The organism is Amycolatopsis nivea (assembly GCF_004522235.1).
Classification (GTDB): domain Bacteria; phylum Actinomycetota; class Actinomycetes; order Mycobacteriales; family Pseudonocardiaceae; genus Amycolatopsis; species Amycolatopsis nivea.
Genome location: NZ_SDLT01000025.1, coordinates 1 through 115,343, shown reverse-complemented (window position 1 = coordinate 115,343; position 115,343 = coordinate 1). Strand labels below are relative to the sequence as shown.

At 69.9% G+C, this 115,343-nt stretch carries 91 protein-coding genes and 1 pseudogene (1 of these 92 running past the window's edge); 53 read left to right on the top strand and 39 right to left on the bottom strand.

The genetic code is table 11. From position 1 onward, the window contains the following. The 7 genes in view from mftD to mftA are tightly spaced (at most 1 nt apart) and all read right to left on the bottom strand, a layout consistent with a single transcriptional unit that may run on beyond the window. Positions 1–48: the beginning of a pre-mycofactocin synthase MftD gene (mftD, locus tag EIZ44_RS26960; RefSeq protein ID WP_037819533.1), read on the bottom strand. Its footprint begins 1,125 nt before the window's first position; only the first 48 of its 1,173 coding nucleotides appear in the window; the start codon lies at positions 46–48; the stop codon falls past the left edge of the window. After that, entirely contained in the window at positions 45–1,472 is a 1,428-nt protein-coding gene (gene mftF / locus EIZ44_RS26955; protein WP_134731949.1) for a mycofactocin biosynthesis glycosyltransferase MftF, read from the bottom strand. Before mftF ends, mftD begins: the two co-directional genes overlap by 4 nt. After that, positions 1,469–2,257: a mycofactocin-coupled SDR family oxidoreductase gene (locus EIZ44_RS26950; protein ID WP_134731947.1), complete on the bottom strand. Its 789-nt coding sequence runs from the start codon at positions 2,255–2,257 to the stop codon at positions 1,469–1,471. Before EIZ44_RS26950 ends, mftF begins: the two co-directional genes overlap by 4 nt. Then, positions 2,254–2,943, bottom strand: a complete 690-nt coding sequence (mftE, locus tag EIZ44_RS26945; RefSeq protein WP_134731945.1) for a mycofactocin biosynthesis peptidyl-dipeptidase MftE — start codon at positions 2,941–2,943, stop codon at positions 2,254–2,256. Before mftE ends, EIZ44_RS26950 begins: the two co-directional genes overlap by 4 nt. Before the next feature lies 1 nt (position 2,944). Beyond that, positions 2,945–4,138, bottom strand: coding sequence for a mycofactocin radical SAM maturase (mftC, locus tag EIZ44_RS26940; protein WP_043833372.1), 1,194 nt, complete (start codon positions 4,136–4,138; stop codon positions 2,945–2,947). Beyond that, the gene (gene mftB, locus EIZ44_RS26935) at positions 4,138–4,431 is read right to left on the bottom strand and encodes a mycofactocin biosynthesis chaperone MftB (protein WP_043833371.1); all 294 of its coding nucleotides are present in this window, start codon (positions 4,429–4,431) and stop codon (positions 4,138–4,140) included. Before mftB ends, mftC begins: the two co-directional genes overlap by 1 nt. Then, positions 4,421–4,525, bottom strand: coding sequence for a mycofactocin precursor MftA (gene mftA / locus EIZ44_RS26930; RefSeq protein ID WP_037819541.1), 105 nt, complete (start codon positions 4,523–4,525; stop codon positions 4,421–4,423). The genes mftB and mftA overlap by 11 nt, the downstream gene beginning before the upstream one ends. A 191-nt stretch (positions 4,526–4,716) precedes the next feature. On the opposite strand from mftA, the gene EIZ44_RS45680 reads away from it, so the two are divergent. After that, positions 4,717–6,546 carry a PepSY-associated TM helix domain-containing protein gene (locus EIZ44_RS45680; RefSeq protein ID WP_134731943.1) on the top strand — a complete coding sequence of 610 codons (1,830 nt, stop codon included), beginning with the start codon at positions 4,717–4,719 and terminating at the stop codon, positions 6,544–6,546. Next, a complete protein-coding gene (locus EIZ44_RS26920; RefSeq protein WP_134731941.1) occupies positions 6,543–7,151 on the top strand; it encodes a DUF5134 domain-containing protein in 609 nt (202 codons plus the stop codon). The genes EIZ44_RS45680 and EIZ44_RS26920 overlap by 4 nt, the downstream gene beginning before the upstream one ends. 507 nt (positions 7,152–7,658) lie before the next feature. Here the strand turns inward: EIZ44_RS26920 and EIZ44_RS26915 are convergent. Continuing rightward, entirely contained in the window at positions 7,659–8,399 is a 741-nt protein-coding gene (locus tag EIZ44_RS26915; protein WP_134731939.1) for a zf-HC2 domain-containing protein, read from the bottom strand. 100 nt (positions 8,400–8,499) lie between these two features. On the opposite strand from EIZ44_RS26915, the gene EIZ44_RS26910 reads away from it, so the two are divergent. Then, a complete protein-coding gene (locus EIZ44_RS26910) occupies positions 8,500–9,069 on the top strand; it encodes a sigma-70 family RNA polymerase sigma factor (protein ID WP_106961353.1) in 570 nt (189 codons plus the stop codon). Positions 9,070–9,533: 464 nt separating this feature from the next. Further along, positions 9,534–11,411: a bifunctional copper resistance protein CopD/cytochrome c oxidase assembly protein gene (locus tag EIZ44_RS26900; RefSeq protein ID WP_238607126.1), complete on the top strand. Its 1,878-nt coding sequence runs from the start codon at positions 9,534–9,536 to the stop codon at positions 11,409–11,411. Between the two features lie 159 nt (positions 11,412–11,570). Here the strand turns inward: EIZ44_RS26900 and EIZ44_RS26895 are convergent, their stop codons facing one another. Then, positions 11,571–11,804, bottom strand: a complete 234-nt coding sequence (locus EIZ44_RS26895; protein WP_134731933.1) for a hypothetical protein — start codon at positions 11,802–11,804, stop codon at positions 11,571–11,573. A 188-nt stretch (positions 11,805–11,992) separates the two neighbouring features. On the opposite strand from EIZ44_RS26895, the gene EIZ44_RS26890 reads away from it, so the two are divergent. The 15 genes and pseudogenes from EIZ44_RS26890 to EIZ44_RS26825 all read left to right on the top strand — a co-directional run bounded on the left by EIZ44_RS26890 (position 11,993) and on the right by EIZ44_RS26825 (position 36,561). Then, the gene (locus EIZ44_RS26890) at positions 11,993–14,227 is read left to right on the top strand and encodes a heavy metal translocating P-type ATPase (RefSeq protein ID WP_134731931.1); all 2,235 of its coding nucleotides are present in this window, start codon (positions 11,993–11,995) and stop codon (positions 14,225–14,227) included. Positions 14,228–14,304: 77 nt separating this feature from the next. Further along, positions 14,305–14,463: pseudogene (locus tag EIZ44_RS46100) on the top strand (SDR family NAD(P)-dependent oxidoreductase); the annotation flags it as partial. Positions 14,464–14,709: 246 nt separating this feature from the next. Next, on the top strand, positions 14,710–15,471 hold the full coding sequence (locus EIZ44_RS45200) for a 2,3-dihydro-2,3-dihydroxybenzoate dehydrogenase (protein WP_238608372.1): 762 nt from the start codon (positions 14,710–14,712) through the stop codon (positions 15,469–15,471). 152 nt (positions 15,472–15,623) lie between these two features. Next, positions 15,624–16,997 (top strand): isochorismate synthase, encoded by a 1,374-nt coding sequence (locus EIZ44_RS26880; RefSeq protein ID WP_240691429.1) that lies wholly within the window; start codon positions 15,624–15,626, stop codon positions 16,995–16,997. 201 nt (positions 16,998–17,198) lie between these two features. Further along, the gene (locus tag EIZ44_RS26875; protein WP_134666571.1) at positions 17,199–18,800 is read left to right on the top strand and encodes a (2,3-dihydroxybenzoyl)adenylate synthase; all 1,602 of its coding nucleotides are present in this window, start codon (positions 17,199–17,201) and stop codon (positions 18,798–18,800) included. 3 nt (positions 18,801–18,803) lie between these two features. Continuing rightward, on the top strand, positions 18,804–19,466 hold the full coding sequence (locus tag EIZ44_RS26870; RefSeq protein WP_134666572.1) for an isochorismatase family protein: 663 nt from the start codon (positions 18,804–18,806) through the stop codon (positions 19,464–19,466). Further along, positions 19,463–19,705, top strand: coding sequence for a phosphopantetheine-binding protein (locus EIZ44_RS26865; RefSeq protein WP_134666574.1), 243 nt, complete (start codon positions 19,463–19,465; stop codon positions 19,703–19,705). Before EIZ44_RS26870 ends, EIZ44_RS26865 begins: the two co-directional genes overlap by 4 nt. After that, on the top strand, positions 19,702–20,556 hold the full coding sequence (locus EIZ44_RS26860) for a siderophore-interacting protein (protein WP_134731927.1): 855 nt from the start codon (positions 19,702–19,704) through the stop codon (positions 20,554–20,556). The genes EIZ44_RS26865 and EIZ44_RS26860 overlap by 4 nt, the downstream gene beginning before the upstream one ends. A gap of 27 nt (positions 20,557–20,583) precedes the next feature. Beyond that, complete coding sequence (locus tag EIZ44_RS26855) at positions 20,584–21,585, top strand: ABC transporter substrate-binding protein (RefSeq protein ID WP_037819826.1); 1,002 nt, start codon at positions 20,584–20,586, stop codon at positions 21,583–21,585. Continuing rightward, positions 21,582–22,565 (top strand): FecCD family ABC transporter permease, encoded by a 984-nt coding sequence (locus tag EIZ44_RS26850; RefSeq protein WP_037819824.1) that lies wholly within the window; start codon positions 21,582–21,584, stop codon positions 22,563–22,565. Before EIZ44_RS26855 ends, EIZ44_RS26850 begins: the two co-directional genes overlap by 4 nt. Then, positions 22,562–23,584 carry a FecCD family ABC transporter permease gene (locus EIZ44_RS26845; protein WP_134731925.1) on the top strand — a complete coding sequence of 341 codons (1,023 nt, stop codon included), beginning with the start codon at positions 22,562–22,564 and terminating at the stop codon, positions 23,582–23,584. The genes EIZ44_RS26850 and EIZ44_RS26845 overlap by 4 nt, the downstream gene beginning before the upstream one ends. Next, a complete protein-coding gene (locus EIZ44_RS26840) occupies positions 23,581–24,357 on the top strand; it encodes an ABC transporter ATP-binding protein (RefSeq protein WP_134731923.1) in 777 nt (258 codons plus the stop codon). The genes EIZ44_RS26845 and EIZ44_RS26840 overlap by 4 nt, the downstream gene beginning before the upstream one ends. 16 nt (positions 24,358–24,373) lie before the next feature. Further along, a complete protein-coding gene (locus EIZ44_RS26835; protein ID WP_134731921.1) occupies positions 24,374–34,207 on the top strand; it encodes a non-ribosomal peptide synthetase in 9,834 nt (3,277 codons plus the stop codon). A gap of 41 nt (positions 34,208–34,248) precedes the next feature. Further along, on the top strand, positions 34,249–35,559 hold the full coding sequence (locus tag EIZ44_RS26830; protein WP_134731971.1) for a DHA2 family efflux MFS transporter permease subunit: 1,311 nt from the start codon (positions 34,249–34,251) through the stop codon (positions 35,557–35,559). Continuing rightward, positions 35,560–36,561, top strand: a complete 1,002-nt coding sequence (locus EIZ44_RS26825; protein ID WP_134731919.1) for a 3-deoxy-7-phosphoheptulonate synthase — start codon at positions 35,560–35,562, stop codon at positions 36,559–36,561. A gap of 78 nt (positions 36,562–36,639) precedes the next feature. On the opposite strand, the gene EIZ44_RS26820 is transcribed toward EIZ44_RS26825, so the two are convergent. Further along, positions 36,640–37,470, bottom strand: a complete 831-nt coding sequence (locus tag EIZ44_RS26820; RefSeq protein WP_037819805.1) for a helix-turn-helix transcriptional regulator — start codon at positions 37,468–37,470, stop codon at positions 36,640–36,642. A gap of 214 nt (positions 37,471–37,684) precedes the next feature. Here EIZ44_RS26820 and EIZ44_RS26815 point away from each other — a divergent pair, with 214 nt between their 5' ends. Together EIZ44_RS26815 and EIZ44_RS26810 are read left to right on the top strand one after the other, a co-directional pair. Continuing rightward, positions 37,685–39,313 (top strand): AMP-binding protein, encoded by a 1,629-nt coding sequence (locus EIZ44_RS26815; RefSeq protein WP_078870789.1) that lies wholly within the window; start codon positions 37,685–37,687, stop codon positions 39,311–39,313. Between the two features lie 31 nt (positions 39,314–39,344). Continuing rightward, positions 39,345–40,226, top strand: coding sequence for an SDR family oxidoreductase (locus tag EIZ44_RS26810; protein WP_134731917.1), 882 nt, complete (start codon positions 39,345–39,347; stop codon positions 40,224–40,226). A 29-nt stretch (positions 40,227–40,255) separates the two neighbouring features. Here the strand turns inward: EIZ44_RS26810 and EIZ44_RS26805 are convergent, their stop codons facing one another. From EIZ44_RS26805 to EIZ44_RS26775, 7 genes are all read right to left on the bottom strand, one after another. Further along, on the bottom strand, positions 40,256–41,221 hold the full coding sequence (locus tag EIZ44_RS26805) for an NAD(P)H-dependent flavin oxidoreductase (protein WP_037819798.1): 966 nt from the start codon (positions 41,219–41,221) through the stop codon (positions 40,256–40,258). Further along, a complete protein-coding gene (locus EIZ44_RS26800; RefSeq protein ID WP_134731915.1) occupies positions 41,218–42,789 on the bottom strand; it encodes an AMP-binding protein in 1,572 nt (523 codons plus the stop codon). Before EIZ44_RS26800 ends, EIZ44_RS26805 begins: the two co-directional genes overlap by 4 nt. Next, complete coding sequence (locus tag EIZ44_RS26795) at positions 42,786–43,526, bottom strand: enoyl-CoA hydratase/isomerase family protein (RefSeq protein ID WP_134731913.1); 741 nt, start codon at positions 43,524–43,526, stop codon at positions 42,786–42,788. The genes EIZ44_RS26800 and EIZ44_RS26795 overlap by 4 nt, the downstream gene beginning before the upstream one ends. Beyond that, complete coding sequence (locus tag EIZ44_RS26790) at positions 43,526–44,716, bottom strand: CaiB/BaiF CoA transferase family protein (RefSeq protein ID WP_134731911.1); 1,191 nt, start codon at positions 44,714–44,716, stop codon at positions 43,526–43,528. Before EIZ44_RS26790 ends, EIZ44_RS26795 begins: the two co-directional genes overlap by 1 nt. Continuing rightward, a complete protein-coding gene (locus EIZ44_RS26785; protein WP_134731909.1) occupies positions 44,713–45,429 on the bottom strand; it encodes an enoyl-CoA hydratase/isomerase family protein in 717 nt (238 codons plus the stop codon). Before EIZ44_RS26785 ends, EIZ44_RS26790 begins: the two co-directional genes overlap by 4 nt. 21 nt (positions 45,430–45,450) lie before the next feature. Next, complete coding sequence (locus EIZ44_RS26780) at positions 45,451–46,371, bottom strand: hydroxymethylglutaryl-CoA lyase (protein WP_134731907.1); 921 nt, start codon at positions 46,369–46,371, stop codon at positions 45,451–45,453. A gap of 61 nt (positions 46,372–46,432) precedes the next feature. Next, positions 46,433–46,918, bottom strand: a complete 486-nt coding sequence (locus EIZ44_RS26775) for a MarR family winged helix-turn-helix transcriptional regulator (RefSeq protein ID WP_134731905.1) — start codon at positions 46,916–46,918, stop codon at positions 46,433–46,435. 97 nt (positions 46,919–47,015) lie between these two features. On the opposite strand from EIZ44_RS26775, the gene EIZ44_RS26770 reads away from it, so the two are divergent. The 3 genes from EIZ44_RS26770 (at position 47,016) to EIZ44_RS26760 (ending at position 54,176) form a co-directional block, all read left to right on the top strand. Beyond that, positions 47,016–48,353, top strand: coding sequence for an MFS transporter (locus tag EIZ44_RS26770; protein WP_043833334.1), 1,338 nt, complete (start codon positions 47,016–47,018; stop codon positions 48,351–48,353). Between the two features lie 233 nt (positions 48,354–48,586). Continuing rightward, positions 48,587–50,020, top strand: coding sequence for an LCP family protein (locus EIZ44_RS26765; protein ID WP_134731903.1), 1,434 nt, complete (start codon positions 48,587–48,589; stop codon positions 50,018–50,020). Positions 50,021–50,291: 271 nt separating this feature from the next. Then, a complete protein-coding gene (locus EIZ44_RS26760) occupies positions 50,292–54,176 on the top strand; it encodes a Pls/PosA family non-ribosomal peptide synthetase (RefSeq protein WP_205673315.1) in 3,885 nt (1,294 codons plus the stop codon). A 53-nt stretch (positions 54,177–54,229) separates the two neighbouring features. Here EIZ44_RS26760 and EIZ44_RS26755 read toward each other — a convergent pair whose 3' ends face one another. Together EIZ44_RS26755 and EIZ44_RS26750 are read right to left on the bottom strand one after the other, a co-directional pair. Further along, positions 54,230–55,468, bottom strand: coding sequence for a CaiB/BaiF CoA transferase family protein (locus EIZ44_RS26755; protein ID WP_134731899.1), 1,239 nt, complete (start codon positions 55,466–55,468; stop codon positions 54,230–54,232). Continuing rightward, positions 55,468–56,649, bottom strand: a complete 1,182-nt coding sequence (locus tag EIZ44_RS26750) for an acyl-CoA dehydrogenase family protein (protein WP_238607106.1) — start codon at positions 56,647–56,649, stop codon at positions 55,468–55,470. The genes EIZ44_RS26755 and EIZ44_RS26750 overlap by 1 nt, the downstream gene beginning before the upstream one ends. A gap of 127 nt (positions 56,650–56,776) precedes the next feature. Between EIZ44_RS26750 and EIZ44_RS26745 the strand changes: the two genes are divergently transcribed. Both EIZ44_RS26745 and EIZ44_RS26740 read left to right on the top strand, forming a co-directional pair. Beyond that, entirely contained in the window at positions 56,777–57,517 is a 741-nt protein-coding gene (locus EIZ44_RS26745; protein ID WP_037819757.1) for an IclR family transcriptional regulator, read from the top strand. A 191-nt stretch (positions 57,518–57,708) separates the two neighbouring features. Beyond that, entirely contained in the window at positions 57,709–59,025 is a 1,317-nt protein-coding gene (locus EIZ44_RS26740; protein ID WP_051729770.1) for an MFS transporter, read from the top strand. Here EIZ44_RS26740 and EIZ44_RS26735 read toward each other — a convergent pair. Continuing rightward, positions 59,018–60,190 carry a polysaccharide pyruvyl transferase family protein gene (locus EIZ44_RS26735; RefSeq protein WP_134731897.1) on the bottom strand — a complete coding sequence of 391 codons (1,173 nt, stop codon included), beginning with the start codon at positions 60,188–60,190 and terminating at the stop codon, positions 59,018–59,020. The two genes, EIZ44_RS26740 and EIZ44_RS26735, sit on opposite strands and share 8 nt — an antisense overlap. After that, positions 60,187–60,756, bottom strand: a complete 570-nt coding sequence (locus EIZ44_RS26730) for an OmpA family protein (protein WP_134666614.1) — start codon at positions 60,754–60,756, stop codon at positions 60,187–60,189. The genes EIZ44_RS26735 and EIZ44_RS26730 overlap by 4 nt, the downstream gene beginning before the upstream one ends. A 408-nt stretch (positions 60,757–61,164) precedes the next feature. Here EIZ44_RS26730 and EIZ44_RS26725 point away from each other — a divergent pair, with 408 nt between their 5' ends. Genes EIZ44_RS26725 through EIZ44_RS26710 form a run of 4 tightly spaced genes read left to right on the top strand, consistent with a single transcriptional unit; the run spans position 61,165 to position 64,269 of the window. After that, on the top strand, positions 61,165–61,785 hold the full coding sequence (locus EIZ44_RS26725; RefSeq protein ID WP_240691428.1) for a DUF998 domain-containing protein: 621 nt from the start codon (positions 61,165–61,167) through the stop codon (positions 61,783–61,785). Beyond that, positions 61,782–62,021, top strand: a complete 240-nt coding sequence (locus tag EIZ44_RS26720) for a hypothetical protein (protein ID WP_240691427.1) — start codon at positions 61,782–61,784, stop codon at positions 62,019–62,021. The genes EIZ44_RS26725 and EIZ44_RS26720 overlap by 4 nt, the downstream gene beginning before the upstream one ends. After that, positions 62,018–62,257 (top strand): hypothetical protein, encoded by a 240-nt coding sequence (locus EIZ44_RS26715; protein ID WP_240691427.1) that lies wholly within the window; start codon positions 62,018–62,020, stop codon positions 62,255–62,257. The genes EIZ44_RS26720 and EIZ44_RS26715 overlap by 4 nt, the downstream gene beginning before the upstream one ends. Next, the gene (locus tag EIZ44_RS26710) at positions 62,254–64,269 is read left to right on the top strand and encodes a glycosyltransferase (protein WP_134731893.1); all 2,016 of its coding nucleotides are present in this window, start codon (positions 62,254–62,256) and stop codon (positions 64,267–64,269) included. Before EIZ44_RS26715 ends, EIZ44_RS26710 begins: the two co-directional genes overlap by 4 nt. A gap of 73 nt (positions 64,270–64,342) precedes the next feature. Here the strand turns inward: EIZ44_RS26710 and EIZ44_RS26705 are convergent, their stop codons facing one another. The 4 genes from EIZ44_RS26705 to EIZ44_RS26690 form a co-directional block, all read right to left on the bottom strand. Further along, positions 64,343–67,588, bottom strand: coding sequence for a GH92 family glycosyl hydrolase (locus tag EIZ44_RS26705; protein WP_240691426.1), 3,246 nt, complete (start codon positions 67,586–67,588; stop codon positions 64,343–64,345). Between the two features lie 624 nt (positions 67,589–68,212). Continuing rightward, positions 68,213–69,403, bottom strand: coding sequence for a sensor histidine kinase (locus EIZ44_RS26700; protein WP_134731889.1), 1,191 nt, complete (start codon positions 69,401–69,403; stop codon positions 68,213–68,215). Beyond that, positions 69,400–70,071: a two-component system response regulator CseB gene (gene cseB, locus EIZ44_RS26695; protein WP_134731883.1), complete on the bottom strand. Its 672-nt coding sequence runs from the start codon at positions 70,069–70,071 to the stop codon at positions 69,400–69,402. The genes EIZ44_RS26700 and cseB overlap by 4 nt, the downstream gene beginning before the upstream one ends. 8 nt (positions 70,072–70,079) lie before the next feature. Further along, positions 70,080–70,613: a hypothetical protein gene (locus EIZ44_RS26690; protein ID WP_134731881.1), complete on the bottom strand. Its 534-nt coding sequence runs from the start codon at positions 70,611–70,613 to the stop codon at positions 70,080–70,082. Positions 70,614–70,768: 155 nt separating this feature from the next. Here EIZ44_RS26690 and EIZ44_RS26685 point away from each other — a divergent pair, with 155 nt between their 5' ends. Further along, a complete protein-coding gene (locus EIZ44_RS26685; protein WP_167754288.1) occupies positions 70,769–71,926 on the top strand; it encodes a DUF418 domain-containing protein in 1,158 nt (385 codons plus the stop codon). A gap of 3 nt (positions 71,927–71,929) precedes the next feature. Here the strand turns inward: EIZ44_RS26685 and EIZ44_RS26680 are convergent, their stop codons facing one another. From EIZ44_RS26680 to EIZ44_RS26665, 4 genes are all read right to left on the bottom strand, one after another. Next, positions 71,930–72,271 (bottom strand): MFS transporter, encoded by a 342-nt coding sequence (locus EIZ44_RS26680; RefSeq protein WP_205673314.1) that lies wholly within the window; start codon positions 72,269–72,271, stop codon positions 71,930–71,932. Between the two features lie 14 nt (positions 72,272–72,285). After that, positions 72,286–73,632: an MFS transporter gene (locus EIZ44_RS26675; protein ID WP_134666629.1), complete on the bottom strand. Its 1,347-nt coding sequence runs from the start codon at positions 73,630–73,632 to the stop codon at positions 72,286–72,288. 62 nt (positions 73,633–73,694) lie between these two features. Continuing rightward, positions 73,695–74,507, bottom strand: a complete 813-nt coding sequence (locus EIZ44_RS26670) for an enoyl-CoA hydratase/isomerase family protein (protein ID WP_134666631.1) — start codon at positions 74,505–74,507, stop codon at positions 73,695–73,697. Between the two features lie 66 nt (positions 74,508–74,573). Beyond that, positions 74,574–75,449 (bottom strand): HTD2 family dehydratase, encoded by an 876-nt coding sequence (locus EIZ44_RS26665; protein WP_134731877.1) that lies wholly within the window; start codon positions 75,447–75,449, stop codon positions 74,574–74,576. 161 nt (positions 75,450–75,610) lie between these two features. On the opposite strand from EIZ44_RS26665, the gene EIZ44_RS26660 reads away from it, so the two are divergent. After that, positions 75,611–76,288, top strand: coding sequence for a GntR family transcriptional regulator (locus EIZ44_RS26660; RefSeq protein ID WP_037819734.1), 678 nt, complete (start codon positions 75,611–75,613; stop codon positions 76,286–76,288). Positions 76,289–76,297: 9 nt separating this feature from the next. Here the strand turns inward: EIZ44_RS26660 and EIZ44_RS26655 are convergent, their stop codons facing one another. Then, positions 76,298–79,081 carry an FAD-binding and (Fe-S)-binding domain-containing protein gene (locus EIZ44_RS26655; RefSeq protein WP_134666635.1) on the bottom strand — a complete coding sequence of 928 codons (2,784 nt, stop codon included), beginning with the start codon at positions 79,079–79,081 and terminating at the stop codon, positions 76,298–76,300. Between the two features lie 55 nt (positions 79,082–79,136). Between EIZ44_RS26655 and EIZ44_RS26650 the strand changes: the two genes are divergently transcribed. Beyond that, positions 79,137–79,913: a FadR/GntR family transcriptional regulator gene (locus EIZ44_RS26650; RefSeq protein WP_134666637.1), complete on the top strand. Its 777-nt coding sequence runs from the start codon at positions 79,137–79,139 to the stop codon at positions 79,911–79,913. A 5-nt stretch (positions 79,914–79,918) separates the two neighbouring features. Continuing rightward, entirely contained in the window at positions 79,919–80,257 is a 339-nt protein-coding gene (locus EIZ44_RS26645; protein ID WP_037819851.1) for a DUF3140 domain-containing protein, read from the top strand. A 366-nt stretch (positions 80,258–80,623) separates the two neighbouring features. Here the strand turns inward: EIZ44_RS26645 and EIZ44_RS26640 are convergent, their stop codons facing one another. From EIZ44_RS26640 to EIZ44_RS26625, 4 genes are all read right to left on the bottom strand, one after another. Next, the gene (locus tag EIZ44_RS26640; protein ID WP_037819729.1) at positions 80,624–80,929 is read right to left on the bottom strand and encodes a MoaD/ThiS family protein; all 306 of its coding nucleotides are present in this window, start codon (positions 80,927–80,929) and stop codon (positions 80,624–80,626) included. Beyond that, the gene (locus tag EIZ44_RS26635) at positions 80,926–82,041 is read right to left on the bottom strand and encodes a WD40/YVTN/BNR-like repeat-containing protein (protein WP_037819727.1); all 1,116 of its coding nucleotides are present in this window, start codon (positions 82,039–82,041) and stop codon (positions 80,926–80,928) included. Before EIZ44_RS26635 ends, EIZ44_RS26640 begins: the two co-directional genes overlap by 4 nt. Before the next feature lie 33 nt (positions 82,042–82,074). Beyond that, positions 82,075–82,872, bottom strand: coding sequence for a helix-turn-helix transcriptional regulator (locus EIZ44_RS26630; protein ID WP_037819720.1), 798 nt, complete (start codon positions 82,870–82,872; stop codon positions 82,075–82,077). A gap of 260 nt (positions 82,873–83,132) precedes the next feature. After that, a complete protein-coding gene (locus EIZ44_RS26625; RefSeq protein WP_037819717.1) occupies positions 83,133–83,696 on the bottom strand; it encodes a CGNR zinc finger domain-containing protein in 564 nt (187 codons plus the stop codon). An 82-nt stretch (positions 83,697–83,778) separates the two neighbouring features. On the opposite strand from EIZ44_RS26625, the gene EIZ44_RS26620 reads away from it, so the two are divergent. Then, positions 83,779–84,933 carry an epoxide hydrolase family protein gene (locus tag EIZ44_RS26620; protein WP_134731875.1) on the top strand — a complete coding sequence of 385 codons (1,155 nt, stop codon included), beginning with the start codon at positions 83,779–83,781 and terminating at the stop codon, positions 84,931–84,933. 72 nt (positions 84,934–85,005) lie between these two features. Continuing rightward, on the top strand, positions 85,006–86,445 hold the full coding sequence (locus EIZ44_RS26615) for an alpha/beta hydrolase (RefSeq protein ID WP_134666641.1): 1,440 nt from the start codon (positions 85,006–85,008) through the stop codon (positions 86,443–86,445). On the opposite strand, the gene EIZ44_RS26610 is transcribed toward EIZ44_RS26615, so the two are convergent. Beyond that, complete coding sequence (locus EIZ44_RS26610; protein WP_134731873.1) at positions 86,432–88,288, bottom strand: FAD-binding monooxygenase; 1,857 nt, start codon at positions 88,286–88,288, stop codon at positions 86,432–86,434. The genes EIZ44_RS26615 and EIZ44_RS26610 overlap by 14 nt on opposite strands. Before the next feature lie 133 nt (positions 88,289–88,421). Here EIZ44_RS26610 and EIZ44_RS26605 point away from each other — a divergent pair, with 133 nt between their 5' ends. The 4 genes from EIZ44_RS26605 to EIZ44_RS26590 are packed head-to-tail and all read left to right on the top strand — an operon-like array spanning position 88,422 to position 91,745. Next, complete coding sequence (locus tag EIZ44_RS26605) at positions 88,422–89,078, top strand: IclR family transcriptional regulator (protein ID WP_134666645.1); 657 nt, start codon at positions 88,422–88,424, stop codon at positions 89,076–89,078. Positions 89,079–89,115: 37 nt separating this feature from the next. Next, a complete protein-coding gene (cuyA, locus tag EIZ44_RS26600; protein WP_134666647.1) occupies positions 89,116–90,120 on the top strand; it encodes a D-cysteate sulfo-lyase in 1,005 nt (334 codons plus the stop codon). Then, positions 90,117–90,794 carry a cysteate racemase gene (gene cuyB / locus EIZ44_RS26595; RefSeq protein ID WP_134666649.1) on the top strand — a complete coding sequence of 226 codons (678 nt, stop codon included), beginning with the start codon at positions 90,117–90,119 and terminating at the stop codon, positions 90,792–90,794. Before cuyA ends, cuyB begins: the two co-directional genes overlap by 4 nt. Positions 90,795–90,806: 12 nt before the next feature. Then, positions 90,807–91,745 carry a GNAT family N-acetyltransferase gene (locus EIZ44_RS26590; protein WP_134731871.1) on the top strand — a complete coding sequence of 313 codons (939 nt, stop codon included), beginning with the start codon at positions 90,807–90,809 and terminating at the stop codon, positions 91,743–91,745. Here EIZ44_RS26590 and EIZ44_RS26585 read toward each other — a convergent pair. Next, the gene (locus tag EIZ44_RS26585; RefSeq protein ID WP_134731869.1) at positions 91,732–92,862 is read right to left on the bottom strand and encodes an FAD-dependent oxidoreductase; all 1,131 of its coding nucleotides are present in this window, start codon (positions 92,860–92,862) and stop codon (positions 91,732–91,734) included. The two genes, EIZ44_RS26590 and EIZ44_RS26585, sit on opposite strands and share 14 nt — an antisense overlap. A 180-nt stretch (positions 92,863–93,042) precedes the next feature. Here EIZ44_RS26585 and EIZ44_RS26580 point away from each other — a divergent pair, with 180 nt between their 5' ends. Continuing rightward, the gene (locus EIZ44_RS26580) at positions 93,043–93,327 is read left to right on the top strand and encodes an alkylmercury lyase (protein WP_134666653.1); all 285 of its coding nucleotides are present in this window, start codon (positions 93,043–93,045) and stop codon (positions 93,325–93,327) included. Between the two features lie 1,076 nt (positions 93,328–94,403). Here the strand turns inward: EIZ44_RS26580 and EIZ44_RS46185 are convergent. Continuing rightward, a complete protein-coding gene (locus EIZ44_RS46185; RefSeq protein WP_369127028.1) occupies positions 94,404–94,940 on the bottom strand; it encodes an RICIN domain-containing protein in 537 nt (178 codons plus the stop codon). A gap of 1,597 nt (positions 94,941–96,537) precedes the next feature. Here EIZ44_RS46185 and EIZ44_RS26570 point away from each other — a divergent pair. The 9 genes from EIZ44_RS26570 to EIZ44_RS26530 all read left to right on the top strand — a co-directional run bounded on the left by EIZ44_RS26570 (position 96,538) and on the right by EIZ44_RS26530 (position 106,029). Then, positions 96,538–97,080, top strand: coding sequence for a TetR/AcrR family transcriptional regulator (locus tag EIZ44_RS26570; protein WP_051729766.1), 543 nt, complete (start codon positions 96,538–96,540; stop codon positions 97,078–97,080). A 189-nt stretch (positions 97,081–97,269) separates the two neighbouring features. Next, complete coding sequence (locus EIZ44_RS26565) at positions 97,270–98,709, top strand: aldehyde dehydrogenase family protein (RefSeq protein ID WP_134731865.1); 1,440 nt, start codon at positions 97,270–97,272, stop codon at positions 98,707–98,709. Between the two features lie 24 nt (positions 98,710–98,733). Continuing rightward, entirely contained in the window at positions 98,734–100,011 is a 1,278-nt protein-coding gene (locus EIZ44_RS26560; RefSeq protein WP_134731863.1) for an aminotransferase family protein, read from the top strand. An 11-nt stretch (positions 100,012–100,022) separates the two neighbouring features. Next, positions 100,023–101,063, top strand: a complete 1,041-nt coding sequence (locus EIZ44_RS26555) for an extracellular solute-binding protein (protein ID WP_134666660.1) — start codon at positions 100,023–100,025, stop codon at positions 101,061–101,063. Next, entirely contained in the window at positions 101,060–101,941 is an 882-nt protein-coding gene (locus EIZ44_RS26550; RefSeq protein ID WP_037819849.1) for an ABC transporter permease, read from the top strand. The genes EIZ44_RS26555 and EIZ44_RS26550 overlap by 4 nt, the downstream gene beginning before the upstream one ends. Next, on the top strand, positions 101,934–102,752 hold the full coding sequence (locus tag EIZ44_RS26545) for an ABC transporter permease (RefSeq protein WP_078870794.1): 819 nt from the start codon (positions 101,934–101,936) through the stop codon (positions 102,750–102,752). The genes EIZ44_RS26550 and EIZ44_RS26545 overlap by 8 nt, the downstream gene beginning before the upstream one ends. Then, a complete protein-coding gene (locus tag EIZ44_RS26540) occupies positions 102,749–103,774 on the top strand; it encodes an ABC transporter ATP-binding protein (RefSeq protein WP_037819680.1) in 1,026 nt (341 codons plus the stop codon). The genes EIZ44_RS26545 and EIZ44_RS26540 overlap by 4 nt, the downstream gene beginning before the upstream one ends. Then, a complete protein-coding gene (locus tag EIZ44_RS26535) occupies positions 103,771–105,393 on the top strand; it encodes an amidohydrolase (protein ID WP_134731861.1) in 1,623 nt (540 codons plus the stop codon). The genes EIZ44_RS26540 and EIZ44_RS26535 overlap by 4 nt, the downstream gene beginning before the upstream one ends. 6 nt (positions 105,394–105,399) lie before the next feature. Further along, positions 105,400–106,029 (top strand): flavin reductase family protein, encoded by a 630-nt coding sequence (locus tag EIZ44_RS26530; protein WP_051729765.1) that lies wholly within the window; start codon positions 105,400–105,402, stop codon positions 106,027–106,029. Here the strand turns inward: EIZ44_RS26530 and EIZ44_RS26525 are convergent. Beyond that, positions 106,005–106,418, bottom strand: coding sequence for a hypothetical protein (locus EIZ44_RS26525; protein ID WP_037819675.1), 414 nt, complete (start codon positions 106,416–106,418; stop codon positions 106,005–106,007). The genes EIZ44_RS26530 and EIZ44_RS26525 overlap by 25 nt on opposite strands. A gap of 88 nt (positions 106,419–106,506) precedes the next feature. Between EIZ44_RS26525 and EIZ44_RS26520 the strand changes: the two genes are divergently transcribed. After that, positions 106,507–107,172 carry a DNA alkylation repair protein gene (locus tag EIZ44_RS26520; RefSeq protein WP_134731859.1) on the top strand — a complete coding sequence of 222 codons (666 nt, stop codon included), beginning with the start codon at positions 106,507–106,509 and terminating at the stop codon, positions 107,170–107,172. 27 nt (positions 107,173–107,199) lie between these two features. Here the strand turns inward: EIZ44_RS26520 and EIZ44_RS26515 are convergent, their stop codons facing one another. Further along, complete coding sequence (locus EIZ44_RS26515) at positions 107,200–107,889, bottom strand: hypothetical protein (protein WP_134731857.1); 690 nt, start codon at positions 107,887–107,889, stop codon at positions 107,200–107,202. A gap of 761 nt (positions 107,890–108,650) precedes the next feature. Here EIZ44_RS26515 and EIZ44_RS26510 point away from each other — a divergent pair. Both EIZ44_RS26510 and EIZ44_RS26505 read left to right on the top strand, forming a co-directional pair. Then, a complete protein-coding gene (locus tag EIZ44_RS26510; protein WP_134731855.1) occupies positions 108,651–109,682 on the top strand; it encodes a fatty acid desaturase family protein in 1,032 nt (343 codons plus the stop codon). A 358-nt stretch (positions 109,683–110,040) separates the two neighbouring features. Next, on the top strand, positions 110,041–115,343 hold a 5,303-nt coding region (locus EIZ44_RS26505), incomplete at its 3' end, for a DUF7927 domain-containing protein (protein WP_240691424.1).

Below are 115,343 nucleotides of genomic sequence, written 5' to 3'. Positions count from 1 at the left end.
CGCCCGCCGCTGTGCTTCGGCGACGGATTCGAACCAGGTGGTGCTCATCGTTTTCCCTTCGGGTCGACGCGCAGAGGGCGCCAGGTGACGCGCGGCCGCAGCGGGACCGCGGTGCGGTGGTTGAGGCAGCCCGCCCACACCCCGGCGCCGTACGCGAGGTCGTCGGCGATCGCGCCGGTGGTGTAGCGGAGAGGGTCGAGACTGGGGCGGTGCCGGAGCCAGGAGGTCAGCGGCGGTCCGGCGAGCAGGGACGCGACCGCGGCCCGGCGTCCCCAGCGTTTCCGCCCGCCGGGCAGCAGGAGCGCGGCGAGCAGGGGAGCGGCGAATTGCGTGCTGTAGCGGCCGAATCCGAGCCAGGTTTGGCCGACGGCGGTGGCCATCGTCTGGGCGACGCCGTGGGTGGGCACGTCGGTTTTGCGCAGTACGCGGGTCATGGTCAGTACCGCGCCCGCGAACGCGGCGGCGGCCGGAAGCGGACGGCGGGCGAGGAGAGCGGCGACGGTCAGCGTCGGCCAGGGATGCAGGACGAGCGGAGCCATCGCGGCCGGGCGGCGGAGGGCCAGGGGTGCAGCGGAAGTCCCGTAGCTGGCGCGGCGGCTGAGCAACGTGCGCCAAGTTGTCGGTTCGTGGTGGTCGATGTGCGCGGACGGGTCGTAGCGGATCCGGAAACCGGCGTCGTGGAGTCGCCAGCCGAGGTCGACGTCCTCGCCGACGCGCATTGCCGGGTCGAAGACCGCGCCGTCGCGGGCGACGGATTCCAGTGCTGTTCGGCGGACTAGGAGTGCCGCAGTGGGCACATAGGACAGTCGGGTGCCGGGTGCGACGCGGGCGGCGGCGGTGCCGAGGTCGAGGCTGCTGGCGGCGCGGGTGTAGCGGCCCGCCCAGGTATCGGGGGCCAGGGGACGGACGCGGGGTGCGACGGCGGCGACGAGCGGGTCGGCGAAATGCCCGGCCAGCCGGTCGATCCAGTCCGGCGACGGGACGCAATCGCTGTCCAGGAAAGCGATCAGGTCGGTGGAAACGTGCTCCAGCGCGGTGTTTCGGGCCGCGCCCGGGCCGCCGTTGACGTCTCGGCGGACGAGTTTCGCGCCGTGTGCGGAGGCTGCGGCGGCGATGGCTGCGGGGTCGGCGGATCCGTCGTCGACGACCAGCGCGGGGTATCGGCCGTCGAGTGCGGCGAGGCAGCGGCCGAGCAGTTCGGCGCGGTCGCGGACTGGGATGACGACGGTTGTGTCGGCGGTTTTGGCTGGTGGCAACGGGTGTGCGAAACCGGCGTCGGTGAGCAGCCGGGCGAGGACGCCTTCTGCCGAGGTTTCGACCGGGTTGTCCGCCAGGCGTTCCCACGCCGTCCGCCCGGCTTTCGTGAGGCGCAGTACGCGGGCGGGGGAGCCGCCGAAGAGGAGGCCATCGGAGAGTTGTTTGACGCTCGGGTCCACGGCGAGGCGGAATCCGGCGGGCAGTGGGGTGGTCACAGCGCCAGCCCTCCGTCCACCGGGATGACCGCGCCGGTCGTCGCGCTGCTTTCCGGGCTGGCGAGGAACGCCAGGACGGCGGCGACCTCGGCGGGATCGAGCAATCGCTGCACAGGTTGTTGCGCGGCAAAGCTTTGTGCCGACGGAAGGTCGTACAGGCGGGCGCTCTCGGCGAGGATCGGCGTGTCGGTCGAGCCGGGGCTGACCGCGTTCGCGGTGACGCCGGAGTCGCCCAATTCCGTGCCCAGCGCGCGAATCAACCCGGCGACTCCGGCTTTCGCGGCGCAGTACGCGGCGAGCATCGGCAACCCGCGTGTGGCGGCGGCGGACGCGACAGCCAGGAACCGTCCGGAGCGGGGTTTCGGACGGCGCAGCAACGCGGGAATCGCGACGTGCGCGAGGTTGAGGACACCGCGGAGGTTGACGTCGAGGACCGCTTCTTCCTGCTCCGGCGGCATTTCCCACAGCGGTACTCCGCCCGCGATCACCCCGGCGGCCGCGATGACCGCGTCGAGGCCGCCCCAGCGTTGTTCCGCTTCTGCGACCGCTGCGGCCAGTTGGGCGCGGTCGCGGACGTCTGCGCGGAATTCCTCGGCGATGCCGCCGGCTTCGCGGATTGTCTCGACCACTGTGGACAGTTCTTCACCGGTTCCCATGGGATAGGGGAGAGCTGGGTCGTTTTCGGCGATGTCGACCGCGAGCACGGCCCAGCCTTGCGCAGCCAGCTTTATCGCAGTGGCTTCGCCGATCCCGCGCGCGGCACCGGTTACGAGGGCGGCTTTCATGGCGTGCCTACCGAAGTCCAGTCGCGCACGTGCGCTCGCAACTGCGCCGTCAGGTCGTCGAGGATATCCCGTCCTTCGTCTGCCGTCGCGCCGGTGGGATCGCCGAGGATTCCGGTGTCAGTCACCGCTTTGACACCGCCTTTGCGTAGTGCGGGGAGCAACTGGCTCAGTGGACGGTCGTCTCCCGGCACGGCTTTGTCCATCTGCACCTTGTCCGGCCGAAGGTTCAGCTGCAGAGCGGTTTCCGGCCGTCCGGCGTGCGGATCTCCTTGCCAGCGCGGCTCGAACACCGAGACGTCCCGCGATTCGGCCCGCAAAGTCGCGACCGCGCGGGTCACCGAAGCGGCGTTTCCGCCGTGCGCGGACACGAAAAGCAGCCGCCGGAAGGTTTCGGAGGCCGACCGGCCCAGTTCCACGAGCAGGAGTTCCGTGGCCGCCTGGCCGATCGACAGCGTCCCGGCGAAGCCCGCGTGTTCTCCGCTCGACCCGTACGGCACGGCCGGTGCGACCAGCACGTCCGGTCGCTCCGCGGCGAGCCGGTCGCACAACGCCGTCGCGATGTCGGTGTCCGTGCTCAACGGCAGGTGCGGGCCGTGCTGCTCGGTGGCCCCGAGCGGCACGGCGAGGATCGCGCCGGACGCCGCGTGTTCCGCGACGTCCGGCGACGACAGATCGGCCAGGCGCATTTCAGCGGCCCGGTGCCGGGGCGAAGCCGGCGAGCGGGTTTTCGTCGCAGGCCCGGTCCGGCGGACGGCGCATGCCGATGGTCACCGGCACCGGTTCGCGCTTGCGGGTGCGGTGCGAGTGGTCCAGCGACGGTTTCGGCACGCTGCCCGCGGCGACCCCGGCCAGCGCGCGTTCGCCGTGGCCGCGCACGCATTCCGGGTCCGGGCCGTCGAGCGGCAGCCCGGTGAAGAACTTCGCCGCCATGCACCCGCCGCGGCAGGCGTCGAAGGCCGAACACGACGTGCAGGCCCCGCCGCTCTGCGGGCTGCGCAGTTCGGCGAACAGCTCGGATTCTCGCCACACGCTGGTGAATCCGCCTTCGCCGCGGGTGTTTCCGGCGAGGAAGGTGTCGTGGATGGCGAACGGGCACGCGTAGACGTCGCCGACCGGGTCGATCAGGCACACCACCCGGCCCGCGCCGCACAGGTTCAGCCCGGGCAGGCCGCCGTCGCCGTAGCCCGCGAGGTGGAAGAACGAGTCGCCGGTGAGCACGTTTTCGCCGTGTTTCACCAGCCACTCGTACAGCTCCCGCTGCTGGGCGGCGGTGGGGTGCAGTTCGTCCCAGACGTCCGCGCCGCGGCCGGACGGGCGGAGCCGGGTGAGCCGCAGCTGGGCGCCGTAGCGGTCGGCAATGGCTTTGAAGTCGTCGAGCTGCCCCGCATTCTGCCGGGTGACCACGACAGAAATCTTGAAGTTCCCGAATCCGGCCGCGGCGAGGTTCTCCATCGCCCGGATCGCGGTGCGGTAGGAGCCGGGGCCGCGGACGTGGTCGTTGACCTCCTCGGTGGCGCCGTCGAGGGAGATCTGGACGTCGACGTAGTCGCTGCCGGCGAGCCGTTTCGCGACGTCCTCGGTGATCTTGATGCCGTTGGTGGAGAACTTGACCCCGACGTGGTGCTCGGTCGCGTAGTCGACCAGCTCCCAGAAATCGGGCCGGACGGTCGGTTCGCCGCCGCCGATGTTCACGTAGAACACCTGCATGCGCTCGAACTCGTCGATCAGCGCCTTGCATTCCTCGGTGCTGAGCTCGCGCGGATCGCGGCGGCCGGACGAGGAGAGGCAGTGCACGCAGGACAGGTTGCAGGCGTAGGTGAGTTCCCAGGTGAGGCAGATCGGCGCGTCGAGCCCGAACTGGAATTCGTCGACAAGCGGCATCACACGCTCCTCGGATGGATCATGTCCGACGCCGCGAGTGCGGCGAGGGCGGCGCGGTAGCGGGGCAGTTCCGCCTGCGCGACCCCGGCCTGCGCGCACGCGGCGCGGGCGGAGGGGTGGTCGGTCAGCGCCTGCACCGCGGCGAGCATGGTGCGGCTCTTGAGAAAGGACAGCCGGCGGGTGCCGAAGTGGTACAGCAGCGCGCCGAACCGCTCCGGCCGGATGGAGACCCGGCTGTCCAGTTCCCAAGCACCGTCCAGATCGAACGCCGCGGCGCTGCGATCAGTAGACACCGCACATTCCGTCGATGGAGACCTCCTCGACGAGCAATTCGTCGGCTACGACCTCTTCGGCCTTCGTCTCGGCGGCGGTTGTCGTCTCGCTCATCGTGACTCCCTTGTCTCGTGGCGGCGATATTTGACACTTCGTGTCGAATGTGAGGGCGACAATACTGTCACCGAGTGCCAGAAGCAATGCCTCGCCGGTCCGCGGCACCCGAATGGGCGTTCGCCGCGGCCGGGAACCGACTGCCCCGCCGGTCCGACTCCTCAGGAGGCGGACCACGCGAAGGGAGCAGGATGGCCATCGGCATCGACGAGGAACCGGCACGGGTTGCGGGGTGGGCGGCGATCCGGCCGTTAGTGCTGCGGCTGCATTTCTACGCCGGAGTGTTCGTCGGCCCGTTCCTCCTGGTCGCTGCGTTGACCGGGATCGCGTACGTGTGGACGCCGCAGCTGGAGCAAGCCGTCTACGCGCACGAATTGCACGTCCCGGCCGCCGCCGGGGTCGTCCCGCTGGACCAGCAGGTTCTTGTCGCGCGCGGTCAGGTCCCGGACGGGAAAGTCATCGGCGTCCGCCCGGCACCGTCCGCGACCGACACCACCCAGGTGATCTTCGACCGTCCGGGTCTGGAGCCGAGCTATCGGTACACAGTGTTCGTCAACCCGCACGACGGCGAGGTCCGCGGCGCACTGGAAACCTACGGTTCCGGACAGGCGCTGCCAGTCCGCGGCTGGATCGACACCCTCCACCGCAACCTCCATCTCGGCGACTTCGGCCGCCTGTACAGCGAACTCGCGGCCAGCTGGCTGTGGGTGATCACCCTCCTCGGAGCGGCCTTGTGGCTCGGCCGCCGCCGGCGCTTGCGCGCGGTGCTGCTCCCGTCCGCAGGCAAACCCGGCCGGGGACGGCTGCGTTCCTGGCACGGCTCGACCGGCCTGTGGATCGCGGCCGGTTTGCTGTTCCTTTCCGCGACCGGCCTGACGTGGTCGCTGCACGCCGGTGCGAACATCACCGACCTCCGGTCCACTTTGGACTGGACGACGCCGTCGGTCTCGTCGGCCGCCCCGTCGCCCGGCGACGTCGGCTGGCAGGCGGTCCGGGACGCGACCGCACGCGCCGGATTGTCCGACCCAGTGGAAATCCGGCCCCCTTCGGACGGCGGTTACGTGGTGCAGCAGGTCGGCCGGAGCTGGCCGTCCAAACAGGACTCGATGTCGGTTGATCCCGGAACGGGGAAGATCACCGGGACTCTGAGGTTCGCCGACTACCCGCTCGCCGCGAAGCTGAGCCGGTGGGGGATCGACGCGCATATGGGGCTGTTGTTCGGGGTGGCGAACCAGGTGGTGCTGACGCTGCTCGGGGCGGCGTTGGTGTGCGTTGTCTTGTGGGGGTACCGGATGTGGTGGCTGCGGGGCCGTTCCGGGCGGTCCCGGCCTGGTGAGCGGCTGCGCGGCAGCGGAGGCTCTGAGCGACTGGCGGCGGCTGGCGGTCAGTCGCCGGAGGTGCTTGCCGGTCGGGGCGCAGGGCTGCGCGACGTTGCTCCGGGTGGGTCGTTGGTGGGTGTCGAGCCGGTGGGTGGCGAGGTGTCGGCGGCGAGTGCGGCTGGTTCTGGTCGGTCGACGGATGGTGCGCGGTTGCGTGACGTCGCTCCGGGTGGGTCGTTGGTGGGCGTTGAGCCGGTGGGTGGCGAGGTGTCGGTGGGCAGTGAGGCTGATCCAGGTCGACCGACGGATCGTGCGCGGTTGCGTGACGTTGCTCCGAGTGAGTCCTTGGTGAGCATCGAATCGGTATGCGGCGATGCGCCGATGGAGGGTGCGGCTGGCTCCGGTCGGCTGTCCTCGGATGGCACAGGGTTGCGCGTCGACGCTTCCCCGGCACAGCCCTTAGCGGAGTCGGCGTGTCAGGCGCCGACGCGCGGGCTTCGATCCGCTCGGTCGCGAGGCAGGAGCCGTTTTGGCCGACTGCCAGCGCGTGGCGCATGGCGGCGGATCCCCGGTCGAGTGCTGGCCCCGGTCCTGGTCGGATTGGCGGTGGTGGGCTGGTTCCTGCCGGTGTTCGGGGTGTCGTTGCTGGGCTTCCTGGCGGTGGACTGCCTGCTGGGCCTGCGCCGGGAGGCCGTCCGATGATCGCCGAACCGGGTCTGCGGTGGATCCTGACGCTGCTGTTCGCGGCGGGCGGGGCGTTCTGCCTGTACCGATGCGCGCGGCGCCCCGGCTTCAGCGGACGAGTGGCCGACGCACTCCGCGCGGCGATGTGCGCCGGGATGGTCACGATGGCCTGGCCCGCGACCATGACGTTCGCCCGGATGCCGCAGGTCGTGCTGTTCGCGGCGGCAGCCATTTGGTTCGCGGTGAGCACGGCACTGGGATTCGGACACGGACGCCTGCCCGGAGCACACCACGCGCTGATGATGGCCGGGATGGCGTGGATGGCGTTCGTGATGCCGTCGGCGATGGCGGGAATGACGATGTCCGCGACCGCGATGGGCGGCGAGCACGCCGGAATGGACATGGGCGTCGCTGGCATGACCATGACCGGGCACGCGCCTGCGCATGTCGTGGTGGTCGCGGTTGTGCTCGCGGTGGTCTTCCTGGCGGCGGGGATCGCGTGGCTGGCCCGGGCGATCGATCACGCCCGGACGGTCGCCCGCCCCGGACGGCGGGAGGTCGGGCTCGCGATGGAAGGCGTGATGAGCTTGGGGATGGCGGTGATGGCGGTTGCGATGATCTGAGCCTGGCGGGGTGGTTCGGGTGCGCCGCCTTCTGAGATTGAGGTGGGTTTCGGGCCGCGTCTCGCGGCCGGGCCTTTGTTATGGCTGCACAGCCAGAACTCGCTGAGCCTGTCGTCGGGCGAGCTGTGTCTCGCGAGGCGGGCTTCACGGATTTGACTTGAGTGGCTGGTTCTGGGCGGGTGGGACAGATTCCGCGGTGTCCGTTATCGGGCTGGGCAGATGAGTCCTCGCGGGACTGGTGTTAGCCACGAGGGCGGTTGCCCCGCGGTCAGGTCCGCGAGCGGAGAACTTCGCGGGTTCGAGTTGGGCTTCGTGAAGGGTCTCGTCAAAGACGGCTTCGGCAGTTCAAGGTTGAGCCTCGCGCTGCGTCAGCGGCTCCAGGCTGCGCCTGCCTCTCCGGGTTGCGCTTCGCTTCGATTGTTGCCCCAGCGATTGGGCGGCGGATTCCGTGCTCGCACCGCGGGGTTCCGGCTGAGTGAGCTGTCCAGCCGGAACCCCGGGCGGGCGTCAGGCGGCGCGGTGCCGTCCGGTCGGGCGTTGGGAGTCGCGGCCTCGCTTCGGATGCGGGCGGACCAGGGCGAGCGCACCGTGGGTCGGCACGGTGGTGTGGTCCGGGTCGTCGGCGGTGTCGGCGAGGTCGGGGCCGGGCTGGTGCCGGAGGCGGTGCTGCCGGTGGACGGCGTAGAGCAAGGCCAGCCCGACAACGAGGAAGACGTGCGACAGCACCCGCGCGACGGTCACCCGGTCGCCGATCAGGTCGCTGGTCGTGAGCACTGCGAGGACGATCACGAACCCGGTGATCATCGGCAGCTGCCCGGCCGCCGCGCGGGTGCGCAGGGCGGCCCACAGCAGCCCGACGCCGACCGCGAGGTTCCAGGCGGCGCTTTCGTTGATGAGGTGGCCTTCCATGAAACCACCGCCGCTGTGGGCGTTGTCCATGCCGAGCAGTTGCGCGAACGCCAGCCCGCACTGGACCAGGCCGACCAGTCCCAGCGCAACCCGCAGCCCCCATTTTTCCCGCGGCGGGGCCGGGGTTTCAGCGAGGATCCGGCCGGTGAGGTCAGGCACCTCGGGCGCGCTGCGGACCAGCAGGGCACGGCGCAGCGTCGCACTCCGCTCGTACCAGCTCCGGCACGCCGCGCAGGTCTCGAGATGCTGGTCGACCTGCGGTTCGGACAGCGGGCCCGCTTCGCCGTCGAGTCGCGCGGACAGCGCTTCGCAGAAGATTTCACAGCTCACGTCTGTCATAGTCGCTCGGATCCGCGTCCCGGTTCCCGGCGGGTCCGGCGATTTTTCTCCGGCCTGGTCAGGCGACTGTCCCGGACGGGCATGGACTACGGTGATGTCCGTGTCCACCGGCCGCGACAACGACGACGAGCGGATCACCGCGCTGGCCCTCGCCGCCGGCCGCGGCGACCGGGCCGCATTGGAAGCCTGGGTCCGCGCGACGCAAGCCGACGCGTGGCGGTTCCTGGCCCACCGCGCCAGCCCGGCCGAAGCGGACGACCTCACCCAGGAAACGTACCTGCGCGCGTTCGGCTCGCTGCCGAGGTTCGCGGGCCGGTCGTCCTCGAGGACGTGGCTGCTGTCCATCGCCCGCCGCGTCGTCGTGGACCGCATCCGCGCGCGCTCGGTCCGCCCCCGCGAATCCACGACCGCCGACTGGCAGCGCGCGGCCGAGGAACAGTCCGCCCGGACGCGCACCGCGGGCTTCGAAGACCTGATCGAACTGGGCCTGCTCCTGGACACTCTCGACGAGGACCGCCGAGAAGCCCTGGTGCTGACCCAATTCCTGGGCCTGTCGTACGCGGAGGCGGCCGAGGTGTGCGGTTGCCCGGTCGGCACGGTGCGTTCCCGGGTGTCCCGCGCCCGCGACGATCTGCTGCGCGCCCAGGAGGAGAACGACACCGCGATGTGACGCGGGGTCCGTTTCTTCGTCAGGTTGCGCGGTTGTCGGTTGGGGCGGGGTCGTTCGGCGGCGAGGCGGTCCGCTTGGTGGGCAGGGTGCTGTTCGCGTCAGGTAACCGGCGGGTTGGTTGGACGGTTAGCTTCGTCGGGTGGTGGCTGCTCGCTCGACAGTGATCGTCCGGGGCGGGCGGTGATAGGTCGCGGGGGCTGGTGATTTGCTCCCTTCCAGAGCAGAGCAGAGCAGAGCAGAGCAGAGCAGAGCAGAGCAGAGCAGAGCAGAGCAGAGCAGAGCAGAGCAGAGCAGAGCAGAGCAGAGCCATCGTCGGTCCGGCGGGCCGTCGTTCCGCGCGAACTGGATCATGACGTGATCCACGTCGCGGGAACTCGCCCCCACCTCCTTCCGACCACTCTGGTGTGCGCACTATTCCGACCCCGCACCGGCGGGGTTTGCTTGCCGCGGCAGGGGTTGCCGCGGTGGCCGTCGTGGTGGTGGTCGCCGCGGCGGGCGATGTCTATGCCGCTCTCGGCAACCCGGCTCCTGGTCCGGTCACGTCCTTGGGTACCTCCTTGCTTCGGTTGGTTGCCGACGCGGCCGGGGTGGTCTGCGTCGGCGGGTTGGTGTTCGCGGCGTTTCTGAGCCGGCCGGGCGAAGCGGGCCGGCTCTCCCCGGACGGTTACGCGGCGACCCGCACCGCGGCGGCTGCTGCGGGCGTTTGGGCGCTAGCAGCCGCGATGCTGGTGCCGTTCGACGCCGCTGACGCATCAGGGCGGCCGATTTCCGAGGCGTTGCATCTGGCGAAGCTGGCCGTCCTCGTTGACGCCATGGAGGAACCCAAGGCGTGGCTTTGCGTCCTCGCGGTAGCCGCCGTGGTGGCGATCGGCGTTTGGCGCACGTTGACCTGGCGCACCACGGTGCTGTGGCTCGGCCTTGCCCTCGTCGGGTTGCTGCCGAGGGCGATCGCCGGGCACGTCTCCATCGGCGCGTGGCACGACCTGGCCACGAATGCCTTGGTGTGGCACGTGATCGCGGCGGCGTTGTGGACCGGTGCGCTGGTTGCGCTGCTGGTCCACCGCGGCTCAGGCGCGGCACGAGAAATCGCGCTCCGCCGGTATCGACGGCTGGCGACGTGTTGTCTCGTCGTGCTCGCCGCATCCGGAATCGTCGACGGTCTGGCGCTTGCCCGTCCGGCTGGATTATTTACTGGGTATGGCTTTCTCCTCGGGGTGAAGGTCGTGGTCACGGTGGTGTTGGCGGTGCTGATCGCCGTCACGCGCGGCCATTGGCGTGGCGGCACAGCGGCTCTCGTGGCGGAGGTCGTGGTGCTGGCCGGGGCGATGGGCGTCTCGGCCGGGTTGGCGCATCTGGTGCCGCCGGCGTTCGTGGACGATCCGGCAACAGTCGGCGAGACCGTGCTCGGGTACGACCTGCCTGATCCTCCTTCGTTCGCTCGGCTCTTTCTCGATTGGCGTCCGGACTTGCTCCTCGGTGTCGTCGCGGTGCTTGCGGTCGCGGGCTACGCAGTCGGGGCACGGCGTCTCCGCAATCGCGGCGACGACTGGCCTCGCGGCCGGTTCTGGGCGTGGACGTGCGGCTGGGCGACGGTGCTGATCGCGACGTCGTCCGGTCTGGGCACGTACTCGTCCGGAACCTTCAGCCTGCACATGGTCATCCACATGACACTGGCCATGCTCGCCCCGGTGCTGCTCGTGCTCGGCGGACCGGTGACCCTCGCGCTGCGTGCCTTGCCGGTGGCGGGCAAAGGACCGGACGGTCCGCGCGAGTGGCTCGTGGTGCTGCTGCACTCGCGGTTCACGCGCCTGGTCGCGCACCCGCTGGTGGCGTCTGTGGTGTTCGTCGGCTCGTATTACGCGCTGTACTTCTCGGGTCTGTTCGGCGAGGCGATGCGCTACCACTGGGCGCACCAGCTGATGAACCTCCATTTCCTTGTGTCCGGCTACGTTTTCTTCTGGCTGGTGATCGGCGTCGACCGCCCGCCGCGTTCGATGCCGCATCTCGCGCGGCTCGGCATGATGTTCGCGGTGATGCCGTTCCACGCGTTCTTCGGCGTGATCCTGATGAACAAGCAGACCGTGATCGCCGAGACGTTCTACCGCTACCTCTCCCTGCCGTGGATGCCTGACCTCCTTTCGGATCAACGTCTCGGCGGCGGAATCGCCTGGGCCACCGGGGAAATCCCGATGATCGTGGTCGTCGTGGCGCTGCTGGTGCAGTGGGGCCGCCACGACGACCGCGAAGCCGCCCGGCTGGACCGCCGCTTCGACCAAGGCGACGACGACGATTTCGCCGCCTACAACGCGATGCTCGCCAACCTGGCGGCCAGAAGGCAGTAACCGAGGCCCGATGCCCGCCGGTGCGGATCAGGGTCGGCCGCCCCTGAGTTCCACACGACCGGCATCGGTCCGTCGGCCGCTGAATCCGGCCGCCCGCAGATCTCGTGCCCGCGTTGCCGCTCGCGGCGAAGATCTCGTTGCACCGAGCCGATTCCGCCGCTAGACCACCGCAGTCACCACCTTGTCCAAGGCTCCGCCTTTGACGTCGTCGACGAGAACTTTCAGCTGTGCCAAGCTCATCTGCACTCGCTGCCCGAAGTCGTCGGTCAGCACGACGCGACGCTCTGGCGGGGCGGCGTCGTCGAGGAACAGCTCCGGGCAGCCGCAGTCGCAGTTGCCGCAGAACGTGGTCACGTGCTGAAGGTTTCCTGCTGAGCCAAGGGTTTCGGACATTTTCGCTCCTGTCTGATCGGGTTGGGTCGGGCACTGCCACCATCCGGATAGTCGTCGGGGAGAGCCGAAAGGTTCCCAAGTCACCCGAAGGAGTGGCGGCGGAAAACAGGCGTACGATGGAAATCGGTCCGCCTTCCCCGGCCCGGCACTGCCACCGACTTCGTGCCCGTCCTGGAATCCGGAGAACCATGTCTACGCAGACCGCCGCCCCCGCGGCGACCCCGACCCGTCAACTCGATCTCGCCGTCGGCGGGATGACCTGTGCCGCCTGTGCGGCGCGCGTCGAGCGATCCCTTGGCAAACTCGACGGCGTCCGCGCCACGGTGAACTACGCGACCGAACGCGCGACTGTCCACTATCCGCCTGACCTCGACCCCGCTTCGCTGGTCGCGACGATCGAACGCGCGGGCTACACCGCGGCTGTCCGCGGCGAAGCGACCCCGGAAAACCGCGACGCGCGGGTCCGCGACCTGCGCCGCCGGCTGATCGTGGCGGCGGTGCTGGCCGTCCCGCTCGGCAACCTTTCGATCACGCTCGCGCTCGTGCCGTCGCTGCGATTCCCGTTGTGGGAGCTGGTGTGCCTGCTGCTCGCGACCCCGGTCGTGTTCTGGTCGGCGGCACCGTTCCACCGGGCCGCGCTGCGCAATCTGCGGCACCGGTCGTCCAGTATGGACACGCTCGTTTCCTTGGGCATGCTGGCGTCCTACCTGTGGTCGGCGGTTTCGGTGCTGATCGGATCGGGCAGTGAGGCGGGCTACTGGATCGGGTTCGGCGCGACCGCGCCGGGCGCGGATTCGGTGTACCTCGACGTCGCGGCCGGAGTGACCACGTTCTTGCTCGCCGGCCGGTACTTCGAGGCGCGGTCCCGGCGTGGTGCGGCGGACCTGCTCGGCGCGCTGGACGCGCTGGCGGCGAAGGACGTGCGGATTCTGCGCGCGGACGGTGAAGAGCTGGTCGGAATCGGCGAACTGGCGGTAGGTGACCGGTTCGTGGTGCGACCGGGGGAGAAGATCGCCGCGGACGGAACCGTCGACAGCGGTCTGTCCACAGTGGATGTCAGCGCTATCACGGGCGAACCCGTTCCTGCGGAGGTCGGGCCGGGAAACCGGGTGATCGGCGGGAGCATCAACCTGAACGGCCGGCTGGTGGTGCGTGCGGAGGCCGTGGGAGCGCGATCGCAGCTGGCGCAGATGAGTGCGCTCGCCGAGCGCGCGCAGGAGCGGAAGGCGGCGGTGCAACGGCTGGCCGACCGGGTGTGCGCGGTCTTCGTCCCGGTGGTGTCGGCGTTGGCGGTGCTCACCCTCGCGGGGTGGTTGCTCACCGGGAATCCGGTGAGGGACGCGTTCGGCGCGGCGGTGTCCGTGCTGATCATCGCGTGCCCGTGCGCGTTGGGGCTCGCGACGCCGACCGCGCTGATGGTCGGCGTCGGGCGGGGTGCCCAGCTCGGGATCCTCGTAAAGGGGCCGGATGCTCTCGAGGCGAGCCGGACGGTCGACACCGTCGTGCTGGACAAGACCGGCACCGTAACGGAGGGGCGGATGACTCTCTCCGAGACCCGGGCGTTCGGATCGTTCTCGCCGACGGAGGTGCTTCATCTCGCGGCCGCGGTCGAAGCGTCGTCAGAACACCCGATTGCCGCGGCGATTGTCGCTGCTGGCCCGGCGGTGCTTCCGGCTGCTGAATTCGAGGCACTGCCCGGGCTGGGTGCCCGCGGTGTGGTTGAGGGAACGGCGGTGGTCGTCGGGCGGCCGAGGTTGCTGGCGGACGAAGGGATTTCGGTTGGCCCTGAGGTCGAAGCCGCGGTGGCGTCGGCGGAGGCCGGCGGGGCGACGGTGGTGCTCGTGTCGGCGGCCGGTCAGGTCGCGGGCATGCTCGCCGTGCGGGACGAGGTGAAGCCTTCGGCGCGGGCGGCGGTCGCGCAATTGCATCGGCTGGGGTTGAAAACAGTGCTGCTGACCGGCGACAACGAGGTGACGGCCCAGGCGGTCGCCGCGGAGGTCGGGATTCCCGACGTGCTCGCCGGAGTCTTGCCGAGCGAGAAGGCGGCGGCGGTGTCTGCGTTGCAGGACAAGGGGCATCGGGTGGCGATGGTCGGCGACGGGGTGAACGACGCTCCGGCGCTGGCGACCGCTGATCTCGGGCTGGCAGTCGCCGAGGGGACCGATCTCGCCTTGCGGTCAGCCGACATCATCCTCGTCCGCGACGACCTCTCGGTGCTTCCGGACGCGATCCGTCTCGCGCAACGCACGTTGCGCACCATTCGGGGGAATCTCGTCTGGGCGTTCGGGTACAACGTGGCCGCGCTGCCGCTCGCCGCGTGCGGACTGCTGAACCCGCTGATCGCGGGGGCGGCGATGTCGCTGTCGTCGGTGCTGGTGGTGGCCAACAGCCTGCGATTGCGGAACTTCGCGCCGGGTCGCTGAGCCCGGGGTGGGCGGGATCACCCTGGCCGACGCTCACTCGATTAGGTTAGGTTTGCCTAATCAGTCGGCGACGGAGGGTGAGGTGCGCGGTGACGCGGGACGCGGGAGCCGGGATCGAAGGGCGGATCGCGCTGGTGACCGGCGGTGCGCGCGGGATCGGGGCGGCCGTCGTGGGGGCGCTCGCCCGAGCCGGTGCCGTGGTGGCTGCGGTGGACATCGACGAGGAGGGGTTGCGGGAGGTCGCGGCGCGGGACTACGGCGCGGGGCTGGGCCGGGCGGATGTCCGAGGTGATTCGGACGCCGGCGCCGGTGAAGATACTGTGCGGGCTTCTGTTGCGGTGGAAGCGTCCGCGGCGCGTGCTGGCGAGCGAGTTTCTGGGGGTGTCCCGGCGGGGACACTCGCGGGTGGCGACGTCGCCGGGAGTTCTGCGGCGGCGGGTGGCGATGGCGCACGGCCTTCCGGGGTTGCGGCTGAAGGGGATTTGTCGAGCGGTGCAGTGCCGACTTCTGCTGATGGGGCAGCGGAGGTGGTCGCTGCGCTGGTAGCCGACGGCGGCGTTGATACGGCGCGGGCTCACGCGGCTGGCGACGCCGGGCGGCCGGTTGACGTCCAGCCGTCGGCCGGTGGGCACGTGGTGCCGTTCGTGGCGGATGTCGGGGATCCGGCGGCGGTCGCGCGGGTCGTGGCGGACGTCGAGCGGGAGTTGGGGCCGATCGGGATCGGGGTCTCGGTCGCGGGGGTGCTGCGGCCCGGGTCGGTGGGGGAGACCAGCGACGAGGACTGGGCGGCGACCTTCGCGGTCAACTCGACCGGGGTTTTCACTGTGCTGCGCGAGATCTCCCGGAGGATGCAGCCGAGGGGGAGCGGGGCGCTGGTCACCGTCGGGTCGAACGCGGCCGGTGTCCCGCGGACCGGGATGGCGGCTTACGCGGCTTCGAAGGCCGCGGCGACCATGCTCACCCGCTGTCTCGGGCTGGAGCTCGCCGGGTCGGGGATCCGGTGCAACATCGTCTCGCCGGGGTCGACGGACACCGACATGCAACGTCTACTGTGGACGGACGACTCCGGCGAACACCGGGTTATCGCAGGGAATCCGGAGCAGTTCCGCGTCGGGATTCCGCTCGGGCGGATCGCCGATCCCGCCGACATCGCGGACGCGGTGCTGTTCCTCGCGTCCGACCGGGCCCGGCACATCACCATGCAGAACCTCTACGTCGACGGCGGGGCCACGCTTCGCGCGTGACCCGGGTCGATCCGCCGGGCGGCTTTTCCTTTTCGTCCGGATACGTTACTGTCCATTAGGTTAGGCTAACCGAACAGTCAAGGTCCGGACCTTGTGCAGGAACGGACGGGGCGGCTCGGCCGCCTGCGCGTGTGCGAAAGGGAATTCACCTCGTGTCCTCACCTGCTCCGGCCCGTCCGCGGCCGGTCCACCGGGCGGCGGATCTCCTGGCCGCGTACCTGCCGGGGTCGTTCTACTACTCGTCGGCCCGCGGGGTGCTGCTCGCCGACGGGGTGCACTCGCACGTCCGCGGCACGACGGGCAACCGGGCCGCGGCGGCTGCCGAGGCGTTGGAAGCCGCGGTGCTGGCGGGGGTCGCGAATCCGGTCGTGGTGGGGGCGATCGGGTTCCGGCCGGATTCCGGGAGCAGCTTGATCGTGCCCGCGGTGGTGCGGCGGGCCGAGATGCCGGGCGACGGCGGCCTGCGAATGGGGGAAAGTTCGCGGGTCGTGGGCGATGCGGCGGAGTCCGGCGGGGACGCGGGTGAGTGTTCGCAGGCGGCCGAGTTCGGCGGGAACGCAGGCGGGCGTTCGCAGGTGGCGAGCAGTGCGGTGGAGCCTGATGGGAACCAGAGTGCGGCCGTCGCCGGATCGCGTAGCGGTTCAGGCGTCGACGGCATCGATGCCGCCACCTCCTGGACCGTAATCCCGCAGCCAGCGCCCGAGGTTTATGCCGAAAGCGTCCGTCGGGCGGTCAATCTCATCGGTGACGGGGAACTTCGCAAGGTCGTCCTCGCCCGGGCGCTGGATCTCGTGGGCGGGCAAGGGGTATCCGTGCGAAAACTCCTCCGTAACCTCGTCGTGGCGGATCCTGCGGCGCATGCCTTTGCTGTCGACGTCAGTGCGCCTGGGGATCCGGCGCCGCGGACGCTCGTCGGGGCCAGTCCGGAGTTGCTGGTGTCTCGCAAGGGGAACGTCGTGACCGCGAATCCGCTTGCCGGGTCGCGGCGGAGGACGGGGGATCCGGCGCAGGACGCGCAGGCGATTGCGGAGCTGCGAGTGTCCGAAAAGGACCTCAACGAGCATGCCCTCGTCGCCGCGCAGGTGGCGGAGGTGTTGGGACGCTACTGCACTGAGCTGGACGTTCCGGAAGAGCCGGAAGTGATTGGCACGCCTACGATGTGGCACCTTTCTACCCGGATCACCGGGCGCGTGGGGGCGGGTGGGCCGTCGTCGTTGGAGTTGGCTGAGGCGTTGCATCCGACGCCTGCGGTGTGCGGTGTGCCGGTCGATCTGGCGCGCGACACGATTGCGCGGCTCGAGGCCGAGGATCGCGGGTATTACGCGGGGCTCGTCGGGTGGACCGATCTCGCGGGGGACGGTGAATGGGTCGTCACGATCCGGTGTGCCGAGGTGTCCGACAAGACCGCGCGGTTGTTCGCGGGGGCGGGAGTCGTCGCCGGGTCTGATCCGGCGGCGGAATTGGCGGAGACCAGTGCGAAGTTCGGGACGCTGCTGCGTGCGCTCGGTGCGGAGGGGGTCGCGTGAGTTTGTGGCTGGAAGCGGCGGCGAGCGGATGTCGGCGAGGCAGGACGTTGCTGGGTGCGGAGGAGACCGCGGCGCGGTATCGGGCGAGTAGGTGTCAGCGAGGACTGACTGTGTGCGGGGAAGTCGCGTGAGTTTGTGGCTGGAAGCCGCGGCAAGCGGGTGTCGACGAGACCGGACGTTGCTGAGCGCGGAGGGCGACGCATGAGCTTGTGGCCAGAGGAAACCGCAGCGCAGTACCGGGCCAGTGGGTACTGGCGGGGACAAACATTCGGAGCCTTGCTCACCTCGCTCAAGGAGGCGTACGCGGACCGCACGGCGGTGGTCGGCGAAGGGCAGCGCTGGACGTTCGCCGAGGTGGACGAGCGGGCGCATCGGCTGGCCGCCGGGTTTGTCGCGAGCGGGATCGGGCAGGGCGATCGGGTCGTCGTGCAGTTGCCGAATATTCCGGAGTTCGTGTCGGTCGTCTTCGGGTTGTGGCGGGCCGGGGCGGTGCCGGTGTTCGCGTTGCCTGCGCATCGGGACAGCGAGTTGCGGCACTTCGCCGAGCAGAGCGACGCGAAAGCGATCCTTACCGTCGGCGAGCATGCTGGGCATGATCACGCGAAGATGGCACGGGAAGTCGCGCAGCAGCAGCGGAAAGTCTTCGTCGTCGGAGAACCGGAATTCGCGGCGTTGGCGGCGACCGCGCCGCGGGAGTTGCCGGAGCCGGATTCGGAGGGGATGGCGTTTCTGCAGCTGTCCGGTGGAAGCACTGGGTTGCCCAAGCTGATTCCGCGGACGCACGACGATTATCTGTACAGCGTGCGGGAGAGTGCGCGGATTTGCGGGCTCAAGAAGGAGAGCGTGTATCTCGCGGCGTTGCCTGTCGCGCATAATTTTCCGCTCAGTTCTCCTGGGTTGCTCGGTGCGTTGCATGCGGGGGCGGCCACGGTGATGGCGCCGCGGCCGGACGCTGATACCGCGTTTCGGTTGATCGAGGCTGAGGGCGTCACGATCAGCGGGGTCGTTCCGCCGTTGGCGGCGGCTTGGGTGCAGGCGGCGGCGCGGACCGAGCGGGATCTGTCCTCTTTGGACGTTCTGCTGGTCGGCGGGGCGAAGTGCGGCCGGGAACTCGCGGAACGTATCGGTCCGGCGCTGGGGTGCCGGCTGCAGCAGGTGTTCGGCATGGCGGAGGGGCTCGTTTGCTACACCCGGCTGGACGATCCGGCGGACCTCGTGCTCAGCACCCAGGGGCGGCCGATTTCGCCGGACGACGAGGTGCGGGTCGTGAATCCGGACGATCCGCTGGCGAAGTCGGACGATCTTGTCGAGCCGGGTGAAATCGGTGCGTTGCTTACGCGCGGGCCGTACACGATTCGCGGGTACTACAACGCCGCTGAGCACAACAAGACCGCGTTTACCGAGGACGGGTTTTACCGCACCGGCGATTTGGTGCGGCAAAAGGAATCCGGGCACCTCGAGGTCGTGGGGCGGGCGAAGGAACAGATCAACCGCGGCGGCGAAAAAGTCGCGGCGGAAGAGGTCGAGAACCATCTGATGGCGCATCCGGGCGTGCTCGACGCCGCCGTCGTCGCGGTGCCGGACGAGTATCTCGGCGAGCGGACCTGTGCGTACGTCGTTCCGGCGGACGGGGAGCAGCCCAGCGCGGCGGAACTGCGCCGGTTCGTGCGCGGGCGCGGGGTGGCCGCGTTCAAGGTGCCGGATCTGGTGGAGGTGGTCGGGGAGTTCCCGGTCACCGGCGTGGGCAAGACCAGCAAACGCGAACTGCGGGCGGCGCTGGCCGCCCTGGCGAAGGAGAGGTGAAGCGTGTCCCTGCCGAGAATCCGGGCGTACCCGCTGCCGGCGGCGGCGGACCTGCCCGCGGGCCGGGTCGGGTGGCGGCCCGACCCGGCGCGGGCGGCTTTGCTCGTGCACGACGTCCAGCGGTATTTCCTTGCCCCGTACGAGGGTTCGCCGATTCCGGAGATGGTGGCGAACATCGCGGAGCTCGCCGAGAAGGCGCGGAGCTACGGCATGCCGGTGTTCTACACCGCGCAGCCGGGCAAGCAGCCCGCCGCCGATCGCGGGCTGCTCACCGAATTCTGGGGCGACGGCATCGGCGCGGTGATCGACGACGACCCGCGCGCGGCGGACATCGTCGACGAGCTGGCTCCGCGGCCGGGCGACACCGTGCTGGACAAATGGCGCTACAGCGCGTTCCAGCGCAGCTCTTTCCGCGAGCAGCTCGGCGACCGCGACCAGTTGCTGATCACCGGCGTGTACGCGCACATCGGCTGCCAGACGACGGCGGTCGAGGCGTTCATGCGCGACGTCCGGCCGTTCCTGATCAGCGACGCGGTCGCGGACTTCGACCGCTCCCGGCACGACCAGGCGTGCGAGTACGTCGCGCAACGCTGCGGCGTCGTCACCACCACCGCCGACGCGCTCGCCGCGCTGTCGGCGCCGATTCCCGCAGGAGCACCTCGATGAGCACCCCCGGACTGACTGCCGAGCAGGTCAACGCCGACGTCGCCGACCTGCTCGGCTGCGGCCTCGACGAGCTGACCCCGGACACCGATCTCGCCGACCTCGGCCTCGATTCGATGCGGATCATGAGCCTGGTCGAGAAGTGGCGCGGCGCGGGCGCGCCCCAGCTGGAGTTCGCCGACCTCGCCGAGGACCCGCGGCTCGGGCACTGGACGAAGCTGCTCACCGGCGGCTCGCAGTGAGCCGGGATACCCACCGGCACCGCCACACCGCCCGGATCGCGGAGGTCCGCGCGGGGCGGCAGGCCGAGAAAGTGCCGTACCCCATCCGGATCCGGCGCGCCGAGGTCGTGCGGACCAGCGCGGTCGGCGCGGGACTGCTGCGCGTCACCCTCGGCGGACCGGGCACGGCCGGGTTCGAGGCGCATTCGCCGGATGAGCACGTGAAGATCCTTTTCCCGGACGCGGACGGCGAGCTTCGGCTGCCCGAGGCGAACGGTGACATGCTCCGCTGGCCGAAGCCGTCGCCGGTTTCGCGCGAGTACACCGTCCGCCGCTACGACCCGGCGTCCGGCGAGCTGGACCTCGACGTCGCGCTGCACGACGGCGGTCTCGGCTCGGACTGGGCGCGCGCGGTGCGGCCGGGCGAGACCGTGCACGTCGCCGGTCCGCCGGGCGGGCTGATCGTGCCGCACAACTACGACCGCTACCTGCTCGCCGGCGACATCACGGCGCTGCCCGCCCTCGCGCGCTGGCTGGAGGAACTGCCGCGGACCGCTGCGGGCTGGGCGTTCGCCGAGGTCGCCGACGCGAGCGAGGAGATCGACCTCGACGCGCCGGACGGCGTCGAAGTCCATTGGCTGCACCGCGGAACCGCCGCACCGGGCAGCGTCGAGATGCTCGCCGACGCCGTGCGCGAAGTCAAGGTGCCGGAAGGCGAACGGCTTTACGCGTGGATCGCCGGGGAAGCGGGCGCGATCAAGCCGCTGCGCCGCTGGCTGCGCGACGACCTCGGGCTCGCCCGCGAGGACTACGACGTGACCGGCTACTGGAAACGCGGCGTCGCGGACTTCGACGACGAGCACGACCACTGATTCATCAGCAACAGCAAGGACCCTCGCATGACCGTCACCAGAAAGACCCGTCTCGCCGCCGCTGCCCTCGCGGTCGCCCTCACCGTCGTCGCCGGCTGTGGTTCCGGCGACGCGCAGAGCAGCAGCGGGAGCGACGCCCCGACCCGCGTGTTCGCCGCTGACAACGGCGAGATCAAGATCCCGGTCAAGCCCAAGCGGGTGATCGCGACCGGTTACGCGGTTCCGGCGCTGCTCGAGGCGAAGGCGCCGCTCGTCGGGATTTCGACGTGGAAGCGCGGCCTGCCGATGATGACGACCGAGGACCGCAAGAAGTACGACGAGCTGCCGAAGGTCGCGGGCGAGCAGGCGGCCGAGACGAATTACGAGGCGATCGCGCAGGCCGATCCGGACCTGATCGTGATCGGCGTGCCGAAGCCGGTGCTCGCCGACATCGACGTCAAGCGGCTGCAGGAGATCGCGCCGGTCGTGGCGATCGGCCCGTCGGTGCCGTCGGCGTGGCGGGAGCTTTCGCGCAAGCAGTCCGACGCGGCCGGCGCGCTGGCCGGGTTCGACGCCGCGCGCCAGGAGTACGAGGCGAAGGCGAAGCAGCTCGCGGACAAGTACAAAGCCGTGCTGCCGCAGCTGAAACTGGGGCACGTCGGCGCGTACGGCGAGGTCGCGAAGGGCAACTTCCAGCGCGAGTTCAAGGATTCCTGGGGCACCAACGTCGCGCAGGACATCGGCGCGAACTACTTCGGCCAGGTGAAGGTCAAGGGCGGCGGTTCGAAGGACGTCAGCGAGTACCCGTCGATCGAGGAGCTGCCGACCGCGTTCGCGCAGGCGGACGCGATCACCTACTCGGTGAAGCCGGACGGCTCGGTGCCGCCCGCGGTGAAGTACGTGCTCGATTCGCCGCTGTGGAAGGAACTTCCCGCGGTGAAGGCGGGCAAGACGTTCGCCTTCCGCTACACCGAAGCGGCCACCTACCGGGCGGCGATGAAGACGCTGGACGCGGTGGACCAGGCGTTCGCGCCGCTGCTGAAGAAGTGACCGCGCGCAGCCGGACCGCGCTGCTGGCCGCCGCCGTCGTCCTGCTGGCGGCGGTGGCCGTGGTCAGCGTGGGCGTCGGCGCGCACGGCATCGCGCCGGCGGAGGTGCTCCAGGCCATCTTCGGGCACGGCGATCCGGCCGATCAGGCGGTGGTGCGCGACGTCCGCGCGCCGCGTGCGCTGCTGGCGGTCGGCGTCGGCGCTGCGCTGGCGGTGGCCGGGGTGCTCGTCCAGGTGCTGTCGCGCAATCCGCTCGCCGAACCTGGCGTGCTCGGCGTGACGGCCGGGGCCGGGTTCGCCATCACGATCGGTTCCGCGCTCGGCATCGCCGTTTCCGCGTCGGGGGAGTTGCTGTTCGCGGTGCTCGGCGCGGTGCTGGCGACCCTGCTGGTCTACGCGGTCGGCCGGCGGTCGCCGTTGCGGATGGTGCTGACCGGCACCGCGCTGACGTTCGTGCTCAGCGGCGTTTCGCTCGGGCTGCGGTTGCTGCTGCCGGACACCTTCGACCGGTACCGGTTCTGGGCGGTCGGTTCGCTGGCCGGACGGGAACAGGCTCCGCTGACGGTACCGTTGATCGTCATCGCGGTGAGCGTGGTCGCCGCGTTTCTGCTGAGCCGCCAGCTGAATGCGCTTGCGCTGGGCGACACCGTCGCGCACACGCTCGGCGCGCGCGTGGCCCGGATACGTGCGGTGACGCTGTTGTTGATCACCCTGCTGGCGGGGGCGGCGACAGCGGTGGCCGGGCCGATTCTGTTCGTCGGCCTGATCGTGCCGCATCTCGCGCGCCGAGCAGCGGGTGCGTCGGTGCCGTGGCTGACCGCGTTCGCGGTGGTGCTGGGCCCGATTCTGCTGCTGGTCTCGGACATCGGCTCGCGCGTGCTGCTGCCGACCGGCGAGGTGCCGGTCGCGATCGTGACGGCGTTCGTCGGCGGTCCGGTGCTGATCTGGGCGGTCCGCAAGTACGGGACGGCCGCGTTATGACCGCGTTCGTGTTCCGCCGAGGGCGGATTTCGTTGCGGGTCGAGCGTCGCACGGTCGTTCTCGTCGCCGTGCTCGGCGTCGTTCTCGCCGGGCTCGCATTGCTGGGGCTTTGCTACGGCGCGGCCTGGGCGAGTCCGGCGCGGGTGTTCGCCGCGCTCGGCGGGTCCGGCGGCGGACCGGGCGTGGTGATCCGCGAATGGCGGTTGCCGCGCGTGGCGGCCGGGCTGGTGTTCGGGGCCGCGCTCGGGCTGGCCGGGGCGATTTTCCAGAACGTCACGCGGAATCCGCTCGGCAGCCCGGACGTGATCGGTCTCGACTCCGGTGCTTACACCGGCGCGTTGATCGCGATGACGGTGCTGTCCGGGTCGTCGGCGCAGCTGACGTTCGCGTCGGTGGTCGGCGGGCTGATCACCGCGGCCGCGGTCTATCTGCTGTCGATGGGCGGCAGCCGGTCCGGGTTGCGGCTGATCGTCATCGGGATCGCGATCAACGCGATGCTGACCGCGTTGAACTCGTGGATCGTGCTGCGCGCCGACCTCGAGGTGGCGATTGCCGCGGTCGGCTGGAGCGCCGGTTCGCTCAACGGCATCGGATGGAGCGACGTCGCGGTGCCGTTCGGGGTGCTGGCTGTGCTGTTCGCGGTGCTGCTGACCCGCGCGCCCGCGCTGCACCAGGCGGCGCTCGGCACGGAACTCGCGGTGACGACGGGCGTCCGGCACGAATCCCTGCGGCTGCAGCTGGTCGTGATCGGTGTCGCCTGCACGGCGACGGTCACCGCGGTAGCCGGGCCGATCGCGTTCGTCGCGCTCGCCGCGCCGCAGATCGGCCGCCGTCTCGCCCGCGCGCCCGGCATTCCGCTGCTGCCCGCGGCACTGACCGGTGCGCTGCTGCTTGCCGGTGCCGACCTCGTCGCGCAGATGCTGCTCGCCCCGGTCTCGCTGCCGGTCGGCGTGGTCAGCACGGCGATCGGCGGCTGCTACCTGATCTGGCTGCTCACCAAGGAGGTGCGGCGGAAGTGACCGCCCGCTTGACCGCGCGGGACCTCACCCTGCGCTACGGCGACCGCGTCGTGTCGACGCGGTTGCGGCTCGACGTGCCCGACCGCGCGTTCACCGCGGTGGTCGGCCCGAACGCGTGCGGCAAATCGACATTGCTGCGCGCGTTCGTCCGGCTGCTCCGCCCGTCCGACGGCGGCGTCACCTTCGACGGCCGCGAGGTCGGGGCGTATCCGGCCAAGGCCTTGGCGCAGGAACTCGGCTTCCTGCCGCAGGATCCGTCCGCGCCGGAGGACGTCCGCGTCCGGCAGCTGGTCGCGCGCGGGCGGTTCCCGCACCAGTCGCTGCTGTCGTCGTGGTCCGAGGAGGACGAGACCGCGGTGGTCGGCGCGATGACCGCGGCCGGCGTCGCCGGGCTGGCCGACCGTCCGGTGCAGGAGCTGTCCGGCGGGCAGCGGCAGCGCGTGTGGATCGCGGTCGTGCTCGCGCAGCGCACGCCGTACCTGCTGCTCGACGAACCGACGTCGTTCCTCGACATCGCGCACCAGTATCAAGTGCTGGAGCTGCTGAAGCGGCTGCGCGACGAGGGCCGCACGGTGATCGCGGTGCTGCACGACATCAACCAGGCCTGCCGGTACGCCGACCACGTCGTCGCCATGCGCGACGGCCGGGTCGTGGCCGAGGGCGAGCCCGGCGAGGTCGTGGACGCCGCGCTGATCAAGGAAGTCTTCGACCTGCCGAGCGTCGTGGTGCCCGATCCGGTCACCGGCACGCCGATGGTCGTGCCGTCGCTCTGACCCCGGGAGTCACCAGTTGAGCACCGCACTCGCCGCTCTCGAGCTGACCAGCGCCCAGCTGGGCATCTGGAACGCGCAGCGGCTGGAACCGGATTCGCCGTACTACGTCGTGGGCGACGTCGTGGAAATCTCCGGCGCGCCGGTCGACCTCGCGGCGCTGGCCGAGGCGATCCGGGCGACCGCCGAGGAGGCCGAAAGCCTGCGGCTGCGGGTGCACGACACCCCGGACGGGCCGCGGCAAACCGTGTCCGCCGAGCCGGTGCCGTTGCCGGAAGTCGTTGACCTGCGAGGGGAACCGGACCCGCTCGCCGCGGCGCACGCGCGGGTCGCGGCGGAGCGGCAGCGGGTGGCCGAGGCGTGCCGCGGGATGCTGGACCGGGCGTTGTTCTCGCACGTGATCCTCCGGCTTTCCGACACCGAAGTGTGGTTCACCCAGCTCGGCCACCACCTGGTGTTCGACGGCTACACCGCCGCGATGCTCGCTCGCCGCACCGCTGCCCGGTACACCGCGGCGGTGCGGGGCGAAGAGGCGCCGCCGTCCACGTTCGGCCGGTTCGCCGATCTCGTCGAAGCCGACCGCGAGTACCGGATGAGCGAACGGTTCGCGAAGGACCGCGCGTACTGGTGCGATCGGTTCACGCCGATGCCGGAGCTGGCCGACGACGCGAGCGCGGCCGGGCTGCCGGAGGCCACGTTCACCGCGCGTGCCGAACTCACCGCGGACGAGGTCGCCGGGCTGGGCGAACTGGGGAAGCGCGCGGGGACGACCTGGGGCGACGCGCTGATCGCGTGTTACGCGGCGTTCCTGCACCGGGTGCTCGGAACGGCGGACGTCGTGTTCGCGGTGCCGTTGATGTGCCGGGTCGGGGCGGCGTTGCGGACCCCGGCGATGGCGGTCAACGTGCTGCCGTTGCGGGTGCAGGTGCAGCCGGGCGACCGTCCGGAGGAGCTGACCGCGCGGGTCGCGCAGGCGTTGCGGGAAATGCGCGCGCATCAGCGGTACCGGGGCGAGAACCTGCCGCAGGATCTGGCGGTGCCCGGCGCGGGTGCGCTGCTGCACGGCCGCGGGATCAACCTCAAGGCGTTCGATCTGGAGCTGGCGTTCGGCGAGGCGCGCGGGACGATGCGGAACGTCGCGGGCGGGCCGCCGGAGGACATGGGGCTCAGCGTGCTCCCGACCGCTGGCGGCGGGCTGCTGCTGGGCTTCGAGGTCGACGCGCGTTCGCAGGACCAGGCTGGTGTCGACGCGCAGCTCACCGCGTTGAAGGCGCTGATCTCCGCGTTCACCAGTGCGGACGCGCCGGTGGTCGGCGGGGTGGACCTGGTGCCGGACGTCGACGCCTTGCTTGCCGAATGGTCGACTCCCGCGGTTTCCCCGACCGGAGAAGGGTTCCTGGACGGGCTCGACGGGCCGACCGCGCTGGTCTGCGGGGACGAGCGGCTCACCGGCGACGAGGTGCGGGACCGGGTGCACCGGCTGGCGCGGGCGTTGCGGGCGCGGGGCGTCGGAGCGGACGACGTGGTGGCGCTGGCGTTGCCGCGGTCGGTCGATCTGGTGGTGGCGCTGCTGGCGGTGCTCGACGCGGGGGCGGCGTTCCTGCCGCTGGACCTCGCGCATCCGGCGGAACGGCTGCGCTCGCTGGTCGCCGAGGTGACCCCGAAGCTCGCCGTGACGGATTCGGACCTGCTGCCGGGCGTGCCGCAGTTGCGGCTGGACGATGCGGCGGTACGGGAGGAAATCGCCGGGTACTCGGCGGTGGGGGAGCAGGTAGACCGGCATCCGGAAAGCCTCGCGTACGTCATCTTCACCTCGGGTTCCACGGGGCAGCCGAAGGGCGTGCTGGTCCGGTCCGGCGGGCTGGAGACGTTGCTTCGGAACCATCGCGCGACCACGGTGGCCGAGACCGCGCAGGGGCGTCGGCTCCGCGTCGCGCACACGTACTCCTTCGCCTTCGACTCGGCGATCGAGCAGCTGCTGTGGATGCTGTGCGGGCACGAATTGCACGTCTACGACACGGAAACCGCGCGCGACGTCGATGCGCTGCACGCCGCTTTCGTGCGCGACCAGATCGACGTCATCGACACGACGCCGTCGATGGCGGCTCCGTTGCTCGACGCGGGGTCGCTCGACCCGGCGTTGCTGGTGCTCGGCGGCGAGGCGACGTCACCGGCGTTGTGGCAGCGGGTCGCTTCGTCCGGAATCCGCGCGCGCAACATCTACGGCCCGACTGAGACCACTGTGGACGGTGCCAGCGCGCCGATCACCGGGGACGAGCCGGTGATCGGGTTCGCGGTGCCCGGGACGCGGGCGTACGTGCTCGACGCCGCGCTGCGGCCGGTGCCGCCGGGCAGCCGCGGGGAGTTGTACCTCGCCGGACCGCATCTGGCGCGTGGTTATCTCGGTCGTCCGGGCGGGACGGCGGAGCGGTTCGTCGCCGATCCGTTCGGGCCGCCGGGGGAACGGATGTACCGCACCGGCGACGTCGTGCGCTGGGTGCCGGGCCGGGGGCTGGAGTATTTGGGGCGGCGCGACGGTCAGGTCAAGATTCGCGGCCACCGCGTGGAATTGGGCGAGGTCGAGAGCGCGCTCGGTGCGGTTCCCGGCGTGCGGGCGGCCGCGGCTGCGGTGCGCGGACCCCGGCTGGTCGGGTATGTCGTCGGCTCAGGGCTGGTTGCGGAGGACGTTCGGGCGACGCTCGCGGAGCGGTTGCCGGAGGCGATGGTTCCGGCCGCGGTCGTGGTGCTGGACGAACTTCCGGTGACCAGCAACGGAAAACTCGACCGGGCCGCGCTGCCCGCGCCTGCGGCGGCCGAGGGCGGACGGGAACCGCGGACCGAACGGGAACGGTTGCTGTGCGCGGCGATCGCCGAGGTGATCGGCGTGGAGCGGGTCGCGGTCGACGACGATTTCTTCGCCCTCGGCGGCGACAGCATCACCGCGATCAGCGTGAGCAGCCGGTTGCGGGCGCACGGACTGGACCTCCGGCCGCGGGATTTGCTGGCGCGGCGCAGTTTCGCGGCGTTGGCGGCGGCGAGCCGGGATCTGTCCGAACCGGACAGTGAACCGGACGAGCCGATCGGCGAGGTTCCGGCGCCGCCGATCGTGCGGACGTTGTTCGACCTGAATCCGGACCTGGACGCGATTGTCGGCTATGCACAGTGGACAGTGCTCCGGGTGGACGGTCCGGTGCCGGGGCTGCGCGAAGGCGTTCAGGCGATTCTTGACCACCACGACGTGTTGCGGCTTCGTGTCGAACCCGATGGCTCGTTGGTGATCCGGCCGCGGGGCGCAGTCTCGGCGTCGGTCAGCGAGGCGACAGGGAGTCCGGCTGAAGTAGCCGAACGGCTGGCGTCCGAATTGGACCCGCGCGCCGGGGAGATGCTGCGCGTCGCGCTGGTGGGGGACCAGCTGGTGATCGTCGTGCACCACCTGGCGATCGACGGGGTTTCGTGGCGAATCTTGCTGCCTGATCTGCAGACGGCGTGCGAGGGCGGAGTGCTCGAACCCGTGCGCAATTCCTGGCGACGACACGCATTGGCGCTCGCCGAACAAGGGACGAGTGGTGCGCGGCGCGGTGAACTCGACTACTGGCGGTCGACGCGGAAGAGCAAGCTCGACCCGACGCGCGACACTGTTGCTACCGCGCATCGTTCGGTCACCGTCGCCACCGAAGAGGAAAGCGCGGCGATCCTCACGACACTGCCCGCCGCCTACCGTGCGGGTGTCGACGAGGTGCTGCTCGCCGCGCTCGTGCTGACCCTGCGCGGCGACGAAGACGCGCTCACCGTCACGATGGAGGGCCACGGCCGCGAAGGGCTGGACCTCGCCCGGACCGTCGGCTGGTTCACCGCCGAATACCCGGTCCACATTGAACTGTCGGGTGTGGACACGCTTGATCGGTTGCTGCGCGCGGTCAAGGAAGCGCGGCGCACGGTGCCGGACGGTGGGATCGGATTCGGCATCCTGCGGTACCTGGACCCGGGGGCCGGGTTCGCGCCGGAGATGCCGGACGTTCTGCTCAACTACCTCGGTCGGTTCACTCCGCTGTCCGGCGGCTGGCAGCTGCCGGACGAGGATCCGTTCGCCGTGATCGAGCCGCCCGCCAAGGCGTTGGAGCAGGTCCTGGCGCTGAACTGCTTCGTCCGCGAGGAAGGCGTGCCGCGGATCGCCGTCGAATGGACCGCCGCGAGCCGGGTTCTGCCGCCGGACGAGGTCGAACGCCTCCAGGAAAAGTGGTCGACCGCGCTGGCCGCGTTGGCGGCGCACGCGCGGGAGCACACCGGCGGGCTCACTCCGTCGGACCTTCCGCTCGTCACGCTCACCCAGCATGACATCGACGCGCTCGAACTGCAGGGCCCGGTCGCCGACGTCCTGCCCGCGACGCCCCTGCAGGCCGGGCTGTCGTTCCACACGCTGACCCGGGGCGGACCCGACGTCTACACCGTGCAAGCGGTGACCCACCTCGAAGGGCGGCTTGCTCCGGAACGGATGCGAGCCGCCGCCGAGGAACTGCTGCGACGGCAGCCGGCGCTGCGCGTCCACCTGCACACGACGGCGGCGGGCGAGGTCGTGCAGGTCGTGCCTGCTGACGTGCACCTGGACTGGCGGCACGTCGAGCACCCGGAGAGCGCCGGGGACGAATGCGCGGCGGAACTGGCCCGGCCGTTCGACCCGGCGGTGCCGCCGCTGATCCGGTTCCTGCTCATCACCCTCGGCCCGGCCGAACACCGGCTCGTGCTGACGATCCATCACGCGCTGCTCGACGGCTGGTCGATGCCGCTCGTCGGCCGCGCCCTCCTGGCCACCTACGCCGAACTCGACGGCGGGCCGGCCGCTCCGGTCGCGCCGCCGCTCGCCGAGTACCACCGGGTGCTGGCCGCCCGCGATCACAACGCGGCAGTCGAGGCATGGCAGACGGCGTTGGCTGGTTTGGAAGAAGGAACGCGGCTCGCCCCGGCGACCGCGGAGTCCGCTTCGGACCGTCCACAACGGATCTGGGTCGGGCTCGGCACCGAGTTCAGCGAACGGCTGCGCGGCTTCGCGCGGGAACGCGGCGTGACGCCGACGGCAGTGTTCCAGACGGCTTGGGGCGTGCTGCTGGCGCGGCTCACCGGACGCCAGGACGTGGTGTTCGGCTGCCCGGTGTCCGGCCGTCCGTCCGACGTTCCGGGCGTGGAAGCGATGATCGGCCAGCTCGGCACGACCATCCCGGTGCGCGTGGCGTTCGCCCCGTCCGATCCGGCGTCGGCGGTGCTGACGCGGGTGCAGGACGAGAACGCGCGGCTCACCGACCACCATCACCTCGGGCTGCCGGACATCCAGCGCGCGGCGGGCGTCGGCGATCTGTTCGACACGATGCTGGTCATGGAGAACTTCCCGCTCTCCAGCCGGGAACGCGAACCGCTCGCGCCCGGGCTCGACCTCGTCGGCGTCGACATCACCGACGCGACGCACTATCCGCTGACCGTGATCGTGCTGCCGGGCGACGAGATCTCGATCGGCCTCGGCTACCAGCCGCAGGCCTTCGACGAGTCGACTGTGCAGGCCTACGGCCGCTGGCTGACGACTCTGCTGCACGAGCTCGTGGCCGACCCGCAGCAACCGGTCGCGCGGCTGCGTTCCCTTGACACGGAAGAGGAATCGGCTCTCCTCCGGCAAGGAACCGGACCTGAGCCGCGGCGGGAAGCCGGTACCTGTCTGGAGGAATTCGCCCGCTGGGTGCGGGAAACTCCGGATGCCGAAGCCGTCGTGTGCCGGAATCGCCGCCTGACTTACGCGGAACTGGACCGGAAGGCGAACCAGCTCGCGCACGCCTTGCGCGCTGCCGGGGTGCGGGAACAGGACCCGGTCGCGGTGCTGCTGGAACGCGACATAGACCTGGTGGTTGCGCTGTTCGGCGTGCTCAAGGCCGGTGCGGTGCACGTGCCGATGGACCCGACGTACCCTGCGGAACGCCTGGCGCATCTGGTGAAAGACAGTGCACCCGCAGCGGTGGTATCCACTTCGGACCCCGGTTTCGGCCTCCCGGTGATCGACCCGATGATCCTCAATGGACCGTCTACTTGGGACGATGTCGTTCCGGTGCCGGACTCGCTGGCGTACGTGATCTACACGTCCGGCACCACCGGAAAGCCCAAGGGCGTCGCGGTCACCCATCGCGGCATTCCGAGCCTCGTCGCGCTGCAGGAGGACATCGTCGGCATCCGGCACGGCGAGCGGTACCTGCACTTCGCGTCCACGAGTTTCGACGTCTCCTACTGGCAGTTCTTCCTGCCGTTGCTGTCCGGCGGCACCTCGGTGATCGCGCCGGAGGAGGTCCGCGGGTCCGGCGACGACCTGCTCGCCTACGCCGCCAAACACCGCGTGACCGGGCTGAACCTGCTGCCGTCGTTCCTGTCCGCGATGCCGGACGACGCGACGGTGGACCCGGAAGTGTTCTTCGTGGTCGGTGCCGAACGGCTCGACCCGGAGCTGGCGCACCGCTGGGGCGACCGGCGCGCGCTGTTCAACGCCTACGGTCCGACCGAGGTCACCATCAACTCCGTGACCTGGGTGTACTCGGCCGACGATCCGGGTCCGCTGCCGATCGGACGGCCGGACCCGCAGGTGCGGGCGTACGTGCTGGACGCGGGGCTGCGGCCGGTCGGGACCGGCGTCACCGGCGAGCTGTACCTCGCCGGGCCGAAGCTCGCCCGCGGCTACGTGAACCGGCCGGGACAGACCGCCGAACGGTTCGTCGCCGACCCGTTCGGCGCGCCCGGCGACCGGATGTACCGCACCGGCGACCTCGTGCGCTGGCGGCCGGACGGGCAGCTGGTGTTCCTCGGCCGCGCCGACCACCAGGTCAAACTGCGCGGGTTCCGGATCGAGCCGGGCGAGATCGAATCGGCGCTGGCACGGCATCCGGACGTGCGGGCCGCGGTCGTGCTCGTCCGGGAGGACCGGCCCGGGGACCGGCGGCTGGTCGGCTACGTCGTGCCGGTCGACGGCGCGGATCCGGATCCCGCTGCGCTGCGCGAGTACCTGGCCGCCGAACTGCCCGCGCACATGGTGCCGTCGGCGGTGCTCTCGCTGGAGCGGCTGCCGCTCGGGCCGAGCGGCAAGCTCGACCGGGCCGCGCTGCCCGCACCCGGTCCGCGGAATGTCGCCGCGGCGCGGCAACCGGCGACGGAAGCGGAAACCGTGTTGCTGCAGGTGGTTCAGGAGCTGCTCGGCCCGGACGTGACGATCGACGACGGGTTCCTCGACGCCGGCGGCGACAGCATCGCGTCGCTCCGGCTGGTCGCGCGTGCTCGCCGCGAGGGCCTGCACCTGACCGCGCGGGACGTCTTCGAGGGCGGCACGATCGCCGGGATCGCGGCTCGGTGCAGCGAGAAAACCGTGGTGGTCTCACCGGATCTCACGCCCGCGGTCGGGGACGCGCCGCTGACGCCCATCATGCGTCAGCTGCTGGAACGCGCTGACTCGGACGCCGACAGCTTCTGCCAGTGGGTCGAAGTGTGCGTGCCGTCCGGCGGCGACGTGCCGAAGTGGCGGGCGGCGCTCGACGCGGTCCTCGAACGACACGACGTGCTGCGGTCGCACTTGGCCGACGACGTATTGCGCGTTCCGGAACCAGGCACAGTGACTGGGGCGGACGTGCTGATGGTCGTCCCGGCGGGCGAGGACGCGGATCTGCGGGCGCTGCTGGACGACGAGATCGCGGCTGTCCGGTCCGCGATGGATCCGCGAACCGGGCCGATGCTGCGGGCGGTCTGGGTGGACGCCGGTCCGTCACGGCCGGGGCGGCTCGCGCTGGTCGCGCACCATCTCGTGGTGGACGCGGTGTCGTGGCGGGTCCTCCTCGACGACCTCGAACAGGCGTATCTCGGCCGCGAGCTCCCGGATCGCGGACCGTCGTTCCTCGGCTGGGCACGCGCGCTGGTCGCGGCCAAACCGGCGCGGCAGGTGGAAAGCCCGCACTGGCAACGGATCGCGGCGACGGCCCGCCCGGTCAGCGGGACTGCGCGGCACCACGAGATCGAGGTGCCGGAAGAGATCACGCAGGCAGTGCTGACGACGTTGCCGGGCGCGTACCGGACCGGTCCGGACGCCGTGCTGCTCACCGCGTTCGCGCGGGCTTACCGTGCCTGGTGCGGTTCGGAGCTGCTGGTCGCGCTGGAGAGCCACGGCCGTCCGGACCACACGCCGGACTTCGCCGGGGCCGTCGATCTGTCCCGGACGGTCGGCTGGTTCACCGCGATGTACCCCGCCCGGATCGCGCCGCCTGCCGGCGAGACGGCGATCGCCGCGGTCCGCGACCAGCTCCGGGCCGCGGGCGACGGGCTCGGGTTCGGCATCCTCGGCGGAACCTCGACCGGAGCGGACGTCAGCTGGAACTACCTCGGCCGCTTCGAGGCAGCGCCACAGGCGGAGACGCCGTGGCAGCGGCCGCCGGACGCCGATCCGCTCGGCTCCGCGGGAGGACCGCTCGGGCACGCGCTGATGGTGAACGCGATGGTGCGCGACGACCGGCTGGCGGCGCGGTTCACCTGGCCGTCCTCGGAGTTCAGCGCGGACGAGATTGCCGCGCTGGGAGCGGCGTTCCAGGCGGAACTCGCTGCGCTGGCCGCCGAGGTACCGGCTGGCGAGCTGCTGCCGTTGACGCCGCTGCAGGAGCTGATCCTGCGCGAATCGCGGGCAGCCGACGAGGATCCGTACCCGGTGCAGGCGGCGTTTTCGCTGGCCGGAGCGCTGGATCTGGCTGCGTTGGCGGCCGCGGCGAACGCGCTGGTGCGGCGGCATCCGAACCTGGGCGCGGTCTTCCCGGGCGGGCACGAGGTGCAGGTGCTGCCGGCGGAACCGCAGGTCGGCTTCCGGGTGCGTGAGGTGTCCGGGAACGTCGAGCAGCTGCTCGCGGACGACCTCGCCGAGCGGTTCGACCTCGCTGCGGGGCCGCTGCTGCGGGTCACCGTGCTCCGGCACGGTCCGGACCGGCACGAGCTCGTGCTCACCAGCCATCACCTGCTGTCGGACGGCTGGTCGGCGCCGCGGATCCTGGCCGAGTTGTTCGCCGGGTACTCCGGCGAGCCGCTGCCGGAGGCGGTGCCGGTGTCGCGGTACACGCGGTGGCTCGCGGCGCGCGACCACGCGGTCAGCGGGCATGCGTGGCGGACGGAACTGGCTGATCTGCCTTCGCGGAAGCTCTTGACCGGCCAGCCCGCGGCGGTCGAGCCGGAACTGTTCACTGTGGACGCTGAGCTCGTCGCTTCGTTGACGCAAGCCGGTGCCCGGCACGGGGTTACGGCGGGAACGTTGCTGCAGGGCGCGTGGGCTGCGGTGCTCGCGGCTCGGGCCGGGGTCACCGATGTTGCTTTCGGCGCGATGGTTTCCGGTCGGACGTCCGAAGTGGACGGTGTCGAGGAGATCCTCGGGCTGCTTGCCAACACGGTTCCGGTGCGGGCGCGGTTCGCCGGAACTGTGGGGGAGACCTTGGTGGAAACCCAGGCCCGGCACCAGGAACTGCTCGCGCACCAGCACGTCGGACTGGCCGAGCTCGCTGCCTTGACCGGTCAGGACCGGTTGTTCGACAGCCTCGTCGTGTTCGAGAACTACCCGGTGGACCCGGCGAAACTGCGTGAACCGGCTCCCGGGCTGGCGATCACCGGGACCCGGTTCCGCGAGCGCACGCACTACCCGATGACAGTCACCGTGGTGCCCGAACTCGCGGGCGGCTGGTCCGGCATTTTCGGTTACCAGGCAGGGATTCTCTCGGCCGCGGAAGCCAAGTCGCTGGTCGCGGACCTGCTGCGGTTCCTCGGCGAGCTTCCGGCGCGGCTGGACGAGGACGCGGCCGAGTGGCTGCGCTGAACCTGTGGCGGACCGCGTTCGTGCTCGTGCTGGGCACGTTCATGGCGACGCTCGACAGCACGATCGTCTCGGTCGGAGTGGAGACGCTGGCGGAGCGGTTCGACGCGTCCGTCACGGAGGTCCAGTGGGTCACCACGGCGTATCTGCTCGCGGTGGTGACCGCCGTGCCCGCGTCCGGCTGGCTGGCCGCGCGGTTCGGCGGGCGGCGGACCTGGCTGACCGCGGTGGTCGTGTTCGTGGCGGCGTCGCTGTTGTGCGGGCTGGCGGGTTCGCTGCCGATGCTGGTCGCGTTCCGGGTGCTGCAAGGGCTGGCGGGCGGGTTGCTGCCGCCGACCGGACAGGCGCTGCTGGCGCGGGCGGCCGGGCCGGAGCGGATCGGGCGGCTGATCAGCGTCGTCGGCGTGGTGCCGTTGCTGTCGCCGGTGCTGGGCCCGCTGGCGAGCGGGGCGATTCTCGACGTCGCGGACTGGCCGTGGTTGTTCTACGTCAACCTGCCGGTCGGCGTCGTCGCTGTTCTGCTGGGGCTGCGGTATGTCGCGGCGGACCAGCCGACTGATCCGCGAGAGCCGTTCGATTTCCGTGGCGCGGCTTTGCTTTCCCCGGGGTTGGCCGCGGTGGTGTTCGGGCTGACCGGATTCTCCGACGGACATCCGCAATGGCTTTCCGCCACGGCGGTCGTGGTGGGTTTGCTGATGCTGGCCGCGTTCGTCCGGCACGGATTGCGAGTGCGGGCGCCATTGCTGGATCCGCGGCTGTTTGCGCGGCCGCCATTCGGAGCCGCGGCGTTGGCACTGGTCGTGCTGGGCGCTTCGGTGTTCGGGACGATGTTTCTGCTGCCGTTGTATCTGCGCCGCGGTGCGGGACTGGGCGCGTGGGACACCGGATTGCTGCTGGTACCACAGGGAATCGGTGCTGCCGCGGGGTCGGTGCTGGTGCATCGGCTGGTGGATCGGCTGGCGCCGCGGACGCTCGTGGTGTCCGGAACCGGATTGGTGGCGCTCGGAACCGCAGCATTCACGCAGCTGGGTCCCGAACTTCCCGATGTCGTGTTGGTCATTTCCTTGGTGCTGCGGGGATTCGGAGCGGCGATGATCAGTGCGCCGGTGCTGGCGCTGGTGTATCGCAGCCTGGAGAAAACCCAGCTGCCGAAAGCGGCTGGTGCGTTGAATTTGCTGAACACTCTTGGCGGTTCGGTCGGGACCGCCGTGCTCGCGCTGGTGTTGCAGAACCGGCTGGCCGCACGGGGCGCGGATGTCGCGGCGGCCTTCGCGGACACGTTCTGGTGGGTGCTCGGGCTGGTCGTGGTGGCGGTTGCCGGGGCGGCGAGGCTGCCCAAGGAAAGGAGCCGGTAGATGCAGGACACGTTGCCCAGCCCGGTGGAGGTGACGGCAGGGGTCGCGCCGGACATCGCCCGGCACCGCGAAACGGTCTCGGCGGTGCTGGACCGGCGCGATCCGCGGTTGCTGGTGATCGTGGGTCCGTGCTCGGTGCACGATACCTCGGCGGCGCTGGAATACGCGGAGCTGCTCGCTGGGATGTCAGCTCGGTACGCCGACGATCTCGTGGTGGTTTTGCGGGCATACCTGGAGAAACCGCGGTCGGTGACCGGGTGGACCGGCTTCCTGCCGGACCCGACGCTGGACGGCAAAGGCGATCTCGCCACCGGGGTCCGATCAGGACGGCAGTTCTTGCTCGACGCGGCCTCGACCGGGCTGCCGCTGGCGTACGAGTTCGTGGATCCGGTGCTGGCGCCGTATGTCGCGGACACGGTGAGCTGGGGCGCGATCGGGGCGCGGACGGTCGCCAGCCAGCCGCACCGGCAGCTGGCGTCGTGGTTGCCGATGCCGATCGGGATGAAGAACTGCGTGTCCGGACGGCTGGGACCCGCGGTGGACGCGATCCGCGCGGCCGGGGCGGCGCACGCGTTCCCGGGACTCGGCGTCGACGGGCGGATGAAAACCTTGCGCAGCACCGGAAATCCGGACGCGCATTTGGTCCTGCGCGGCGGTCCGGCACCGAATTACGACGCGGCGTCGGTGGCCGAGGCGATGAAGGTGCTCGGGGAGGCGGGCCTGCCGCGAAGAGCGGTGGTCGACGCCTCGCACGGGAACAGCGGGAAGGACCACAACCGGCAGCCCGGCGTGGTGGCCGACGTGGCGGAACAGGTGCGCGACGGCGCGGCGGTGGCCGGGGTGATGATCGAGTCGTATCTGCGGGACGGGGCACAGGATCCGGAACGGGTGCCTGCCGACCGCGCGGTGAGCCGGACGGACGCTTGCCTCGGGTGGGAGCGGACGGTGCCGTTGCTGGAGACGCTGGCTCTGGCCGCCCGCGATCGGGCAGTGCGGGTCTGATCGCCGCGGAGGGCGGTCCGTGAAGGAATCAGATTCCCCCAAGGAGTCCTTCACGGACCTTTCGCGCGGCCGGGCAGGTCAGGGCAGCAGATTGGCTCGGCGGGCGGCGTTGACGGCCTGGAGGCGGGTCTTCGCGTCCAGCTTCCGCATCGCGTTGCGCAGGTAGCTCTTCACCGTCTCCGGGCCCAAGCCGAGTGCCGCCGCGATGTCCGCGTTCGTCTGCCCCGCCGCGGCCCCTTCGAGGACATCCAATTCGCGCGCCGACAAGGACGGCCCGCGGACCGGGTCGCCGGTCAGGGACTGGCACACCGCGTCGATGCGGGCGCGCAGTTCCGGGTCGGCGACCGCGGCGGCGATCCGGCGAAGCTCCGCGTGGCTTTCCCGGAGCGCTTCCAGCTCGGCCGGTTTCCCGGACGGCGCGGCTTCCGGTTCCGGGGCGAGCAGCTCCAGCCGCCGGCGTACTTCGGCGCGCACCGCCAGCTCCTGCTCCAGGTCACGGGCCACTTCGACCATCGCGGTGACCGACCGGTCGCCGAAGCGGACGTGCTCGCGGACCGCGCCGTAGAGCACCGCCCGGACGGTCCGGTGCACGATCACCGGCACCGCCATCACCGAGCGCACGCCCTCGGCCTTCACCGCCCGGTCGAAGTGGTGGCTGATCGCGTCGCTGGTGTAGTAGTCCGGCAGCACCACCGGTTTCCGCACGCCGATCGCGCGCCCGCCGAGGCCCTTGCCCTCCGCGACGACGAGGCCGAGCAGCGACGTGGTGGTGTTGCCGAGCAGTTCGGTCATCCGCAGCCGTTTGCCGTCCACGACCTCGCCGCCGAACGACAGCGGCACCCCCGCCGCGCTGCGCAGCCGGGCCAGGGCGCGGCGCACTTCGGCGGTGGTCTCGGCGGCACTCGTCACGGCAGGCACCCCACTTCGGCGGCACGGGAGGCTCCGGCAGGAGGTGCGATTCTACCCAGCGGCGCCGCCGTTGTCGCCGTCCACCGGTCGAAACGCCTGGTCAGAGCACCGGCCGCGCCGACTGGCGCGACCACCCCTGTTCGGGGGTGGTCGGCTGGCTGACCTGCGGTGACGATGTGCCGACACCGGCCGACGATGACCGTGGAGCAGCCCCGTGAGCCCTGAACGCACCATGTTCGACCTGTTGCAGACCTATGCCGCGCCGGACGCGGACGCGACCCGCCTGCTGTGCGGGCGGCATCCGGCCGACGCCGTCGCGTTCACCCTGGTCGAGGCCGACCTGAGCAGCCGCGACCTCACGTACGGCCAGCTCGAGGCCGCTTCCGCGCGGTTCGCCGCCGCGCTGGCAGCGCACGGCGTGCGGCCCGGCGACCGGGTCGCGACGCTCATGGGCAAGTCCGCCGAACTGGTCACCGCCCTGCTCGCGATCTGGCGGCTCGGCGCGGTCCACGTGCCGCTGTTCACCGCGTTCGCGCCGCCCGCGATCGCGCAGCGGATCGTCGGCAACGGGACCCGCGTCGTCGTGGTCGACGCAGGTCAGCGCGCCAAACTCGACCCCAGCGACGACCTGCCCGCCGACCCGTCGCGGATCATCGTGACGACCGGCGAAGCGTCCGGCGGCGATCTGTCGTTCGAGGCGCTGCTGGACGAACCGCACCCGCTGCCCGACCCGGTCGCGGTCGGCGGCGACGGCACGCTGGTGGAGATCTTCACCTCCGGCACGACCGGCACCCCGAAGGCGGTGCCGGTGCCGCTGCGCGGGCTCGCCGGAATCCACTCCTACCAGGAGTTCGGCCTCGACCAGACCGACGAGGACGTCTTCTGGAACGCCGCCGACCCGGGCTGGGCGTACGGGCTGTACTTCGCGTTGCTCGGCCCGCTCGCGACCGGACGGCGCAGCATCCTGCTGCACGCCGGGTTCAGCCCCGAACTGACCTGGCAGGTGCTCGAGCGCTTCGGCGTCACCAACTTCACCGCCGGCCCGACGGTGTACCGCGCGCTGCGCAGCTCGGGCCTGCCGGTGCCGGCCGGCCTGCGGCTGCGGCACTGCTCGTCGGCCGGGGAGCCGCTGACGCCGGACGTCGTGACCTGGGCCGAGGAGGTCCTCGGCTGCCCGGTGCGCGACCACTACGGCCAGACCGAAACCGGCATGGTCGTCGGCAACGCCTGGCATCCGCACCTGATCGCGCCGGTCAAGACCGGCTCGATGGGACGGCCGCTGCCCGGGTTCGCCGTCGAGGTCCTGAAGGCGGGCAGCGACGAGATCGCGGAGGTCGGCGAGACCGGCCGCGTCGCGATCGACGTGTCCGCCAGCCCGCTGATGCCGTTCTCCGGCTACCACGACGCCCCCGAGCGGACCGCGGAACGCTTCAGCGCCGACGGCCGCTGGTACTACACCGGCGACATCGCTGCCCGCGACCGCGACGGCTACCTCACCTTCGGCTCCCGCGACGACGACGTGATTCTCATGGCGGGCTACCGGATCGGCCCGTTCGAGGTGGAAAGCGCGCTGACACAACACGAGGCCGTCGCGGAGGCCGCGGTGATCGGCGCGCCGGACGAGCTGCGCGGGGAACTGGTGGTGGCTTACGTCGTGCTGAACCCCGGTGCCGAGGCGTCGGACGAGCTGGTCGACGAGCTGAAGCAGACGGTCAAAACCCGCCTGGCCGCGCATGTTTATCCGCGGCGCATCCACTTCGTGGCGGAACTGCCGAAGACGCCGAGCGGCAAGATCCAGCGCTTCGCCTTGCGAGGCCGGGAGCTGAGCACCGCTTCGAGCTGAGTTTTCCGGCGGCCGGTGCCACACTGGCCCGATGCCGCCTGATCTGCACGGCCGGGTCGCCCTCGTCGCGGGGGCGACCCGCGGTGCCGGGCGGGGCATCGCCGCCGAGCTCGGCGAGGCCGGAGCGACCGTGATCTGCACCGGACGCAGCAGCCGTCTCGAACTGAGGCGCTCGGATTACGCCCGGCCGGAGACGGTCGAGGAAACCGCTTCACTGGTATCCCAGCTCGGCGGGGTCGGCGTTCCGTTCGTCGCCGATCACCTGGACCACGACGACGTCCGCCGGCTGGCCGCTTTCGTCCGTGCTGAATACGGACGGCTTCACGTGCTGGTCAACGACATCTGGGGCGCGGAGCGGCTCAAAGGCGGCCCGGCGGACTGGAACACGCCGGTGTGGGAACACGATCTCGACGCGGGGTTGCGGATTCTGCGGCTGGGCGTCGAGACGCATCTCGTGACGTCGCATTTCCTGCTGCCGCTGGTGATCCGCGAGCCGGGCGGCTTGGTGGTTGAGGTGACTGACGGGACTTCGGCGCACAATGCTTCGCGCTATCGGATTTCGGTTTTTTACGACCTGGCCAAGGCTTCGGTGAACCGGCTGGCGTTCTCGCAGGGCCATGAACTCGCCGCTTACGGCGGGACGGCTGTCGCGGTGACGCCGGGGTGGCTGCGGTCGGAGATGATGCTCGACGCTTACGGGGTCACTGAGGAAAACTGGCGCTCGGCTTTGGCGACGGGGGCTCCTCCCGGGTTCGCGGAGTCGGAATCGCCGCGGTATGTGGGGCGTGGGGTGGCGGCGATGGCGGCGGATCCGGCGCGGGAACGGTGGAATCAGCGGTCGGTGAGTTCGGCGGAGCTGGCGCGGGAGTACGGGGTGACGGATGTGGACGGGCGGCAGCCGGACAGCTGGTGACATCCTCACGACACCAGATCCGGTGGCGGTCAGGCACCAGCGAGTCTCGGCAGGCCGCGCACTACGGCCGCATACTCCTCCGCGATCCGCGAGACAATCTCGGCCGCCGGAAGGATTTCCGTGATCAGCCCGGCCGACTGTCCGGCCTCCACCTTCCCCGTGGCGACATCACCGTGCAGGGCAGCATCCTTCAACGACGAAGCCTGAAAAACCTTGCGCCGCAATGACTCCTCAGCACCGGAAGCTTCCAGCTCAGCCATCCGTGCGGTGAAATCGTTCGACAGTGCGCGAATCACCCCGAGCCCATGACCCACCGTGCGCGTGTCATCGACACCGGCGGCCACCACGGCCTCCTGATAAGCAGGGTGCACAGTAGCCTCGGAGCTCGCCAGGAACCGGGTCCCGAACTGGGCCGCACCGGCGCCCAAAGCCAGCATCGCGGCCAGACCGGCGCCATCGGCGACCCCGCCGGAGGCGATCACGGGGAGCGAAGGTACGGCCGAGACCACAGCGCGCACCAAAACCTGCGTCGTGACCATCCCCGGCGGCGGATGTCCGCCCGCCTCGGCACCGACTACCACCAAGCCGTCGGCACCGGTGGCAGCGGCCTTCAAAGCATGCGAGACACCGGCGACGACGTGCAGGCACCGGGTGCCGACAGCGTGGAACCGGTCCAAATACCGTCGTGGGCCGCCCTGGGAGGCGATCAGCACGGGAGGGCGGCGGGCGAGCAGGAGGTCGATCACCTCGTCGGCACCGGCCCGGTAGAGCGGCAGGTTCACTGCCCACGGACGGTCGGTTCCGGCGGCCATTTCGTCCAGTACCCGCGCCAGATCGGGCAAGCGCATCGGACCGGCGGCGACGACGCCCAGGCCTCCGGCGTTCGACACCGCCAAGGGGAGTGCGGAGGACGACGAGGCCCACGACATCCCGGCCTGGATGATGGGCAGGTCCAGGCCCAGCAAATCGGTGACTGAAGTACGCAGCCGCGTCATGAGTTCTCCAGCAGGGCTCGGGCATACCGAGCCAGTTGGTTCTTCTGCACCTTGGCGCTGGCGGTCATGCCGATCGCCTCGAAACCGTCCACAATGCGCAGATGCCGTGGGACTTTGAAGCCTGCTAAACGTTCTTTCGCCCATAAGAGCAGGTCGTCCTCCGAAACGCCCGGCGCAGTCAGGACAACGAAAGCGAAGGGCACTTCGATCAATCGCTCGTCGGGGACGCCGACAACGGCGGCTTGCCGCACGGCGGGGTGGCGGTGCAGCACGTCCTCGACATCGGCGGGCGCGACATTCTCCCCGCCGACTCGGATGATTTCCTTGGTGCGGCCGGTGAAATGGAACCGGCCCGAGTCGTCGAGCAGACCGACGTCTCCGGTGGACAGCCAACCCTCGGCGTCGATGGTTTCGGCGGTCCGCACGGGGTCGTCCAGGTAGCCTTGCATGACGTTCCAGCCCCGCACCAGCACCGAGCCGGGTTCGCCGGGGGCGCAGTCGCGGGTGTCGTCCAAGGCCCGGATGCGGATTTCCACTCCTGGTTCGGGGGCCATGGCTCCGGAGGCGCGGACGTCTTCCGGTTCCCACCAGGCGGATTGGGCGACATTCGGAGATGCCTCGGAAAGTCCGTACCCGGCAACGCATTCGCGCGCGCCGAGTTCGTCGATGACGCGACGGACGACGGTGGGGGAGGCGGCGACCCAGGCACCGCGCAGGGAGAGGCGGCGGTGCGGGCGGTCGGGGTGGTTGAGCAGGAGCAGGGCGATGGTGTCGTTGCCGGAGAAGTGCGTGCAGCGCTCGGCTTCCAGCAAGCGCAACGCTTCCGCTGGCTCGAACTTCGGCATCGTCACCAAAGTGGTGGCGTGTTGCAGGGAAGCCAGCACCGACAGGGTGCTTCCGGCGACGTGGAAGAACGGGCGCGCGGAATGGAACCGGTCGCCGGGGCGCAAACCCATGCGGGCGCCGGAAAAGAAAGCGTCGGCGCACATGCTGCGGTGGGTCAGGAGAACGCCTTTGGGACGCGACGTCGTGCCGGAGGTGTATTGCACGAGAAGGAGATCGTCCGGCGTGGCAACGGGTTCAGCGGGAGAACCGGCGGCCAGGAAATCGGTCCAGCTGTCTTGGCCCAGGATGATGATCCGCTGCAAAGACGGCAGAGTGGCGCAGCCGGGTTCAATACCGGCGTCGGAGAACAGCGCGGGGAAGTCGACGTTCAAGACGCGCTCGGCGGCGAACAGCGTGCTGACGCCGGAGTGCGCAAGCGTGTAATGCACTTCGTCGGCGGTGAAGCGCGTGTTCACCGGGACGACTAGCGCGCCAAGAGAACCCAACGCTAGGAACAGCGTGACCCACTCGGGAGTATTGCCCAGGCAGAGCCCGACCCGGGAGCCTCGGCCAATTCCCGAGGCGGCCAAGGCACCGCGCACCCGGGCGACCTCGGTGGCCAGTTCCCGGTAGGTGATCCGGGCCTCGGCAGTGACGACGGCCTCGACGTCGGGGGCCAGGAGCGCGGCCCGGGCGAGGGCGTCCTGGACGGTGAGGGGGCAGGCGGTGCGCAGGTCGGTCATCGGGTCTCTCCAGTGAACCGGGCGACGCCGTCGCGCCAGCTGCCGTCGGCGAGGTTCTGTTCGATGGCGGACATTTCGATCCGGATGCCGCGGTCCAGGTCGGTTTCCGAACCCAGGTCCACCGCCCGTTTGGTCAGGGCGATCGCGCCGGGCGGAGCGGCGGCGATGGCGGCGGCGACCTCGGTTCCGGCGGCAGCGAGGTCGGGGACGACACGGTTGACCAGGCCGAGCGCAGCGGCTTCTGTGGCGGGCAAAGGCGTGTTGGTGAACAACAGTTCCTTGGCCCGCCGTTTGCCGATGGCGCGTTGAAGCCGTTGGGTCGCGCCGACGGTGCCCCAATGCGGTTCAGGGAACCGGAAAACGGTGCCCGTGGCGGCGAGAGCGAAGTCGGCGGCGAGGGTGATTTCCCCGCCGGAACCGACGACGGTTCCGTGCACCAACGCGACAACGGGACAGCGGCAGGCCTCGATCGCCGCGTAAGCCGCGAAGGACGCGACTCGGCGGCGGCGGACCCAGGCGGCGTCCTTGCCGGTCCGTTCCTTCAAGTCCGCCCCGGCGCAGAAGACCGGACCGGCACCGCTGAGCAGAACAACCCGGGCGTCTGAGATGTCAACGGCGTCGAAGGCTTCCTTCAGCGCGTGGCACATCGCGAGGTCCACGGCATTGCGCGCCGACGGGCGGGCCAGTTCGACGCGGGCGATTCCGTCGGTGACATCCAGCGTCACGCGTTCGTTCATCAGATCACTCCCGCGGCCCGCAGGCCCTCGATCTCGTCGTCCGACAGTCCCGCCAGGTCGCGCAGCACGACGTCAGTGTCCGCGCCGAGCACCGGAGGCGTTCCCGGCGCCGGGGCGTCTCCGGAAGTCTCGCGCAACGGCGTCCGCAGCGCTGGGAACGAGCCTTCGACGGGATGCGTGAACTCCCCGACGACGCCCCGCGCGACGGCGTGCGGATCGGCCAGCGCCTCGCGGACCGAACGCACCGCGCCAGCGGGGACCTCGACCGCCTGCAGTTCTTTGACCAGCTGGTCTCGATCGTGCTGGGCGATCGCGCCGCGCAGCGCCTTCATGACGCGCGCGCGGTGTTCGACGCGACCCGCGTTGTGCGCCAGCGAAGGGTCAGCGGCCAAAGTGGACAATCCGAGCACGGTGCACAGCGGCTGCCAATGCTGGTCGCTGCCGCTGATGTGCAGCCATTCTCCGTCCCCGGCCTGGAACGCCGCCGACGGCACCCGTCCAGGATGCTCGGTCCCGGTGCGGACCGGGTCCTCGCCGAGCGCGAACAGCCGCGCCGCGTTCAGGGCGTGCAGGCTGAGCTGGACGTCCATCATCGCGACGTCGAGGTGCCGGCCGCGACCGTCGGACGAACGCCCGGCGAGCCCGGTCAGCACGGCGATCACCACCCACAGCCCGGACGTCAGGTCCGCCACCGGCACCCCGGTTTTCGCGGGCGGACCAGCGGGATCGCCGGTCATCGCCATCACGCCGGACAGTGCCTGGAACACCGTGTCGTAGCCCTTGCGGTGCGCGTCCGGCCCGGTCTGGCCGAAGCCGGTCGCGGACACCAGCACGAGGCCCGGGTTCGCCGCGGACAGTTCGGCGTAGCCGAGGCCGAGCCGGTCGAGCGTGCCGGGCAGGAAGTTCTCCACGACGACGTCGGCACGCGCGGCCAGCTTCCGGACGACGTCGCGGCCGCGCGGGTCCTTCAAGTCCACAGTGACCGATTGCTTGCCGCGGTTGAAGGCGAAGAAGTACGCGCTCTCGCCGTGCGGCAGCCGGGGTTCGAAGCCGCGGGTTTCGTCGCCGGTGCCAGGGCGTTCGACCTTGATCACGGCCGCGCCGAGCTCGGCGAGGATCTGGGTGGCCAGCGGCGCGGCGAGGACCCGCGAGAGGTCCAGGACCGTGACTCCGGCGAGCGGGCCGGTCATGAGCGGAACCCGCGCATCAAGGCGTTGACGTCCTGGCCGGCGCGCATCGCGGCGTCCGTCGGCAGGTCCGCGACGCGGTAGAAGAGGTCCTTCGCGGCAGCGAGCGCCCGAGGTTCGACCGAGGCCCAGCGCTGCGCGACGGCGAGCGCGGCGGGCACGATCTCGGCAGGTTCGACCACCTGGTTCACCAGCCCGTGCGACAGGGCTTCCGCGGCGGTGAGCAGCCGGCCGGTGCTGACCAGCTCGAACGCCAGCTTCCGGCCGAGATGCCGGACCAGCCCGGTCATCACCAGCGCGGGCACGATCGAATGCTTCAGCTCGGGGTAGCCGAACTTCAGGTCCGACCCGGCGACCACCAGGTCCGCTCCGATCGCGAGACCGGCACCGCCGCCGACCGCCGCCCCGCGCACCGCGCTGACGACCGGAACCGGCAGCTGCTGCATGCGCGTCTGGAGCCGGGCGGTGAGCGCGGCACGCTCGAGAACGGCCTCCGGCTGGTCCGGCGTGAGCGACGAGAACTCGTTCAGATCGGCCCCGGCGCAGAACCCGCGCCCGGCCCCGGTCAAAACGACAGCGCGGACGCTCGGGTCTCGGCCGGCTTCGTCGAGCGCGGTGTCGAGCGCCCGGGTGAGCGCGGTGTCGAGCGCGTTGAGTTTGTCCGGCCGGTTCAACGTGAGGACGCGGACGGCGTCGTGATTTTCAGTCAGCAGCACAGGTTTCTCCCCAAAGAAAAGTCAGGCGGACGCGAAGCCGGCGCGGGCGACCATGCTGTGCAGCGGCCGGCCGAGCGCTTCTTCGCAGGCCGCGGACGCCGCGGCGAGCTGGTCGAGATCGAGGCCGGTTTCGACGCCCATCGCGGCGAACAGGCTGGCGAGGTCCTCGGTGCACACGTTGCCGGTGAGCCCGGCCCCGTAGCCGATTTTCGCCGGATGCCCGCCGACGCCGCCCATCGCGGAATCGAAATGCCGACACCCGGCTTCCAACGCGGCGACGGCGTTCGCGATCCCGGTCCCGCGCGTGTTGTGCAGGTGCGCGACCAGCGGCAGGTCCGGGTGCTCGCGGGACAGCCGGGTGTACAGCGCGCGCACCGAACCCGGGGTCGCGACGCCGGTGGTGTCGCCCAGGGTCACCAGGCTCGCGCCGAGGTCGGCGAACCGCGCGACGTCCTCGGCCACCCGGCCGGGGTCGACCTTGCCCTCGAACGGGCAGCCGAACGCCACCGAAACCACTCCGACCAGGCGAAACCGGCCGTCGGCGAGCTTGACCATCTCGGTCACGCGCTCCCATTGACCGGCGCGCGTGGTGCGCAGATTCCGCTCGGTGTGCGCTTCGGTGGCGGACACCAGCAGGCTCAGCTCTTCGGCGCCGTGCCCGGCATCGAGGTCCGCGAGCGCGCGTTCGACGGCGCGCGGGTTCGGGCAGGTCGCCTTGAACGCGACGTCCGGGTGCCGGTCGATCCCGGCGAGCACCTCGGACGCGTCCGAGAACCCGGGCACCCGCGCCGGATGGCTGTAGCTGGTCGCCTCGATCCGGCGGAAACCGGTGCGCGCGAACGCGTTCAGCAGCGCGATCTTCGTCGCGGTCGGCACGGGCTCCGGCTCGTGCTGCAGCCCGTCGCGGGCGAAGCACTCGCAGATCGTGACGGCGTCGGACATCCTGGGCCCACCTCCTCGTCGGTGGATCCAGAAGTACGCGAGGGTGTTGATAAAGTCAACACTACTTGGCGGCTGGGTGAGCCCGCTCACTCTCCTCGACGGCCAGCGCGTGCTCGGCCAGCTTGTCCAGCGCGCGGTCCAGCACGCGCGCCTCCTCGCCGGTCAGGGTGGCGAGGAAGTCCGCGTCGCGCTCGTTGGCGGCGGTGATCAGGCCGCGGTACACCCGGGTGCCCTCGGCGGTCAGCGCCAGCTGCGACGTGCGCCCGGACCCGGCGGTGCGGTTCACCAGCCCGCGGTCGGTCAGCCGGCTGACCACGCGGCTCATCTGCGCTTTGTCGAGTCCGGCGCGGCGGGCGAGCCGATTGAGCGTGAGCGTCGGGTCGGCCGCGATGAGCGCGATCGCGCGCCATTCGCCGAGGCTCACGTCGAAGTCCCGCCGGTAGCGCACCGCGGCGCTGCGCGACATCGCCGACGACGTGCGCGAGAGCCGGTAGGACAGCAGTCCGGAGATGGGGACCAGGTCGTGTCCGTCTGCGCGTTCGGCCATGGCCGTGCATCGTAGCCGTTACCCGCTGAGTGTTGACAAACTCAACACTCGATGCGGAGACTGCCACTCGCCCGATCCGGACGAAGGAGTCTCAGCCGTGGCCGAACCATCCGCTGTCACCGGCGCTCCGGCAACCGCCGCCGTCGACCGCAAAGCGACCTATCGCACGATCGCCCGGCGCGTCATGCCGCTGCTGGTGCTGTGTTACGTCGTGAGCTACATCGACCGCACCAACATCGGGATCGCCCAGCAGGGCCTGAAACGGGACCTCGGCTTCGGCCCGGCGGTGTACGGGCTCGGCGTCACGCTCTTCTTCGTCGGCTTCATCCTCTTCGAAGTCCCGAGCAACGCGCTGCTCGCCCGCATCGGCGCGCGCAAGACGCTCGCCCGCATCATGGCCACCTGGGGCGTGATGACCGTGGTGACCCTGTTCGTGCAGAACGAGATCATGTTCTACGCCGCGCGCTTCCTGCTCGGCGTCGCGGAAGCCGGGTTCTTCCCCGGCGCGCTGTACCTGCTGTCGCTGTGGTTCCCGTCGTCGCGGCGGACGCGGATGACGGCCGTGTTCTTCATCGGCATCCCGGTGTCCGGCGCGCTCGGGTCGGTGATGTCGGGCTGGATCATGCACTCGCTCGGCGGCGTCGGCGGGCTCGCGGACTGGCAGTGGCTGTTCCTGATCGAAGGGATCCCGCCGATCCTGCTCGCCGGGCTCGTGCTGCTCTTCGTCACCGACGGCCCGGAGCAGGCGAAGTGGCTCACCGCGGACCAGAAGGCCGCCGTGCGCGCCGACCTCGACGCGGACCTGCGCGACAAAGGAGAGACGAAGCAGAAGCACAGTGGACTGCTGCTCGCCCTGCGCGACCCGAAGGTCTGGATCCTCGGGCTCTGCGCGTGCGGCGCGTACACGCTGGCGAACGCCGTCTCGTACTGGACGCCGCGGATCATCGCCAACGCCGGCGTCGGCAACGTGCTGAACCTCGGCTTCTTCTCGGCGATCCCGCCGCTGCTCGGCATCGTGGTGATGCTGCTGGTCGGCAGGCATTCCGACCGCACCCTGGAACGGCGCTGGCACGCGGCGACGAGCTGGATCGTGGCGGTGTTCGCGATGCTGGCGATCTCGGTGTCCGGCGGCAACGTCGTGGTGGTCGTCCTGCTGCTCGCGGTGATGGCGGCCGCGCACTACTCGGGGCTGACGGTGTTCTACTCGATCCCGTCGATCTATCTGACCGACCGGGCCGCGGCGACCGGGATCGCGGTCGTGACGTCGATGGGCTCGTTCGCCGCCGCCGCTTCGCCGTCGCTGCTCGGGTTCATCGAGTCCTCGACCGGGAGCTTGTCGCTGGGGCTGCAGATCAGCGCGGGCATCATCCTGCTCGCCGTCGTGGTGCTGCTGGTCGGCGTCCGCCCCGGCGATCTTCGCGAACGGCAGCGCTGACCCGCTCCCGCAGAAGTACGTGAGGGTTCCCCTCAGGGAATCAGATTCCGTGCGGGTTCCCCTCACGTACTTCCGGCGTCCTGTGCCGGAGCGGCGCTGACCCTCCAAAGTGTGACGCTCGCCGGCGGGCGCCCGTCCGACCTCGGCGGGCTGCCCGGCCGGTCCTCTCTCTCATCGCTCTCACAGGAACCCCGGAGTAGACCGGGTGCCGCCGGAGGGAGGAGCGGTGAGCGATGGAGCGCGCGAACGGGCACTGGGCCGAGCGGATCGGCGTGGTCGCGCTGGTCGCGGTCCTGCTGGGCGGGGCCGCCTACGGGTGGGCCGAGCTGCGCGCGCTGCTGTCCGGGGTCACCGCGTCGACCGCGCTCGACGGACAGGCCCGGCCGGGCGGGGACACGAACATCCTCGTCATGGGACTCGATTCGCGGCTCGACGAACGGGGCGAACCGCTTCCCGCCGAGCTGTACGAACAGCTGCACGCGGGAGACCAGCACGTCGGCGGATACAACACCGATGTGCTGATGCTCCTGCACGTTCCGGCGGACGGCGGGCATCCCACGGTCATCTCCATTCCGCGCGACGATTACACCGATCTCGCCGGCTGTCCGGACGGAGTGTGCCAGGGCCGGATCAAGGAGGCATACGGGTACGCGTTCGCCGCGGAAGCCAAACGTCTTGCCGCGCAAGGTGTCACCGAGAAGGCGGCTCGCGAACAGAGGTCTCGGGACGCCGGTCGCGCGGCAGAAGTCGCTACGGTGCGCCAGTTCCTCGGCGGAGTCGCGGTGGACCATTTCGTCGAAGTCACCCTGGTCGCGTTCTATCAGCTGGCGCAGGTCGTGCAGCCGATCACGGTGTGTTTGACCGAGGCCGCCCACGACAGTTACTCGGGCGCGGATTTCCCGAGCGGCCAGCAGCGGATTTCCGCGGCGCAGGCGCTCGCGTTCGTGCGGCAGCGGCGGGATTCGCAGCACGAGTTCACCGACCTGGACCGGGAACGGCGCCAGCAAGCGTTTCTCGTTTCGCTGGCGCATCAGCTGGAAGAAGGCGGGGTATTCGGCGATCCGGGGAAACTCGGGCAGCTGGTTTCGGTCGCGCGGCAGAATGTCGCGATCGATTCCGGGCTCGACCTCAACGCGCTGGCGCGGCAGGCGGAATCGTTCGCCGGCGGGGATCTGACCTTGGCCTCGCTTCCGGTCGAACGGTTCGAAAAAGACGCGCGCGGCGAAGACGTCAATATCGTCGATCCGGTGCACATACGGGCCGCCGCGGCCCGGCTGCTCGGCCGGACCGTCCCGCCGCCGCCCGCCGCGACGGCCGGACCCGCGGTGGACGTGGTGAACGCGAGCGGCCGTGAGGGCGCGGCCGCTCGGGTGCTGAAGACTCTCCCGTCGCGGGGATACCGCGCCGGGCGCACGTCCAACGCACGGCACACGCACCGCACCGTCGTCCGCTACGGGCGCGGGGATTCCGCGTCGGCGGCGAAGCTCGTGGCCGCCCTCGGCGGCGGGTACGGCGTGGGTTACGACGGCGCGCTGGCGGCGGGGGAGTTGAAGCTGGTGCTGGGCACTGATTTCCGGGAAAAGGCCGGCGAGGCCGCTCCGGTGCCGGTCGCCCCGGTTTCGCCCGCCGACGAATTGTCCGGAGGCGGGGTGCCCTGCGTGCGGTGACCGGGAGAAGCACAAAGATCCTGTGAACCGGTTGAGAACGAATTCCGAAATTAACTCTGCCGAGTGACGCCGGCGGCACTGCGTCCGCTAATGTCCGGACTCGCGTGACGAGCCGCACAGCAGCGGCCGGGGGATTGCCCGATATCTGTTCTTGTTCCGATTTCAGCGTCCGGGAACGGCGCTGCTGCTTCAGCCCGGCCTCACGCCGCCCATTGTTGAGTGGTTTCCGGCCGGTTTCGTGACTCGTGTTCTCCTGGAAAGAGGTTTTCCTGTGACGCTGGACGCGGATCGGGCGCGCATCGTCGCGCCCGAGAGGCTCGCCGAAAAGGCGACGGCGGTTTACCGGGCGGGCCCCGCGCCCGCCGTGCGCACACTTTACGACATTTTCGCCGAAACGGTGCGCAACCACCCGGACGCGCTCGCACTGGACGACGGAACCGAGCGCGCGACGTACCGCGATTTCGCCGTACAGGTCGAAGAACTCGCCGGACGCCTCCGCACCGCCGGGGTCATGCCGGGCGACCGCGTCGGCATCCGGATGACCTCCGGCACGGCGGCTCTGTACCGCAGCATTCTCGCCGTTCTTTCCACTGGCGCGGCTTATGTCCCGGTCGACGCCGACGATCCGGCCGACCGCGCCGAGACCGTGTGGACGGAAGCTCAGATAAGCCTGGTCCTGACCGATGCGGGAGTGCCGGCGTCGCGTGGACCGCAGTGGCCGCGAGTCCGTCCGCAGCCGCAGGACGACGCGTGGATCATCTTCACCTCCGGCTCCACCGGCAAACCCAAGGGCGTCGCGGTCACGCATCGCGCGGCTGCGGCCTTTGTGGACGCTGAAGCCCGGCTGTTCTGCACCGCACGGCCGCTCGGCCCGGGCGATCGTGTGCTGGCCGGGCTGAGTGTCGCGTTTGACGCGTCGTGCGAGGAGATGTGGCTGGCGTGGCGGCACGGCGCGTGCCTGGTCCCGGCGCCGCGCTCGCTCGTCCGCGCGGGTGCCGACCTCGGACCGTGGCTGGTCGAGCGGGGCGTCACGGTCGTGTCCACGGTGCCGACGCTCGCCGCGCTGTGGCCAGTGGACACTCTGGCCAGCGTCCGGTTGCTCATCCTCGGCGGCGAAGCGTGCCCGCCGGAGGTCGTGACGCGCTTCGACGACGGCAAACGGGAAATCTGGAACACCTACGGCCCAACGGAAACCACCGTCGTCGCGTGCGCACAACGGCTGCGCGCGGGCGAACCGGTGCGGATCGGGCTGCCGCTCGACGGCTGGGAACTCGCGGTCGTCGACCCCGAGGACCCGGCGGGCATCCCGGTGCCGTGGGGCCGCAGCGGGGAACTGGTGATCGGTGGTGCTGGCCTCGCCCGGTACCTGGACGCGGCGAAGGACGCGCAGAAATTCGTGCCGCTGCCGGGGCTCGGCTGGAGCCGCGCGTACCGCAGCGGCGATCTGGTGCGCGCGGTGCCGGAGGGGCTGGAGTTCGTCGGCCGCGCGGACGGCCAGGTCAAGATCGGCGGACGACGCGTCGAACTGGGCGAGATCGACGCCGCACTGCGTGCGCTGCCCGGTGTCGCGGCCGCCGCGACGGTCGTGCAGCGCACGGACAGCGGCGCGCAGGTGCTGGTCGGCTACGTGGTGCCGGAGGGCGAGAGCCTCGATCGCACCGCAGCGCGCAGTCTTCTGCGGGACCGGTTGCCCGCGGCGTTGGTGCCCCGGCTCGCGTTGGTCCCGGGTCTGCCGGTGCGCGCGTCGGGCAAGCTCGACCGCGACGCGTTGCCGTGGCCGCTGGAGGAACCGGCCGCCGTGCCGGTGGTGCCGTCCGATCCGAAGCTGGCTTGGCTGTTGCAGGTGTGGAGCGAACACCTCGGGACCACGGCCGGTCCGGACGACGACTTCTTCGACCTCGGCGGCTCGAGCGTGACCGCCGCGCGGCTCGTTTCCGTGCTGCGCGAGCGGTATCCGAGCGCGGCAGTGTCCGATGTGTACTCCTGCCCGACGCCGCGGGAGCTGTACGAACGCCTCGCCGGAGCGCCGGTCGAAACCGTCGCGGCGGAAGAGCCGCAGGTCGCTCCGGTGCGCGGCAGCGGCTGGTGGCAGGCCGGGGTGCAGCTGGTTTTGCTGGCCCTGTCCGGAACGCGGTGGCTGCTTTCGGTGTCGCTGCTTGGCTCGCTGGTTTCGCTGGGGCTGCCGTTGCAGTGGCTGCCGCGAATGTCGTGGTGGATCCTCGTGCCCGCGTGGCTGGTGCTGCTGAGCCCGCCCGGCCGGATGCTGCTCGCCGCGGGCGGCGTGCGGGTGCTGCGCGGAAAGCTCGCGCCGGGGGAGTACCGGCGCGGCGGCATTGTCCACATGCGACTGTGGACGGCGGAACGGTTCGCCGCGGTGGCCGGCCCGCCCGGAGTCGCCGGAACGCCGCTCGCCGCGCCGTATGCCCGGTTGCTCGGCAATCAGGTCGGCCGAGGTGTGGACCTGCATTCGCCGCCGCCGGTGAGCGGCCTCGCCGGCTTCGGCGACGGCTGTGCGATCGAGCCCGAGGCGGACCTGGCCGGATGGTGGCTGGACGGCCCGATGCTGCGGATCGGCCGCGTCCGGGTCGGAGCCGGTGCCCGCGTCGGCGGCCGCAGCACGCTATTGCCCGGCACGGATCTCGGTGCCGGATCGGTGCTGCTGCCGGGCTCGACGCTCGACACCCGCGTACCGGACGGCGCGGTCTGGGGTGGCTCCCCGGCCGGCCCCTCGGGCGAACGTCCGGCGCGGCCGACCGTGGCGGCACCGCGGGCGAAACGGTACTCGCTGGCCTTCGCGCTCGGCGGCACGGTGCGATCGATGTTCATGCTGGTGTCCGCGATCCCGCTGGTCGTGGTCGCACTGCTGCTGATCCCGGCGGCGGACGATCCGCGCGAGGCCGCACTGGCGATCCTGCCGTGGACGCCGTTGCTCGTCCTCGCCGGAATCGTCGGGTACGCCTTGACGATCGTCCTGCTCGTGCGGCTGGCCAGCCTGGCCGTGCGACCGGGGGTTTATCCGGTGCTCAGCCGCGCGGGCTGGGCGGCCTGGTTCGTGCACGAACTGCTGGAAATCGCCCGGCGGCAGTTGTTCCCGCTCTACGCCGCGCTGGCGACGCCGGTCTGGATGCGCTTGCTGGGCGCCCGAATCGGCCGCGGCGTTGAACTGTCCACTGTGCTCAGTCTGCCGTCGCTGCTGCGAGTGCGGGACGGCGCGTTCCTGGCCGACGACGTCCTCGCCGCACCGTACGAACTGGACCGCGGCTGGGTCCGGCTGGGCGTCTCGGAAGTCGGGGAACGCGCGTTCGTCGGCAACTCCGCCGTCGTCGGCCCGGACCGGACGCTCGGTTCCGCGTCACTGGTCGGCGTCCTGTCCGACACCCCGGCGGACGTCCCCGCCGGCACGTCCTGGCTCGGCCGTCCCGCGTTGGAGCTGCGCCGGATCGCGGACACCGCCGATCCCGCCCGCACCTTCGCGCCGCCGCGCCGGTTGAAGCTGGCCCGCGCGTTGGTCGAATCCTGCCGGATCGCGCCGCTGCTGATCGCGGGTCTGCTCGGCCTCGCCGTGAGCGCGGTACTGACTGGAGTGGACATCGCGGACGGCTTCTGGATCGCCGCCGTCCTCGCACCGGCGGTGTTCGTCTCGGCCGGTCTCTTCGCCGCGCTGCTGACGACGCTGATGAAATGGACGCTGGTCGGCCGGTTCCGGCCGGGACGGCATCCACTGTGGAGCGCGTTCGTGTGGCGGAACGAGCTGTACGACACGTTCGTAGAGACGCTCGCGGTGCCGTGGTTCGCCGGATCGTTCCTCGGCACGCCGGTGCTGAACTGGTGGCTGCGAACCCTAGGCGCCCGCATCGGCCGCGGCGTCTGGTGCGAGAGCTACTGGCTGCCGGAAACGGACCTCGTCCACCTCGGCGACGGCGCCGTGGTGAACCGCGGCTGCGTACTGCAAACACACCTCTTCCACGACCGCGTCATGCGACTGGATCCGGTCCGCCTCGGTGCTGGGGCGACGCTCGGGCCGCGCGCGTTCCAACTGCCGGGCAGCGGGGTTTCCGACGGCGCAACGGTCGGCTCGGGTTCGCTGGTGATGGCGGGGGAGACGGTCCCGCCACGCTCCCGATGGCGGGGGACTCCGGTCCGTCCCTGGCGGTGAGGTCTCGTGAGTGTTTATGCCGGTTCTAACCGGCATAAACACTCACGAGCCACCTACGAGCGCCCGCCATCTGCGACCCCCTTCGCCCGCTCGGAATGCGCCGCCCCCTTCGCCAGCTCGGAATGCGCCGCCCCTTTCGCCAGCGCCCGCTCCACCTCCTCGCGCGACAGCCCCGCCGCGGCAAGCACCTCCCGGGTATCCGCCCCCGGCGACCGCGGCGATTCCGCGGCACAGCCCGGCGTGCGGCCGAGCTTCACCGGCACCCCGACCCCGCGATACCCGTCCCGTTCCACGACCATTTCCCGGTGCCGTACCTGCGGCGCGTTCATCGCCTCCGCGATGTCGTGCACCGGCGAAGCCGGAACTCCCTTCGCCAGCAACAACTCGGCCAAGGAGTCACGTTTGTACTGTCCGATCAAGACACTCAGCTCGGCCCGCAACGCACCCACATTGGCGACCCGGTCGGCATTCGAAGCAAACCGCGGATCAGAAGCCAGCCCAGGCGCACCAAGTACGTCGACCAACGCCGCGAACTGCCGGTCATTCCCCGCGCCGACAAAAAAGAGCCCGTCTGCCGTCGAGAAAGTCTCGTAAGGCGCGATCGACGGATGCGCCGACCCAGTGCGCCGCGGCACCGCTCCATCAGCCAGCCACGCCGCCGAATGCGGATGCAGCAAGCTGATCACCGTGTCCAGCAACGAACAATCCACCAGCTGCCCGAGCCCGGACCGCGCCCGCTCGTGCAGTGCCAGCAGGATCCCGGAAAACCCGAGCACCCCGGTCACCACGTCGACCACCGGCACGCCGATCCGCAACGGCGGCCCGTCGGCCTCGCCGTTCACGCTCATCAGCCCGCCGTAGGCCTGCAACACCGCGTCGTATCCGGGCAGCCCGCCGAGCGGTCCGTCCGTGCCGAACCCGGTGATCCGACAGTGGATCAGCGCCGGATACTCCGCCCGGATCGTCTCGTCCGGCCAGCCCCAGCGCGCGAGCGTGCCCGCCTTGAAGTTCTCCACCACCACGTCGGCGCCCGCGAGCAGGGTGCCGAGCAGCGAACGACCGTCCGGACCGGACAGATCGAGCACGATGTTCTTCTTGCCCCGGTTGAGATTCGCGTAGTACGCGCTGGTCCCTTCGGACAGGAACGGCGGACCCCAGCCCCGCGTCTCGTCCCCGGCGGGCGATTCGACCTTGATCACCTCGGCCCCGTGGTCGGCCAGCATCTGCGTGCAGTACGGCCCGGCCAGCACCCGCGACAGGTCCAGCACCCGCAGCCCGTCGAGCGCGCCCATCAGTACGACCTCGGCAGCCCGAGCACGTGCTGGGACACGTAGTTCAGCACCATTTCCTGGCTGATCGGCGCGAGCCGCAGCAGCCGCGCCTCGCGGAAGTAGCGCTCGACGTGGTACTCCCGCGCGTAGCCCATCCCGCCGTGGGTCTGGATCGCCTGGTCGGCGGCCTGGAACCCGGCGTCCGCGCACAGCCATTTCGCCATGTTCGCCTCCTTGCCGGCCGGCAGACCGCGGTCGTAGCGCCAGGCGGCGTTGCGCGCCATCAGCTCCGCCGCGTCGAGCCGGGTCGCGGCCTCGGCCAGCGGGAACGCCAGGCCCTGGTTCTGCCCGATCGGACGGCCGAACACCTGCCGTTCCCCGGCGTAGCGAACCGCGCGGCGCAGGGCGGCGCGGCCGATGCCGAGCGCCTCGTGGGCGAGCAGGATGCGTTCCGGGTTGAGCCCGTCGAGCAGGTACCGGAACCCCTTGCCCTCCTCGCCGACGCGCGCCGATTCCGGCACCCGCAGCCCGTCGATCAGCACCTCGTAGGAGGACACCGCGTTGCGGCCGAGCTTGGGGATCGCACGCAGCTGCACCGCGTCGGACTCGATGTCCACGACGAACAGGGACATGCCGTCGGTCGGCTTCTCCACCTCTTCGCGCGGCGTGGTGCGGGCGATCAGCACCATCTTCTGCGACTGGCCCGCCTTGGTGATCCAGACCTTGCGGCCGTGCACCACGTAGGAATCGCCGTCGCGGCGGGCGAAGGTGGAGATGCGCGTGGTGTCGGTGCCCGCGTCCGGTTCGGTCACGCCGAAGCAGACGTGCAGCGAACCGTCGACCGCGCCGGGCAGGATCTCCCGGCGCATTTCCTCGCTGCCGTGCTTGACGATCGTGTTCAGCCCGAAGATCGTCAGGTGCATCGTGCTGCACCCGTTCATCCCGGCCCCGGACGCGGCCACTTCTTCCAGCAGCAGGGCGGCTTCGAGGATGCCGAGCCCGCCGCCGCCGTACTGCTCCGGGATCGCCATGCCGAGCCAGCCCGCGGAGGCGAACGCGTCGTAGAACTCGCGCGGGAACTCGGCCCGTTCGTCGCGTTCGGCCCAGTACTCGTCGGGGAACCGGGCGGCCAGCTCGCGCACGGCGCGCCGGATGTCCTCCTGGTCTTGGCTCAGCTGGAAGTCCACAGTGCTGCTCTCCATCGTGCGTATATGAGAACGCTAAGTTCGGATATACGTCCAACGTAAGGCGGCGCGCGGTTCGGGTCAAGCGCCGTTCCGGGCGGTCGGCGCGATAGGGTTCGTATCTGCGAACGCAGGGGAGGCTGTCATGACCGAGTCGAGCGCCAAGGCGCACCGGACGGTCGGCCGCGTCACCAGCATCCTCGAGTGCGTCGCGCGGCAGCCCGGGATGCGGCTGCACGAGCTGTCGGTCGCTCTCGACGCGCCCAAATCCTCGGTGTTCGGCCTGGTCAAAGGCTTGGTGTCGACCGGCTACCTGGTCGAGGCCGACGGCGCTTACCGGCTCGGCCCGGCGCTGGGGAACCTGCTCACCGGCGGCCTGCCCGGCATCGCGACCGCGGCCCGGCCCGCCCTGGAGGAGCTCCGCCGCCGGTTCGGCGAGACCGTGATGCTCGGCGCCGAGGTCGGGGATTCGCTGATCTACGTGGACGCGGTCGAGTCCGAGCAGCCGATCCGTTACTCGGCGCCGCTCCGCACGCGGCGGCCGCTGTACCCGCCGAGCGCGGGCAAGATCGTCCTCGCGTACTGGTCGGCGCGCCGGCGCGAGGCATACCTGAAGTCAGTGCTCCCGGACGCCGAGCGGGTGCGGGCCGCGATGGACGAACTCGACACCGTCCGCGCCGAGGGCGTCGCGCTCAACCGCGGCGAAACCCTGCCCGACGTGAGCGCGGCGGCGCGGCCGATCCTGGTTGACGGAGAGGTCGTCGCGGCGATCGCGGTCGCGGGCCCGACCACGCGGATTTCCGGCCGTCTGCCGGAGATCGGCGACGCGCTGGCAGGCATCACCGCGGCGGTCGTGAAGCGCTGGGAAGCCGCGCGCCAGGGCTGACTCACCGCGTGCGTGTTGGGTGCGGCTAGAACCGTAATCAACACGCACGACCCCCGATCCACCCCCTTGACCGCCGCCCCTGCGGCCTCTTAGCATCCGGATATACGCACCAAGCGTTCCCAAATACGCACGCAACGGCGCGCGCCGGCTGGCTTCCGCTCGCCTGTGCCCCAGTTCCGGAGAGCAGGACCATGCCCAGTGTTGTGGACGACAGCGTCGGAACGACCCGGAAAGCCCCGCGCGGAGTCGGGGTCGCGGTGGTCGTCGGCTCCGCGCTCGAGTGGTTCGATTTCTATCTCTACGCGTCGATGGCCGCGCTGGTGTTCGGCCATGTGTTCTTCCCGCCCGGCAACGACGCCGCCGCGACGATGGCCTCGGTCGCGACCTTCGCGGTCGGCTTCCTGGCCCGTCCGATCGGCGGCATCGTGTTCGGTGCGCTCGGCGACCGGATCGGGCGCAAGAAAGTGCTGTCGTGGACCTTCGTGCTGATGGGCGTTTCCTCGGCAGGCATTGGATTATTGCCGAGTTACGCGAGCGCCGGGCTTCTCGCGCCGGTTCTGCTCGTGGTGCTGCGGCTGCTGCAAGGACTCGGCGCCGGGGCGGAATTCGGCGGCGCGATCGCAGTCGCCTACGAGCACGCTGATCCGCGCAAACGCGGGCGGCAAGGTTCGTGGCCCGCGCTGGGCGTGAACGTCGGGTTGCTCGTCTCCTCGCTCGCCGTCGCCGGACTGACCACTTTGGACAAGGAGTTCCTGCACGGGTTCGGCTGGCGGATCCCGTTCCTGGCCAGCTTCCTGCTCGTCGGCGTCGGACTGTGGGTGCGCCGCCGGGTTCCGGAAACCCCGGAGTTCGAGAACCTGGTGCGCAGCAAGAAAAACCGGCCGCGCGGCTGGGCGAATCGGCCGCTGGTGAAGCTGTTCCGCAGCGACTGGCGCGCGCTCGCGGTGGTCATGGTGATCACCATCGGCTACAACGGCGTCAGCTACGTGTTCAAGACGTTCTCGCTCGCCTATTTGACGAATTTCCGCGGCGTACCGGCGAATATCGGCGCGCTGGGGATCAGCATCGCGAGCGCGACGGCGATCGTGACGGTGCCGATCGCCGGGTGGATCAGCGACCGGATCGGCGCGAAGAAGGTCGTGGTCGCCGGCGGGGTCGCGACGGGATTGCTGGCGTTCCCGTTCTTCTGGCTGCTCGACACCGGCACCAGCTGGTTCATCTGGCTCGGCCTCGTGCTGGCGACCGGCATCGTGGTCCCGGCGATGTTGTCGGCGCAAGGAGCGTTCCTGGCCAAGCAGTTCCCGGCCGAGGTCCGCTCGACCGGGCTGGGCACCGGCCGCGAGGTCGGGGGAGCGGTGTCCGGCGGGCTGGCACCGCTGGCCGCACTGGCGATCGTGGAAGCCTCCGCGACGCACGCGACCTGGGGTGTTTCGCTGCTGTTCATCGCGGGCGCGTTGTGCATCGGACTCGGCGCGCTCGCCGACCAGAGCCGCAGCAAACTCAACTGAGCCGCGGCCACCGGGTGCGGGTTTTGGGCAGTTCCGGACCGTAGACGGCTTCGGCGACTGAGCGTTTGAGGTTCGCGCAGTGGTGCAGCACGTGTGCCGGGAAACCGTTGCCGGAAGGGCGTTCCGGCGGTTTCTCGGCACCGGCTGCCACGAGTGTCCATCCGGAACCGAGTTCGATGAGGCTCTGGTGTTTCGTGGTGTAGTACTCCGGCGCAACGTCGACTGCCACGCCGGTCGCGCCCGCCGCGGCGGCGACCAGATGCAGATGGAAGCGGCTGGAGATCCAGGTCTGTCCGGGCGCGAGCGGGAGGCCGCGATGCCACACGTCGCGGAACGGGTGGAATTCCGCACCGGGCAGTTCGTGTTCCAGCAACGCGAAAACCTCGCGGTCGACGCGAGGAATCCCTTCCACCACAGCGAGTTCGCCGGGCGGCAGCCGCCACTCGCGCACCAGGCCGAGTACCTGGGCGGCGAGCGAGGACGGTCGCTCGGTGCCGATGTCCGACTGCATGCACAGGACGAACTCGCGCGTCGTGGGCGTCGTCGGCGGTTGCGGCGCAAGGAAAGCGTCGTCGCAGGACCGCTCGACACCCGCGACGCCGTGCAGGAGTTCGGCGGACGGATCGTCGCGGACGTCCACGACGTCGAATCGCTCGGCAAGCGCGCGCAACAGTACGGCCGCGCCCGGCGGGAAGGGGACGAAACCCTGTCCGGTCATTGCCGAACGGGCTCCGGAACGCTGCGCGGCCGCGGCGGCCCCGGCGACCAGTCCCAGGTGCCGGGGCCACAGCGCGTTGACGTAACCGCCGCCGATCAGATGCACGACGTCGAGCTTGCCGAGCAGTTCGATCCCCGCGTCCCAGCGCGGCGCGCGACCGGGGTCGTGCACCGCGGACCGCACCCAGGACGCGACTTCCCACGGATCGTCCGACGGCGCTTCGCCGCACAGCCGCCACAAGGTGTCCGTGCAGCGCAAACGCGGATGCAGGTCGCCGAACAAATGCTGTGCGGGACCCGGCGAATGCGTGTCGAGCCAGACTTCGGCGTCCGGCTCGGTGCGGGCCAAGCGGCGGATCCAAGCCGCGGCGATCAGTTCGTCGCCGAAGTTCGGATAGCCGCTCGGCCCGACCAGGTAATGCCGGCGGGGGGACGGGGCAGGAGTCACGAAGCGACGCTGAGCTGCGTGTCCAACGCCTGGTCGCCCTGTGCCTTCTCGCTTCCGCTCGGCTCGGCCTGGATGCGGTCCTTGGCCACGCCGTCGCCCTCGAGCGCGGTCGAGATCGCCTGCGCGCGCTCCTCGGACAGCTTCTTGGCCTTGTCCGCGTCCGGGTAGCCGGCGTGGGTCTCGACCTTCAGTTTGACATCGTTGCCCTGCATGGCTTTCGCGATCGCGGCGAGGCCTTCCTTGGCCTTGGCGGTCAAGTCCGCCTTCTCCGGCTCGAACTTGATCGGCGAGGCCTGCGAGGCCTGCTGGATCGCGGCGGTGACCGCCTGCGCGGCCGGGCCGCCGGCGTTCTGCCCGGGGGCTCCGTTCTGGCCGGACGCGCCGTTCTGCCCGGCGTCGCCGGACTGGTTGGCTCCGCTGGGCTGTGCGGCTCCGCTGGACTGGGCGGTGTTCTGCCCGGACGCTCCGGATCCGGACGAGTCGTTCGATCCGCCCGACCCGCACGCGCTGACCAGCGCGACGACGGCTGCGGCCCCGACGACCGCCTTGACGAGTGCCCTCTGCATGAGAATTGCGCTCCTTCGGCTGGGTTCGCCGGGATCTGAACACGGGGCCAAGACCGCGGCAACCGGGACGCACCCGGCGAACGCGCCAAGCCACCGCGCGGTTTCGCCCCGTCAGCAGGGAAGGGGCGGCGGCTCGCGGCCTCGCCCGCGGAAACTGACATCCACCCGGGTGAGGGACCCGTCAAGTCCACAAAGGACAGTAAGATCGCGACGCGCGAGGCAGCTGTATAACGACCTATTCAGCGCGCCTTCGGGCGATTTGTCCGGCTGTGCCGACGGCGAACCGGAGACGCGCGTTCCGGTCCGATCACGGGGCGAAAAGCCCCGGGGTGCGCCGCGGATTCCCGGGGTGCATCTCAGGGTGTTCCCCGATGCCGGGCAGTCACGGCCGCCAGCATGCTGATCGATGTGACCCTCATAACGCGGAAGGCCAAGGCGGCGGCGCCCGCGATCGCTGCCGGCGCGTTGGCTTTCTCGCTGGTGCCGATTCTCCTGTTGCACCTGGTGGCGGCGGGCACGATCGACCCGGTCCGCGACGTCATCAGCGATTACGTCTTCCCACCCGGGGGAGCCGTGCTGCTGGCGGCGGCCTCGCTCGGGCTGGCCGGTGCGTCGTTGCTGGTCCGGCACGCGTTGCTCAAACAGGGGTTGCCGAAACGCAGCCCGGAATCGGTGCTGATCGCGTTGTGGGCGGCCGGATTGGTCGTCGCGACGTTCTTCCCGACCGATCCGACCGGCGTGGAGACGTCGTTTTCCGGTGCGGTGCACCGGTATGCCGGCGCGGCGATGTTCGTGTGCCTGCCGCTGGCGGGATGGTTGCTGGCACGCCGCCGGCCGGAAGCGACGGCGGTGCGCTGGCTGTCGCTGGCCTCCGGCGCCGCTTCGCTCGCCTTTCTGCTGGCCCACGCGCCATTGCTGGAGCAGTCCGTACCCGAATTTCTGGGGTTGTTCGAGCGCGTGCTGTACGCCCTGCTCTACGCACAGCTTTTCGCGGTCGCCGCGACGGCCCGGACCGAGGTGGCCTCATGACGATCCTCGCCATCGCGCTCGCCGTGCTCGGCGCGGTTTTCTTTTCCGCTGGCGCGCTTCTGCAGCACGGTGTGGTCACCGGGCTGCCCGGCCGGCCGCGGATCGGGGAGCTGGTCCGCGCGCCGCGCTGGCTCGGTGGGCTGGCCCTGCTCGGTTCGGGCGCGGGCGTGCACGCGGTCGCGCTGGCACAGCCCTTCGCGATCGCCGCGACGGCCCGGACCGAGGTGGACTCATGACGATCCTCGCCATCGCGCTCGCCGTGCTCGGTGCGGTTTTCTTTTCCGCTGGCGCGCTTCTGCAGCACGGTGTCGTCACCGGGCTGCCCGGCCGGCCGCGGATCGGGGAGCTGGTCCGCGCGCCGCGCTGGCTCGGCGGGCTGGCCCTGCTCGGTTCGGGCGCGGGCGTGCACGCGGTCGCGCTGGCACAGCCCTTCGCGATCGCCGCGACGGCCCGGACCGAGGTGGACTCATGACGATCCTCGCCATCGCGCTCGCCGTGCTCGGTGCGGTTTTCTTTTCCGCTGGCGCGCTTCTGCAGCACGGTGTGGTCACCGGGCTGCCCGGCCGGCCGCGGATCGGGGAGCTGGTCCGCGCGCCGCGCTGGCTCGGTGGGCTGGCCCTGCTCGGTTCGGGCGCGGGCGTGCACGCGGTCGCGCTGGGGATGGCTCCGCTGACCGTCGTGCAGCCGGTCGGGGTCATCGCCGTCGCGATCACCGCGATTCTCGACCGGCGACGGCGGGATTTGCCCGCGGTCGCGGTCACCATGCTCGGCGTCGGGACGTTCGTGACCGTCGCCGCGGGCAGCGCCACGAGCACTGAGGTCGGCGCCGACGCGCAAACGCGGGCGGCGTTGCTGGTGCTGGGGGGCGTGGCGCTGCTGACGCTGATCGGCGCGATCGTCTCGCGTCCGTCGGTCCGCGGACTGTGTTTCGGCGCGGCCGGCGGTGCTGCCTACGGCTTCGTTTCGGTGCTGATGCGCGCGGTTTCCCTCGAAATCCGCGAGGGGACCGTCGATTTCGGCACCGCGGTGTCCGTCGCCGCGATGGTGACGGCGTTGCTGGTCGGCGGCTGGCTCGTGCAGTTGTCCTACCGATGCGGTCCGCCGCACCTCGCCGTCGCGTGCCTGACTGTCGTGGATCCGCTGGTCGCAGTGGGTCTCGGCGCCGGGGTGCTCGGCGAAGCCACGCACCTCGACGCCGCGGCGACCGCGGTCGCGCTCACCGCGGCGGTGCTGGCGGTCGGCGGCGTCGCCGTGCTGAGCCGCGGCAGTTCTTCTTCTGTCCATTCCACCAGATCGGAGCACCCAGTGAACGACGACCTGCCTTTGCGCATCGTGGTCGCCGCCGAGACCTATCCTCCGGACGTCAACGGCGCGGCGCAGTTCGCGTACCGGCTGTCCACCGGTCTCGCCGGCCGCGGCCACGAGGTCCACGTGATCAGCGTCGACCCGGAGGGCCCGGCGCGCACCGAAAGGGACGGCGACGTCGTGGTGCACCGGGTCCGGTCGCACCGCACCCCGTTCCACCGCACCTTCCGGATCGGCCTGCCCTGGGAGGTGAGCAAGGACGTGGCTGCGCTGCTGGAGGAGTTGCAGCCCGACCTCGTGCACGTCCAGGCGCATTTCGTGGTCGGAAGGTACGTGCTGAAGCACGCCGCCGCGATGGGCATTCCCGGGGTGGCGACGAACCACTTCATGCCGGAAAACCTGTTCGGCCACGTGCGAGTGCCGACGTGGCTGCGCGGTGCGGCCTCGCGGTGGGCATGGCGCGACTTGACGCGCGTGTTCTCGACAGCCCGCGTGGTTACCGCGCCGACCCCACGTGCGGTGGAATTGTTGCACGACAACGGTTTCCCAGAGCGAGCGATCCCGGTGTCGTGCGGCATCGACATCGACCGCTACCGGTTGCGCACGGTTTCGCGGACATCCGACGATCCGACGGTGTTGTTCGTCGGACGGCTCGACGAAGAGAAGCGCGTCGACGAGCTGTTGCGTGCGGTCGCGCTCGTGCCGCGCCTGCGTGCGGAGATCATCGGCGACGGTTCTTGCCGCGCGGACTGGGAAAAACTGACTGGCGAACTCGGGATCGCCGACCGGGTGCGGTTCCGCGGTTTCGTGTCCGAAGAGGACTTGCTGGACGCCTACGCGGCCGCGGATCTCTTCTGCATGCCGGGCGTCGCCGAACTGCAGAGCCTCGCGACGATGGAGGCGATGGCGGCAGGGAAGCCGGTGGTGGTCGCGGACGCGATGGCGCTGCCGCACCTGTGCCGTCCGGGGTACAACGGCTGGCTGTTCGAACCGGGCAACGTGGGGGAGCTGGCCGAGCGGCTGCACGCGGTGGCCGCCGACCCGGCGACGCTGGCACGGATGGGGGCGGCGAGCGGCAAGATGATCGCCGGGCACGCACTGGAGTCCACTTTGGATTCGTTCGAGGCGTGCTACGCGGAGGCGATGGGCCGGGTCGCGGCAGTGCCCGCGGCTGCCTGAGACTTCTGGGGGAACGGGGGGGATGGCCGGGTTCGCCGGACTAAGGGGAGGGATCCGGCGAACCCGGCCGGGCTCAGGCCAGGGTGATGGCGTAGAGCTGGACGCGCGGGTCGTTCGGCAGGCTCACCGACTGGACAGTCTTGGCGCTGTCCACTGTGGAGGCGATGCCGAACAACCGCACCGGCGGACCGTCGACCCCGCTGCCCGCCTTGATCCGGTGCGGCATGTCGAGCACGACGGTCGTGCCGGACGGCGTCGAACCGGCCCAGTCGCCGAAGGTCACCGGGAGATCCGCGCTGGTTCCGTCGCTGTAGTGCACGGTCAGCGAAGTGGACACCGGGCCGTTGTGCGACGAGCCGATCAGCTGCACCGCCTGGTGCTTTCCGGCGGGCAGCAGCAGCGATTGCCCGCGTGCTTCCACGAAGTTCGCCGCGGTGCCCGTGGAATCGGCCGCCGCGTAGGTGACTCCATTGTGGACGAAGGTTCCGGCTCGCGGCATCAGGTCGCCGTCGTAACTCCAACCGCTGCCGTCGAAGTTGCCCTCGGTGGACGCCGCGACGGTCGCGGTTCCGTCGTGATTGCGGTCGTGGCCGAGATCGACCGCGCACTGGGTCCCGGACGTCGACGCGCACACCGTCGGTTCCCGGACCTCGATGCTCGCGGTGCGGGTGACGGTATTCGCGCCCGGTCCGGATGCCTTGAGCTGCACCGAATACGTGCCGACTGGCGTGTTCGCCGGAACGGTCACCGTGACCGGCGCGGTCTTCTGCGTCGGCAGCCGGAAAGACCACAGCAGCTGCAACTGGTCGGTCTGCACTCGCCAGCCGGACGGCGCCGATGAGGTCACGAAGACCGGCTGTGCTCCGGGGTTCTGGCCGAGCACGTCCAGGCTCAAGTGGACAGTCTGCGCTGAAGATTGCTGAGGCAGCACTACCGAACTCGGCCGCAGCGTCGCGTCCACGTGCCGACGCAGATCCCCAGCGGATTTGTTGACCGACGGCGGTTCCGTGCCCGGCTGCGTGCCCCAGCGGGACGGTGTCGAGCCGACTTGATAGGCGAGATTGCCGCCGTGCGCGACCGCGGACCAGTCGAGCCAGGTCTGCCGGACGTCCCGCCCGTTGAGCGAAACACTTTGCACATAACGGTTTGCGTCGCTCGCCCCGGGCGCGGTGACGGTGAGCGTGCCTCCCTGCTTGCCCTCGTACTGTCCGATCCGGACGGTCGCCGATTCGAACTGCGGACTGGACACCGCGAGGAAGTTCGCGCCGCTCATCGTCGGGTAGAGGCCGAGCGAGGAGAAGACGTACCAGGCGGACATCGTGCCGAGGTCGTCGTTGCCGGTCATGCCGTCCGGTCCGGTGGTGAACAGCGTCATCGCCGCGCGGACGACGGTCGCGGTCTTCGCCGGCGCGCCGACCCAGTTGTACATGTACGGGGAAAGCAGGTCGGGTTCGTTGTTGGGGTTGTAGGTGGCCTTGGCGTAGTAGTCGTACGGGCTGGCGATCCAGTCCTTGCGCGCGGTGCCCGCCGGGTCCTTGAGCAGGTTGTCGTAGGCGAAGAAGGAGTCGAGCCGCTTTTCGGTCGCCTGCTTGCCGCCCATCAGGTCAGCGAGCCCGGCCGGATCCTGCGGGACCAGCCATTGGTACTGGTAAGCGCCGCCTTCGTGGAACTGGTGGTCGGCGTCGACCGGGTTGTACGGCGTGAGCCAGGTGCCGTCGGTGGTGCGCGGCCGGAACTGCTTGTCCGCGGTGTTCCAGACGTTGCGGTACCACTGGCCGCGGTCGGCGAACATGCGCGCGTCGGCCTGGTGGCCCAGACCTTTGGCCATCAACGCGAGCGCGGCGTCGGCGGCGGAGTACTCCATGGTCGCCGACGTCGGATGCTCGCAGTCGTTGTCGCCGCCCTTGGCCGCGCAGTCCTTGCCGAGGGTGAGGCCGCTCGGGATGTAGCCGCGGTCGTTGTAGAAATTGACGCCGGAACGCCCGTTGTACGGCGAATCGGCGGGTGGCGTGCTGGTCGCGTTCTTCTTGAGCAGCGCGTACGCCTCGTCCTCGTGCCCGGCCAGCAAGCCCTTCGACCAGGCTTCGACAAGGAACGGCGTCACCGGGTCGCCGGTCATGATGTTGGTTTCGCTGCCCGCCAGCGCCCATCTCGGCAGCCAGCCGCCGTCGCGGCCGATCGCCAGCACGGACAGCGCGACGTCGCGCGCCACCTGCGGTTCCAGCATTTCGAGCAGCTGGTTCTGCGGGCGGTAGGTGTCCCAGAGGGAGAAGTTCTGGTACGGCGTGTAGCCGTTGGCGCGATGGACGTTGCCGTCGAAACCGGCGTAGTCGCCGCTGATGTCGCCAGCGAGGTTCGGGTGCAGTTGCGCGTGATACAGCGAGGTGTAGAAAGCGGTCTGCCGTTCGGTGCTGCCGCCGCTGATCTTGATCGCGCCGAGCCGGTCCGCCCACTGCTTGCGCAATGCGGCGCGGGTGGCGTCGAAGTCGTAGCTGTCGCTGGTTTCCTTCGCGAGGTTGTCCCGCGCGCCGGCGAGACCGGTGTAGGAGAGCCCCACCTTCAGGACGACATCGTGGTCAGTGGCAGCGTCGAAGCTGACCCACGCGCCATTGCCGCCGGTGCCCGCGGCGTCGCGGCTGCCCGCGGTGCGGGTGGTGCCGCGCCAGGTCCCGTAGGAGGCGAAAGGACGGTCGAAAGTCGCGGTGAAGTAGACGGTGTGCTCGTCGTGCCCGGTGCAGAAGCCGCCCGCGCGCACGCGACCCTCGAGGGTCCGGTCGCCGACGACGTGGATCTCGGAATCCTTCACCGACTGGTTCGCCTGGCCGGTGTTGAACAGGACGTTCGCCTGACCGGTCGACGGGAAGGTGTAGCGCTGCCATCCGGTGCGCGGGGTGGCAGTGAGCTCGGCGTTGACGCCGTACTTCTTCAGCCCGACGCGGTAGTAGCCGGGTTCGGCCTGCTCGTCGTCGTGGCTGTACTCGGATTTGTAGGCGTTCTTGTCGACGGAATCGACGGCGCCCGTGGTCGGCATGACCGGCAGCTCGCCCATCACGCCGCAGCCGACGCCGGAGAGGTGGGTTTGGCTGAAGCCGTAAATCGAGTTCTGCTGGTAGTCGTACCCGCCTTGGCCGCCGGTGTCGGGGCTGACCTGGACCATGCCGAAGGGCGCGCTGGCTCCGGGGAAGGTGTTGCCGAAGTTCTGCGTGCCGACGAACGGATTGACGAGCGACACCGGATCCGCCGTCGCCGCGCCGGCGGTGGCGGCCGTGCCGGACAGCAGCCCGGCGACCACGAAGCCCGCCGCCGCGACCGCGGTCACCCGTCTCTTCTGCGACCACATGGACGCGCTACCTCCAGGGCTGACAACGTTGTCATCATGCGAACCGGTGCGGAGACGACCGGCTGGTGAGCAGCTTGTCATCCCGGAGGGGGTTTGAGAAGGCCGACAACCGGACAGCTTCCGCTCCCCGCCGGAGGTCCGTGAGGGTTCCCCTCACGGCTTTCGCTTCCGCCGGTGTTCGTGAGGGGCCCCTTCACGGCTTCCGGTCCCGCCGGTGTTCGTGAGGGGCCCCTTCACGGCTTCCATTCCCTCCGGTGTTCGTGAGGGCCACCCTGACGGCTTTCGCTTCCGCCGGTGTTCGTGAGAGCCGCCCGGACAACTTCCGCTCTCCGCCGCCGTCCGTGAGGGGAACCCTCACGGAATCAGATTCCCGGAGGGTGGCCCTCACGGACGTTCGCCGGGCCTGGCCGCCGCGAACCTCGCCGGACTCGGCTGCCGAGAATGTTCACCGGGCCCGGCTGCCGCGAACCTCGCCGGGTCTGGCTGCCGCGAACCCTGCCGGGCCTGCCCGCCGCGAACGTTCAGCGGGCCTGGCCGCCGCGAACCCCGCCAGGCCCAGCCGCCACGAAGGTTCCCCGGGTCGCCCGCCGCAGGAGAACTCCGTCAATCACCGCTCGATCCGGGCGACTCCGGCAGCCGCAACACCGCCCGCGCCCCGCCGCCCGGCAGGTTCCCGAACTCCAGCTCCGCCCCCAGCACCCGCGCCTGCGCGACCGCGATCGTCAACCCCAGCCCGTGCCCGCCGCCCCGGGAGTCCGCGCCGGTCCGGAACCGCGCGGGTCCCTCGCGAAGCAGCACCTCCGGATACCCGGGCCCGCGGTCGCTGACCACCACACACCGGCCCGTCACCTCGACTGTCACCGGCGGGGCCCCGTGCTTGGCCGCGTTCGACAGCAGGTTCGCCAGGATCCGCTCCAGCCGCCGGGGGTCCGTCCGCACCCGGACCGCGGTCGGCGCCACCGCGTCCGGCACCCGCCGCCGGACGAACTCCGCCAGGTCGAGTTCCGCCAGCTCCGCCCGTTCGGCGGCGGTGTCCAAGCGAGCCACCTCGAGCACGTCCTCCACCAGCGACCGCAGCGCGGCGACCCGGTCGCGCACCAGCTCCGCCGGACGCCCGGGCGGCAGCAGTTCGGCCGCGGTCACCAAGCCGGTCACCGGAGTCCGCAGCTCGTGCGCGATGTCCGCGGTGACCCGTTGCTCCGCGGCCAGCCGTGCCTGCAAGGCATCCGCCATCGCGTCCACCGCCTGCGCGAGGTCGGCCGCTTCGTCGCGCGGGCGCGGGCCGATCGCGTCGCGCACCCGGGCCGGAGCCCCGTTCGCGACGTCCCGGGCGGCGTCGGCGGCCCGCCGCAGCCGACGCGCCATCCCGGCGCCGAGCACGACGCCCAGCAACGCCCCGGCGACGGTCACCACAGCCGAACCCGCCAGCAGTTCCCGGTCCAAAGTGGCCAGTGCCTGCGTTTGCGCCGCGTAGCTGACCCGTACCGAGACGACGTGCCCGCCGGTTTCGGCGGCTGCCCACAGAACCGGTCCGTCCAAATAGGTCGCTCGGTTGCCGCCGCGCACCGCGTCGCGCAGGGGAGCGGGCAGGGCCGGATCGTCGAGCTGGCCGTCGACACCGGGATTGCGCAGCAGCAGCTGGATCCATTCGTCCTGCGCGCGCCGGGCCTGGTCGGCTTGTGTACGCGCGAATTGCTGGTGCACCAACAAACTCAGCGTCAAAGCGACGGCGGCCGACACGAGGGTCACCGCCGCGGTCAGCCGCCACCGAAGCGTGGCCGGGAAGAGTTTCACGGCTCGGAGCGGAGCTTGTATCCGAAGCCCCGCACGGTTTGCAGCCGCTCCTGGCCGATCTTCACCCGCAACCGCTGCACGTGGACGTCGACCACGCGCGTATCGCCGCCCCACGCGTAATCCCACACACTCGCCAGCAGCGTGTCCCGGCTCAGCACAGTGCCGGGCGATTCGGCGAAACGCAGCAGCAGCCGCAGTTCGGTCGGGGTCAGGTCCACCGGCTGCCCGGCTCGGCGGACGTCCAGCCCGGCGCGGTCGATTTCAAGGTCGTCGAAGCGGACGAACGCGTCCTCCTCCGGCCCAGACCAGCCGCTTCGCCGCAGCACCGCCTGGATCCGCGCGATCAGCACCGAGGTGTCGAACGGTTTGGTGACGTAGTCGTCGGCACCGGCTTCGAGCCCGAGCACGACGTCGACCGAATCGTCGCGGGCGGAGACCATCAGCACCGGCACCCGGCTCTCCTCGCGGATCCGGCGGCACAGGCTGACGCCGTTGAGCCCGGGCAGCATCACGTCGAGCAACGCCACGTCCGGCGGCTGCGCGCGGAACTGTTCGAGCCCGGCGAGCCCGTCCGCGGCCGTCGACACCCTGAATCCGGCGCGTTCGAGGGCGAGCTGCGTCGCCTCCCGGATCACGTCGTCGTCCTCGACGAGCAGTACCTGCGTCATGTCCCCTCTCACTCCGGCGAGAAACGGTTGCCGGTCCAGCGGTAGCGGGCGACCCCGTTGTTCGGCCCGGTCGCCGACATCGTCGCCAGCTGTCCGTCGAGCACAGTCAGCATCGCGCCGGAGTTCTCCAGCTTGAACAGCTGTTTCCCGTTGACGGTGTAGACGTAGCCGCCGAGGTACGCGCTGACCGGCACGCCTGTCGCGCCGCTGCTGCCGGTGCCGGGAGCGCCGACCGCGCCGCACGGATACACGTTGACCACGACGTCGACCTCGCCGGTCAGCTCGTGGTAGGCGGCGCTGACCGGATACGACCCGGCGATGGGACCGTGCGGACACGGTCGCAGCGCTGCCTTCGTCCTCGCGCTGACCGTGGGGTCCGCGCGCAGCAGGGCGACCGCGTCCACGCTCGGGCCGTGCGGGTTGTTCGCCGGTGCCGGGGCGGCCGCTGCCGGCGGAGCGGGGCCGGCGACGCGCACACCGTCCACACCGGAGCAAGCGGTGAGCGACAGCACCGCAACCGTCGCGACCGCTGTCCTCCGCATGCCTTGCACAGTAGCCATTTTGCCGTCCGCGCGCCGCTCGGGAAGCGCTGTTACCAGACCGATGGGTTTCCTCCGGGCCACCGCAACGCGATTCCCGGCGGCCGGTGATGCGCCGTTCCTACCTTGGCCGGGTACTGGCACGAGAGAGGAGTCCGATGAGGACGGAAGCGGTGCGGGACCCGGCGGAGACCCGGGTGCCGAAGGGACGGCTGCTGGGCGTGGACGCGGTGCGCGCGCTGGCGATCGTCGGGGTGTTCATCGAGCATTTCTTCGCCAGCGGCTGGCTGCACGGCGGCCCGCCCGACCAGGCTCCCGGGTTCCTGACGTGGCTGAACATGCAGACGTCGTCGCGGGCGATGAGCCTGTTCGTGCTGCTGTTCGGGCTGTCCGCGGCGTTGATGACCGGCGGCGCGGCCCCGTACGCCGGGAACGAACGGTGGCGCGCCCGCGGCAGGCTCGCGATCCGCGCGGTGGTGCTGTTCGTGCTCAGCCTGGCGATCGACGAGTACGGCATGTCGGTGATCGAGTACTACGCCGTGCTCCTGCTCCTCCTGCTGCCGCTGACCCGGCTGCGCGCGCGGACGTTGTTCGTTCTCTCCGGAATCGCTGTTCCGGCAGTGACGCTTTACGCGTTCTGGGTGTTCAATTCCCATTCCGATTGGCTGCGCTCCGGTGCTGAGACTGCGAGCGGCCTAGCGATCTTCGCCCATCCCGAGCAGTGGGGCGAGTTCTTCAAGGGAATGGTGCTGTTCGGCGGCGGTTTCCAGGTCGCGTACGGCCTGCCGCTGGCGTTGGCGGGAATGGCGATCGGCCGCCTCGACCTGCGTGCGCATCAGGTCCGGGTCCGCTTGCTGTACACCGGTTTCGTGCTCGCCACCGCGTCGATCCTGGGTTCGTGGATCGCGACCTACCCGCTGGGCGGAGCCGACGCGATCGCGACGACCCCGCCGCCCGGAATGCCGTGGCAGGTGCTCCTGGCGATGCCGACCGACGGTTCGCTGTACGCCACCAGCCCGCTCGGCATCGTGCTCATGATCGGCGTCGCGATGGTGCTGCTCGGCGGCCTGCTGATCGCCTTGGACCGCCCGCTGGGCCGCCGCGCCCTGTGGCCGCTCGCCGCGGCCGGCGGGATGGCTTTCACCTGGTACGCGGCGCATTTCGCGGTGTTGAAGCTGGTGCCGAAGCCGTATTCTTTCGTGTTCCTGGCGACGGTGGTCGCGGTGATGCTGGCCGCCTCCGTCGTGTGGCGGCATTGGCGTCCGCGGGGTCCGCTGGAGTGGCTGGTGCACCGCGCGACGTTGCTCGTGCCGTGAGCTTCAGCGTGCGCGGGGTCCGGCGGTTTCGCGGATCCCGCGCAGCACGGTGACGAGGGTGATGACGGCGGCGAGCATGATGTATAAAGCTGGGGAAAGCTTGTACCCGGTGGCGGCGACGAGCCAGGTCGCGATGTACGGCGCGGTGCCGCCGAACAGCGAAACCGCGATGTTGTACGGAATCGCGATCGCGCCGGAGCGGATGCGCGGCGGGAACAGCTCGGCCATCGCCGCCCCCGCGGCTCCGTCGTAAGCCGCGATCAGCAGGCCCAGCACCACCATGCCGACGACGGCGAGCACCGGATTTCCCAGCGACATCAGCAAAAGCGCGGGCCAGGTCAGCACGACGAACCCGACGGTCAGTGAGCGGCCATCGACAGCTCCCGTCGGCGGGTCGCCAGCAAAGTGCACCCGACCGCCGCCGCATAACCGAGGGCGGCCACCGTCAGCGGGACGCTCAGTGACATCGTCGAGCCCGTCGTGAGCAGCGTGCCCAGCACCGCGGTGCCCAGCGCGCCACCGGTCTGCCGCGCCGTGTTCAACACCCCGCTCGCCAGCCCGGTGTGCTCCTCGGGCGGCGTCGACATCGCGACCGACGTCATCGCGGGCATCGCGATCGAGCAGCAGCACAGCACCACGCCGCCGATCAGCACCAGCGGCAGGGAATCGGCCGCGGCCAGCAGGATCGCGCCGAGTCCGGCGAGGCTGAACCCGGTCAGCATCGGGACGCGGGCGCCGAAGCGGGCGGTGAGCCGTCCGCTCGCGGTGGCTCCGATGCCGATCGCGACGGTGAGCGGGAGCGTCAGCATGCCGGTCGCGAACGCGGACTGGTGCAGCGGCCCCTGCAGATACAGCGACAGGCACAGCAGGGCGCCGTACAGGCAGAAATTGAAGAGCAGCCCGGCGGTGCTCGCCGCGGAGAACGGGCGGGACGAGAAGATCGCCAGCGGCAGCATCGGATCGCGACGGCGCCGCTCGGCCAGGACGAACGCGATGCCGGTCAGCACCCCGGCGGCGATCAGCGGGAGCGCCCAGCTGGAGCGGCCGACCTGGATCAGCCCGCCGGCGAGCGCGGACAGGGCGACGGTGCCGAGGACGAGGCCGTACGGATCGAGGCGGCGCTCCCTCGGCGGTGATTCGACGACATACTTGCAGGTCAGCACGATGGCGAGGGCGGCGAACGGCACGTTGACCCAGAAAATCGCCCGCCAGTCGGCCAGCGCGATCAGCACGCCGCCCGCCACCGGGCCGGTCGCGAGCCCGATGGCCGCGATGCCTCCCCACAGGCCGAGCGCGTGCGCCCGGGCCCGCGGTTCCGGGAACTGCCGCACGATCAGCGCGAGCGAACACGGCAGCAACGCGGCCGCGCCGACGCCCTGCAGCGTCCGCGCGACGATCAGCACCGGCAGGGTCGGGGCCAGCGAACACAGGGCGGACCCGACGCCGAACACGACGGTCCCCGCCACGCAGACCCGTCGCGCACCGTAACGGTCGCCGAGCGAACCCGCGGTGAGCATGCCCGCGGCCAGCGCGATGGTGTAGCTGGCGATCACCCATTGTTCACCGCCCAGCCCGCCGCCGAGATCGCGCCGGATCGCTTCGACGGCGACGTTCACCACGGTCGCGTCGAGCTGGACGATGAAAAACGGGAGGCACAGCGCGATCAGCGCCAGCCGTTGCCTGCGGGTGGAGGTCGTTGCGGTCACCGGGCAATCGTGCCGCGGGGACCGTTCGGTGCGGGCCGAAGTTTCCGCGTTCGACCGTCTACTTAGGACTCGTGCACCCGGGTGAAGTCCGGCTTGCGGCGTTCGCGGTGCGAGGCGAGGCCTTCGCGGACCTCGGGACCGGCGAAACCGTAGAACTCCAGTGCCAGCGAGGAGTCGAAGATCGCGCCCGCGAGCTGCCGGTACCAGAGGTTGAGGCTCTGCTTGGTCCAGCGGATCGCGTTCGGCGCGCCGTTGGCCAGCTCATGCGCGATCTCCCGCGCGGTCGGGAGCAGCCCGTCCTCTTCTTCGACACAGAGCGACACGAGCCCGATCCGCTCCGCCTCGGCACCGGTCATCGGACGGCAGGTCATCAGGTAGTACTTGGCCTTCGCCATCCCGCACAGCAGCGGCCAGCACACCGCCGCGTGGTCGCCCGCCGCGACGCCGAGCCGCGTGTGGCCGTCGATGATCTTGGCGTTGGCGGCGACCACCGAGATGTCCGACAGCAACCCGGCGACCAGGCCCGCGCCGACGGCCGGGCCGTGGATCGCGGAGACGGTCGGCTTGGAGCAGTCGATGACGTTGTAGACCAGGTCCCGCGCTTCGCGCATGGTGCGCGACCGGGCCTCGAAGTCGTTCGCCAGCTTCTCGACCAGGTCGAATGATCCGCCCGCGGAGAACCCCTTGCCCTCGCCGCGCAGCAGGACGGCCTTCACCGCCGGATCGCGGTCGAACTCGCGCCAGATGTCGGCGAGTTCGCCGTGCGCGGCATCGCTGACCGCGTTGAGGTGCGGCGCGTCCAGGACGAGTTCGATGACGCCGTCCTCGTCCGGCCCGTCGACCCGCAGGTTCTCGAACTGCGCATAGCGGCTCATTCAGCTTCCCTCCGTCGTCCGGAACACCTGCGCCACCATGCCATCGGTGCGGACGCCGCCGCCAGATCAGGCGCCTTCCTCGTCCAGTTCGGCGGCGAGGCTGGTGCTCGGGCCGGACGGGCCGAGCAGGTCGAGCGCGACCGAACGGGTGCTGGGGCTGACCCGCAGTTGCGCGGGCTGGCCGCAGAACAGCGGCGCCTGGTTGCGGTGGCTGATCCGGCGGACCCGCGAGGCAGGGGAGTCGAGGCGCAGCACCTCGGCCAGCGCGAGCGACATCAGCGGCCCGTGCACGACCAGGCCGGGATAGCCCTCGACCCGGGTCGCGTACGGCCAGTCGTAGTGGATGCGGTGTGCGTTCGCGGTGGCCGCGGAAAACCGCATCAGCAGCGTCGGATCGGTGACGAATTCCCAGGTTTGCCCGTCGGTCCGGCGAAACGGCGACCCCGCCGGTTCCAATGCGGCGGCGGTTTCCGGCACCGAGGGCGAAGAGGACGGCCCGACTTCGCGGTGGAGCATGTCCTGGCGCTCCTCGACGTACGGCGTTCCGTCCATTCCGGACAGTTCCGTGCGCACCTGGACGATCACCAATTTCCCGGACCGGCCGGATTTTTCGGTGACAGAGTCCACAATGGAGCGTCGGCGCACTGTCTCGCCGACCTTCGGCGTCCGGTGGACGACGACCTCGCCGCCGGCGAACATGCGCCGCGGCAGGTCCACCGGCGGCAGGAAATCGTCGCGCACAGGATGACCGTCGAGGCCGATCCGCGACGACACCGGCCAGCGCGGGAGCGCGACCCAATGCCACAGCGGCGGCAGCTCGTCGCCTTCGCGCGGCGCGGGGAGTCCGTTGTCGAACAGCGCGGCCAACGCGGCGACCGGACCGGGTTCGACGACTTCTTCGGTGGTGCGGTCGTACGGTTCCCAGGCTTCCGGTTCGGACATGGGTTCCTCGGATCCTGTCTCGGGCGGGGCCGTCGGCTGGACACGTTATCAGGAATGCCGCGGGCAACCCGCTCGAACAGCAGGGACGAGGAGGCGTCGAGCAGAAGGGCTTATGTAATACTTTATCCGGAAGACGTTCGCCGGAGGGGGAGGCTGAGGCGATGCCCGACACCACGGGCGCGGGACAGCGCCGCGGCGGCCCGGCGAACCTGAAAGCGCTGGCCGCGCACGAGATCCGGCGACGCGTCTTCTCCGGGCAGCTGCGCGCCGGGGAGAAGATCGACCAGGAGGCGCTGGCGGACGAGCTCGGCATCAGCAAGCTGCCGATCCGGGAAGCGCTGATCACGCTCGACCACGAGGGCGTGGTGGAGCACATCGCCCGGCGAGGCGCGTTCGTGGCGCGGATGACGCGCGACGACATCCGCGACCATTACCGCGTGTTCGGCCTCGTGTCCGGTCTGGCCGCCGAGCGGGCGGCGAAGAACCTGTCGCCGGAAAGCTTGCAGGCCTTGCACGATCTCGCGGACCGGATGGAGTCCGGAGTGGACCGGGCCGAACAGGAACGGCTGAACTTCGAGTTCCATCGCAGGATCAACTACGCCGCCGATTCCCGCCGGCTGGTCTCGATCCTGGGCATCCTGGCGAAAACGGTGTCGCATGGGTTCTACGAGGCGCACGAGGACTGGCCCGGCAAGGCGCACGAAGACCACCGGAAGATCCTCAACGCGCTCAGCGCTCGCTCGGCATCGCGGGCACGGTCCATTGTGGAGAAGCACTTCTCGGACGGCGGCGAGCGCGCGGTCGCTTTGCTGGAACGCCAAGGATTCTGGGACAGCTGACCCCGGGTGTCAGCGTCGCTTGAGCAGCTGTGCCAAGTGGACACCACGCACGCCGGCCAGCTGATCGGCTTGGGTGCGGCAGGAGAAACCGTCGGCGAGGAACACGGCGTCCGGGTTTTCGCGAAGCGCCGGAAGCAGCGCATTCTCCGCGACGGCAACGGAAACGTCGTAGTGGCCGCGTTCCATGCCGAAGTTCCCGGCCAGACCGCAGCATCCGGCGAGAGTGCGCAGTTCCGCGCCGGTCGCCGTGAGCAGGGCTCGGTCGGCCTCGAAGCCCATCACTGAGTGGTGGTGGCAATGCGGCTGCGCGACCACTGTGACGCCGGACAGATCAGGCGCTTGCCAGCCTTCTGTCTTGGCGAGAAGTTCGGCGAGCGTCGTGACCGCGCCGGAAACCGTTGCGGCGTCCGGATCGTCGGGGAACAAGTCGAGCAGATCGGACCGCAGGACGGCGGTGCATGACGGTTCGATGCCGACGATCGGCAGCCCGGCCTGCGCGTACGGGCGCAGCGTGTGCACGAGGTCGCGGAGCTTCCGACGGGCAGTGTCGAGTTGGCCGGTGGTGATCCAGGTCAGCCCGCAACACGGACGCCGCGGCGGGACGAGCACACGGTATCCGGCATCGGCGAGCACCGCCGCGACGGATTCGGCGACCTCGGTGTCCATGCCGTCCGAGAAGGAATCCGCCCACAGCACCACTTCCGGCCCCTGCTCGCGGATCCTGCGCCGGGATCGGGTGAACGAACGACGGGCGAACCGCGGTGCGCGACGTCGCGTGTCCACTCCGGACAGTGCTAACAGGACCTTCTCGACGGGCCGGATCGACATCAGGGCGTTCACGACGAGCGGGCCGAGCACGGGGATTCGGTGCAGCAGGCGGATCCAGTCCGGCAACCGGCCCAGGGTGTAATGCGAGATTGGCCGGAGCCGGTTCCGGTATTTCCGGTGCAGGGCTTCGGATTTGTACTGCGCCAGGTCTACTCCGGCCGGGCAGTCGCTGCTGCATGCCTTGCACGACAGGCAAAGGTCGAGCGATTCGTGCACCGCGTCGTCCGACCATCCGGAGACCAGCGAACCGTTCGCGACCTCCTGCAAGACCCGGGCACGACCGCGCGTGCTGTCCTTTTCGTCGCGAGTGGCGAGATAAGACGGACACATGAAACCGCCGGCCGTCCGGTTGTCCGCACGGCATTTCCCGACTCCGACGCACCGGTGCACGGCGCGGGTGAAGTCGCCGCCGTCGTGCGCGAAGGAGAATCCGCCCGCGACGACCGGGAGCGGATGTGCTTGCGGGCGGCGGAGATCGGCGTCGAGCGGATGGGGCCGGACGACGACGCCCGGGTTGAGCAGATCGCCGGGATCGAAGAGATTCTTGACCGCGCCGAACAGTTCGATCGTTTCGGTCGAGTACATCTGCGGCAGCAGTTCGCCGCGCGCCCGGCCGTCGCCGTGTTCGCCGGAGAACGAGCCGCCGTAGCCGACGACCAGTTTCGCGGCGGCGGTCATGAACGCGCGGAACACCGACGGGTCGCGTTCGAGCGGCAGGCCGAGCCGGACGTGCACGCAGCCGTCGCCGAAGTGGCCGTAGGGGAGTCCTTCGAAGCCGAATTCGTCCAGGAGAGCGTCGAAATCCCGCAGGTACGCGCCGAGCCGTTCGGGCGGGACCGCGGCGTCCTCCCATCCGGGCCACGCCTGCTCGCCGGTCGGGGTCCGGCCAGCGAGCCCGGCTCCGTCCTCGCGGATCCGCCACATCGCGGCGGCGTCGGCACCTTGCGCCAGCACGACGTGGTCGAGCGCCTGGGAGTCTTTGACCAGACGCTCGGCGTTGTGTCGGGCCTCGGCTTCCGTCTCGCCGCCGACCTCGATCATCAGCCAGCCGGCGCCGTCCGGGAGCGCGGGCACGGCGCCGCGGTGGTTGCGCACCAGGTCGACCAGCCGCGCGTCGAGCCCTTCGACAGCCAGTGGCCGGTGCGGGAGCAGCCCGGGCACGACGTCGCCAGCGGTCGCCATGTCCGGGTAGCCGAGCACGACCAGCAACCGCGCCGGGGAGATATCGACCAGGTCGACGGTCGCTTCCAGCGTGACTGCCAGGGTGCCTTCGGTGCCGACCAGCGCGCGGGCGAGCGACCGGCCGTTCTCCGGCAGCAGGTGCTCGAGCGAGTAGCCGGACACCTGACGGCTGAACCGGCCGAACTCGGTGCGCAGCAGGCTGAGCCGGGTGTCGATCAGCTCGGTGAGGCCCGGCACCGCGTCGGAAGGGCCAGCGGTGAACTGGCGTCCGATGCCGTCGACCACGCTGAGTTCGCGAACGTTGTCCGCGGTCCGGCCGTACGCGATCGCGTGCGGACCGCAGGCGTTGTTGCCGATCATGCCGCCGAGCGTCGCGCGGGCGTGCGTGGACGGGTCGGGGCCGAAGCGCAGCCCGTGCGGGGCGGCGGCGCGCTGGAGGTCGGCGAGGATCACGCCAGGCTGGACGACCGCGGTCCGCGCCCGGGGATCCAAGTCGACAATGCGGTTGAGATGCCGCGAAAAGTCGATCACCACGCCCGGCCCGATCGCGTTGCCCGCGACCGACGTGCCCCCGCCGCGACTGGTCAGCGGAACGCCGTGGCGGCGGGCTATTTCGAGAGTCGCGAGGACGTCGCCGGTGTCCCTCGGCAGCACGACGACCTGCGGGACGACGCGGTAATTGGACGCGTCGGTGGAGTACTCGGCGCGGCGGCGGACGTCGGCGTGCGCCTCGCCGCGCACGTTCGCGCGGAGGTCGGCGAGCAGGTCAGTTTCGGTGGGCATCCCAGTGCTGAATTTAGGTGTTTGAAACAGTGTCGTCAATCCGTACGCTGGCCCGATGACCTCGGGACGGAGGGGACCGCCGCCGGAACTGGCCCGGGTGCGGCGGGTGAGCGTGGTGGACTCGCTGGTCGAGGAGATGACCCGCAAAATCCTCGGCGGCGAATGGCCTCCCGGGACCGTCCTGCCATCGCTGCGTCACTTCGCCGCCTCGGCCGGGGTGTCGATGCTGACCGTCCGCGAAGCAGTCCGGACGCTGCAGGCGCGCGGCTGGGTCGAGACGCGCCAGGGGGTCGGCACGTTCGTGCTGGAACCCGAGAGCAGCAGTTTCGTGCCGTGGCAGCTGGGTGCTTCGGACGCAGCCGAGTACCGCGAGCTGGTGGAAGCCCGGGAGTCGATCGAAGCGACCATCATCGCCCTGGCCGCCCGCCGCCGGACCGCCGCCGAGCTGGCGGTCTTGACGGATCTGGTCGACCGGATGGCGGCGGCGCTGACCGACCGTGACCGTTTCCTGGAGGCGGATGCCGAGTTCCACGTCGCGCTGGCGGAGGCCGCGCACAACCGGATCCTGCTGCGCAGCATGCTCGCAATCCGCCTCCCGCTGCGCCGCCTGATGGCCGACCGGCTCCGCGAAGAACTCGCCGAGCACGGCGATCTCACCCGGTCGTGGGAGGACCACCGGGCGATCGCGGAAGGCGTCCGGTCGGGCACGCCGGAGCCAGGACATGCCGCACTGGCACGAATCGCCGCCCGCGCACGGTCCTATGTGGACTCGACGCTGCCGGGTTTGCCCGCGCGCCGTCCGGGTAACCAGACTCGCGACGCCGGGAGGTGATCGAAATGGCCACGCACGTGGACGAAGAACTGTGGACGGAATTCCACCGGGTGGTGAACATGACCTCGCGAGAGCTGGCCGACTGGCTGCGCACCCGGGAGGCGGGCCCGGAAACCGAACCCCTGCCGGACCGGGCGGGCCCCGCGACCGGCCGGAAGGTGCTGTCGATCCTGGGCAAACGCAAGTCGGACGTGAACGACAACGACGTCGAGGTGATGCGCGACGTGGTGGACCGAGTGCACGCCTCGCGCCGCGACGACCTGGAACCCGTGGCGGGGGACGCGGGGTGGCGGCAAGGGTTGATGTCGCTGGGGCACGACCCGGTGAAGCCGGTGCGGAGCTGAGCTGGCTCCGCCGCGGACGGCTGCCGGGGTCAGGTGCCGTGACGGTTTCGCTGGCCGGGCTCCGGCGAGCCGCCCGGCGTTCGTCAGCTCAGGCGTCGGCGGCGATCGGCGTCAGGGGAGCGGTTCCCTCGAGTCGTTGCTTGGTGTGACTGCGCTGCGTCTTGAGCTGTTTGGTGTGACTGCGCTCGGTCTTGAAGCGAGCGGCTTCGGCCAGGGAGCACGTGTCTGCCCTGCCCGGCGGCCCCGGCCCGCGAAGACCGCTCCGGCATCGGGAAATCCGGCACAGCACGCGTGAGCCCCTGGCCTCGGTGCGCCCCCGGGACGCACCGAGGCCTGGGGTCCTTCCCCTCGGCCGGTGGTTCGTGGTCAGCCGCCTGCCATGGCTCCGATGATGAGGAACGGTTCGGCTCCGGAGAGGACCGGGGCGGGCAGGGCGGTGTCCGGGGCGGTGTTCGACAGGTCTTCCTCGCACGCGAAGAACCGGACGAACGCCCGGCGTTTGCCGGTGGTCGTGTCGCGGACCGTGCCGCGCAGTTGCGGGTACGCGCGTTCCAGTGCGTCCAGCAGGGCGTCTCGCGTCGGCGGGTCTTCTACCGGCAGCTGGATTTCGCCTTCGACCTTCGCCAGGCGGCGCAGGTGCGTGGGCAGCTTGACGCGCACGACGGTGGTCATCGCAGGGTTTGCACCTCGACCGAGCACACCGCGGGCAGGTCGCGCACGATCGGGGTCCAGCTGTCGCCCGCGTTGTTCGACGCGTAGACCTGTCCGCCGGTGGTGCCGAAGTAGATGCCTGCCTCGTCGCAGGTGTCGACGGCCATCGCGTCGCGCAGGATGTTCACGTAGCAGTTCTCCTGTGGCAGGCCCGCGGTGAGCGGTTCCCATTCGTTGCCGCCGGTGCGGCTGCGGTACACGCGCAGCTTGCCCTCCGGCGGGTAGTGCTCGGAATCGCTGTGGATCGGGACCACGTACACCGTTTCCGGTTCGTGCGGGTGCACGGCGATCGGGAAGCCGAAGTCGCTCGGCAGGTTGCCGCTGATCTCCCGCCAGTGTTCGCCCGCGTCGTCCGAGCGCATGACGTCCCAGTGCTTCTGCATGAACAGCACGTCCGGCCGGGACGGGTGCAGGGCGATCCGGTGCACGCAGTGCCCGACCTCGGCGTCCGGGTCCGGGATGCCGTCGGAGTGCAGGCCGCGGTTGATCGGCTGCCAGGTTTCGCCGCTGTCGTCGCTGCGGAACGCGCCCGCGGCGGAGATCGCGGCGAACATCCGCTTCGAGTTCTGCGGGTCGAGGATGATCGTGTGCAGGCACAGCCCGCCCGCGCCCGGCTGCCAGCCCGGGCCGGACGTGTGCTTGCGCAGCCCGGTGAGCTCGCGCCAGCTCTTCCCGCCGTCGGTGCTGCGGTACAGCGCCGCGTCCTGCGCTCCCGCGTACACCGTGTCCGGGTCGGTCAGCGACGGTTCCAGGTGCCAGATCCGCGTGAACTCCCACGGTTTCGGCGTTCCGTCGTACCAGAGGTGGTCGCCCGCCCCGCCCTCGTAGGCGAAGTCGTGGTCGACCTGGTTCCAGGTCTTCCCGCCGTCGTCGGAACGCTGGATCAGCTGACCGAACCACGACGTGGACTGCGACGCGTACAGCCGGTCGGGATCCGCGGGCGAGCCGGCGAGATGGTAGACCTCCCAGCCGCCGAAGTGCGGCCCGTCGACCTCCCAGCGCGTGCGGCCCTCGTCCGAGGTGAGGATGAACGCGCCCTTGCGGGTGCCGACCAATACTCGAACTCCAGGCATGCTTTCTCCCTGACAACGGCCCTGTGACCTGGTTCAACCTAATCTCGCCAGCCGCGCGCCGCCTCTCCATTCTTGCGCTCCCTCCGACGCCAGCGGGGGCAGCGCGACCAGCACCGGAGGCGACCACGAGGGCGCGACGTCGAGCCGGACGTCCTGGCGCAGCGGCACCGGCCCGGCCCGGATCCGCACCGGCCGGGCAGCCGAGCCGACCGCCTGCACGCTCGGCGCGAGCTGCGCGCGCGGATCGGCGGCTGACGGCAGCGCGCACGCCAGCAGCCGGTAGGTGCCGGCGGGTACGTCGACGAGCGTGAACTCCAGATCCGGCCCCAGGAGCGAGCCGCTGACGGGCACGCCGCGCGCGGACGACGCGGCGAACAGTCCGACATAGACCGCCGGGGCTCCGTCGAGCGCGGCGACCGCCGCCGGACTCAGCAGCGCGCGGCCGGTGACGGCTCCGCCCGCGCAATCCGGGCCCGCGACCCGCACCGGTTCCGGCGGGTGCTCGGCGAGGAGGCCGGGCAGCTGCCGGAACCGGTGCGGGCTCACGCCGACCGCCGCGGTGAACCTCGTGGTGAACGTGCCCGGCGCGGAGAACCCGACCTCGTGGCAGATGTCGACCACTTTTTCACCGGTGTCCAGCAGCAACTCCTTGGCGAGCTGGAACCGTTGCGCGGCAAGGAATTTCCCCGGCGGCAGGCCGATCTCCCGCTCGAACGCGCGCGCCAGGTGGAACGGGCTGTAGCGGACGTGGTCGGCCACGTCCTCGAGCGTGAGCTGCCGGGTGCGTCCGGCGGTCAGGAACCTCGCAGCCTCCAGCACGGCGTCCCGCATGTGCACACCTCCTCGGATGTGCCCGCCATGGTAAATCCGGGGACCGACAATTCCGGGGCGTCCGCCATCGGCGGGACCGAGGACGTGGACAGGTGACGCGGGCGAGCGCGGAACCGTGGGGAATTCGCTGCGGCGACGGGCGGCTTACAGTTCCCCGACAGTGGTCATCCGGCGAGAAAAGGGAGCCAGGTTTTCGCTGGTCACCCCTACATTGCGAGCTTTAGCTCGGATGTCCAACAGGGACCGGCCGCGCAAGCTGCTCACTTCGCCGCGGCGCGGTTCGCATTGAAGCGCGCCTTCTTCTGCCGGTTCCCGCACGTGTTCATGTCGCACCATCTGCGGGTGCGGCTCTGGCTGGTGTCGAAGAACGCGGCCTGGCAGGTCGGCGAGGCGCACAAGGCGAGTTTGCCGTCCCGTTCGCCAGAAATGATGCTGATCGCGTCGGCAGCGATCACTCCGAGGGCATCCTCCACGGCGGTGGGCGAGTTGAGCTGCCAGCGCCGTTTGCCGTCCGGCGTCAGGACCGCCGACGCCTGGCCCTGCGCGCTGCGGGCATTGATGATCTCGACCGCGGCGGCGGGGAGCGGCTCCTGGAGCGCGGCAGCAGTCGCGGCGGCGTGAATCGACTCCCGCAGTTCCCGGGCGAGCTCGAGTTGCTCGTCGGTGCAGGACTCCACGGCGAGGCCGCTCACTGCCAGCCAATCGGCGAGCCGCTGCGGGACGGGAATGCGCTCGACGGAATCGCCGCGGCGCTCGGTCAGGGTCGCCGTGAAGCTGGTCGCGAGCACGGTGCCGAGGCGGAAGTCAGGGAACGCGGCAGGCATGGAACCAGCTTAGCCGGTTGCGCTCGGACGCGGGCGGCTGCTAGAACCGTCTAAGCCGGTTCCAACGACCCGAGGAGGACCCATGACCGCTCTGACCAGCGAAGTAGCAGCATTCGAAGCCCGGGCGACCGACGCTGACCTCGACGATCTCCGGGCGCGGCTGGCCGCGGCGAGGCTTCCGGAGGCCGAGACGGTGCGCGGCCCCCGACGCTGGGACCAGGGCGTTCCGCTCGCCGACCTGGTCGACCTCGTGCACTACTGGCGCACCGAGTACGACTGGCGCGCGTTCGAGGCGCGCCTTGACCGGATCGGCCAGTTCCGGACGGTCATCGACGGGCTGGGGATCCACTTCCTGCACCGCCGGTCCCCGCGCGCGGACGCCGTCCCGCTGATCTTGACGCACGGCTGGCCGGGCAGCGTCGCGGAGTTCGTCGACATCGTGGACGACCTGGCGGATCCCGAAGACGCCAGCGCGCCGGCGTTTCACGTCGTAATCCCGTCCTTGCCCGGATACGGGTACAGCGACAAACCGGCCACGACGGGATGGGGCACGGAAAAGATCGCGGCCGCGTGGGTGGAATTGATGGACCGGCTCGGATATCGCCAGTTTCTGGCCCACGGCGGCGACTGGGGCGGCAATATCACCACGATTCTCGCCGGCCGGTTCCCGGAGCGGGTTCTCGGCGTCCACACGCTGTTCGCGGAAGCCCCGCCCGGGCTGCCGACGGACGGCCTGACCGCGGACGAGCGCGGGTGGACCGAGGAAACCCGCCAGTTCTGGCGGCGGCGCGGGGCCTACGCGAAACTCCAGGCGACCGAGCCGCAGACCATCGGGTACTCGCTCGTCGACTCGCCGGTCGGGCTGCTCGCCTGGCTCGTGGACAAATTCGCGGAATGGTCGGACACCGAGGACAGTCCGTTCGAGACGATTTCCCGGGATCGCGTTCTGGACGACGTCACGCTGTATTGGCTGACGCGCTCCGGGGCGTCGGCGGCCCGGATCTACTACGAGAGCCACAATTCGCTGGACCCCGAGCTTCGCGTGGACGTTCCGGCGGCGATCACCATGTACCCCCGCGACACGGAGAAGACCCCGCGTCCCTGGGCGCGGGAGCGGTTCCGCCAGATCGTCCGGTGGCGCGTGCCGGAACGCGGCGGGCATTTCCCGTCGCTGGAAGTGCCGGAGTACTTCGTCCGGGATCTGCGGGAGGGGCTCGCCGCCGTGCTGCGGGGGTGACAAATGGCAGGGGTCCGGCCCGGCGGCGGCTGGTGTGGTGAATCAGCGATTCCGATGCGAAGAGGAGAGCTGATGCGAAAGACCATGCCGATCGCGCTTGCCGTCGCGGTGCTGGCGGGGGTGGTTTCGGCTGCCCCCGCTTCGGCCGGGCCGCGGTGGAGCGCCTGCCCGGGACAACCCGGCCTGCAGTGTTCGACCGTGACCGTTCCGCTGGACTACCGGCATCCGGACGGGCGGACGATCGACCTCGCGGTGTCCCGGCTGCCCGCGGCGAAGCCGGAGAAGCGGCGCGGGGTGCTGCTGGTCAACCCGGGCGGGCCGGGTCTCGCCGGGTCGCGCGTCCCGGCACTGCTGCCGTTTCCGCAGGCGGTGCGGGACAGCTATGACATCGTCGGCTTCGATCCGCGCGGGATCGGCTCCAGCGCGGGGTTGACCTGCGGCCTGAACGACGCGGACAAGACGCTCGCGGCCAACCCGCCCTATCCGCACAACCCGGCGGACGTGGCGAAGTCGGCCGAGTTGGCGAAGCGGATCGCCAAGCAGTGCACGACCTCCGAGACTGCCGATCTGTTGCCGTTCATCACCACCGCGAACACGGCGCGGGACATGGACCGGATCCGGGAAGCCTTGGGGGAGGCGAAGATTTCCTATTACGGCGAGTCGTACGGCACCTACCTCGGCGCGGTGTACACGACGCTGTTCCCGGACCGCAGCGACCGGATCGTGCTGGACAGCAGCTTGCCGCCGGAGGGATACGACGTCGAGGCGTTGCGCGCGCAGGGCATGGGTTTCCAGCAGCGGTTCCCCGACTTCGCCAACTTCGCCGCGAAGCACGACCAGGACTATCACCTGGGCACCACTCCGGCGGCGGTCACGAAGAAGTACTACGAGCTGGCCGACCGGCTGGACCGCAAGCCGGAGTCCGGGTTCGACGGGACGGCGTTCCGCGGCTTCACGTCCGGGGAAATCCGGAACGACGCCAGTTTCCCTGAGCTGGCCACGTATTGGCATCTGCTCGACACGCATCAGCCGCTCCCCGGAGCCGCCGCGAAGGCGACCGGCGATCGCGGCAGCTTCCCCGTCGGGTACCTCGGGGTGATCTGCGGGGATTCGCAGTGGCCGACGTCGGTGCGGACCTATCAGCGCAACGTCGAGATCGACCGGGCGCGGTATCCGATGTACGGCGCTTACGCCGCCAACATCCGGGCGTGTGCGTACTGGCCCGCGCCGGTGGAGCAGAAGGTGCGGATCACCGGCCAAGGACCGGCCGACGTGCTGATGGTGCAGAACCTTCGCGACCCGGCGACGCCGTTGCCCGGGGCGTTGCGCACGCGCTGGGCGTTCGGCGCCCGGGCCCGGATGGTCACCGCCGACCAGGGCGGACACGTCGCTTACGGTGCGGGCGCGAACCACTGCCTCAACGACACGACGACGGCGTACCTGGTCGGCGGGAACTTCCCGGCGCGGGACCGCTTCTGTCCCGCCGAGCCTTCCCCGGCTACTCGGCGCTGAAGATCGGCGCGAAGAACGCGGCCAGCTCGGCGGTAGCGGTGAGGGGAAGGACGTTCGCGACGTACTGGTCCGGCCGGACCACCACTACCGCACCGCCGGGCGAGATGCCGCGGTCGGCGAAGATGTCTTCGGACGCATAGACCTTCTCGTAGTCGATCAGCGAGAACGGACCGGTGCGGGGCAGGAAGATCTCCGGGACCTCGCCGAGATCGACCTCCTCGTACGGCCGCGGGTAGATCACCTTCACGTCGAACCAAGCGTCGACGTCCAGGTTCTTCGGCGTGTGGGCCACGACCGGGGAGTCCGGGGAATTCCCCAGCCAGTCGGCGAAATCCGCCACCGGAGCGGCGGGTCCGAAGACGTAGACGCGCCACCGGCCGTCGGCCTGGGCGTGATGTCCTAAGTGGACCGTGTTCGCGTCGCACACTCGCGTGACGGGAGCCGATTTGAACCGTTTGCCGATCGGGAACCCGGTCGCCAATTCCTGGTGTTCCGGCGAGGCGATGAGCACCGAAGGCTGGTAGCACGTCATGAAACCGGACGGGAACTCGAAGGTCTTCACGTAGAACTCTTCCAGCTCCGCCGGATCGGCCAGGTCCTCCGGCCGGGCCGCCATGAGGGTCGACCATTCCTTGTCGAAGTCGATGAGGTTTTTCGCGATCAGCTGGCGTTCCGCGGAATAGGTGGCCAGCAGCGAAGCGGGACCGCGGCCGTCGAGCACGTGGCCCAGTTTCCAGCCGATGTTGAACCCGTCCTGCATCGAGACGTTCATGCCCTGCCCGGCTTTCGCGCTGTGCGTGTGGCAGGCGTCGCCGGTGATGAAGACGCGCGGGAGCCGGGCGTCGCCGACGGGAACGTCGTCGAATTTGTCGGTGAGACGATGGCCGACCTCGTACACGCTGTGCCAGGCCACGTTCTTGACGTCCACAGTGTACGGACTCATGATCGCGTTGGCGCGCGCGATGATCTGGTCGATCGTCGTCTTCCGCACGGCGCCGTGGTCGTCCTCGGACACCTCGCCCAGATCGACATACATCCGGAACAATGTGCCGCCCTCGCGCGGGATCAGCAGGATATTGCCGCCGTCGTGGGACTGGATGGCGCATTTCGTGCGGATGTCCGGGAAATCGGTGACGGCGAGGACGTCCATCACGCCCCACGCGTGCAAAGCCTGGTCGCCGACGAGTTGCCGGCCGATCGATTCGCGCACCGCGCTGCGGGCTCCGTCGCAGCCGACCACGTATTTGGCCCGGACTACGCGATCCTCGCCGGTGCGCGGGCCGGCGGTGTGCCGCAGCGTGACGGTAACCGGGTATTCGTCGCCCTCAGTAATGGTGAGCGACTGGAATTCCAGGCCGAAATCGGGCGTCATCCGGCTCGGCGAATGGGCCATGTACTCGGCGAAATAGTCCTGCACCCGGGCCTGGTTGACGATGAGATGCGGGAATTCGCTGATCCCGGTGGGGTCGTCGGGCACGCGCGACGAGCGGACGATGCGCTTCGGATCGGCGGGATCGGGCTTCCAGAACGACATCGTGGTGATCCGGTACGCCTCCTCGACGATCCGGTTCGCGAAACCGAAGGCCTGGAACGTCTCGACGCTGCGCGCCTGGATCCCGTCCGCCTGCCCGACCTCGAGCCGTCCGCCGCGGCGTTCGACGATGCGCGTGGTGACGTGCGGGAACCGGGACAGCTGCGCGGCGGTGATCATGCCCGCGGGGCCGGTGCCCACGATCAGCACGTCGACCTCGTCCGGCAGTTCCGCGGGCCGGTCGATTCCGGTTCCGGCGGCGGGCAGGACGCGCGGTTCGCCGGAAACGTAGCCGTGGTGGTGGAACTGCATGGATTTCCTCACCTCACTGTGAGCACCAAAGGGGACCGTGTTCGATAATAGAACTCGTTGTTCAATTATTGAGTACAACGATGCTAGGGTGGGCCGCGCCGGTGCACAAGACCCCGCGGGGAAGGACCGAGTCGTGACGGAAGCCAAGCAAGCGGCCGGGTCGCAGACGTTGTCGCGCGGGCTCACCGCGCTCGAAGTGCTCGCCGAGGCCGGCGCGCCGCTGTCGATCGGCGAGCTGGCCTCGCGGCTCGGGCTGCACCGGTCGATCACCTACCGCATCGTGCGCACGCTCGAGGACCACGGGCTGGTCGTGCGCGGCGCGAACGGCGAACTGGAACTGGGGGCGCGGCTGGCGGCGTTGGCGCGCAACGTTTCCCGCGATCTTCAGTCGACCGCGCTGCCCGAGCTGACCGTGCTCGCGAACGAACTCGGCATGACGGCGTTCCTCGCGACGCTCGACGGCGAGGATTCCGTGGTCACGCTGGCCAGCGTCGAACCGCGGCAGGCGACGGCGGCGGTGGCGCAGCGGCCGGGCAGCCGGCATCCGATCACCGACGGCGCGCCGGGTCGCGCGATCCTGCAGCAGCTGCGCGGGGGGACGGCACCGTACGAGACCAGTCATGACGAGGTGATCCCCGGGCTGTCGTCGATCGCGGTGCCGCTCGCGGTGCCCGGGCAGCATCCGGCCGCGCTCGCGGTGGTGTACCTGACCGGTCCGGCGGACATCGACGCGATCGGGGAGCGGCTGGCACGGGCGGCGCGGGTGATCCGGGCCGAACTGCATCCGTAATGGACGCGGTGGACAGCGGCCGGGCGCGGGAAGCACGATGGCGTCCGTGGTACAGACGACGCGCTTCGCCCGCTTCCCGCTCGGACATTTCCCGACCCCGCTCGAACCGCTGGACCGGCTCACCGCGCGATTGCGCGAACGCCACCGGGACGTACCGGACCTCTGGATCAAACGCGACGACTGCACGGGTTTGGCGACCGGTGGCAACAAAACGCGCAAGCTGGAATTTCTCGTCGGCGACGCGCTCGCGCAGGGTGCCGACACGCTGATCACCCAGGGCGCGACGCAGTCGAACCACGCCCGGCAGACCGCTGCGGCCGCCGCGCGCGCCGGACTGGCCTGCAAACTGCTGCTGGAACAGCGGCAGGTGCGCGACGAGGAGTACGAGAACTCCGGCAATGTGTTCCTCGACGAATTGCTCGGCGCCGACATCGTGGACCGGGTACCGGCCGGAACTGATATGTCAGCGGCGATGGAAGACGTGGCAGCGAAACTGCGCGCGGAGGGACGGCGGCCGTACGTGATCCCGGGCGGCGGGTCGAATCCGATCGGCGCCCTCGGATACGTCCAGTGCGCGCTGGAGCTGGACGCCGCGCCGGTCCCCGTCGACTGGGTAGTGCACGCGACCGGCAGCACCGGCACGCAGGCCGGGCTCGTCGCCGGATTGAGCGCGGTGCACAGCCCGGCGCGGGTGCTCGGCGTCAGCGTGCGGCAGCCGGAAGCCCGGCAGATCGACGCGGTGCACGGGCTGGCCGTCCGGACGGCGGAGCTGATCGGGACCGAGGTTTCCCGTGACGATGTGCTGGTGGACGACCGCTGGGTCGGCGAGGGCTACGGCGTGCCGACCCCGTCCATGGTCGACGCGGTGCGGCTGCTCGCCGAGACCGAAGGAATCCTGCTGGACCCGGTGTACTCGGGGAAGGGCTTCGCCGGCCTGCTCGGCGGGATCGCGGAAGGCCGGTTCGCCGCGACCGACCGCGTCGTCTTCGTGCACACCGGCGGCGTCGCCGGGCTGTTCGGCTACCGGTCCGCGTTCCAGTGATCGCGGGCGTCCTCGGCGGCATGGGTCCCGCGGCGACCGCGGAGTTCTACGCGAAGCTCATCGCGCGCACGGTCGCGGAGCGCGACCAGGACCACCTTCGAGTGGCGATCTGGGCCGACCCGACGGTGCCGGACCGGGTCGCCGCGGTGCTCGACGGGAGCACCGACCCGTATCCGGCTTTGCTTGCCGGGGCGGAAAAACTGCGCGATCTCGGCGCGTCCGTGCTCGCCGTGCCCTGCCACACCGCGCATTTCTTCCTGCCCCGGCTGGCCGCGGACAGCGGGGTGCCGTTCGTGGACATGGTCGCGGAAACGGCGGACTTCCTCGCCGGACGGACGGGTCCGGTCGGCCTGCTCGGCACTCGCGGGACGATCGCCGCCGGGCTGTACCAACGGCGAGTGCCCGAGGTCGAGTGGGTGGTGCCGTCCGAGGCGGGGCAGCGGGAAGTCGACGCAGCGGTGGCGGCGGTGAAACGCGGCGACCTCGCCGCTGGAGCGGCACATTTCGACCGGGCGCTGGCGGAGGTCGACGTGCCGTTGTCGGTGCTGGCGTGCACCGAACTCCCGCTGGTGGCGGGAAACGCGACCGGGGTGCTGGACCCGACGGACCTGCTCGCCGACGCGGTGATCCGCCGTTGCGGCGGAAAACCGGTCGACGCCCGGCCGTCCGCCTGACAGAGTCCGGCCATGACCGATCTGCTGACCGCCGCGGACGTGCTGCTCATGCAGGAACTCGCGCAGCGGATCACTGCCGTGCGCCCGGAACTCGTCAACAGCGACGCCTCCTACGGCGAGCTGGCCTGGAACTGGGGCAAAGGGCACGCCGCACAAGGCGCGAGCTGGGTCCGCCGGCTGTGGTTCGCCGGCGACGACCTCGTCGCGTGGGGCTGGGCGCAACTGCCCCGGAGCGTGCGGCTCAACGACGGCTCGGTCAAAGACGTCACCGGTGCTTACCTGGCATATCAGGTCCATCCCGACCACGCCGGGCTGGTCGACGACGTGATCGACTGGTTCGACGCCACCTCGGACGGCCTCGAGCGCACCGTGCTTCCCGGCGCGGCCGACAAGTTCGGCCTGGAACGCTGGGCGGCGCACGGCTACGGGCCCGATCCGGACGGCCTCGGCGACACCGGGTCCTGGACGCAGCTGAACGAACGCGACCTCGAGGTGCTCGAAACGCCCGTGCTGCCGGACGGTTTCCGCTTCCGCACCGCCGCCGAGGCCGGGCCGGAGGCGGCTGTGCGGGCGCATGTGGACGCGTGGGGCGTGACCGCGTACACGCTGGAAGGCTACGAGGGCGTCCGCGCGACCCCGGCGTATCGCGGTGACCTGCATGTCCTGGTCGAAGCGCCGGACGGGACGATGGCGGCGTCGACGATCATGTGGCTGGACGGGGCGAACAAAACCGTCGAGTTCGAGCCGGTCGGCACCCATCCGGATTACCGGCGGCGGGGGCTGGGCCGAGCGATGCTGCTGCACGGGATGGACCGCGCGCGGGCAGCCGGAGCTGCCCACGCGACGGTTGCTTGTCTTGGCGCGCCTGGACATCCGTCGGCGCGGGAGTTGTATTACGGCGTCGGGTTCCGTGAAGTGTGCCGGGATGTGCCGCTGCTCAAGCCTGCGTGAGCGGGGGCTGGCCCATCCGCAGCGCACCGAACTTCGCGGACGTCCGGACCGCGTCGAAGCCGTAGCTGATCATCTCGGTCTCGTACTCCCGCAGCGCGGGGAGGAGGCCGGTCTCGGTGAGCTTGCTGGCGAGCAGTTCGGCGTCGCGCAGGGCGGTGTTCGCGCCGACGCCGACCGCCGGGCTCATCGCGTGGATCGCGTCGCCGAGCAGGGTCACCGGCGTGGTCGGCCACGGCTCGACCGGCACGCTGGTGCGCATGAAGATCGGGAACAGCGTCTCGGGATCGGCGAGAGCCAGCAGCTCGCTGGCTTTCGGATTCCACTTGCGGGCCAACGAAACCGTCATGTCCCGCAACTCGCGCCCGGTCGCGGCGCGGAGTTCGTCGTCGGAGCACGGCAGCAGTTCGGTGCGCGCGGCGAACAGGCACATCACGTAGTCGCTGGTGTCGGTGAGCCCTGGCAGAGACGGCGGACGCCGGGAGTGGACCGGGGCGATGCCGACGTGCTGGTGGTCCGGGCCGAAGAGCCCGCGATAGATCCCGAACCACTCGTCGGGGATCAGTTCGGCGGTCTCGCGGGTGAGCGGGAAGCGGCCGTACATGATGCGCACACCGGTGTCCACGACGCGGGCGTGCGGCAGGTATTGGCGTCGGATAACCGAATTCACGCCGTCGGCGGCCACCAGGAGGTCCGCTGAAGCAGTGGATCCGTCGGCGAACGTCGCGGTGACGGTGTCGTCCAGGCGGTACCCGGTGCATTCGCGGCCGAACTCGACGACGTCGTCCAGCCCGTGCAGGAGGATCTCGCGCAGTGTGCGCCGGTTGATCGAGACATTGCGTTCGACCGGTTCCTCCGGCGGCGTCCCGGTGAGGTAACTGGTACGCGACGGTGTCGAACTGGCATCCCAGATCGCCCGGCTGAGATGAGCAGGAAGCAGCCGGTCCAGCACGTCGAGGCCGTGCGGGTCGAGCCGCAGGCGGTACCCTTGCAACCGGCCGGCTGCTGAGATGTCACGTTCGCGGACTGTGACGGCAACCCCGGCGCGGTGCAATCCCTGCGCGAGCGCGAGCCCGCCGATGCCGCCGCCGATGATCAGGACGCGAGGTTTTCCGGGCATAGCGAATTCCCCTTCTGGATATGGAACGAGGGGACGTGCTGGACGCACCGGAAAGGTGCGGGTACGAGCGCGGCGCGCCGCCCGGACTACCTACCGGGCTGTGGCTTTCGACGTCCTGGGCCACCCTAGCTTTTTCCGGAAGCGGATTGTCAAGGACGGATTTCCGCCTAGGCTGAGCTCATGTGCGCACCGGGGCCGGAGATCCGCGGGACGCGGGTGGAACTGCTGACCGCCCCGGACTGCCCGAACGCCGAAGCGGCCCGGTCGCTGGTGGCCGAGTGCCTCGCCGAGAGCGGCCTCGACGCGGCGGTCGTCGAACGCGTCGGCAGCTACCGTTCGCCGACGATCCTGGTCGACGGGGTCGACGTGATGGGCACGCCCGGGCCGGTGGCGGGGGACGCCTGCCGCCTTGACGTGCCGACCCGGGAGCGGATGCTCGCCGCGTTGGCGGCCGTGAAGGCCTGACCGGAAGCCGTTGCAGCTCGCTAGTTGTCTTCGGGGCACCCGCCGCTCTGCCTTACATTACCAATGTAATGTAAGGCAGCTGATTTTGCTTACGGAAAGTGAACGTGCAGTGGTGGTCACCTGCACGTTCACGTCGTCGGGTCACTCTGCGTCGACCGATGGGCAGGATGCAACATGGGGCAACACGGGGTTGCTGCCCCAGATCTGCCCCAGTGGAACGACGCTGTCAATTATCCGACAGTGCCTTCCGATCGGACCTTCTTGAAGGTGCGATCAACCCGGGCGACAAGGTTGTTGATCCGCCCATCGAGGTATTCGCCCACTTCCAAGACCTGACTTGAGGCCTGGTCGTGAAGCTGCCACAGCTGCCGACGGAGTTGGTCGATCGCGCCGCGGCGGCAGAGGATCATTACGGCGGCAAGGATGGAGCATCTCGACGAAGTCGTGTCGTGGCTGCACCCGTCGCTGGTCGTGCCGACGAGGCGACGTGACCATGACGACCGCCGACGAACGTCGGGTGTGGACTGCGGAAGGGCTGGAATGGCGGTGGAACCGCGCCACCTCCCCCTGGGAATGTCTGTGCAAGGTCTGCGAAACGAACGCGGCGGCGCGGGAAGCTCTGTCGCTCGCGGACCTGGAGGTGGAGCACGGGGCCGTGTCGGACTGGCAACCCCGCGCGGACGTCACTCGGAAACGCGGCATCTCGATCCACCGGCCGTGCCCGCTCGGGAGTTGTTGGCCGGCTCGGGTTGGCCCATGACGGGGGCGGGGTGACGACCGCGATCGAGCACGTGTCGTCGAACGCGTGCAAGTGCGCTCGGTGCAAGGCACGTCGCGCCAAGTACGAACGCGAGCGGCGCCAACGCCACTGCGAAGGGCGTCCGCTGACAGTCTCTGCGTCGACTGTCCAGGCGCACCTGGCGCGTGGTCCGGCAAGGGATGAGCATCGGATCGATCGTTGGACAGTACGGGGTGCCGGGAAAATAGTCGAATTTCGATTAAGCGCTTCTTGGATGGGCCGCCCCGGCGTCCAGGACGGCCCATTGTACCTAATTCAAGAAAGAGATACAGGCGGCCTAATCAGCGGTCGAAGATTTACTCTTAGGGGATTTAGCTGACGGCAAAAGGCCGTAGAGCCATTTCTGTTGAGTTGCGCCATTGCAATCCCACAAGTAAATCACGGTACCGTTCTGGTTCGCGCGCGCGGGGTCGACATCCATGCATCTCCCGCTGTATACGTTGTGAAGCGAATTGTCTCCACTAACGTACCACCAGTCCTGCCAGGAGGCTCCGTTGCAGTCCCATAGCTGAAGTGCGGCACCGTTCCCTTTTTTATCTGAAAGGTTTGGGTTTACCTCCAGGCAGCGCGAACTGAAAACGTTAGCGTAGTTCGAAGTCTGGCCCCAGTTCAATCTCCAGCGCTGCTGCATATACTGGTTGCAGTCCCATACCTGAATTTTGGTGCCATTCTTGTTGATAGTCCCTGTGTCAGCATCTAGGCACTTGCCATTAAGTCGGCTGTAGATTTGATCTACCTCAATAGATTTGAGATGCCTTGCGCCGTGTGGTATTCCTGCGGGTGGCTCGGCGGCAGCGACTGTCTGTGTCGTCACCAAGGACCCGAATAGTAGAACGACCACAAGTAGAAACTTCTTCACTCAGTTACCTCCATGCAGGTGTTCACGTTTTGGTGATACTTCCGCTGGGTGGTGAACGAGGCTTCTCCCTCTCCGAGATCCTTGTAGGCCTCGGACCCTCGCATGGGACCATGTCGGCTCAGTGACCTGGCTTGTTAGCCATCTTCCTGCTTGATCACTCGGATGGCGGCGCGTTCGAGTAAGAGTTCGAGCGTTAAGATCATCCGTGTTGCGGCATCTGGATCAACCGCCCTTAAGCCATTTACCTTCCATGCTAAGGTCGAGGCGTGGAAGATGTAAATAGAATCGTCGGTGAGCTAACTGTCGCGATACTTGAAACTGCACGAACGTTGGGGTTCGAGGTTGTCGGTGTAGGAAATTCTACGGGGGTTGAATTTCATGAATTGAGTCACAGGGGGGACTGGCCTCCTATGTATCGAGCATCCGTTGATCTGGTAGACGCTGAGGGAGCCGGCAACCTGCAAGCCGTTGTCGGCGAAGTCTTCGAGGGGCACCCTCCGCGAGCTGAGCAACTCAGGGAAACTGGAGCCTTGTGCGAGGAAACTATCGATGTGGACGGTGCAATTATTGTAACGAGTTCATGGAAGTCTCCGGATTTAGGATCCGAAGTCTTGACGAACCGGGTAATCCGAATTGCATGCAATGGAATATTTGTTGATATTATCAGTTCTAATCAAGACAGCAATAGCTCGATGCGCAGTCGACTGGAACCGCCATTCGACATGGCTGCGGCTCGGAAGATAGCGCTCCTGGGGACGCCCTGAGAAGGGTAAGACGGTGGCAGTGGTAGCGGTGCGGGCCATGTCGGTGGCGGCTCATGAGCGGGTCGAGTGTTAATGTGTACTCGCTACAAGGGGCGCAGGTATGTCAGAGGATTCCTGGACGTGTCAGAGGGGTTGACGCTAATCTGTGTTTAGGTGGAGGAGAGTCAGACCGGTGGCGGTCATCTGATTTCGAAGGTCAGGCAGGCTTAGCCTGGGGGGTTCGATTCCTCGGCTCTCCGCGCGGTGATAGGCGTCTACTCCGTGCGCCTTGATCTAGCACGCAACTGAATGGGCGCGGGTTCGTCGCCGCGCACAAAACCCCGCATGCCGTCGGGGCTGTCGGAGTGGTGGACCGACACTCAAGCCTGCCAAGCCTGCCCGGTCGAATCCGCGATCCCGGCAGATGGCGCGGCGGATACCGGCATGGTGCCTCGGGGGATCCGGGTGACGGGCCATTGTGCTGCCTTCATGAAACACTGATGCCATCCACCGGCATCCATCGGTCGCCGAGACCGTCAAGGGGCTCGCCAGCGCTGGCTGCCGTGTCGAAGATTCGCTGGCAGGATTTGCTCAAAGGGCGGGCATCCGGCTCCCGCGGCCGGGGTCGTCGAGCGCTGCCGATGACAAGCAGACGTCCCCAGCGCCGCGCGGTCGCTTTGGACGTCTCGGGTCTCTGGGACAAGTCGCCCCAGGTCTGCCCCAGATTATCGGCAGATCGGCTGGTGGGGCACATGACAGGCATTACAGATGTAATGTACGCTCGCCCGGACGAAGCCGAGGAGGTGCGGATGAGCCGGTCCGGAACCGCGGACGACCCGACCGGGACGAAGCTCGCCCTGCGCCGGGCGGCGGTCGGCGTGGTCGCTTCCGACGGGCTGCGCGGCCTCACCTACCGTGCGGTCGCGCGGGCGGCGGGCTGCACCACCGGCGCGGTCCAGCACCATTTCTCCTCGATCGACGACCTCCTCCAGTCCTCTTTGGACCTGGTGCTGGAGGAGAGCGCGGAGAACGGCCTGATCGGCGCCCGCACCGGCGTCTACGCGGACGGTCCCGAGGTGCGCCAGCGGTTCCGGGACAGCGCGGACCTGCAAGTGTTCCAGTACCAGCTGGTCGTGGAAGCGGCGCGGCGGCCCGAACTGCGGCCGGTCGTGCGGCGGCTCTACGACGGCTATCTCGCCGCGGTCGGCAAGGAACTGTCGGCCGACGGCGGGCTGGCCCAGCTCGTGTTCTACGCCCTCGACGGAATGTTCCTGCACCAGGCGGCGGATCCGGACGTCGATCCGGGCCCGGCGCTCGAAGCCCTGCGCGGCCTGCTCGCGGCCGCGCGTTAACCGAACCCCGACTCCCGCCCCGGCCGCGCGCGACGCCGCCGGGGTCGAAGTGTTGCCGAATACTGTTGCGCCGCAAGAACTTCCCACTGTCCTATCCGGAATTTCGTCGCCGTTCAGGTGTTGACTTAATCAACACCTAGGGGTCAGACTCGGCGCATCCCGAAGCCGCCGAACCGAAAGGCGTACCCGATGCCCGACACCGCCGCCGCGACCTTGCTGATCGACGGCCGCTGGCATTCCGCCCCGGCGACGTTCGACGTCGTCGACCCCGCGAGCCTCGCCGTCCTCGGCCAGGCCGCCGACGCGGGGCCCGAGCAAGCGCGGGACGCACTGGCCGCGGCCGCGCGCGCCGCCCGCGGCTGGGCGGACACCGATCCGGAGACCCGCAGCGGGCACCTGCGCGCCGCGGCCGCCGGAATCCGTGCCCGGCAAGGAGAACTGGCCGCGTTGCTGAGCCGCGAGAACGGGAAACCGCTCGCCGAGGCGAACGGCGAACTGGCCGGGGCTGCCCGGATGCTGGAGTGGGCCGCGGAGGAGGGCCGCCGCGCGTACGGGCGGGTCACCCCGGCGAACGCGGCCGGTCCCGGGCTCGTGCTGCGCTCGCCGGTCGGCCCGGTGCTCGCGATCACGCCGTGGAACTTCCCGGCCAGCATGCTGATTCGCAAGGTCGGGCTCGCGCTCGCGGCGGGCTGTCCGGTGATCGCGAAACCGGCCGAGCAGACCCCGTTGATCGCCACCGCGCTGCTGGAAATCGTGCAGGACACCGGTTTGCCCGCCGGGGTGCTGCAGTCGCTGACCACCACGCGGCCCGCGGAACTCGTCGGAGAATTGCTGGCCGACCGGCGGCTGCGCAAGGTCAGCTTCACCGGCTCCACCGAGGTCGGACTGGGCCTGCTGCGACAGACCGGCGACATCCTCCGCCGCACGTCGCTCGAAATGGGCGGGCACTCGCCGGCGATCGTGTTCGAGGACGCCGACCTCGAAGCGGCCGCGGCGGGCGTCGTCACCGGGAAGTTCTTCAACGCCGGGCAAAGCTGCACTGCAGTGAACCGGCTGTACGTCCACGAAAGCGTCCGCGACGACCTGCTTTCCTTGATCGAAAAGAAAACCAGCGCGCTGAAGGTCGGCCGGGGCGACGCCGAAGGCACCAACGTCGGTCCGCTGATCGACGAGGCCGGTCTGGCGAAGGTGGAGAATCAGGTGGCGGACGCGGTCGGCAAGGGCGCGCGCGTGCTCGTCGGCGGCAACCGGTGGACGGATCCCGCGCTGCCGGGCCATTTCTTCGAGCCCACCGTGCTGGACGGCGTCACCCCGGACATGCTCATCAGCCGCGAGGAAACGTTCGGCCCGGTGCTCGCGGTGTCGGCCTTCCGCACCGACGACGAGGCCGTCGAACTCGCCAACTCCACCGATTACGGCCTCGCCGCCTACGTGTTCGGCACCGATCTGCGCCGCATCTGGCGCACGCTCGACCGGCTCGATTTCGGCGTGTTCGGCGTCAACGACCCGGCGCCGGTGCGTCCGGAACTTCCCTTCGGCGGCCAGAAGAACTCCGGCCAGGAACGCGAAGGCGGTGCCGAAGGCATCGACGCCTACACCGAGACCAAAGCCGTCGCTCTGCGGTTCTGAACCGCTCCCCGAAAGGAACCCGCATTGACCACCGCTGACCTCGCCGCTGCCGACCAGCGCACCCTCATCCACCCGCACACCGTCATCGGCGACCCCGCCGAACCGCTCGTCCTCGACCGCGGCGAAGGCGCGCTGCTCTGGGACACCGAAGGCAACCAGTACATCGACGGCACCTGCGGCCTGTGGCAGTGCCCGGTCGGCCACGGCCGTGCCGAAATCGCCGACGTCGCCGCCGAGCAGATCCGCAAGCTGGAGTTCTACTCGTCCTTCGGCGACTACTCCAACGCCCCGTCGATCCGCCTCGCCGAACGCCTCCTGTCGCTCGCCCCGGCGGGTCTGGAACGCGTTTTCCTCACCAACGGCGGTTCGGAAGGCAACGAAACCGCGATCAAACTCGCCCGCCTCGCCTTCCATCACGCCGGTTCGCCCGAGCGCACGGTGGTGCTGGCGCGGCACGGCGGTTATCACGGCATGGGCGGCGCCTCGCTGGCCGCGACCGGCATCGAAGGCCTGCGCGCCGGGTACGGTCCGCTGCTGCCGGACGTCGAATGGCTCGGCAAACCGCACGGCATCGAGCACGGTCCCAACGCGACAGACATTCTGGTGGCCGAGCTGGAGAAGCGGATCGAGGAGATCGGTCCACATCGGATCGGCGCGTTCATCGGGGAACCGGTGCTCGGCGTCGGCGGGATGGTGCCGCCTCCCGAGGGCTACTGGCCGCGCGTGCAGGAAGTATTGCGGCGACACGGGATTCTGCTGATCGTGGACGAGATCGTCACCGCGTTCGGCCGCACCGGGCACTGGTTCGGCAGCGAGCACTTCGGCATCGAGCCGGACATGATCGTCACCGCGAAGGGGCTCACCAGCGGGTACATTCCGATGGGTGCGGTCCTCATTGGACGGAGGGTGCTGGAGCTCGCCGAAGGCGCGGCGTTCCTGCACGGTTTCACCTACAACGGCCACCCGGTCGGCTCCGCGGTCGCGCTGGCGAACCTCGACCTGATCGAAAAGGAGAACCTGCTCGACCGCGCCACCGTCCTCGGCGCCCGGCTGCGCGAGCGGCTCGACCCGCTCGCCGAACTGCCGCACGTGCGCGAGGTCCGCGGGGTCGGCCTGATGCTCGGCATCGAGTTCGCGGACCGGCCCACCGCACCGGTGCAGGCGGGCTGCCGCGCGGACGGCGTGGTGGTCCGCGCGTCCGGGACCAGCATCGTGCTGTCCCCGCCGCTGGTGATCACCGAGGACCAGATCGACACTTTGGCCGACGTGCTGTGCAAGCACGTCGCCGCCGCGGCGAGCTGAACGGAGGAGCCATGAGACGCCGGATACCGACGCTGTTGTCCGCCGCGCTTCTGCTCACCACCGCCGGCTGCGCGATTTCCGAGGGCGGGCCGAACTCGCTCGTGTTCGTTTCCTACGGCCAAGGCGCGTACCAGGCGGGCCAGCGCGCCGCGTGGCTCGACCCGTACGAGAAGCAGACCGGGACGACGGTCACCCTCGACGGCCCGTCGAGCAACGCCAAGCTCAAGGCGATGGTCGAGGCCGGGAAGGTGACCTGGGACGTCGTCGACACCGACGCGTCCGCTGCCGCCGCGGTGTGCGGGAGCCTGCTCGAACCCGTCGACATGGGCGCGCAGGCTTCCGGGTTCCCGGAGGGCTCGCTCACCGACTGCGGGGTGCCGGACGCGTTCTTCGGCATGATGCTGATGTACGACTCGAAGGTCTACGGCAAGCATCCGCCGACGAAACTCGCGGATTTCTTCGACCCGAAGCAGTTCCCCGGACGCCGCATCATCTACGGCGGCGACCCGAGCGTCGGCACCATCGAGGCGGCGCTGCTGGCCGACGGAGTGCCGCGGGACAAGCTGTACCCGCTCGACATGCGCCGCGCGCTGCGGATGTACGACCGGATCCGGCCGCAGCTGGCCATCAGCAGCACCTACGGCGACCAGCAGCAGCGCATGGCCGGCGGGCAGGCGGACATGGCGCTGATCGTCAGCGCGCGGGCGTTCTCGCTGCTCAAGGCCGGTGCGACGAACTGGAAAGTGGTGCCTGACATCCCAGTTCCGGTGACCTGGGATGTCCTGGTGGTGCCGAAGGGGACGGCACGCGCCGAAGAGGCGAAGAAGCTCATCCGCTTCGCCTCGCAACCGGCGCAAGCGGCGGACTTCGCCGCGCGGGCGGGCGTGGGACCGGCCAACACGGCCGCCCCCGCCGCCCGTTCGGAGATCGGCCGCCAGCTCGACATCTGGGGCGAGGGCAAGGAGGACTTGCGAGTGCTCAGCAACGTGCGCTATTGGGCGGCGAACCGGCCCGAGCTGGTCAAGGCGTGGTCGGATTGGACGACCGGATGACCGCCGTGGCGACCCGCGTCCCGGCCGTGCCGAGGGCCGGGCGCGAAAAACGGCGGACCTCGTGGCTGCTGCTCCCCGCCGCGGCGGTGGTGCTGGTGTTCTTCTTCTATCCGCTCGCCGTGATCCTGTGGCGGAGCTTCACCGAACCGTCGTTCGGGGTCGGCAATTACCTGGCGGTGCTCGGCGACGAGGTGCAGATCCGGGTGCTGCTGCGGACTTTGCGGACCGCGCTGATCATCACGGTGGCGACGCTCGTCATCGCCTATCCCTACGCGTATGCGATGACGCTCGTCGGCCGTCGCGCCCGGTCGGTGCTGACGCTGCTGGTGCTGATGCCGTTCTGGACCAGCCTGATGGCGCGCAACTTCGCCTGGTACGTGCTCGAACAGCGCGGCGGCGTCATCGACCGGATGCTGTCGGCGATCGGTATCGACGGGGTCGTGCTGCTGGGTTCGGTGGCCGGCGTGACGGTCGCGATGGTGCAGGTGATGCTGCCGTTCATGGTGCTGCCGCTGCAAAGTTCGATGCTCAGCATCGACCGCAGCCTCCTGCACGCGGCGGGCAGCCTCGGCGCGCGGCGTCCGGTCGCCTTCCTGCGGGTCTACGTGCCGCTGTCGATGCCGGGCGTGCTGGCGGGGGTGTCGGTGGTGTTCATCATGTCGCTGGGCTTCTACATCACCCCGGCGCTGCTCGGCACGCCGCAGCAGGCGCTGGTCGCCCAGGTGATCGGCACCCAGGTCAACGACCTGCTGGACTTCGCGGGCGCCGGCGCGCTCGGGACGATCCTGCTGGTCGTCACGCTCGTGGTGCTCGCCGTGCTCAGCCGCGTGGCCGCGCCGCTGGGCACCAGTGCGGCTGGAGGTGCCGACCGTGGCTGACAATCCGTCCATCAGCAGGGCCGCCGCGGTGCGGCAGCGGAGCCTCGGCTGGGGCCTGCGCGTGTGGGTCGCGCTCGTCGCGTTCATGCTCGTCGCGCCGACGCTCGTGGTGATCCCGATGAGCTTCGGCGCGGGCTCGACGTTCGAGTTCCCGCCGAAGGACTGGTCGTGGCACTGGTACGCGGAGTTCTTCACCAGCAAGCAATGGCTGGCCGCACTGGCGAATTCGGTCCAGGTCGGGGTGCTCGCCGCGGCGCTGGCGACCGTGCTCGGCGTGGCGGCCGCGCTGGCGCTCGACCGGATGCGGCGGGGGAGGGGCATCGCCCGGCAGCTGCTGATGGCTCCGATGATCCTGCCCGGCATCGTCGTGGCGGTCGCGATTTACGGCGTCTTCCTGCGCTGGCAGCTGAACGGCACGATGCTCGGTTTCGTGCTGGCGCACGCGGTGCTGGGGCTGCCGTTCGTGCTCACCTCGGTGCAGACCAGCCTCGCCGGGTACGACCCGATCATGGAGAAAGCCGCGGCGAGCCTCGGCGCGCCGCGCTGGACGACGGTGCGCAAGGTCGTGCTCCCGATCATCGCGCCGGGTGTGCTGTCCGGGTTCGTGTTCGCCTTCGCCACGTCGTTCGACGAGGTCGTGGTCGCGCTGTTCCTGCAGACGCCCGCGATCAAGACGCTGCCGGTGAAAATGTACGAATCGATCGTGCTGGAAATCGACCCGACGATCGCCGCCGCGTCGAGCCTGATCGTCGTGTTCACCACCATCCTGCTGTTCGTCCCCGCCGTTCTGCGCCGAAAAGAGCAATCATGACTGACGGAATCGCGACCGCACACGTGACGAAGGCGTACCCCGGCGTCGACCGGCCTGCCGTGGACGACGTTTCGCTGCACATCGCCGACGGCGAGTTCATGACCTTCCTCGGCCCGTCCGGTTCGGGCAAGACGACCATGCTGTCGATGATCGCCGGATTCACCCCGCTCACGTCCGGATCGATCACTGTGGACGGTCAGGAGATCTCGCGGCTCAAACCGCACCGGCGGAACCTCGGGGTGGTTTTCCAGCAATACGCGCTTTTCCCGCACATGTCGGTGGCGCGCAATGTCGCGTTTGGACTGACGCAGCGCAAGGTGCCGAAGCCGGAGATCGCACGGCGGGTGGACGACGTGCTGGAACTGGTCGGATTGTCGGCGGTGCGGGATCGGTTGCCGCGCCAGCTTTCCGGCGGCCAGCAGCAGCGCGTCGCTCTGGCGCGAGCGGTGGTATACGAACCGCGCGCGTTGCTGATGGACGAGCCTTTGGGCGCGCTGGACAAGAAGCTGCGCGATCAGTTGCAGCGGGAAATCGCGCGCATGCACCGGGAATTGGGCATGACGTTCCTCTTCGTGACGCACGACCAGCAGGAGGCGTTGACGTTGTCGGACCGGATCGCGGTGTTCAACGACGGCCGGATCGAACAGGTCGGCACCCCGGAGGAATTGTACGAGCAGCCGGAGACGTTGTTCGTCGCGCAGTTCGTCGGGGAGTCCAACGCGTTGTCGCTGACGCCAGGGGAGGTGACGATCGTGCGGCCGGAACGGTTGACCCTGCACACTTCCGCGGAACCAGTCCCGAGTGGACACCAGCGGGCGAGCGCGCAGGTGACCGACATCGTGTACGTCGGCGACCACACGCGGATTTGGCTGCGGTATTCCGACGGTGCGCGCGGGTGTGCGGTGCTGTCGGCCGGGGTCGCGCACGATCATCGGCCCGGGGACGAGGTGATCGCGGCCTGGCATCCGGAGCACCAGGCCGTGGTGCCGAGCGCCGACGTCCCGGAATTGGCGGCGGTATGACCGAGGATGTGCTGCTGCGCGGCGGAGTGGTCCGGACGTTCGATCCGGCAGTCGGGACCGTTTCCGCGGTGCTGGTGTCGGACGGCCGGATCGCCGCGGTCGGCGACGACGAGACGGTTTCCGCCGCGGCCGCGCCGGACGCGCGGGTCGTCGAACTGGCGGGCCGGACTGTCCTACCTGGACTGAACGACGCGCATTTGCACCTGGCTTTCCACGCCGCCGCCGGCCCGGAGTTCTGTGTGGACCTTTCGGCCGCGCCGGATCTTTCCGCGGTAGCCCGTGCGTTCGCGGGTGCGCCGCCGGGGGAGTGGATCGTCGGTCGCGGTTGGCGGGAAACGACGATCGCCGAATTCGCTGACGGCCGAGCGGTGCCGACCCGAGCCTGGCTCGACAGCGTGACTGGCTCGCAACCGACGGTGCTGCACCACGCGTCGTCCCACGAGGTGTGGGCGAACAGCTCGGCGCTCGCGCGGGCCGGGATCACCGCGGCGACACCGGATCCGGAAGCTGGGGAGATCGTGCGTGACGCCGCCGGCGAGCCGACCGGGGTGCTCGTGGAAAGCGCGCAGGAACTGGTCGCTTCGCTGGTGCCGAAGCCGAGCCGGTCCGTCCGGCTGGATTCGATCGTGCGCAGCATGGAACGGTTGAACGGCCTCGGGATGACGAGCGTGACCGATCCGATCGTCCCGCCGGACCTGTGGCAGGACTACCGGGACCTGCACGCCGCCGGCCGGCTGCGGATGCGGATCACCGCGCTGCTGCACTGGAACTGGCCGTCGCCGACGACGTCCGCCGCCTCGCTGGCGGAACTGCTGGACGAGACGGATTTCTCGGTCGGCGACGATCTGCTGCGGATCGGCGGCATCAAACTGTTCGCCGACGGCGTGCCGACGCACTGCACCGCGTGGATGCACTCGGCGTACCCATCCGGCGGGCACGGCAGCCTGGTGACCTTCGGCCCCGACGACGACGCGCGCGTGCGTGAGCTGCACGAACTGATCCTGGCCGCCCATGTCCGGCGGGTGCGCGTGCAAGTCCACGTGACCGGGGACCGGGCCGCGGACGCGGTAGTCGACGCGATCGAGGCGGCCCAGGCCGTCGACCCCTGGCCGGAAGCGCGGCACGCGCTGATCCACGGCACCTTCTTGTCCACCGCCGTGCTCTTCCGCCTGGCGCGGTCCGGAATCGGGGTCATCACCAGTTCGCTGATGCGGACCTACAGCGGCCCGTCCATGGTCCGCGTGCTGGGCGAGGAGCGGTGGGCCGACGCCTTCCCCGCGCGAGCCCTGCTGGACCACGGCGTGGCGGTCGCCGACAGCTCGGACGCCCCGGTGACCGTGCCGGACTGGCGCCGCGGCGTCGCGACCTTCACCGGCCTGCCCGGCCCGAACGCCTTCTCCACGGTGGCCAACCCGCTCACCAGGGAGGAAGCGCTGCGCCTGTGGACCACCGGCCCGGCGTGGCTGGAACACGCGGAGTCCGTCAAGGGAACCCTCCGTGTCGGTTCCCTCGCCGACCTGGCGGTGTTCGCCCACGATCCGGTCACCGCTGCGGGTCCGGAGTTGCTCAGCGTACGGTCGGAACTGACCATGCTCGGGGGACGGGTAGTGACGGAGTGAGGTTTCGTGTACAGCAGCAACACCGACGCCGACCGCGGCGCTTTCGTGTGGATGGTGAAGAACGCCGTCGTCCCGCGGCCGATCGCGTGGGTGAGCACAGTGGACGGCGCGGGGGTGCGGAACCTCGCGCCGTTCAGCTACTTCGCGCCGCTGACCATGGACCCGCCGACGGTGCTGTTCTCGATTTCGGAAGCGCCGAAAGACACTTTGGCCAATATCGAGGCACAGGGCGAGTTCGCGATCACGATCGCGCTGAGCGGCCAGGAGGAATTGGTCGCGCGCACCGCGTCCACAGTGGACTCTTCAGTGGACGAGGCGGAGCACGTGGGTCTGTCGTGGACGCCCGGGGTGCGGATCGCCGCGCCGCATCCCGCCGGGGCGGGCCCGAGCCTGGAATGCACGCTGGTGAAGATCGAGGAGTTCCGGGGCTCGCACCTGGTCTTCGGCGAGGTGGTCGGAGTCGCGGTGGACGACCGCCTGCTGCGCCCGGACGGCCGGCTGGACCAGGACGTGTACCACCCGGTGGGCCGCATGGGCGGCGCGACGTTCACCCGAGTGAACAACTGGGTGCGGGTGCCGATCCCCGCTCCGGAGGAGTTCCTGGCCGCGGGTCAGCATTCCGATGCGGGCAGCTGACCCTGCTGGCAGGCCCATTCGCGCTGGATTTCGCCGGACGTCTCCGGACGGCCGGGACCGCCGGGGTCGAGGTAGCCCTGGTATTCCTTGCAGCGCGGGTTGAACTTGCCCGCGTTGACCGCCCGCTGGCCGCAACCTGGGCCGGTCGAGGGATCGCGTCGTTTGGCTTGTGACGTGCTGGTCTTGGGCGTGCCGGTCGGCTTGGCCGAAGTCGAGGCAGCCGGTGGCGACGGGACCGGGATCGTTGTCGTGGACGGGGCGGGTTCGGGAGCGGACTGGCTCGCCAGCGGTGGGCCTGCGACGGCGTGCTGGGCAGGCGGGTTCTCAGTGCACCCGGCCAGCACCAAGGCCAGCGCGATGGCGGCGACGGCGAGGCGGGTCCGGGTCATGCCAGAAAGACGTTCCCCGCTCCGTGCGCGTTACCTCGCCCCCTTTCGCGTAGCCTCGGTCCTGTCCACGTCTGAGCAGGGAGGTCCCGTGGCCGAAGCAACCCTCGCCGAGGTCCTCGACCGGCTCGCGGAGCTGCACGATCCCAAAATCCGGGCCGTCAACGAGAACCACGGCGACGACCACAGCGTCAACCTCACCAAACTCCGCGCCCTCGCGAAGGAACTCAAAGCCCAACCCGACCTGGCTCGCGAACTCTGGCAGACCGGTGACACCAACGCCCGTCTCCTCGCGCTCCTCGTCGCTCGCCCGAAGCAGTTCGACCGCGACGACCTCGACGCGATGCTGCGCGAGGCGGGCACCCCCAAGGTCCACGACTGGCTTCTCGCGAACATCGTCAAGAAGAGCCGTCACGCCGAGGACCTCCGTACCGCCTGGCTCGAAGATCCCGACCCGGTGGTCGCGAGCGCGGGCTGGGCACTCACCGTGGACCGCGTCGCCAAGAAGCCCGACGGGCTCGACCTCGACCGGCTCCTCGACGTCATCGAAGCCGAGATGAAAACCGCCCCGGCGCGGTTGCAGTGGGCGATGAACCACTGCCTCGCCCAGATCGGCATCGAGAACCCCGGCCTGCGCGCCCGCGCGATCGGCATCGGGGAGCGGCTGGGAGTGCTCAAGGACTATCCGACCCCGCCGAACTGCACCTCGCCGTACGCGCCGGTGTGGATCGCGGAGATGGTCAAGCGGCAGGCCTGACGGAAACACCAGCTGAACCGCACGAAGTCAGGCCTCGGCGAGCTCGATGAAGCTCGTCCAATCCGGATCGGACAACCCGAGCTGAGCACCGGCTTCGGCGAGGGCGGAAGCCGCGGAATCGAGGAACCACGAGGCGGTCAGCACCATCTTCGCCGCAGCGGCGGGATCGCGGCGGACGCCCTCGGGAGTGAGGTCCTGCGCCCTGAGCGCGTGGACGGCGGAGTCGAGCAGCCGGGCGACGAGGCTGTACGCGTTGGCCGCTTCGGTGGTGCGAGTCAGCGCCCGGAACCGCGGGCGAGCGGCTTCGACGAGGTCGGGGACCAGCAGGGAGCGCAGCCGCGGCCATTCCGCCGCCATGTGCTCGCCCAGCCAGCCGGAAAGCCGCTGATAGCGCACGGCGGCCTGCTCGAAGCGGGACCGCAGCGAGGTGATTTCCGCCGGTTCGGACTCGCCTTCCATGAAGAGGATTCCGGTCGTCGCGACCACCGCCGGGTCGTTGAGATCGACGCAGCCGACGGCACCGTGCGCGGGGTCGAGCCGATCGGGTGCCGGACTGTCCGACCACCGGGCGGCCAGCAGTTTCAAGGCGTTGGAATCGCGCCGCCAGGCCGCCGACTCCTCGAGCTTGAGCACCGAGTGGTACCGCTCGTGCTCGCGGTGGTCGCGCGCCACCCGCACGTATCCGGCCAGTTCCGCCGGCGACGGTCCGTCGCTCATGGTCGATGCCCCTTCGCCTGGTCCACCCGAGAGCAAATGTTACACACTCTCTAGATTTAGGGTGAACCTAATTTGGCGGCGAGGGGGTCAGCGACGACGGCTCCGCGGGAAGGCCGGTTCGGTCCGGTCGCCCGGCGGGGTAGCGGGTTGGCGGAAAAGGCCGCCGTACCGGTCCTCCTGTGGGCGGACGAGGGCGCCGGGGCGCGGGCTTTCGTCGACGGGGTGGCTGAAAAGCGGAGAGCTGACTGGTGCGGTGATGGGTTTACCTTTCGGGGCAAGACGGACCGCGACGGGCCAAGAGGAACCGGGCGGATGGGCCACGTCGCACCACCGCCGTCCGGGAAGGGCGCCACTGGCTGATGCCGCGGGTGCGACCGAAGCGAGGGCAGCTCGGCGGCTGACAGGCCGCGAGGGTGGCGGTGGTGTGCCGTGGGCCCGACGACATGACGTGCGTTCGCCCTGGCCGCGATCGGCCCGGACTGTCGGCGCACAAGATGTTCTCGGACACTGCTGACGGTACACCCTCGGCGGCCCGGTGCGCGCCGCCGCGTGCCCGGAACGGGGGATCCGGCAGTGGGCGGAGTCTCGCGGGCACGTCAGAATCCCTTGGTGGGCAAGGAATTACGAGTCTTGGAATGGTCTTGCCATCCGGATAAGGGATTTCTCCGGGTGTAGGCTCGACGGCAGGACCCCGGTCGCGGGCCTCCACTTCTGTCGAACCACTGCGGTCGTCCGGCACGCCACCCGATGCGGAGCGGAAAATGGACAGACCGGCAGACGGCCCGGCACACGGCAGCGAGTACGCGGAGCTCTCCGCACTGGTGAAAGAAGCGGGTTTGTTCCGCCGCCGCCCGGTGCACTATCTCGTCCGCGCCGCGGCGGCGTTGCTGGCGTTCGGCGGGGCGTGGACGCTGCTCGCGCTCGGCGCAGCGAGCTGGTGGCAACTCGGCACGGCGGCACTGCTGGCCGTCGCCTACACCCAGCTCTCGTTCCTCGGCCACGACGCCGGGCACAAGCAGATCTTCCGGACCCGCCGCGCGAACGACGCCGCCGGAACGGCGCTGGCCGCGCTGGTCGGGCTGAGCTACGGCTGGTGGGTCGCCAAGCACACCCGGCACCACGCGAACCCGAACCTCGAGGAAGCCGACCCGGACATCGACATTCCTGCCCTGGCGTTCACCCGCCGGCAGGGCCGCGCGAAAGCGGGTTTCCTGCGCTGGATGGCGAAATACCAGGCTTTCCTCTTCTTTCCGTTGCTGCTGCTGGAAGGCATCGATCTGCACTGGTCCGGGATCAAGGCGGTGCGCCACGGCGGAACCCGGTCCCCTCGGCTTGACGCGACGCTGCTCGCCGTCCACCTCGCCGCGTACCTCGCGGCCGTGTTTCTCTTGCTGCCGCCGGGAATCGCCGCGGTCTTCGTCGTCGTGCACCACGCCGCGTGGGGTGTCTACATGGGATGCTCGTTCGCGCCGAACCACAAGGCGATGCCGCACCTGGAACCCGGGCACCGGCTGGATTTCCTCCGCCGCCAGGTGCTGACGTCGCACAACGTCCGCGGCGGCCGCTGGGCGACCTACGCGCTGGGCGGGCTGAACTACCAGATCGAGCACCATCTCTTCCCGAGCATCCCGATGGCGACCCTGCACCGGGCGCAGCCGCTGGTGCGGGACTTCTGCGCCGCCCGGGGGATCAGCTATAGCCAAGGCGGCCTGTTCCGCACCTATGCGGACGTCCTGGCCCATCTGCACCAGGTCGGGGCCCCGCTGCGAACCGCTGCGGAACCGGGCCGCTAGGAGCACGGTCTCGAACGCCGGGCCGATTCCGGCGGATTTCCGCGCGAACAATCCCCGAAGGCTGCCCGGCGCGGCTGTCGGATCCGACACATTTTCGCGTCGCGGTTCCGGCGCGAATCCGGGCCCGAATGGCAACACCCCCTCAGGGCGTCGCGGATAGCGCGCGGAATCGGAGGCTAGCCGGGGCTTTTTCACGTTCGCACCCCTGCTGACCTGCCCGGGTTCCCCCTATGTGGTGATTCTGGGCCCGCTGCCTCCCCGTCGCGGGGGAGAGCGCGGTACGAATTCTCCTGCCAGGTGTCGATGAACGCGGGTAAGCAGCTCGACAATTCCGTCCTTTGCCGTGGGAGCTTTCGTGATGGCCCGTCGTTCCGGATTCATGCGCTCCCGCGGGGAGCGCGCCGCCGCGGCTCTCGCCGTGGTCTTCGCCCTGAGCCTCGCGAGCGCCGCGCCCGCGATGGGCGCCACCCTGCCGCCCAGCACCAGCACGGCGAGCCCGTCCGCGGCTCCGGCTTCGGCGCAGGAGAGCCCGGCTCCGTCCAGCCCGGCTTCCCCCGCGCCGACCAGCACCACCCCGGCCACTCCGGCCACCTCGGCACCGCCCGCCGCACCGCAGCCGAGGGCGGTCGAGCCGAGAGGTCTGGGCACGCCGCGCAAAATCGGCCCCGACCCGGCGTTCTCGACGGTCGCCCACGGCGCGATCACGATGGCCTCGAACTCGGTCGTCAGCTGCGGCACCGTGCCCACGTCCTGCGGGGAGACCGCGAACAACTCCACCTACGGCTACTGGGTCAAAAGCGACTCGGCCGCCCCGGGCAACACCGCATCGAGCGCGAACCTGACCATCCCGCCCGGCGCCACCGTCCTCTCCGCCCGGCTGTACTGGCAGGTCAACCCGATCTCGTCGAACGCCGACTCCGGCGACGCCTCCCGCGCGAACCAGGTCGCGTTCAAAGCCCCGGGTTCCGCGACCTACCAGCGGCTGACCGCCGACACCTACGACTGGTTCGACGCGCTCGGCAGCGGATCCCCGCAGATCACCGCGCACGCGGGCGTCAAGGACGTCACCGGCCTGGTCAAACAGGCAGGCGGCGGCTCCTACACCGTCGCCGACCTCCAAGCCTGCCGCGGCAACTCGGCCAACTCCGCGAGCAACCTCGGCTGCTGGGGCGGCTGGTCGCTGGTCGTGGCGTACGAACTGGACACCGATCCGCTGCGCTACCTGCAGATCTGGGACGGCTTCGACGTGGTCCGCGGCGGGGCCAGCCCCACCTCCACCACCATCGACCTGAACGGCATCCGGAGCCCGGGCGACCACGCCCCGTCGGCCACCATGGGCGTGGTCGTCGGCGACGGCGACGCCAACATCTCCGGCGACTACCTCGAATTCGGCCGCGACGCCGCGTCGCTGCAGCGGCTGACGCTGCCCGCGCCCGGCGGCACCAGCACGAACAACGCGTTCAGCAGCCGGATCGACCGCGTCGCCACGAACGGTACCGGCAGCAATGTCACCGACCGCACGCCGAATCCGGCCAACAACTTCGGCTACGACGCGCGCACGGTCGACGTCACCGGCAAACTGCCCGCCGGCTCGGACCGGGCCCAGCTGAAGGTCGGGACCACCGGCGACGCGCTGTACCCGCAGACCGTCTGGCTGATGACCGAGGCCAACGAGCCCAACCTGCAGATCGTCAAGTCCAACGACCCCGAGGGCAACGTCCAGGAACGCCCGCCGGGCTGGGTCGGGCAGGGCGGCGAGATCTCCTACGGGCTCGACATCGCCAACCGGAACCCGGACGGCAGCACCACGAACCTGGACACCGCGACCGGCGTGGTCGTCACCGACACCCTGCCCGCCGGAGTGTCCTATGTGGCCGGTTCGGACCCGCGATGCACGGCGTCCGGTCAGGTCGTCACCTGCCAGCTGCCGGACCTCGCCCCAGGACAGAGCACGCACCTCGGGTTCCGCGTCACCGTTTCGCCGACCGTCGCCCCCGGCACCCGCCTCGACAACACCGCGTCGGTGGCCTTCCAGGGCAAGCAGACCGGCCGCGAACAGACGCGGACGAGCAACACCGTCCGCAACGTGGTCGCGGCGCCGGAGTACACGCTGGCGAAGGTCGTGGACAAGGCGACCGCGCTGCCCGGCGACCAGCTGACCTACACCGTCACGCTGGCCAACACCGGCCCCATCGCGGTGCCGCCCACCACTGTCACCGACACGCTCCCGCCCGGCACGACCTTCGTCAGCGCGGACACCACGAGCGGCACCGTCACCGGGACCGGTCCGTTGCAATGGCACGCCGCGGCGATCCCTCCGGGCAGCCAGGTCACGTTGACCGTGCACGTCCGGATCGACGACGCGACCATCGGCGCCACGCTGATCAACCGCGCGAAAGTGACCGAGGGCCCGCCGCCGACCGTCCCGCCGGACCGCCAGTGCAAGGACGACGCCACCGCTTCTTGTGCGGAGACGGTGGTGCCCGGCACGAAAATCGAGATCGCCAAGACCGCAGACAAGGCGTCGGCGAACCCCGGCGACACCGTGACTTATACCGTGGTCGTGCGCAACACCGGCCAGGTCTCCGCGCGCGGCGCGACGTTCACCGACGACCTGTCGAAGGTCCTCGACGACGCCGTCTACAACAACGACGCCGCTCCCGCCGCGCAAACCTCTTACACCGCACCGAAACTGACCTGGATCGGCGACCTCCCGGTAGGCGGTTCGGCGACGATCACCTACAGCGTCACCGTGAAGAATCCCGTGACCGGCGACCACAAGCTGGTCAACACAGTCACGTCGACCACGCCAGGCAGCAACTGCGCGGCCGGGTCCACTGATCCTCGGTGCGGCACCACGACGCCGGTCTCCGGAATCCGGATCAGCAAGACCGCCGATCCCGCCAGCGCCAAGCCCGGCGACACCGTGAAGTACACCGTGACGGTCGCGAACACCGGCCAGACTCCATTGTCCGGTGCGACTTTCACGGACGATCTGTCCAAAGTGCTGGATGACGCTTCGTACGTCGGTGATGCGTCGGCTTCTTCCGGTTCGGTGAGTTATGCGGCACCGCTGCTGACGTGGACCGGCGATCTGCCCGTCGGCGGGACCGCGACGGTGACGTACTCGGTGAAGGTCAACAACCCCGACACTGGCGATCACAAGCTGGTCAACGCCGTTACGTCCACGACGCCGGGCAACAACTGCGTCGCGGGTTCGACCGATCCGGCGTGCTCGACGACGACTCCGGTGTCCGGAATGCGGATCGAGAAGAAGGCCGACAAGCAGTCCGCGAATCCCGGCGACCAGGTGACCTACACCGTCGTCGTGGCGAACACCGGCCAGACTCCGTTGCCAGGCGCGATTTTCACGGACGATCTGTCCAAAGTGCTCGATGACGCCTCTTATGCCGGCGATGCCTCGGCTTCGGTGGGTTCGATGTCTTACGCCGCGCCTAAGCTGACCTGGACGGGAGACCTCGCGGTCGGCGCTTCGGCGACGATCACCTACAGCGTCACCGTGAAGAATCCTGTTGCAGGCGATCATAAACTGATCAACGCGATCACCTCCACGACCCCCGGCAACAACTGTGCCGCGGGTTCGACAGACCGGGCGTGTTCGACCACGACGCCGGTGTCCGGGATCGAGTTCGCCAAGACCGTCGACAAGACCAGCGCGAACCCCGGCGACAAGGTCACGTACACGGTGACCGTCCGGAACACCGGCCAAACCCCGTTGTCCGGAGCGACTTTCACCGACGACTTGTCGCAGGTGCTGGACGACGCCGACTACAACAACGACGCCGCCCCAGCCGCGCAAACCTCCTACGCCGCGCCCAGGCTGACCTGGACGGGCGACCTCCCGGTGGGCGGTTCGGCGACGGTGACCTACAGCGTTACCGTGAAGAATCCTGTTACCGGCGACCATAAACTGATAAACACGATCACCTCCGCCACGCCGGGCAGCAACTGCGCCGCCGGTTCCGCCGATCCCCGGTGCGGCACCACGACACCGGTGTCGGGAATGCGGATCGCCAAGTCCGCCGACCGCGACCAGGTCGTGCCCGGCGCCAAGGTGACCTACACGATCACTGTCACCAACACCGGCCAAACCCCGTTGCCCGGCGCGACTTTCACCGACGACCTGTCCCAGGTGCTGGACGACGCCGACTACAACAACGATGCCATTCCGGCCGCGCAGGTCTCTTACACCGCACCGAAACTGACGTGGACCGGCGACCTGCCCATCGGCGGTTCCGCGACGGTGAAGTACAGCGTCACGGTCAAGAACCCGGATCCGGGGGACAAGAAGCTGCACAACGTCGTCACGTCCTCGACCCCCGGCACCAACTGCCCGCCGGGTTCCACCGATCCGTCGTGCTCGACCACGACGCCGGGCAAGGAGCTGACGGTCGCCAAGACTGTCGACAAGCAGACCGCGAACCCGGGCGACAAGGTCACCTACACCGTCAAGGTGACCAACACCGGCCAGGTCCCGATGCCGGACGCGAGCTTCACCGACGACCTGTCGCAGGTGCTGGACGACGCCTCCTACAACGACGACGCGTCTTCCTCGGTGGGCTCGACCGCCTACACGGCGCCGCGGCTGACGTGGACGGGCAACCTGCCGGTCGGTGCCTCCGCGACAGTGACCTACAGCGTCACCGTGAAGAATCCTGTTACCGGCGACCACCAGCTGCGCAACACGGTCAGCACGCCCGTGCCAGGCAACTGCGAGCCCGGCTCGACGGACCCGAAGTGCTCGACCCTGACGCCGCTGCCGGGGATGACGATCGAGAAGAAGGTCGACAAGCAGTCCGCGAACCCCGGGGACAAGGTCACGTACACGGTCACCGTGACGAACACCGGCAAGACTCCGCTGCCCGGCGCGACCTTCACCGACGACCTGTCGAAGGTCCTCGACGACGCCGCCTACAACGGTGACGCCGCTTCGTCCGCCGGTTCCGTGTCGTATGCCGCGCCGCGCTTGACCTGGACCGGCGACCTGCCGATCGGCGCCTCGGCGACGGTCACCTATAGCGTCACCGTGAACAACCCCGTCAAGGGTGATTTCAAGCTGGCCAACGTGGTCACGTCGGACACTCCGGGCGGGAACTGCCCGCCGGGGTCGACGGACCCGCGCTGCGGCACCGAGACGCCGGTGTCCGGCATCGCGATCAGCAAGGTCGCGGACAAGCCGTCGGCGAACCCGGGGGACAAGGTCACCTACACCGTGACTGTCACGAACACCGGCCAGACACCGTTGTCCGGCGCGACCTTCACGGACGACCTGTCGAAGGTCCTCGACGACGCTGCCTATGACGGCGACGCGGCCGCTTCTGTCGGTGTGGCCACCTATGCTGCTCCTCGATTGACATGGACTGGCGATCTTCCGGTGGGCGCTTCGGCGACGGTGACCTACAGCGTGACTGTGGCGAAGCCGGTCAAGGGCGACCACCGGCTGGCGAACGTGGTCACGTCCGACACGCCGGGCTCGAACTGCCTGCCGGGCTCCACGGACCCGCGCTGCGGGACGACGACGCCGGTGTCTGGGTTGGACATTTCGAAGGTCGTGGACAAGAAGGAGGTGAAGCCAGGGGACAAGGTCACTTACACGGTCACGGTGAAGAACACCGGCCAGACGCCCTTGCCCGGCGCGAC

What these genes read in the sequence shown, in the direction of transcription:
- EIZ44_RS26615 (WP_134666641.1), top strand. Translation starts at nt 85,006, where the DNA reads ATGCGAAAGACCATGCCGATCGCGCTTGCCGTCGCGGTGCTGGCGGGG.
- EIZ44_RS26810 (WP_134731917.1), top strand. Translation starts at nt 39,345, where the DNA reads ATGCCGCCTGATCTGCACGGCCGGGTCGCCCTCGTCGCGGGGGCGACC.
- EIZ44_RS26855 (WP_037819826.1), top strand. Translation starts at nt 20,584, where the DNA reads ATGACCGTCACCAGAAAGACCCGTCTCGCCGCCGCTGCCCTCGCGGTC.
- EIZ44_RS26765 (WP_134731903.1), top strand. Translation starts at nt 48,587, where the DNA reads ATGGAGCGCGCGAACGGGCACTGGGCCGAGCGGATCGGCGTGGTCGCG.
- EIZ44_RS26625 (WP_037819717.1), bottom strand. Translation starts at nt 83,696, where the DNA reads ATGCCTGCCGCGTTCCCTGACTTCCGCCTCGGCACCGTGCTCGCGACC.
- EIZ44_RS26825 (WP_134731919.1), top strand. Translation starts at nt 35,560, where the DNA reads ATGCAGGACACGTTGCCCAGCCCGGTGGAGGTGACGGCAGGGGTCGCG.
- EIZ44_RS26775 (WP_134731905.1), bottom strand. Translation starts at nt 46,918, where the DNA reads ATGGCCGAACGCGCAGACGGACACGACCTGGTCCCCATCTCCGGACTG.
- EIZ44_RS26660 (WP_037819734.1), top strand. Translation starts at nt 75,611, where the DNA reads ATGCCCGACACCACGGGCGCGGGACAGCGCCGCGGCGGCCCGGCGAAC.
- EIZ44_RS26685 (WP_167754288.1), top strand. Translation starts at nt 70,769, where the DNA reads ATGAGGACGGAAGCGGTGCGGGACCCGGCGGAGACCCGGGTGCCGAAG.
- EIZ44_RS26805 (WP_037819798.1), bottom strand. Translation starts at nt 41,221, where the DNA reads ATGACGCGGCTGCGTACTTCAGTCACCGATTTGCTGGGCCTGGACCTG.
- EIZ44_RS26645 (WP_037819851.1), top strand. Translation starts at nt 79,919, where the DNA reads ATGGCCACGCACGTGGACGAAGAACTGTGGACGGAATTCCACCGGGTG.
- EIZ44_RS26950 (WP_134731947.1), bottom strand. Translation starts at nt 2,257, where the DNA reads ATGAAAGCCGCCCTCGTAACCGGTGCCGCGCGCGGGATCGGCGAAGCC.
- EIZ44_RS26655 (WP_134666635.1), bottom strand. Translation starts at nt 79,081, where the DNA reads ATGCCCACCGAAACTGACCTGCTCGCCGACCTCCGCGCGAACGTGCGC.
- EIZ44_RS26890 (WP_134731931.1), top strand. Translation starts at nt 11,993, where the DNA reads ATGTCTACGCAGACCGCCGCCCCCGCGGCGACCCCGACCCGTCAACTC.
- EIZ44_RS26790 (WP_134731911.1), bottom strand. Translation starts at nt 44,716, where the DNA reads ATGACCGGCCCGCTCGCCGGAGTCACGGTCCTGGACCTCTCGCGGGTC.
- EIZ44_RS26740 (WP_051729770.1), top strand. Translation starts at nt 57,709, where the DNA reads ATGCCCAGTGTTGTGGACGACAGCGTCGGAACGACCCGGAAAGCCCCG.
- EIZ44_RS26915 (WP_134731939.1), bottom strand. Translation starts at nt 8,399, where the DNA reads ATGACAGACGTGAGCTGTGAAATCTTCTGCGAAGCGCTGTCCGCGCGA.
- EIZ44_RS26555 (WP_134666660.1), top strand. Translation starts at nt 100,023, where the DNA reads ATGAGACGCCGGATACCGACGCTGTTGTCCGCCGCGCTTCTGCTCACC.
- EIZ44_RS26580 (WP_134666653.1), top strand. Translation starts at nt 93,043, where the DNA reads ATGTGCGCACCGGGGCCGGAGATCCGCGGGACGCGGGTGGAACTGCTG.
- EIZ44_RS26510 (WP_134731855.1), top strand. Translation starts at nt 108,651, where the DNA reads ATGGACAGACCGGCAGACGGCCCGGCACACGGCAGCGAGTACGCGGAG.
- EIZ44_RS26895 (WP_134731933.1), bottom strand. Translation starts at nt 11,804, where the DNA reads ATGTCCGAAACCCTTGGCTCAGCAGGAAACCTTCAGCACGTGACCACG.
- EIZ44_RS26920 (WP_134731941.1), top strand. Translation starts at nt 6,543, where the DNA reads ATGATCGCCGAACCGGGTCTGCGGTGGATCCTGACGCTGCTGTTCGCG.
- EIZ44_RS26755 (WP_134731899.1), bottom strand. Translation starts at nt 55,468, where the DNA reads ATGGGCGCGCTCGACGGGCTGCGGGTGCTGGACCTGTCGCGGGTGCTG.
- EIZ44_RS26865 (WP_134666574.1), top strand. Translation starts at nt 19,463, where the DNA reads ATGAGCACCCCCGGACTGACTGCCGAGCAGGTCAACGCCGACGTCGCC.
- mftE (WP_134731945.1), bottom strand. Translation starts at nt 2,943, where the DNA reads ATGCGCCTGGCCGATCTGTCGTCGCCGGACGTCGCGGAACACGCGGCG.
- EIZ44_RS26795 (WP_134731913.1), bottom strand. Translation starts at nt 43,526, where the DNA reads ATGAACGAACGCGTGACGCTGGATGTCACCGACGGAATCGCCCGCGTC.
- EIZ44_RS45680 (WP_134731943.1), top strand. Translation starts at nt 4,717, where the DNA reads ATGGCCATCGGCATCGACGAGGAACCGGCACGGGTTGCGGGGTGGGCG.
- EIZ44_RS26715 (WP_240691427.1), top strand. Translation starts at nt 62,018, where the DNA reads ATGACGATCCTCGCCATCGCGCTCGCCGTGCTCGGTGCGGTTTTCTTT.
- EIZ44_RS26640 (WP_037819729.1), bottom strand. Translation starts at nt 80,929, where the DNA reads ATGACCACCGTCGTGCGCGTCAAGCTGCCCACGCACCTGCGCCGCCTG.
- EIZ44_RS26565 (WP_134731865.1), top strand. Translation starts at nt 97,270, where the DNA reads ATGCCCGACACCGCCGCCGCGACCTTGCTGATCGACGGCCGCTGGCAT.
- EIZ44_RS26610 (WP_134731873.1), bottom strand. Translation starts at nt 88,288, where the DNA reads ATGCAGTTCCACCACCACGGCTACGTTTCCGGCGAACCGCGCGTCCTG.
- EIZ44_RS26590 (WP_134731871.1), top strand. Translation starts at nt 90,807, where the DNA reads ATGACCGATCTGCTGACCGCCGCGGACGTGCTGCTCATGCAGGAACTC.
- EIZ44_RS26570 (WP_051729766.1), top strand. Translation starts at nt 96,538, where the DNA reads ATGAGCCGGTCCGGAACCGCGGACGACCCGACCGGGACGAAGCTCGCC.
- EIZ44_RS26550 (WP_037819849.1), top strand. Translation starts at nt 101,060, where the DNA reads ATGACCGCCGTGGCGACCCGCGTCCCGGCCGTGCCGAGGGCCGGGCGC.
- EIZ44_RS26630 (WP_037819720.1), bottom strand. Translation starts at nt 82,872, where the DNA reads ATGCGGGACGCCGTGCTGGAGGCTGCGAGGTTCCTGACCGCCGGACGC.
- EIZ44_RS26635 (WP_037819727.1), bottom strand. Translation starts at nt 82,041, where the DNA reads ATGCCTGGAGTTCGAGTATTGGTCGGCACCCGCAAGGGCGCGTTCATC.
- EIZ44_RS26875 (WP_134666571.1), top strand. Translation starts at nt 17,199, where the DNA reads ATGAGCTTGTGGCCAGAGGAAACCGCAGCGCAGTACCGGGCCAGTGGG.
- EIZ44_RS26710 (WP_134731893.1), top strand. Translation starts at nt 62,254, where the DNA reads ATGACGATCCTCGCCATCGCGCTCGCCGTGCTCGGTGCGGTTTTCTTT.
- EIZ44_RS26585 (WP_134731869.1), bottom strand. Translation starts at nt 92,862, where the DNA reads ATGCCCGGAAAACCTCGCGTCCTGATCATCGGCGGCGGCATCGGCGGG.
- EIZ44_RS26525 (WP_037819675.1), bottom strand. Translation starts at nt 106,418, where the DNA reads ATGACCCGGACCCGCCTCGCCGTCGCCGCCATCGCGCTGGCCTTGGTG.
- EIZ44_RS26665 (WP_134731877.1), bottom strand. Translation starts at nt 75,449, where the DNA reads ATGTCCGAACCGGAAGCCTGGGAACCGTACGACCGCACCACCGAAGAA.
- EIZ44_RS26845 (WP_134731925.1), top strand. Translation starts at nt 22,562, where the DNA reads ATGACCGCGTTCGTGTTCCGCCGAGGGCGGATTTCGTTGCGGGTCGAG.
- EIZ44_RS26730 (WP_134666614.1), bottom strand. Translation starts at nt 60,756, where the DNA reads ATGCAGAGGGCACTCGTCAAGGCGGTCGTCGGGGCCGCAGCCGTCGTC.
- EIZ44_RS26540 (WP_037819680.1), top strand. Translation starts at nt 102,749, where the DNA reads ATGACTGACGGAATCGCGACCGCACACGTGACGAAGGCGTACCCCGGC.
- EIZ44_RS26830 (WP_134731971.1), top strand. Translation starts at nt 34,249, where the DNA reads ATGGCGACGCTCGACAGCACGATCGTCTCGGTCGGAGTGGAGACGCTG.
- cseB (WP_134731883.1), bottom strand. Translation starts at nt 70,071, where the DNA reads ATGACGCAGGTACTGCTCGTCGAGGACGACGACGTGATCCGGGAGGCG.
- cuyA (WP_134666647.1), top strand. Translation starts at nt 89,116, where the DNA reads ATGGCGTCCGTGGTACAGACGACGCGCTTCGCCCGCTTCCCGCTCGGA.
- EIZ44_RS26750 (WP_238607106.1), bottom strand. Translation starts at nt 56,649, where the DNA reads ATGGAGAGCAGCACTGTGGACTTCCAGCTGAGCCAAGACCAGGAGGAC.
- EIZ44_RS26720 (WP_240691427.1), top strand. Translation starts at nt 61,782, where the DNA reads ATGACGATCCTCGCCATCGCGCTCGCCGTGCTCGGCGCGGTTTTCTTT.
- mftA (WP_037819541.1), bottom strand. Translation starts at nt 4,525, where the DNA reads ATGAGCGAGACGACAACCGCCGCCGAGACGAAGGCCGAAGAGGTCGTA.
- EIZ44_RS26690 (WP_134731881.1), bottom strand. Translation starts at nt 70,613, where the DNA reads ATGCGGAGGACAGCGGTCGCGACGGTTGCGGTGCTGTCGCTCACCGCT.
- EIZ44_RS26670 (WP_134666631.1), bottom strand. Translation starts at nt 74,507, where the DNA reads ATGAGCCGCTATGCGCAGTTCGAGAACCTGCGGGTCGACGGGCCGGAC.
- EIZ44_RS26535 (WP_134731861.1), top strand. Translation starts at nt 103,771, where the DNA reads ATGACCGAGGATGTGCTGCTGCGCGGCGGAGTGGTCCGGACGTTCGAT.
- EIZ44_RS26800 (WP_134731915.1), bottom strand. Translation starts at nt 42,789, where the DNA reads ATGACCGACCTGCGCACCGCCTGCCCCCTCACCGTCCAGGACGCCCTC.
- EIZ44_RS26620 (WP_134731875.1), top strand. Translation starts at nt 83,779, where the DNA reads ATGACCGCTCTGACCAGCGAAGTAGCAGCATTCGAAGCCCGGGCGACC.
- EIZ44_RS26780 (WP_134731907.1), bottom strand. Translation starts at nt 46,371, where the DNA reads ATGTCCGACGCCGTCACGATCTGCGAGTGCTTCGCCCGCGACGGGCTG.
- mftC (WP_043833372.1), bottom strand. Translation starts at nt 4,138, where the DNA reads ATGCCGCTTGTCGACGAATTCCAGTTCGGGCTCGACGCGCCGATCTGC.
- EIZ44_RS26515 (WP_134731857.1), bottom strand. Translation starts at nt 107,889, where the DNA reads ATGAGCGACGGACCGTCGCCGGCGGAACTGGCCGGATACGTGCGGGTG.
- EIZ44_RS26745 (WP_037819757.1), top strand. Translation starts at nt 56,777, where the DNA reads ATGACCGAGTCGAGCGCCAAGGCGCACCGGACGGTCGGCCGCGTCACC.
- EIZ44_RS26650 (WP_134666637.1), top strand. Translation starts at nt 79,137, where the DNA reads ATGACCTCGGGACGGAGGGGACCGCCGCCGGAACTGGCCCGGGTGCGG.